Origin of the sequence: Helicobacter sp. 16-1353, assembly GCF_003288815.1 — a bacterium.
In the GTDB taxonomy this organism is placed as follows: domain Bacteria; phylum Campylobacterota; class Campylobacteria; order Campylobacterales; family Helicobacteraceae; genus NHYM01.
In genome coordinates this window covers 1-115,343 of record NZ_NHYM01000005.1, presented here as the reverse complement: position 1 = coordinate 115,343, position 115,343 = coordinate 1, and the positions used below count along the sequence as shown (strand labels likewise).

At 32.6% G+C, this 115,343-nt stretch carries 111 protein-coding genes, 2 tRNA genes and 3 pseudogenes (1 of these 116 running past the window's edge); 78 read left to right on the top strand and 38 right to left on the bottom strand.

The window, feature by feature from the left end; all coding sequences use genetic code 11:
• The 3 genes from CCY99_RS04530 to CCY99_RS04520 form a co-directional block, all read right to left on the bottom strand.
• Positions 1–699, bottom strand: partial view of a glycosyltransferase gene (locus tag CCY99_RS04530; RefSeq protein WP_181646840.1) — the 5' portion only. It extends 438 nt beyond the left edge of the window; the window shows 699 of its 1,137 coding nt (coding positions 1–699); its start codon is at positions 697–699; its stop codon lies off the left edge, out of view.
• Positions 700–736: 37 nt separating this feature from the next.
• On the bottom strand, positions 737–2,035 hold the full coding sequence (locus CCY99_RS04525) for a glycosyltransferase family 61 protein (RefSeq protein ID WP_112060227.1): 1,299 nt from the start codon (positions 2,033–2,035) through the stop codon (positions 737–739).
• Positions 2,036–2,180: 145 nt separating this feature from the next.
• Positions 2,181–2,504, bottom strand: a complete 324-nt coding sequence (locus CCY99_RS04520) for a hypothetical protein (RefSeq protein WP_112060226.1) — start codon at positions 2,502–2,504, stop codon at positions 2,181–2,183.
• 97 nt (positions 2,505–2,601) lie between these two features.
• Between CCY99_RS04520 and CCY99_RS04515 the strand changes: the two genes are divergently transcribed.
• From CCY99_RS04515 to CCY99_RS04415, 21 genes and pseudogenes are all read left to right on the top strand, one after another.
• Complete coding sequence (locus CCY99_RS04515) at positions 2,602–2,988, top strand: RidA family protein (protein ID WP_112060225.1); 387 nt, start codon at positions 2,602–2,604, stop codon at positions 2,986–2,988.
• Between the two features lie 88 nt (positions 2,989–3,076).
• Positions 3,077–3,388, top strand: coding sequence for a 50S ribosomal protein L21 (gene rplU, locus CCY99_RS04510; protein ID WP_112060224.1), 312 nt, complete (start codon positions 3,077–3,079; stop codon positions 3,386–3,388).
• A gap of 20 nt (positions 3,389–3,408) precedes the next feature.
• Positions 3,409–3,666, top strand: coding sequence for a 50S ribosomal protein L27 (rpmA, locus tag CCY99_RS04505; RefSeq protein ID WP_112060223.1), 258 nt, complete (start codon positions 3,409–3,411; stop codon positions 3,664–3,666).
• A 66-nt stretch (positions 3,667–3,732) separates the two neighbouring features.
• Positions 3,733–4,782 (top strand): GTPase ObgE, encoded by a 1,050-nt coding sequence (gene obgE, locus CCY99_RS04500; RefSeq protein WP_112060222.1) that lies wholly within the window; start codon positions 3,733–3,735, stop codon positions 4,780–4,782.
• Positions 4,783–4,785: 3 nt separating this feature from the next.
• Entirely contained in the window at positions 4,786–7,560 is a 2,775-nt protein-coding gene (locus tag CCY99_RS04495) for a RecB-like helicase (protein WP_112060221.1), read from the top strand.
• 78 nt (positions 7,561–7,638) lie between these two features.
• A complete protein-coding gene (gene nhaA, locus CCY99_RS04490) occupies positions 7,639–8,976 on the top strand; it encodes a Na+/H+ antiporter NhaA (protein WP_112060220.1) in 1,338 nt (445 codons plus the stop codon).
• A gap of 47 nt (positions 8,977–9,023) precedes the next feature.
• Positions 9,024–9,302 carry a preprotein translocase subunit YajC gene (yajC, locus tag CCY99_RS04485; protein ID WP_112060219.1) on the top strand — a complete coding sequence of 93 codons (279 nt, stop codon included), beginning with the start codon at positions 9,024–9,026 and terminating at the stop codon, positions 9,300–9,302.
• 12 nt (positions 9,303–9,314) lie between these two features.
• Complete coding sequence (secD, locus tag CCY99_RS04480; protein ID WP_112060218.1) at positions 9,315–10,901, top strand: protein translocase subunit SecD; 1,587 nt, start codon at positions 9,315–9,317, stop codon at positions 10,899–10,901.
• Entirely contained in the window at positions 10,901–11,875 is a 975-nt protein-coding gene (secF, locus tag CCY99_RS04475; protein WP_112060217.1) for a protein translocase subunit SecF, read from the top strand. Before secD ends, secF begins: the two co-directional genes overlap by 1 nt.
• 11 nt (positions 11,876–11,886) lie before the next feature.
• Entirely contained in the window at positions 11,887–12,228 is a 342-nt protein-coding gene (locus tag CCY99_RS04470; protein WP_112060216.1) for a DUF6394 family protein, read from the top strand.
• A gap of 170 nt (positions 12,229–12,398) precedes the next feature.
• Positions 12,399–14,921 (top strand): annotated as a pseudogene (locus tag CCY99_RS09880) (class I tRNA ligase family protein); the annotation flags it as partial.
• A 42-nt stretch (positions 14,922–14,963) separates the two neighbouring features.
• Positions 14,964–15,647: an LPS assembly lipoprotein LptE gene (gene lptE / locus CCY99_RS04460; protein ID WP_258443416.1), complete on the top strand. Its 684-nt coding sequence runs from the start codon at positions 14,964–14,966 to the stop codon at positions 15,645–15,647.
• 3 nt (positions 15,648–15,650) lie between these two features.
• A complete protein-coding gene (locus CCY99_RS04455) occupies positions 15,651–16,457 on the top strand; it encodes a diguanylate cyclase (RefSeq protein ID WP_112060213.1) in 807 nt (268 codons plus the stop codon).
• Positions 16,457–17,626, top strand: coding sequence for a bifunctional folylpolyglutamate synthase/dihydrofolate synthase (locus CCY99_RS04450; protein WP_112060212.1), 1,170 nt, complete (start codon positions 16,457–16,459; stop codon positions 17,624–17,626). Before CCY99_RS04455 ends, CCY99_RS04450 begins: the two co-directional genes overlap by 1 nt.
• Positions 17,613–18,539 carry a peptidoglycan DD-metalloendopeptidase family protein gene (locus tag CCY99_RS04445; protein ID WP_112060211.1) on the top strand — a complete coding sequence of 309 codons (927 nt, stop codon included), beginning with the start codon at positions 17,613–17,615 and terminating at the stop codon, positions 18,537–18,539. The genes CCY99_RS04450 and CCY99_RS04445 overlap by 14 nt, the downstream gene beginning before the upstream one ends.
• Positions 18,523–19,473, top strand: coding sequence for a M23 family metallopeptidase (locus CCY99_RS04440; protein WP_112060210.1), 951 nt, complete (start codon positions 18,523–18,525; stop codon positions 19,471–19,473). Before CCY99_RS04445 ends, CCY99_RS04440 begins: the two co-directional genes overlap by 17 nt.
• On the top strand, positions 19,371–19,751 hold the full coding sequence (locus CCY99_RS04435; protein ID WP_112060209.1) for a polymer-forming cytoskeletal protein: 381 nt from the start codon (positions 19,371–19,373) through the stop codon (positions 19,749–19,751). The genes CCY99_RS04440 and CCY99_RS04435 overlap by 103 nt, the downstream gene beginning before the upstream one ends.
• Positions 19,752–19,830: 79 nt before the next feature.
• Entirely contained in the window at positions 19,831–22,836 is a 3,006-nt protein-coding gene (gene mfd / locus CCY99_RS04430; RefSeq protein WP_112060208.1) for a transcription-repair coupling factor, read from the top strand.
• Positions 22,833–23,852 (top strand): TIGR00282 family metallophosphoesterase, encoded by a 1,020-nt coding sequence (locus tag CCY99_RS04425; RefSeq protein ID WP_112060207.1) that lies wholly within the window; start codon positions 22,833–22,835, stop codon positions 23,850–23,852. The genes mfd and CCY99_RS04425 overlap by 4 nt, the downstream gene beginning before the upstream one ends.
• A gap of 55 nt (positions 23,853–23,907) precedes the next feature.
• Positions 23,908–24,738: a DUF268 domain-containing protein gene (locus CCY99_RS04420; RefSeq protein WP_258443409.1), complete on the top strand. Its 831-nt coding sequence runs from the start codon at positions 23,908–23,910 to the stop codon at positions 24,736–24,738.
• A gap of 319 nt (positions 24,739–25,057) precedes the next feature.
• Positions 25,058–25,270: a YqaE/Pmp3 family membrane protein gene (locus CCY99_RS04415; protein ID WP_112060206.1), complete on the top strand. Its 213-nt coding sequence runs from the start codon at positions 25,058–25,060 to the stop codon at positions 25,268–25,270.
• A gap of 1,152 nt (positions 25,271–26,422) precedes the next feature.
• Here CCY99_RS04415 and CCY99_RS04410 read toward each other — a convergent pair.
• The gene (locus CCY99_RS04410) at positions 26,423–26,758 is read right to left on the bottom strand and encodes a helix-turn-helix domain-containing protein (protein WP_112060205.1); all 336 of its coding nucleotides are present in this window, start codon (positions 26,756–26,758) and stop codon (positions 26,423–26,425) included.
• 176 nt (positions 26,759–26,934) lie between these two features.
• On the opposite strand from CCY99_RS04410, the gene CCY99_RS04405 reads away from it, so the two are divergent.
• Positions 26,935–27,438 (top strand): DinB family protein, encoded by a 504-nt coding sequence (locus tag CCY99_RS04405; protein ID WP_112060204.1) that lies wholly within the window; start codon positions 26,935–26,937, stop codon positions 27,436–27,438.
• 44 nt (positions 27,439–27,482) lie between these two features.
• Here CCY99_RS04405 and CCY99_RS04400 read toward each other — a convergent pair whose 3' ends face one another.
• Positions 27,483–29,369, bottom strand: a complete 1,887-nt coding sequence (locus CCY99_RS04400) for a hypothetical protein (protein WP_112060203.1) — start codon at positions 29,367–29,369, stop codon at positions 27,483–27,485.
• A gap of 123 nt (positions 29,370–29,492) precedes the next feature.
• On the opposite strand from CCY99_RS04400, the gene pstS reads away from it, so the two are divergent.
• Positions 29,493–30,467, top strand: a complete 975-nt coding sequence (gene pstS, locus CCY99_RS04395) for a phosphate ABC transporter substrate-binding protein PstS (RefSeq protein WP_112060202.1) — start codon at positions 29,493–29,495, stop codon at positions 30,465–30,467.
• Positions 30,468–30,514: 47 nt separating this feature from the next.
• Here the strand turns inward: pstS and CCY99_RS04390 are convergent, their stop codons facing one another.
• Together CCY99_RS04390 and CCY99_RS04385 are read right to left on the bottom strand one after the other, a co-directional pair.
• Positions 30,515–31,363, bottom strand: coding sequence for a transporter substrate-binding domain-containing protein (locus tag CCY99_RS04390; RefSeq protein ID WP_112060201.1), 849 nt, complete (start codon positions 31,361–31,363; stop codon positions 30,515–30,517).
• A 111-nt stretch (positions 31,364–31,474) separates the two neighbouring features.
• Entirely contained in the window at positions 31,475–31,855 is a 381-nt protein-coding gene (locus CCY99_RS04385; protein ID WP_112060200.1) for a DUF1090 family protein, read from the bottom strand.
• A 66-nt stretch (positions 31,856–31,921) separates the two neighbouring features.
• On the opposite strand from CCY99_RS04385, the gene CCY99_RS04380 reads away from it, so the two are divergent.
• From CCY99_RS04380 to CCY99_RS04365, 4 genes are read left to right on the top strand one after another with little or no spacing between them, the layout of a single operon-like run.
• Positions 31,922–32,887: an asparaginase domain-containing protein gene (locus tag CCY99_RS04380; RefSeq protein ID WP_112060199.1), complete on the top strand. Its 966-nt coding sequence runs from the start codon at positions 31,922–31,924 to the stop codon at positions 32,885–32,887.
• A gap of 60 nt (positions 32,888–32,947) precedes the next feature.
• Positions 32,948–33,979 carry a uroporphyrinogen decarboxylase gene (gene hemE, locus CCY99_RS04375; protein WP_112060198.1) on the top strand — a complete coding sequence of 344 codons (1,032 nt, stop codon included), beginning with the start codon at positions 32,948–32,950 and terminating at the stop codon, positions 33,977–33,979.
• 18 nt (positions 33,980–33,997) lie between these two features.
• A complete protein-coding gene (locus CCY99_RS04370; RefSeq protein WP_112060197.1) occupies positions 33,998–34,558 on the top strand; it encodes a TRAP transporter small permease subunit in 561 nt (186 codons plus the stop codon).
• Position 34,559: 1 nt separating this feature from the next.
• Entirely contained in the window at positions 34,560–35,888 is a 1,329-nt protein-coding gene (locus CCY99_RS04365; protein WP_112060196.1) for a TRAP transporter large permease subunit, read from the top strand.
• A gap of 1 nt (position 35,889) precedes the next feature.
• Here CCY99_RS04365 and CCY99_RS04360 read toward each other — a convergent pair whose 3' ends face one another.
• The 6 genes from CCY99_RS04360 to CCY99_RS04330 all read right to left on the bottom strand — a co-directional run bounded on the left by CCY99_RS04360 (position 35,890) and on the right by CCY99_RS04330 (position 41,379).
• Complete coding sequence (locus CCY99_RS04360) at positions 35,890–36,597, bottom strand: Sir2 family NAD-dependent protein deacetylase (protein WP_112060195.1); 708 nt, start codon at positions 36,595–36,597, stop codon at positions 35,890–35,892.
• Positions 36,598–37,371: 774 nt separating this feature from the next.
• A complete protein-coding gene (trpB, locus tag CCY99_RS04350) occupies positions 37,372–38,598 on the bottom strand; it encodes a tryptophan synthase subunit beta (RefSeq protein ID WP_112060193.1) in 1,227 nt (408 codons plus the stop codon).
• 121 nt (positions 38,599–38,719) lie between these two features.
• On the bottom strand, positions 38,720–39,298 hold the full coding sequence (locus tag CCY99_RS04345) for a YqiA/YcfP family alpha/beta fold hydrolase (RefSeq protein ID WP_112060192.1): 579 nt from the start codon (positions 39,296–39,298) through the stop codon (positions 38,720–38,722).
• A complete protein-coding gene (locus tag CCY99_RS04340) occupies positions 39,298–39,846 on the bottom strand; it encodes a Fe-S-containing hydro-lyase (RefSeq protein ID WP_112060191.1) in 549 nt (182 codons plus the stop codon). Before CCY99_RS04340 ends, CCY99_RS04345 begins: the two co-directional genes overlap by 1 nt.
• 9 nt (positions 39,847–39,855) lie before the next feature.
• Complete coding sequence (locus tag CCY99_RS04335; RefSeq protein WP_112060190.1) at positions 39,856–40,701, bottom strand: fumarate hydratase; 846 nt, start codon at positions 40,699–40,701, stop codon at positions 39,856–39,858.
• Between the two features lie 69 nt (positions 40,702–40,770).
• On the bottom strand, positions 40,771–41,379 hold the full coding sequence (locus CCY99_RS04330) for a ribonuclease HII (protein ID WP_112060189.1): 609 nt from the start codon (positions 41,377–41,379) through the stop codon (positions 40,771–40,773).
• Positions 41,380–41,483: 104 nt separating this feature from the next.
• On the opposite strand from CCY99_RS04330, the gene CCY99_RS04325 reads away from it, so the two are divergent.
• The 6 genes from CCY99_RS04325 (at position 41,484) to CCY99_RS04300 (ending at position 47,256) form a co-directional block, all read left to right on the top strand.
• Positions 41,484–41,924 carry a copper resistance protein CopD gene (locus CCY99_RS04325; RefSeq protein WP_112060188.1) on the top strand — a complete coding sequence of 147 codons (441 nt, stop codon included), beginning with the start codon at positions 41,484–41,486 and terminating at the stop codon, positions 41,922–41,924.
• A gap of 21 nt (positions 41,925–41,945) precedes the next feature.
• Positions 41,946–43,085 (top strand): tRNA pseudouridine(13) synthase TruD, encoded by a 1,140-nt coding sequence (gene truD, locus CCY99_RS04320; RefSeq protein ID WP_112060187.1) that lies wholly within the window; start codon positions 41,946–41,948, stop codon positions 43,083–43,085.
• Complete coding sequence (gene htpX, locus CCY99_RS04315) at positions 43,075–44,004, top strand: zinc metalloprotease HtpX (RefSeq protein WP_112060186.1); 930 nt, start codon at positions 43,075–43,077, stop codon at positions 44,002–44,004. Before truD ends, htpX begins: the two co-directional genes overlap by 11 nt.
• Before the next feature lies 1 nt (position 44,005).
• Positions 44,006–44,545 (top strand): GTP cyclohydrolase I FolE, encoded by a 540-nt coding sequence (gene folE / locus CCY99_RS04310; protein WP_112060185.1) that lies wholly within the window; start codon positions 44,006–44,008, stop codon positions 44,543–44,545.
• Positions 44,546–44,617: 72 nt separating this feature from the next.
• Positions 44,618–45,880, top strand: a complete 1,263-nt coding sequence (locus CCY99_RS04305; protein WP_112060184.1) for an aromatic amino acid transport family protein — start codon at positions 44,618–44,620, stop codon at positions 45,878–45,880.
• Positions 45,881–45,888: 8 nt separating this feature from the next.
• A complete protein-coding gene (locus tag CCY99_RS04300) occupies positions 45,889–47,256 on the top strand; it encodes an L-serine ammonia-lyase (RefSeq protein WP_112060183.1) in 1,368 nt (455 codons plus the stop codon).
• A gap of 263 nt (positions 47,257–47,519) precedes the next feature.
• On the opposite strand, the gene CCY99_RS04295 is transcribed toward CCY99_RS04300, so the two are convergent.
• The 3 genes from CCY99_RS04295 to murJ form a co-directional block, all read right to left on the bottom strand.
• The gene (locus CCY99_RS04295) at positions 47,520–48,056 is read right to left on the bottom strand and encodes a type II secretion system protein (RefSeq protein ID WP_112060182.1); all 537 of its coding nucleotides are present in this window, start codon (positions 48,054–48,056) and stop codon (positions 47,520–47,522) included.
• Between the two features lie 128 nt (positions 48,057–48,184).
• On the bottom strand, positions 48,185–49,591 hold the full coding sequence (gene cysS, locus CCY99_RS04290; RefSeq protein ID WP_181646839.1) for a cysteine--tRNA ligase: 1,407 nt from the start codon (positions 49,589–49,591) through the stop codon (positions 48,185–48,187).
• Positions 49,578–51,029, bottom strand: a complete 1,452-nt coding sequence (gene murJ / locus CCY99_RS04285; protein WP_112060180.1) for a murein biosynthesis integral membrane protein MurJ — start codon at positions 51,027–51,029, stop codon at positions 49,578–49,580. The genes cysS and murJ overlap by 14 nt, the downstream gene beginning before the upstream one ends.
• Positions 51,030–51,108: 79 nt before the next feature.
• Here murJ and CCY99_RS04280 point away from each other — a divergent pair, with 79 nt between their 5' ends.
• Positions 51,109–52,917: a hypothetical protein gene (locus CCY99_RS04280; protein WP_112060179.1), complete on the top strand. Its 1,809-nt coding sequence runs from the start codon at positions 51,109–51,111 to the stop codon at positions 52,915–52,917.
• A gap of 15 nt (positions 52,918–52,932) precedes the next feature.
• Positions 52,933–53,484, top strand: coding sequence for a Holliday junction branch migration protein RuvA (gene ruvA, locus CCY99_RS04275; protein ID WP_112060178.1), 552 nt, complete (start codon positions 52,933–52,935; stop codon positions 53,482–53,484).
• Between the two features lie 9 nt (positions 53,485–53,493).
• On the opposite strand, the gene flgL is transcribed toward ruvA, so the two are convergent.
• The gene (flgL, locus tag CCY99_RS04270) at positions 53,494–56,043 is read right to left on the bottom strand and encodes a flagellar hook-associated protein FlgL (protein WP_112060177.1); all 2,550 of its coding nucleotides are present in this window, start codon (positions 56,041–56,043) and stop codon (positions 53,494–53,496) included.
• A gap of 161 nt (positions 56,044–56,204) precedes the next feature.
• Here flgL and CCY99_RS04265 point away from each other — a divergent pair.
• Positions 56,205–56,291 (top strand) — tRNA-Leu (locus CCY99_RS04265).
• A gap of 8 nt (positions 56,292–56,299) precedes the next feature.
• Here the strand turns inward: CCY99_RS04265 and CCY99_RS04260 are convergent.
• Complete coding sequence (locus CCY99_RS04260) at positions 56,300–57,334, bottom strand: GDP-L-fucose synthase (RefSeq protein WP_112060176.1); 1,035 nt, start codon at positions 57,332–57,334, stop codon at positions 56,300–56,302.
• A gap of 163 nt (positions 57,335–57,497) precedes the next feature.
• Between CCY99_RS04260 and CCY99_RS04255 the strand changes: the two genes are divergently transcribed.
• From CCY99_RS04255 to CCY99_RS04205, 11 genes are all read left to right on the top strand, one after another.
• A complete protein-coding gene (locus tag CCY99_RS04255; protein ID WP_112060175.1) occupies positions 57,498–57,941 on the top strand; it encodes a DUF1104 domain-containing protein in 444 nt (147 codons plus the stop codon).
• A 31-nt stretch (positions 57,942–57,972) separates the two neighbouring features.
• Positions 57,973–58,293 (top strand): hypothetical protein, encoded by a 321-nt coding sequence (locus CCY99_RS04250; RefSeq protein WP_112060174.1) that lies wholly within the window; start codon positions 57,973–57,975, stop codon positions 58,291–58,293.
• A gap of 50 nt (positions 58,294–58,343) precedes the next feature.
• On the top strand, positions 58,344–59,039 hold the full coding sequence (locus CCY99_RS04245) for a response regulator transcription factor (protein ID WP_112060173.1): 696 nt from the start codon (positions 58,344–58,346) through the stop codon (positions 59,037–59,039).
• Positions 59,029–60,213 carry a HAMP domain-containing sensor histidine kinase gene (locus CCY99_RS04240; protein ID WP_112060172.1) on the top strand — a complete coding sequence of 395 codons (1,185 nt, stop codon included), beginning with the start codon at positions 59,029–59,031 and terminating at the stop codon, positions 60,211–60,213. Before CCY99_RS04245 ends, CCY99_RS04240 begins: the two co-directional genes overlap by 11 nt.
• 98 nt (positions 60,214–60,311) lie before the next feature.
• Entirely contained in the window at positions 60,312–61,319 is a 1,008-nt protein-coding gene (locus CCY99_RS04235; protein WP_112060171.1) for a glycosyltransferase family A protein, read from the top strand.
• A gap of 26 nt (positions 61,320–61,345) precedes the next feature.
• Positions 61,346–62,665 carry a hypothetical protein gene (locus CCY99_RS04230; protein ID WP_112060170.1) on the top strand — a complete coding sequence of 440 codons (1,320 nt, stop codon included), beginning with the start codon at positions 61,346–61,348 and terminating at the stop codon, positions 62,663–62,665.
• Positions 62,662–63,786, top strand: a complete 1,125-nt coding sequence (locus CCY99_RS04225; protein WP_112060169.1) for a glycosyltransferase — start codon at positions 62,662–62,664, stop codon at positions 63,784–63,786. Before CCY99_RS04230 ends, CCY99_RS04225 begins: the two co-directional genes overlap by 4 nt.
• Positions 63,786–64,823, top strand: a complete 1,038-nt coding sequence (locus CCY99_RS04220; protein WP_112060168.1) for a D-alanine--D-alanine ligase — start codon at positions 63,786–63,788, stop codon at positions 64,821–64,823. Before CCY99_RS04225 ends, CCY99_RS04220 begins: the two co-directional genes overlap by 1 nt.
• Complete coding sequence (locus CCY99_RS04215; protein ID WP_112060167.1) at positions 64,823–65,542, top strand: alpha/beta hydrolase; 720 nt, start codon at positions 64,823–64,825, stop codon at positions 65,540–65,542. Before CCY99_RS04220 ends, CCY99_RS04215 begins: the two co-directional genes overlap by 1 nt.
• The gene (gene murF / locus CCY99_RS04210) at positions 65,520–66,977 is read left to right on the top strand and encodes a UDP-N-acetylmuramoyl-tripeptide--D-alanyl-D-alanine ligase (protein WP_258443387.1); all 1,458 of its coding nucleotides are present in this window, start codon (positions 65,520–65,522) and stop codon (positions 66,975–66,977) included. The genes CCY99_RS04215 and murF overlap by 23 nt, the downstream gene beginning before the upstream one ends.
• Positions 66,978–66,986: 9 nt before the next feature.
• Positions 66,987–67,484, top strand: a complete 498-nt coding sequence (locus CCY99_RS04205; RefSeq protein ID WP_112060166.1) for an HIT domain-containing protein — start codon at positions 66,987–66,989, stop codon at positions 67,482–67,484.
• A gap of 36 nt (positions 67,485–67,520) precedes the next feature.
• On the opposite strand, the gene serA is transcribed toward CCY99_RS04205, so the two are convergent.
• The 10 genes from serA to flgB all read right to left on the bottom strand — a co-directional run bounded on the left by serA (position 67,521) and on the right by flgB (position 76,632).
• Positions 67,521–69,110, bottom strand: a complete 1,590-nt coding sequence (gene serA, locus CCY99_RS04200) for a phosphoglycerate dehydrogenase (protein WP_112060165.1) — start codon at positions 69,108–69,110, stop codon at positions 67,521–67,523.
• Positions 69,111–69,130: 20 nt separating this feature from the next.
• Entirely contained in the window at positions 69,131–69,601 is a 471-nt protein-coding gene (locus CCY99_RS04195; protein WP_112060164.1) for a hypothetical protein, read from the bottom strand.
• Positions 69,598–71,283: a 30S ribosomal protein S1 gene (locus CCY99_RS04190; RefSeq protein WP_112060163.1), complete on the bottom strand. Its 1,686-nt coding sequence runs from the start codon at positions 71,281–71,283 to the stop codon at positions 69,598–69,600. Before CCY99_RS04190 ends, CCY99_RS04195 begins: the two co-directional genes overlap by 4 nt.
• A gap of 188 nt (positions 71,284–71,471) precedes the next feature.
• Complete coding sequence (gene rplT, locus CCY99_RS04185; RefSeq protein ID WP_112060162.1) at positions 71,472–71,822, bottom strand: 50S ribosomal protein L20; 351 nt, start codon at positions 71,820–71,822, stop codon at positions 71,472–71,474.
• An 81-nt stretch (positions 71,823–71,903) separates the two neighbouring features.
• The gene (gene rpmI / locus CCY99_RS04180; RefSeq protein WP_112060161.1) at positions 71,904–72,098 is read right to left on the bottom strand and encodes a 50S ribosomal protein L35; all 195 of its coding nucleotides are present in this window, start codon (positions 72,096–72,098) and stop codon (positions 71,904–71,906) included.
• 158 nt (positions 72,099–72,256) lie between these two features.
• Complete coding sequence (locus CCY99_RS04175; protein ID WP_112060160.1) at positions 72,257–73,390, bottom strand: CCA tRNA nucleotidyltransferase; 1,134 nt, start codon at positions 73,388–73,390, stop codon at positions 72,257–72,259.
• A 94-nt stretch (positions 73,391–73,484) separates the two neighbouring features.
• On the bottom strand, positions 73,485–75,353 hold the full coding sequence (locus tag CCY99_RS04170; RefSeq protein WP_112060159.1) for a penicillin-binding protein 2: 1,869 nt from the start codon (positions 75,351–75,353) through the stop codon (positions 73,485–73,487).
• A 21-nt stretch (positions 75,354–75,374) separates the two neighbouring features.
• Positions 75,375–75,620 carry a flagellar hook-basal body complex protein FliE gene (gene fliE / locus CCY99_RS04165; RefSeq protein ID WP_258443451.1) on the bottom strand — a complete coding sequence of 82 codons (246 nt, stop codon included), beginning with the start codon at positions 75,618–75,620 and terminating at the stop codon, positions 75,375–75,377.
• Positions 75,621–75,691: 71 nt separating this feature from the next.
• Positions 75,692–76,186 carry a flagellar basal body rod protein FlgC gene (gene flgC / locus CCY99_RS04160; protein WP_112060158.1) on the bottom strand — a complete coding sequence of 165 codons (495 nt, stop codon included), beginning with the start codon at positions 76,184–76,186 and terminating at the stop codon, positions 75,692–75,694.
• Positions 76,187–76,200: 14 nt separating this feature from the next.
• Positions 76,201–76,632, bottom strand: a complete 432-nt coding sequence (flgB, locus tag CCY99_RS04155) for a flagellar basal body rod protein FlgB (protein ID WP_112060157.1) — start codon at positions 76,630–76,632, stop codon at positions 76,201–76,203.
• 155 nt (positions 76,633–76,787) lie between these two features.
• Here flgB and CCY99_RS04150 point away from each other — a divergent pair, with 155 nt between their 5' ends.
• The 3 genes from CCY99_RS04150 (at position 76,788) to CCY99_RS04140 (ending at position 78,409) form a co-directional block, all read left to right on the top strand.
• Positions 76,788–77,120 (top strand): histidine triad nucleotide-binding protein, encoded by a 333-nt coding sequence (locus CCY99_RS04150; protein ID WP_112060156.1) that lies wholly within the window; start codon positions 76,788–76,790, stop codon positions 77,118–77,120.
• A 14-nt stretch (positions 77,121–77,134) separates the two neighbouring features.
• Complete coding sequence (locus tag CCY99_RS04145) at positions 77,135–77,734, top strand: UPF0323 family lipoprotein (RefSeq protein WP_112060155.1); 600 nt, start codon at positions 77,135–77,137, stop codon at positions 77,732–77,734.
• A gap of 387 nt (positions 77,735–78,121) precedes the next feature.
• On the top strand, positions 78,122–78,409 hold the full coding sequence (locus CCY99_RS04140; protein WP_112060154.1) for a hypothetical protein: 288 nt from the start codon (positions 78,122–78,124) through the stop codon (positions 78,407–78,409).
• Between the two features lie 540 nt (positions 78,410–78,949).
• On the opposite strand, the gene prfA is transcribed toward CCY99_RS04140, so the two are convergent.
• Together prfA and rpsT are read right to left on the bottom strand one after the other, a co-directional pair.
• The gene (gene prfA / locus CCY99_RS04135) at positions 78,950–80,011 is read right to left on the bottom strand and encodes a peptide chain release factor 1 (protein ID WP_112060153.1); all 1,062 of its coding nucleotides are present in this window, start codon (positions 80,009–80,011) and stop codon (positions 78,950–78,952) included.
• Positions 80,012–80,110: 99 nt separating this feature from the next.
• A complete protein-coding gene (gene rpsT / locus CCY99_RS04130; protein ID WP_112060152.1) occupies positions 80,111–80,380 on the bottom strand; it encodes a 30S ribosomal protein S20 in 270 nt (89 codons plus the stop codon).
• Between the two features lie 127 nt (positions 80,381–80,507).
• Here rpsT and glmM point away from each other — a divergent pair, with 127 nt between their 5' ends.
• From glmM to CCY99_RS09540, 6 genes are all read left to right on the top strand, one after another.
• Positions 80,508–81,830, top strand: coding sequence for a phosphoglucosamine mutase (glmM, locus tag CCY99_RS04125; protein WP_112060151.1), 1,323 nt, complete (start codon positions 80,508–80,510; stop codon positions 81,828–81,830).
• 12 nt (positions 81,831–81,842) lie between these two features.
• Positions 81,843–82,439: a signal peptidase II gene (gene lspA, locus CCY99_RS04120; RefSeq protein WP_181646838.1), complete on the top strand. Its 597-nt coding sequence runs from the start codon at positions 81,843–81,845 to the stop codon at positions 82,437–82,439.
• Between the two features lie 251 nt (positions 82,440–82,690).
• Positions 82,691–82,766 (top strand) — tRNA-Val (locus CCY99_RS04115).
• Positions 82,767–82,990: 224 nt separating this feature from the next.
• Positions 82,991–84,811 carry a threonine--tRNA ligase gene (gene thrS / locus CCY99_RS04110; RefSeq protein WP_112060149.1) on the top strand — a complete coding sequence of 607 codons (1,821 nt, stop codon included), beginning with the start codon at positions 82,991–82,993 and terminating at the stop codon, positions 84,809–84,811.
• A complete protein-coding gene (gene infC / locus CCY99_RS04105) occupies positions 84,808–85,317 on the top strand; it encodes a translation initiation factor IF-3 (protein WP_112060148.1) in 510 nt (169 codons plus the stop codon). The genes thrS and infC overlap by 4 nt, the downstream gene beginning before the upstream one ends.
• A gap of 268 nt (positions 85,318–85,585) precedes the next feature.
• Positions 85,586–85,747 (top strand): hypothetical protein, encoded by a 162-nt coding sequence (locus CCY99_RS09540; RefSeq protein WP_181646837.1) that lies wholly within the window; start codon positions 85,586–85,588, stop codon positions 85,745–85,747.
• 107 nt (positions 85,748–85,854) lie between these two features.
• On the opposite strand, the gene CCY99_RS04100 is transcribed toward CCY99_RS09540, so the two are convergent.
• On the bottom strand, positions 85,855–86,736 hold the full coding sequence (locus CCY99_RS04100; RefSeq protein WP_112060147.1) for a radical SAM protein: 882 nt from the start codon (positions 86,734–86,736) through the stop codon (positions 85,855–85,857).
• Between the two features lie 204 nt (positions 86,737–86,940).
• Here CCY99_RS04100 and CCY99_RS04095 point away from each other — a divergent pair, with 204 nt between their 5' ends.
• Positions 86,941–88,149, top strand: a complete 1,209-nt coding sequence (locus tag CCY99_RS04095; protein WP_112060146.1) for a DUF3298 and DUF4163 domain-containing protein — start codon at positions 86,941–86,943, stop codon at positions 88,147–88,149.
• 138 nt (positions 88,150–88,287) lie between these two features.
• Here CCY99_RS04095 and CCY99_RS09535 read toward each other — a convergent pair whose 3' ends face one another.
• The gene (locus CCY99_RS09535; RefSeq protein ID WP_181646836.1) at positions 88,288–88,431 is read right to left on the bottom strand and encodes a hypothetical protein; all 144 of its coding nucleotides are present in this window, start codon (positions 88,429–88,431) and stop codon (positions 88,288–88,290) included.
• A gap of 211 nt (positions 88,432–88,642) precedes the next feature.
• Between CCY99_RS09535 and CCY99_RS04090 the strand changes: the two genes are divergently transcribed.
• Both CCY99_RS04090 and CCY99_RS04085 read left to right on the top strand, forming a co-directional pair.
• Positions 88,643–89,404, top strand: coding sequence for a Fic family protein (locus CCY99_RS04090; RefSeq protein ID WP_112060145.1), 762 nt, complete (start codon positions 88,643–88,645; stop codon positions 89,402–89,404).
• Between the two features lie 27 nt (positions 89,405–89,431).
• Positions 89,432–90,655: a transcriptional regulator gene (locus CCY99_RS04085; RefSeq protein WP_112060144.1), complete on the top strand. Its 1,224-nt coding sequence runs from the start codon at positions 89,432–89,434 to the stop codon at positions 90,653–90,655.
• A 493-nt stretch (positions 90,656–91,148) separates the two neighbouring features.
• Here CCY99_RS04085 and proB read toward each other — a convergent pair whose 3' ends face one another.
• From proB to rfbG, 5 genes and pseudogenes are all read right to left on the bottom strand, one after another.
• Positions 91,149–92,027, bottom strand: a complete 879-nt coding sequence (gene proB, locus CCY99_RS04080) for a glutamate 5-kinase (protein ID WP_258443367.1) — start codon at positions 92,025–92,027, stop codon at positions 91,149–91,151.
• A 194-nt stretch (positions 92,028–92,221) separates the two neighbouring features.
• A complete protein-coding gene (locus tag CCY99_RS04075) occupies positions 92,222–93,553 on the bottom strand; it encodes a UDP binding domain-containing protein (protein WP_112060142.1) in 1,332 nt (443 codons plus the stop codon).
• Positions 93,550–94,674: an NAD-dependent epimerase/dehydratase family protein gene (locus CCY99_RS04070; protein ID WP_112060141.1), complete on the bottom strand. Its 1,125-nt coding sequence runs from the start codon at positions 94,672–94,674 to the stop codon at positions 93,550–93,552. Before CCY99_RS04070 ends, CCY99_RS04075 begins: the two co-directional genes overlap by 4 nt.
• On the bottom strand, positions 94,664–95,977 hold the full coding sequence (locus tag CCY99_RS04060) for a radical SAM protein (RefSeq protein WP_220092236.1): 1,314 nt from the start codon (positions 95,975–95,977) through the stop codon (positions 94,664–94,666). Before CCY99_RS04060 ends, CCY99_RS04070 begins: the two co-directional genes overlap by 11 nt.
• A gap of 325 nt (positions 95,978–96,302) precedes the next feature.
• Positions 96,303–97,355: pseudogene (gene rfbG / locus CCY99_RS04055) on the bottom strand (CDP-glucose 4,6-dehydratase); the annotation flags it as partial.
• Between the two features lie 181 nt (positions 97,356–97,536).
• Here rfbG and CCY99_RS04050 point away from each other — a divergent pair.
• Together CCY99_RS04050 and CCY99_RS09530 are read left to right on the top strand one after the other, a co-directional pair.
• The gene (locus CCY99_RS04050; protein ID WP_112060138.1) at positions 97,537–98,118 is read left to right on the top strand and encodes a DUF417 family protein; all 582 of its coding nucleotides are present in this window, start codon (positions 97,537–97,539) and stop codon (positions 98,116–98,118) included.
• A 317-nt stretch (positions 98,119–98,435) separates the two neighbouring features.
• Complete coding sequence (locus tag CCY99_RS09530) at positions 98,436–98,594, top strand: hypothetical protein (protein ID WP_181646834.1); 159 nt, start codon at positions 98,436–98,438, stop codon at positions 98,592–98,594.
• A 201-nt stretch (positions 98,595–98,795) separates the two neighbouring features.
• Here CCY99_RS09530 and CCY99_RS04045 read toward each other — a convergent pair whose 3' ends face one another.
• On the bottom strand, positions 98,796–99,716 hold the full coding sequence (locus CCY99_RS04045; protein ID WP_258443447.1) for an NAD-dependent epimerase/dehydratase family protein: 921 nt from the start codon (positions 99,714–99,716) through the stop codon (positions 98,796–98,798).
• 331 nt (positions 99,717–100,047) lie between these two features.
• Between CCY99_RS04045 and rpmE the strand changes: the two genes are divergently transcribed.
• From rpmE to CCY99_RS03960, 17 genes and pseudogenes are all read left to right on the top strand, one after another.
• Positions 100,048–100,251 (top strand): 50S ribosomal protein L31, encoded by a 204-nt coding sequence (gene rpmE / locus CCY99_RS04040; protein WP_112060137.1) that lies wholly within the window; start codon positions 100,048–100,050, stop codon positions 100,249–100,251.
• A gap of 1 nt (position 100,252) precedes the next feature.
• Positions 100,253–101,074, top strand: coding sequence for a 16S rRNA (cytidine(1402)-2'-O)-methyltransferase (gene rsmI, locus CCY99_RS04035; protein WP_112060136.1), 822 nt, complete (start codon positions 100,253–100,255; stop codon positions 101,072–101,074).
• Entirely contained in the window at positions 101,071–101,751 is a 681-nt protein-coding gene (locus CCY99_RS04030) for an RNA methyltransferase (protein WP_112060135.1), read from the top strand. The genes rsmI and CCY99_RS04030 overlap by 4 nt, the downstream gene beginning before the upstream one ends.
• Positions 101,738–102,682, top strand: coding sequence for a hypothetical protein (locus tag CCY99_RS04025; RefSeq protein ID WP_112060134.1), 945 nt, complete (start codon positions 101,738–101,740; stop codon positions 102,680–102,682). Before CCY99_RS04030 ends, CCY99_RS04025 begins: the two co-directional genes overlap by 14 nt.
• Positions 102,676–103,533 carry a hypothetical protein gene (locus CCY99_RS04020; RefSeq protein WP_112060133.1) on the top strand — a complete coding sequence of 286 codons (858 nt, stop codon included), beginning with the start codon at positions 102,676–102,678 and terminating at the stop codon, positions 103,531–103,533. The genes CCY99_RS04025 and CCY99_RS04020 overlap by 7 nt, the downstream gene beginning before the upstream one ends.
• A gap of 11 nt (positions 103,534–103,544) precedes the next feature.
• Positions 103,545–104,750 (top strand): LL-diaminopimelate aminotransferase, encoded by a 1,206-nt coding sequence (locus CCY99_RS04015; RefSeq protein ID WP_112060132.1) that lies wholly within the window; start codon positions 103,545–103,547, stop codon positions 104,748–104,750.
• 12 nt (positions 104,751–104,762) lie between these two features.
• Positions 104,763–106,037: a homoserine dehydrogenase gene (locus CCY99_RS04010; RefSeq protein ID WP_112060131.1), complete on the top strand. Its 1,275-nt coding sequence runs from the start codon at positions 104,763–104,765 to the stop codon at positions 106,035–106,037.
• A gap of 45 nt (positions 106,038–106,082) precedes the next feature.
• The gene (locus CCY99_RS09995) at positions 106,083–107,285 is read left to right on the top strand and encodes a DnaJ domain-containing protein (protein ID WP_276567373.1); all 1,203 of its coding nucleotides are present in this window, start codon (positions 106,083–106,085) and stop codon (positions 107,283–107,285) included.
• Positions 107,286–107,293: 8 nt separating this feature from the next.
• Positions 107,294–107,620 (top strand): YraN family protein, encoded by a 327-nt coding sequence (locus CCY99_RS04000; protein ID WP_112060129.1) that lies wholly within the window; start codon positions 107,294–107,296, stop codon positions 107,618–107,620.
• A 79-nt stretch (positions 107,621–107,699) separates the two neighbouring features.
• Positions 107,700–108,017 (top strand): thioredoxin, encoded by a 318-nt coding sequence (trxA, locus tag CCY99_RS03995; protein ID WP_112060128.1) that lies wholly within the window; start codon positions 107,700–107,702, stop codon positions 108,015–108,017.
• 168 nt (positions 108,018–108,185) lie between these two features.
• Positions 108,186–108,464 (top strand): hypothetical protein, encoded by a 279-nt coding sequence (locus CCY99_RS09325; protein ID WP_146744935.1) that lies wholly within the window; start codon positions 108,186–108,188, stop codon positions 108,462–108,464.
• Positions 108,465–108,490: 26 nt separating this feature from the next.
• The gene (trxB, locus tag CCY99_RS03985) at positions 108,491–109,432 is read left to right on the top strand and encodes a thioredoxin-disulfide reductase (protein WP_112060126.1); all 942 of its coding nucleotides are present in this window, start codon (positions 108,491–108,493) and stop codon (positions 109,430–109,432) included.
• A 63-nt stretch (positions 109,433–109,495) separates the two neighbouring features.
• Positions 109,496–110,266: a 4-hydroxy-tetrahydrodipicolinate reductase gene (gene dapB / locus CCY99_RS03980; protein WP_112060125.1), complete on the top strand. Its 771-nt coding sequence runs from the start codon at positions 109,496–109,498 to the stop codon at positions 110,264–110,266.
• A 12-nt stretch (positions 110,267–110,278) separates the two neighbouring features.
• Complete coding sequence (purF, locus tag CCY99_RS03975; protein ID WP_112060124.1) at positions 110,279–111,658, top strand: amidophosphoribosyltransferase; 1,380 nt, start codon at positions 110,279–110,281, stop codon at positions 111,656–111,658.
• A gap of 9 nt (positions 111,659–111,667) precedes the next feature.
• On the top strand, positions 111,668–112,627 hold the full coding sequence (locus CCY99_RS03970) for a TIGR01212 family radical SAM protein (RefSeq protein WP_112060123.1): 960 nt from the start codon (positions 111,668–111,670) through the stop codon (positions 112,625–112,627).
• A complete protein-coding gene (gene thiE / locus CCY99_RS03965; protein ID WP_258443356.1) occupies positions 112,624–113,232 on the top strand; it encodes a thiamine phosphate synthase in 609 nt (202 codons plus the stop codon). Before CCY99_RS03970 ends, thiE begins: the two co-directional genes overlap by 4 nt.
• 594 nt (positions 113,233–113,826) lie before the next feature.
• Positions 113,827–115,343 (top strand): annotated as a pseudogene (locus tag CCY99_RS03960) (hypothetical protein); the annotation flags it as partial.

Genomic DNA, 115,343 nt, shown 5'->3' with positions numbered 1-115,343 from the left:
ATAAAAATATGTCTCTCCATCTACAAATGGGCTTATTCTATGCTGATAGATATATTTTGCAATCTTAGTATTAAAGCAAAAGCCCGATACATAGCTTCGTAGCATTTTATATAGTGGGTGAGATTTGGTTTGATTTGGGGAGAGATGGACGTTTTTATTCTTAGGTGGAGCTACATAATATCTATCTATTTCATCTATATATGCCACACCAGAGATTATCTCTGTGATTGCATTTGGTGTAGATTGTGTTGGTTTGGATTCTTGGGATTCTGGGGTGTTGGATTGTGGTATTTGTGAATCTTTTGTTTTAGATTCTAATGATTTAGATTCTAATGATTTAGATTCTTGTTGCTGCCCCCCCCTATACGCTATATTTTGGCTTTTAATAATATCTAAAATATCATTTAGGGCAGCGTGATTTATCCTATCTTCATCACTTACAATCAATGTAAATTCGCCATTTGCATTCATTATGCATTGCTTAAAATTACCGCAAAAACCTAGATTTTTACCATTGCGATAGTAGGAAAATCGCTTATCGTCGATATTTGCTAGAATCTCTTTTGTGAGATAATCCTCGCTATTATCGCATACTATGACTTCTATGTCTTGCGATTTATTGCTTAGCGTATCGCTTATAGATTCGATTATGCGATGTGGTCTTTTGTATGTAGGAAAGGCTATAGTTAAAAGTGGCATTTTGACCCCCATAAATAAATTTAAAAGCCAAATTATATCATTTATGCATCTCATCTATTTCGTAATCTTTTAATTTTTTTATTAAGTATTCTTTATTTAGATATAGATTATTTTCCGCCCATTGATTTTCATCGCTATTATCGTATATATCACATATTATTGGTAGGTATTCTATATTTTTAAACATTGCAGAAATTATCAATAAATGCTCCGTCATACTATGACTTCGTAAGCCGATTAGCTTTGCGTTTGTGGCATTCATAAATAAGCCATTTATTAGGCTTGTCCCCTCAATGCTAATGATTACTTTTGCACGCATTATGTGGTTTATCTTTTCTTTTAGATTGTAATCCTCCATATATATTTTTTCAAAACCATATTTATGGTGCAATATCTCAAAAATCTCATCTTCATTTACCAAATATCGCCTCGGGGATTTTTTGCGACTTATGTAGATTCGCTCACCTTTTGCTTTAAAATTACTATCATATAGATTATCTTGAAGCTTTTTTATAGCAGGTAGTATATATTTATCATTACATTGTGGATTTGAGCAGAAATATACATTATCAATATGGTAATTTTGATAATCAAGATATAGGATTCTATCCTTTGGTATATTTTCTATATCTAAAATTTGGCTTATAAACCATTGGTGATATTTGCTAAATCCGCGATGTTTTGGTGGTGCTATGATGTAAAAATCCATATTATTTTTTCTTGCCATTTCAAGCAAAATCAACAATCGCCCATAACCCTCAAAAACGAAATGATACATATTTGAAAACCAAGCACAGAAAAATATTATCTTTGGCTTTGTTTTGTCTTTAAAGATTTTTCTATTGTTAAAACTACGAATTGAGATATATCTAAAATAAATCTTTTTTATTAGATTCTTAATATCGCTTTTGCTTTTTATATTGCATATGGATAGATTGGAAATATAGTCAAACTCATCTTGTTGGTATGTGGAATCTGTAGCGGAATTTAGGCTTTGTGAGATAACTTTATCATTGATGAAAATACCGCCATAGGAGCATACTTTTATATTTTGTGGATTCTCGTGCGGATTCTGTGGATTCTCGTGTGGGTTTGGGTTGCTTAAATAATGGTAGATTTTTACTTCATTTATTGGAATATGAAAGATTCTAGCATTTGGATTGGATAATTCGCTCTTTAGGTTATCGAGCTGCCCCCCCCTATTTTCGTTTGTTGCATTTAACCCAAACTTTGTTATTTTATATATACTATGGGGTTTATTGCTATCTAATATGCTTTTATATTCTAAGGAATCCTTTGCTATTTTGCTATCTATTTTTAATTCTAATATATTCATTTTATGCCTTTTGGTGATTTATAGATGTTATTTTATCAAAAGTAAATCTTAATGGTGGGTTTATTAGAAGTTCAATATAATCTTAGTTTTTAGAATCTTAATATTTTTGCATTATATTTTATTTACCACAAAACACTATAAAGCACTACCTATCTATATCAATTTTTTCTATTTTTTGCTCATATGGAATCTTTTTTTTATTCCACTCGCTTATATTACTTTTTTTATGAATCCTATTATTAAATATATTAGATTCTATGTTTTTTAAATCTAATTGATTTTTGATTTGCTCTTGCTCTTGGATAGTTAGATATTTCTTGATAATCTTACCATTTGGAAGCATTTCAAGGACATAATTAATAGTATTTGTTTTAGCATCAATTACTAAAGCTTGATTATTTTTTAGAATCTTACTTGTATCTATTATTTTGTCTTGCGTGTAAAGACTTTGTGTAAATAAAAAGAGCATACATATAAAAGTTTTTGTTTTTATTATATTGACCTTTTTCTAATTTCAAATTTAATTGTTATAATTCTAGCCTAATTTTTAAAAATAAGGATTATATATGAAAATAATATCAACTCCAAAAGCACCACAAGCAATCGGTCCATATTCGCAAGGGATTATCTTTGGAAATCTTATTTTTACCTCAGGGCAGATTCCACTTCAATCAAATGGGGAATTTGTAAAAGGTGATATAAAAGCACAAACAAAGCAGGTTTTAGAGAATCTAAGAGCTGTGTTAAATGACGCAAATAGTGATTTGGATTATGTTATAAAAACTACTGTTTTTTTAGCCGATATGAGCGATTTTACTGCTATGAATGAGGTATATGAAAGCTATTTTAAAGCAAATAAACCAGCTAGAAGCACTGTATCTGTGAAAGAGCTACCAAAAAAAGCATTGGTTGAGATAGAATGCATTGCATTAAAGAAAGATTCTGCTGTTTAATTAGTCAAATTATCATAAACTTAAGTTTAAAATTACAATTTAGATTATATAATTATAACTTTTATATTAAATTTGTAAGGAATTGTTAATGCAAGCTATAATTAAGAATGGAGGCAAACAATACAAGATACAAGCAGGTGATATTATCTTGCTTGATAAAATAAATCTTGAGCCAAAATCAAGCATTGAATTCAATGAGATTCTAGCATTGATAGAAAATGATAGTATTGATGTTGGGACACCATTTGTTGAAAATGCCAAAGTAAAAGCAGAAGTTATAAATCACGGCAGAGCTAGAAAGGTTATCACTTTTAAGAAAAGACGAAGAAAAGATAGTAAAACGAAACGAGGATTTAGACGCGATTTTACTAGAGTTAGAATCCTAGAGATTATAAAATAATTTAATATAAGGACGAAATAATGGCACATAAAAAAGGTCAGGGTAGCACTCAAAATAATAGAGATTCCGCAGGAAGACGATTAGGTGTTAAGAAATTTGGCTCTCAGTTTGTTCGAGCAGGAAATATCATCGTTCGACAAAGAGGCACGAAAATCCACGCTGGAAACAATGTGGGAATCGGCAAAGACCACACGATTTTCGCACTTATTGATGGTGTTGTAAGATTCGAGCGAAAAGATAAATTTCGAAAAAAAGTTTCTGTTATCCAAAAGGCATAGAATCCCAAATCTATGCCAAAACTTCCAAATAACTTTCTACCACTCACAATTACTAGATGAAAAATAATGTTTATAGATAGCGTTGATATTTATATTAGCTCTGGAAAGGGCGGTGCAGGTGCTGTTAGCTTTAGACGCGAAAAGTTTGTAATACAAGGCGGACCTGATGGCGGTGATGGCGGTGATGGCGGTGATGTATTTTTTGAAGTTGATACAAATAATGACACCTTATCAAAGTTTCGTGGCAAAAAGCATTATAATGCTAAAAATGGAAAACAAGGTGAAAGTAAGAATAAAAGCGGGAAAAAAGGCGAAGATATTCTAATCAAAATACCGCTTGGAACGCAAATAATTGATTTTGATACAAATGAATTGCTTTATGATTTTACAAAAAGCGAAAAAATATTATTTCTAAAAGGTGGCAAAGGTGGGGCTGGAAATGCTAGGTTTAAAAACTCTATTAATCAAAAACCCACATACGCACAAAAAGGATTAGAGGGAAAATCCTTACATATACGATTAGAGTTAAAAATAATCGCTGATGTTGGGCTAGTGGGATTTCCAAATGCTGGTAAATCTACGCTTTTATCAGTTATGTCAAATGCTAAACCACAAATCGCTTCTTATGAATTTACCACATTAATCCCGAATCTTGGCGTTGTTGATATTGATGATATACATTCATTTGTTATGGCAGATATTCCGGGGATAATTAATGGTGCAAGTCTTGGAAAAGGCTTGGGATTGGAGTTTTTACGACATATCGAGCGAACAAAAGTTTTTTTATTTATGCTAGATTCTACTAAACCGCTTTTAAGGCAATTTTTAGATTTGACAAATGAAGTAAAAACCTTTAATACAAATTTGGCAAATCGTTCTTTTGGCATAGCTATTACAAAAATAGATAGTATTTCTAGTGATAATTTTAAAGAAAATCTTTTGGATTTATTTTCGCATTTTCATATAAAAGAGCAAGATATATATGTGAGAGAAAAACATTTTATAGATTCCAAGCAAGGGGATTTTAAAGAGCCACTTTTTATTATTCCTATATCATCATTAAATAAAACCAATATTGATAAATTGCGATTTTTATTATTTGAGAATCTAGGATAATAAATGCAAAATGACAATCAATGGCTTTCGATTCGTGCATCAGCAGGAAGTGGAAAGACATTCTCACTAACTTCACGCTATATTTATCTTTTATTATTAGGTGCAAATGCTAATGAGATTTTGACAATCACATTTACTAGAAAAGCACAACAAGAAATGCAAGAGAGAATCTTGCGGACATTACGAGAATTAGCTAGTGATGTTTGCGATTTTAATAATAATCCATATGCCATAGAGTTATCCAAACTAGGGCTAGAATATTCCTATGTGAAAGATAATATTAAGAAAATTTATTATAGATTTAGACGCTCTAATAATCATATTATGACATTTGATGCTTTTTTTAATCTAATCTTAAAGAAATTTAGTTTTTACGCTGGATTGCTTAATAATTACGAGCTTGGAAATGATTTTGGCTATGATAAAGATATACTTCAAAACACATTGGAGAAAATAGAATCTAAACAATTTGATTCATTGGCGTTGTTTTGCTTTCTAAATGAGCTAAAGGCAAATCAAATCTTAGAAATGTTAAAAAATATTAAGATTGATATTGCGACGGATTCTAGTATAGATTCTACTATTTTGGATTGGAGAGATGTTGTAGTTAGTAATTACAATGAATTGCAATCCTATGTCCTAACTCTAATTGATGGTGAAAGTGGATGTAAGAATATAATGGGACGACTAGCGATAAATCTTAATAAGGATTCCACCACAAAAGATATATTGGCATTATTTCATAGTGATAATACATTGATTTTTACGCAAACAATGATTAATAAATTAGAAAAATTGGATTATGATGAATCTTTTTTTAATGCAAAGATAAATCGCATAAAAGAAGCTTTCAAATGGTATTTTGATAATGTGCAAAATCAAGTTTTATCTGTGATTGTAAATCTATATCGAATCTTTCATAATGAAAAACTAAGCATTTTACGCATTAAAAATGTGCTTAACTTTAATGATTTGAATCTTTTTTGCTATGAGTTATTAAATAAACATATTGATAAGGATTTTTTTTATTTTAGATTAGATTCTAGGATTAATCACATTTTAGTTGATGAATTTCAAGATACAAATATAAGGCAATACCAAATACTAAAACCACTTATTGATGAGATTAAAAGTGGCGTGGGTAGGATTGAAAATAGAAGTTTATTTTTCGTGGGTGATGAAAAACAGGCGATTTATCGATTTCGTGGGAGTGATAGCAGACTTTTTGAAGCGATTAATAAAGAGCTTAATATGAATGTTAAATCTCTACCAAAAAATTATAGAAGTGCTAAAAATATCGTAGAGATTGTAAATCAAACATTTAGTGATAGATTTAAACATTATGAAACCCAGATTCCAGATAAAAAAATCAATGGCTATGTAAAGATTCTCACAAAGGAAAAAAGCGAGATTTTAGATTGCATTAAAGAGAGAGTGAATTTTTTATTAAAACATAATAGAAAAGATATTGTGATTCTCACTAGAAACAATGCAACCGCCACAGAAATTAGGGATTTTTTATTAAATGATATGCCACATCTTAAAATCGCACTTCAACTTACAAATGCCAAGAATGATGAATTTTTAGTGCTTTTAAATGTATTAAAATATATTCAAACACATAATAATCTATATATTAAAAATGCTTTAGTATTAAATGGAGGATCTTATTTTACATCTATGCCATTAGATTCTATTTTGCTTGGCAAATTACCTAGTGAGATTGTTTTAAACATTATGAAGATTTTTCATCTTTATGGAAAAGTTGCGATTCTTGTGCTTGAGAAATCACTTGATTATAATGAATTAGATGAGTTTATAGATGAGCTAGAAAATACAACAATAGAGATTGAAGAAGATAGGGAATATGACATTAGAATAAGCAATATACATAAAGCTAAGGGTTTAGAATTTGATGATGTAATATTGAGTGAATTTAATAAAGAAAATAATCGCTCTAGCAGTTTGTATTATGATTATGATGGGCTTAATTTTAAGCAAATCGTTTATCTTAAAAATGCCAAATTTCGCCAGATTGTGGATTTGGAATTTAAGAAAATCTATGATAAACAAAAAGATGAAAAACTATTAGATTCTATTAATCTTTTATATGTCGCCTTTACTAGGGCAAAAGAAAGCCTATATATCATAAAGCCAACTAAGAGTGATTTATTTGATAAATTATCTTTACAAGATATAGAAATGGGCGAAGATATAGATTCTAATATATGTGATTATGTAGAATCTAAAAGTATTTCAAAGCCAATCCAAATAGAGCAAGAATCTTTTGGAAAACAAGATGATTTTATACAAGATACAAAAAAACAATATAATTCTATTTCTAGAATCAAAGGCATAGCTTTACATTTGGCTATGGAATATTCTTTGCGATATAGGGATTCCATAACTATGACAGAAATAAAAAATATTCTATTAAATAGATATGGTTTGATTTTGGATAAAAAGCATATAGAAGATATATTAAGTAGCGTTGAGCGAATCTTAAATAATTCGGTGATTAAAGAAACTCTTTCCTTAAATCCACATATAAAATGTGAAGTTTCGTATCTAAATGATAATAAGATTCTGCGAAGAATCGATTGTATTTTAGAAACAAAAGATAGTGTTTTTATACTTGATTATAAAAGTAGCGATTTAGATTTAGAAACAAAACAACATCAAGTAAGGGAATACCTGCATTTTGCTACAAAATATTTTGTTGATAAAAAAATTGCAGCATATCTTTGTTTTGCTGATGGAAGAATATCACAAGTATAAATATGGATTATAGAATGAATAAAATTTCATTGTTTATGCTAGAATTTGCTATTTAAAAAATCTTACTCAAGGTTATAAATGTTTATTAAAAGTTTTCATAAAATTACAAGTATTTTTTCATCTTTTTTTCACAATGAAGCTGCTGGTGGGATTCTGCTTTTCATATGCGCACTTCTTGCTATGATTATCGCAAATTCCCCGATTTCGCATTATTATTTTGAATTTTGGGAAATGGATTTTGGTATTACCATTGGTGAGAAATTTATCGGTATGAGTTTGCATCATTGGCTAAATGATGTATTTATGTCTATATTTTTTCTTATTGTTGGTTTGGAGATTAAGCGGGAATTTTTATTTGGCGAATTAGTAGGATTTAAAAAAGCTGCATTTCCTGTTTTAGCTGCATTAGGTGGAATGATAGCACCCGGAATAATATATTTTGCTTTAAATATGGGAACTCCATCACAAAATGGATTTGGGATTCCTATGGCGACAGATATTGCCTTTGCATTAGGTGTTATGATGCTACTTGGAAAACGCGTTCCTGTGGCATTAAAAGTATTTTTAGTAACACTCGCTGTGGCTGATGATTTGGGAGCTATCATCGTAATTGGTTTATTCTATACTAGTAATTTTAGTATTATTTGGTTTATTGCCTCGCTTATTGTGCTTGGAATCTTAATTCTTTTAAATAAAAAAGATATTAGGGCGATAGCCCCTTATTTAATACTAGGAGTAATATTGTGGATAACTGTGCATAATACCGGAATCCACGCTACAATAGCCGCTGTCGCATTAGCTTTTACTATCCCTGTTAAGCCAAAATTAGATAGTGAAGAATTTGCTTCTAAGGTTTCCAGTTCATTTGTGCCTTTATTTCTAGCAAAAGATAAAGAAAGAAATAATCTTTTATTAAATAGCTCACAATTAGATATTTTGAATTTCATCATTAAGGGTTCTAAAAATGTCCAAAATCCATTGCTTAGATTAGAGCATACCTTAGCTCCGTGGAGTAGCTTTTTTATTATGCCTTTATTTGGTTTTGCAAATGCTGGAGTTGCCATTGGAGATAATATCAATTTTGCAATCGACCATATTATGCTTGGTATTATTTTAGGGCTTGTTATAGGAAAGCCTATTGGAATCCTAAGCTTTACATTTCTATGCCATAAGCTAAATATCGCACAAAAGCCAGATTCTGTATCTTGGATTAATATTCTTGGAGCTGGAATGCTAGGCGGGATTGGATTTACTATGTCTATTTTTGTGTCAAATCTTGCATTTAGCGACCATTTAAGCACGGATTTAGCAAAATTATCCATACTTATTGCATCGTCTTTAGCTGGAATCTTGGGCTCTTTATTTTTAATTATTGAATATAAGATTGAAAATAAACATAAAGATTCTAAAAAATAAGCACAAAATGATAAAATATAGCTTTACATTATATTTAGGAGTTAGTTATGAATGATATTCTTGCCTCATTGTTACCATTGATTGTTTTATTTGCGATTTTTTATTTTATTATGATTCGTCCGCAGATTAAACAGCAAAAAGCCCATAAGGAAATGCTTAAAAATCTCAAAAAAGGAGATAGAATTGTGATTAATGGTGGGCTTATATGTGAAGTTGTAAAAGTTGAGGATAATTTTTTTACTATTAAAATAAATGATGATACACAGGCGAGATTAGCCAAAGAATTTGTTGCCTATAAATACGAAGAACCAATACAAAAAGATTGATAACCAAATAAGATGAAAAAATTTTTTAATATTAAAACATTAGTATTTATTTTCTTATTTTTATTTGGCTTAATATTCTCCATTCCATCAGTTTTTGGCACGAGTGGTCCTAAGGTAACTTTGGGACTTGATTTGCAAGGTGGATTGAATATACTTCTTGGTGTTGATACAAATGAGGCGATTAAGAGCAAATATTCTCTTATAGCCACTCAAATTAATCACGAAACCCAAACAAAAAAAATATTGATAGATTCCTTAAAACCAAGTGATGATAGCCTTAGTTTTGAGTTAATAGATATATCCGAAAGAAAAGCGATGGACGAGATTCTATCTAAGATTCAGGGTTTGAATATAGATTATACAGATGGAAAATATCATATAAGTTTTACGCCAGATGAGGTTAGATTGATTAAAACATCTTCAGTAGACCAAGCGATAGATACTATTAGAAGTCGACTTGATATATTTGGATTATCCGAGCCAAGCGTTACAAAACAAGGTGAGGATAATGTTTTAGTCCAGCTACCGGGTATTAAAACCGCAGAAGAGGAGCAAAATGCATTAGATTTGATTATTCGTCCTGCACAATTAAAAATGATGGCAGTTGATGAAGATAGAAATATGCGAGTGCTAACTATGAGCGATGAGGAAGCAAGAAGCTTTGGTGATGTGATTTTGCCATTTGTAGATAACCCAGAATCTAAGATTCTATTAAAAGAAATACCAATTTTAGATGGAAGTATGCTAACTGACGCAAGGGTGGCATTCGAACATCAAACTAATCAACCAGTTATTTCTTTTAGTTTAAATAGTGTTGGGGCAAAAATATTTGGTGATTTTTCTGGTAGTAATGTGGGTAAAAGAATGGCAGTAGTTCTTGATAATAAAGTCTATTCTGCCCCAGTTATTAGAGAGAGAATAGGCGGTGGAAGCGGACAAATTAGCGGTGCTTTTACAGCAGAAGAGGCAAAGAATATTGCCATTGCACTTCGTAGTGGGGCATTATCCGCACCATTGGAATTACTAGAGAAACGAAGCATTGGACCAAGCTTAGGAGCTGATAGCATTAAATCATCGTTAATTGCGTTATTTGGTGCGTTTCTCGCGATTATTATTTTTATGATTATGTATTATGGATTTGCTGGAGTTATTGCTGTTATTGCATTATTTGTTAATATTCTTGCCATTATCGCTGTTATGAGTTTATTTGGAGCGACATTAACGCTTCCCGGAATGGCTGGAATCGTCCTAACTGTGGGAATGGCAATCGATGCAAATATTATTATCAATGAGCGGATTAGAGAAGCATTGCGGAATGGCGATAATATTGTTAAATCCATCTCATTTGGGTATATCAATGCCACAAGAGCAATTTTTGATGCAAATAATACAACATTAATCATCGCTATCTTACTTTATGTATATGGAACAGGTCCAATTAAGGGCTTTGCGATTACTATGGGGATTGGTATTATAGCTTCTATCATCACTGCGATTATTGGAACTCACGGGATTTATTTATGGCTTGGCGATAAGATTAATAATTCTACAAGATTAAATTTTTGGTTTGGAATTAGGAATAGAAGAGGAGAAAGTTAGTGGATTTTTTTAGACATAATAAAATTTATGATTTTGTTAAATATAGCAAATATGGGCTAATTGTCTCTGGAATCTTGATTGTTGGAATAATTATTCTATTTTTTACAAAAGGTATAAATCTTGGCATTGATTTTGCTGGTGGAAGTATAGTTCAAATACAATATATTAATAAAGAAGCACCCATTAGCGAGATTAGGGAGATATTAAATAATAGTGAATATTTTAAGAATGCAAATATTACGGAGTTTGGCTCTAAGAATGAGATAATTATTAAATTTCCATTTGTTCAAAGTGATGTAAAGGTTAATATTAGCGAGGAGATAAAATCAATACTTCAGCAAACCGGCGATTTTGAGGTTCGTAGAGTGGATATGGTAGGACCAAAAGCTGGAAGTGAATTAGCACAAAAAGGAATCATTTCTATCGTTTTAGCATTAGTAGCTATGATGATATATGTGTCATTTAGGTATGAGTGGAGATTTGCTCTAGCGAGTATAGTTGCCTTGTTACACGATGTGGTTATTTCAGGGGCTGCTATTATGGTATTTGATATTGATTTAAGTCTTGATGTTATAGCGGCACTTTTAACGCTCATTGGTTATTCTATTAATGATACAATAATTATTTTTGATAGGATTAGAGAGCAAATGCTACTAAAAAAATTTAATGATGTTGAATTTATCATCAATGATGCTGTCTCAAAAACATTATCAAGGACACTTTTAACATCTTTAACGATATTTTTTGTAATACTCATTCTTTTTATTTTTGGTAGTGAGATATTAAAAGGATTTACACTTCCTATGCTTGTTGGTGCTATTGTGGGGACTTATAGTTCAATGTTTGTAGCACCTAAATTAGCAGTTTTATTTGGATTTAATATCCAAGAATATTATGAAAAAGAAGCCAAAAAACAAAAGAAAAAACAAGAAAAAGAGAAAATGCGTCAAATGTATGAAAAAGGCAGAATCTAAAGGAGATTTATATGGATTGGGGGAGAATTTTATTTATATTTTTTACATTAATGAGCCTTACTTCAACTATGGGTTTTTTATTTGACCCAAATATTGTTTTATTGTTTTTAGCAGCTGCTATTAATTTTATTTCTACAACTTTACGAATAGGCACGAAAAAACTACTTTCATCGGAATTATTAGCAAGTTCCATTGTTGCGGATTTTCATCTAATACCTGCGTTTTTGTGGTTTCAAATATTGGGTGATTTAGATGTCGCCTATGCTCTTGCTATCGGTGCATTGGCAGCAAATGTATTTTCTATTATTATTATATTTATTGAGAGTGCAAAAATGCGAGATACTGATTATTAATAAGGTTTAATATGGTCTATAATCCAAAGGAAATTGAGAAAAAGTGGCAGAAAATTTGGAGCGGGGAAAGTGCGGAATCTAGTGCGGTTTTGAGTGCAGATTCTGCTAAATCCGGCGAATCTGGGAATCTAGATTCCAGCTTCGAGCCGAAAAATGATTTTAGTCTCCCAAAAAAATATATCCTAAGTATGCTTCCCTACCCAAGCGGGAATCTGCATATGGGACATGTGCGAAACTACTCCATTGGCGATGCGATAGCGCGGTATTATCGTAAAAATGGCTTTAATGTCTTGCACCCCATCGGCTGGGATTCCTTTGGTATGCCTGCTGAAAATGCCGCAATTAAGCATAACTTGCACCCCAAAACTTGGACTTACGAAAATATCGCAAATATGCAAAAATCCCTAAAAAGCCTTGGATTCTCATTCTCCAAAAATAGAGAGTTTGCCACGAGCGACCCCATTTATACGAAGTGGGAGCAGGAGTTTTTTAACCAAATGTGGGAAAACGACCTAGTTTACCGCAAAAAAGCCTATCTAAATTGGTGTCCAAATGATAAGACGGTTTTGGCAAATGAGCAAGTGGTGGACGGCAAATGTTGGCGTTGCGACGCGGAAGTGGTGCAGAAAGAAATGCATCAATATTATTTGCGGATTACCAAATACGCCGATGAGTTGCTTAGCTGTTTGGAGGACTTGGAGGGGAATTGGTCGAAGCAAGTAATTACTATGCAAAAAAATTGGATTGGCAAGTCGCTTGGGCTGGAGTTTAGCTTTAAGTTAGAGCGACCGATTGGCGAGATTAATGAGATAAGTGTGTTTACTACGAGGGCAGATACGATTTATGGCGTAACTTATTGTGCGATTGCCCCAGAACACGAGCTTGTAAAGCATTTGCTTAAAGAAAATCTGCTTTCAAAAGACAAAGCGGATTTAGTAACTTCTATGCAAAATATGATTTTTAAAGATAGGGTTAGCAAGGAGAAAATTGGCGTTAGCACGGGAATCTACGCGCTTCACCCGCTTACTAAAAAACGGCTTGAGATTTTTGTGGCAAATTTCGTGCTAATGGATTATGGAAGTGGGGCGGTGATGTGCGTGCCGGCTCACGATGAGCGAGATTTCGAGTTTGCCAAAAAGTATAATTTGGAGATAAAGCAAGTCGTTTGCAAAAAGGGCGATTTTAAGGGCGTAGATTCGGCGGATTCGGCTTTAGATTCGCCGGATTTAGCGAATCTAGATTCCGCCGTGGATTCCGCTAAAAATGCCACAGATTCCACAAATCTTAAAAACGCGGATTCTGCTAAAAATTCTGCCTTAGATTCTGCCAAAACCGCCATAGATTCCACAGATTCCACGAATCTAGATTTGCTAGATTCCGCCTTTATCGATGACGGAATCCTTATTGCTAGTGGTGAGTTTAGCGGATTTTCTAGTGAAGAGGGACGAAGTGCGATTATCAAATATTTTGAGAAAAATAAGATTGGCAAAAGCGTTATAAATTTTAAGCTTAGAGATTGGGGAATTTCAAGGCAGAGATACTGGGGGACGCCGATACCGCTAATCCACTGCGAGAAATGCGGCATTGTGAAAGAGACGAATTTGCCAGTTTTATTACCAGATGATATTTCCCTTGATGGCGAGGGAAGCCCACTAGAGAAGCACCCCACTTGGAAATTCACCAAATGCCCTAAGTGCGGAGGTGAGGCGTTAAGAGAGTGCGATACTATGGATACATTTGTGGAATCTAGCTGGTATTTTTTACGCTACACGACCCCGCGGGAATTGTGGGAAAAGAGTGCATTTGATACAAAATCGCTGGAATATTGGCTAAATGTCGATGAGTATATCGGCGGGATTGAACATGCTGTTTTACACTTGCTGTATGCGAGATTCTTCACTAAAGTTTTGCGTGATTTAGGGCATATTAACATTGATGAGCCATTTGCTAGATTGCTTACGCAAGGAATGGTGCTAAAAGACGGCTTTAAGATGAGTAAATCAAAAGGCAATGTGGTCTCTCCAAGCGATATTATCGAAGCCTATGGGGCGGATAGTGCGAGGTTATTCATACTTTTTGCCGCTCCACCAAAAAAGGAGCTAGAGTGGAATGACGACGCGCTAGAGGGGGCATATCGCTTTATAAATAGGATTTTTCTAAACGCCGACAAAGCGAAAATCGAGAATCTTAGCTTTGAAAATCTTGCATTTGAGAATCTAAATAAGGACGAAAAATACGCTAGGAAAAAGGTCTATGAGGCACTATCTAAATATGAAGCGACATTTTCAAATCGCGATTATCCGCTAAATACGCTTATTGCTTCTTGTATGGAGGCGTTTAATGCGCTGAACGCCCAAGAAAACGCTCAAGTTTGGTTTGAGGGATATTATATTTTATTGAATATTTTGGAGCCGATAATCCCGCATACAAGCTATGAGCTAAGCCAAAAGCTATTTAATTTGGAGAATTTGCGAAAAATTGAAATTGATAATGAGGCGTTAAAAAGCGAGAGTATAAATATCGCAATTACTATAAATGGCAAGAAGCGAGGCGAAATCGAAGTGGCGGTTAATACCCCAAATGACGAGCTTTTAGCCCTTGCGAAAAGTGAAGTTTCCAAATGGCTAGAGGAAAAAACGATAATTAAAGAAATAATCGTGCCAAATAAGCTAGTAAATCTCGTGGTAAAATAGATGTTTTTAGATTATTTTAAGTTATTTTTTTGGCGATTCTTTTTGGCGATTCTTTTTAGATTTTTTTCGTGGGTTTGTGGGATTTATAAGCAATTTGCGATTTTTTTTAGATTTTCAAATCATAGATTCTTAGGTTTTGGATTCTCTAGGTTTTTAAATCGCAAATCTTTAAATCTTAGATTCTTAAGATTTTCAAATCGTCCAGATTTTAGTAGAATCCGCAATGTATTTTTTGCTACTTTTTTTCTTATATTTCCCCTTATATTTTTAGCCGGCTGTGGCTACTATCCTATATCTTATTATAGTAAGCAGTCTTTAGGTGAAAATATCTATGTAGAGAGCATAGCAACGCTTTCCGACCCAGAAAACTCAGTAATAGCAAAAGACGCTCTACATCAAGCTATTGTTACTAGATTTCAATCAAATCTAACTAGTAGGGAAAATGCAGATTCTATAATACATATGGAGATTAGTAATATTTATATGTATTCTATCGTTGATAGTCAAAGCGGATTTCCTAGCTTTTATCGTATGCAGGTTAGTATTAAATTTAATTATACGGATAAAAATGGTGATAATAAAAGTTTTACAAATATTGGAATCTATGATTTTTCTGTGGAAGGACTATCGACTGTAACTGATGAAAAACGATTTGCAGCGATAAATCAAGCCTCACTCCAAGCTATTGATAAATTCATCGCTCAAGTTGCTTATAATTGGAGATAGCTTTTGGACGATAAAATAAAACAGATTGTTAAAAATACATTTATATATATAAAAACTAATCATCTAGAGCTTACCCCAGAATCTTACACAAAAGTATTTTGCACCCAAGCGAGATTATTAAATATTGATATTGATGAATGTAATTGGTTTCATCTGTGGATAAATAAATTTGATGCTTCTATAAAAAAAGAGATAAATAATTATCCCATAAAAACCAAAGATGATTTTATAAATGTTTTATCAAATATCTGTAATAATAATACCAAATCCACTAATACTATAAAAACACTAGATAAAGCTTTAAAAATCTTACATAATAATAATATTATAGATATTGATATACATTCTCCCCTTGCACTTATTGATACAAAATTATCAAAGATATTAGAAAATTTAGATAAAAATAAGCTAGATAGCAACAAAATATCTACCAAGTTTAAACCAACATCACTTTTAAGTAAAATGGAATTGCAATTAGCCCTAGAAAAGCGACATAAAGATGATTTTGTTTTAGTTTGTGATATTTGTTGTTTTGATGAAATAAGATTAAGATTTGGTAGCGATGCATTAAATAAACTTTTCGATGCTTTTTATAATATCCTACTCGATAATGCATTAGATGGCGAGATTATTGGAATCTATAATGAGACTTCTATTATTATCGCCCCAATGGAATATAATCTAGCAAAAGCCAAAATCTATGCCGATAAAATTAAAGCGATAATAGATAAAAGTGCATTTATATATAAGAATCAAGATATTAATATAAAAATTGACATTAACATCGTTCAAATCAAAGAATTAAAATAGTGAATGAATTAGATATATATATGCATTCTCTAGGGCGTGAATATAGAGCATTTAACCCAAATAGGGCAAAGGAGATTTATAAGAAATTACTTCCAAATCTACCAAAGATTCCAAAAACTATACAGATAATAGGCACTAATGGCAAAGGCTCTAGTGGGCGATTTTTAAGCCTAGCTTTAATGCAAAATAACTATAAAATACTACATTTCACAAGTCCGCATATTTTTAGCTTTAATGAAAGATTCTATAAAAATGGTCGAACAATAAGTGATTTAGAAATACTAGAAGCCCATAAATTTTTACAATATTTTGATTTTATAAAAGAAGCAAGCTATTTTGAATATGCCACATTTTTGGCATTAGTTTTGTCAAATGATGTTGATTTTCTTATTTTAGAAGCTGGAGTTGGTGGAGAATTTGACTCTACAAGTGCAATTAAGAGAGATTTATGCCTTTTTAGCTTGATTGATTTTGACCACGAAGAGATGTTGGGAGATACCATTGAAAAGATTGCTACAACAAAATTAAATGCGATGGTAAATCCATCAATAATTGGGATTCAAAAACATCGTAGCATAAAAGATATTGCAAAAAAAATAGCATATAAAAAAAATATTAGTGATTTATTTTTTGTAGATTCTATTAATAATGATATTTTATTGTATTTACAAAAATACCATTTGGCTTCATTTCTAGGTGAGAATCTTGCTTTAAGCTTGAAAGCATTAGAAGTTTTATGTATAAACTATGATTTAACATCTCTACCAAATCTTGATTTAATAGGAAGGTTTCAAAAAATAAAAGAAAATATAATAATTGATGTAGGACATAATCAATCCGCAGCCAAAGCATTAAAGGATAATTTAAAAGACAAAAAAATTATATTAGTGTATAATAGCTACTTTCAAAAAAACATAGTAGAGATTCTAGACATATTAAGAGATAATATCCTAAAAGTGGAGATTATAGATATAAAAGATAATGATAGAATCATTAATAAAAATGATTTGATTGCGATTTTAAAGAGATTAGATATAAAATATAGTGATTTTAAGGGAATAGATAATAATGAAAAATATCTTGTATTCGGCTCATTTAGCGTTATTGAGAAGTTTCTATTAAGTCTTAAAGATAATATAAATATGGAAATATGTAGTGAAAAATACTAATATTAGAGATAGGTTTATAATATCTATTATTGATGATAATGGAATTAAGCAATTTAATATACATAGATTGGTTAAAAAGATTATCTTATATATTCTATTATTTATCGTTATATCTGCTATTGTTGTATTCTTTGCTATAAAGATTCTAGCTAGTGAATTAAAAGAAATGCAATCCAAAAAAGATATAACATTAGAAAAATATAGCTATATTTATAACGAGAATGAGAATCTTAAACAACAAGTAGAAATTAGCCAAAATAAACTTAATGAAATCAATCAAACAATGCTTGATTTAGAAGATATAATAAATATAAAAAGTAATAATTTTGATGTTGGCAATATTACTCCATTTGATATAAGAAGTTTGGATAATTCCCAGAAAACAACAATACTCCAACTATTGCCAAACTCTAAGCCATTTGATGGCGAATATAGCTCTTTATCATCTTTAAAATCCGGCATTAATTTTAATATAGCAAAAGATACTCCTATTTATGCTACAGCAGATGGAATAGTTGATTTGACTAGAGATAAAGACACAAAAGGCATTGGTAAATTTGTAAAAATAGTGCATTCCTTTGGTTTTACTTCTATTTATGGACATCTATCAAAGGTGAATGTTAAAAGAGGCGATATTGTAAGAAAAGGTCAGCTTATTGGATATAGTGGTAAAGATTCCAATATCGATAGCTTGTATTATGATATTAGATTCTTAGGCAGTGAAGTCAATGTGGAAGATTTTATAGAATGGGATATTGATAATTTTGATAATATTATGAAAAAAGATAGTATTGTGAATTGGAATAGTTTATTATGGACTTTTGATGATATGATGCAAATCAATAATCATAAGATTTTTATTCAGCACGATAATACCTTAAGTATGAGAGTGGGCGATGAAAACATACGATAGATTAATACTTATGATATCTAGCCCCTATGGGCATAAATATTATAATGTTAGCTTATTTGTTAAGCATATTATTCTATACATTATCACTTTTATTGTTGCTATTGTGTTTTTTGTATTAGTAGTTTTGCATATTTTTGCATCAGAAATAAATGATATTGAAAATAAATATAAATATATTCAGGATAATTATCAAGTATTATTAGATAAATATCTTAGTTTATCCCAGCAAATATCTCTTAAAAAAGAGGAAGTTTTACTAGTAACTGATAAGGTGGAAGATTTAGAGGGCATAATTGGTATTAGTGATAAAAACTCTAATTATGGTTTGCAAAGTAGAGTTGAAATTGCTAGTATTACAGGTTTGCAAAAGTTATTCATTATGAAATTTGTTCCAAATGGCTATCCACTTGATGAATACAAAAGAGTTTCATCTGGATATGGATATAGAATCCACCCGCTAAATCACACTAGAGAATTTCACACAGGAATTGATTTAGCAAGTGCTATGGATACGCCTGTTTATGCCACAGCAGATGGTGTTGTTGATTTTGCAAAAAGTGGTTGGAATGGCGGATATGGGACATTAGTTAAGATAGACCATTCCTTTGGTTTTAAGACTTATTATGCACATCTCAATTCTTTTGTAGTAAATCGAGGCGATTTTGTAAAAAAAGGTCAATTAATCGCATATGTGGGGAATACAGGTGTTAGCACAGGGGCACATTTGCATTATGAAGTGAGATTCTTAGGTAGTCATATGAATCCTAAGAATTTTATGGAATGGAATATGGGTAATTTTGGACAAATTTTTAATAAGGAGAAAAATGTAGCATGGCAATCTTTACTAACGACAATAAACAATTTGATGCAGCAAATACCAATGGAGCAACGATTATCGCTGCTGGAACAAAATTCAAAGGAGAGCTTGAGATAGAATGTCATATTCATATTGATGGAGATTTTGAAGGAAATATTAACTCTAAAAATACCGTTTTGGTTGGTAAAAGTGGCGTTGTAAGCGGAGAGATTAACGCACAAAAGGTTATTGTTGGTGGCACTTTTACAGGCACTGTAGATTCCGAATGTGTAGAAATATTACCCAATGGTAAGATTGATGGCACTATTATTTGTAATGAGTTATATATAGAGAAAAAAGGTATTTTTGTTGGTGAAAGTAAGATTAAATCAAAAGAAGATGTAGAATCTAATTAAGATTTATAGATTATTGGCTTTAAACATTGCAAATCTTTAGTTGAAAATAAGCAAATTTAGGTTTTAGAGGTTTATTGTTTTGTCGAATGCAAACTTTTATAGGATATTGGAATCTAATGTTGATTTCAAAATCTTTATTTTTAAGGATTATAATGAGGCATTAGGTGCATTAGAAGTATGCAAGTATAAAAAATTAAAAGATAGTAATTTTCCAAATTTCCATATTCTAAGTGAATTTAGGGCAAAAAGAGGCGATGATTTACGAAGTTATTCTTTTGAATTTGGCGAATTATGCCTTAGTTTATCAAGGTTTTATAATGACAAGGATTCTATTCTCCTTGCTCCACTTCATTCTATTTTATATCCACTTCCACTAAATGATAAATTAGAATCTCTGCATTTAAAGGTAAATCACAAATATAATTTTTTGGATTTACAAATAAAATTATTTAATTATGGATTTGAAAAACTTGATTTAATCCACGCCCCAAAGGAAGTTGCAATACATGGCGATATAATAGATATTTTTCCACTTAATTATGATAATCCTATTAGAATCTCATTTTTTGATGATGAGATTGAGAGTATTAGATTTTTTGATTCTGTATCTCAAATGTGTTTTGGTGAGGAGCTAAGTGAGGTTTGCATTTTTCCAGCTTTATTTAGTTTAGATTCTGCTACATATAATAATCTTGATAATATAAGCAAAAATAGCCAATATGATGTTTTTATAAAAGATATTATAAGTTTAGGTTTTTGGTTTCTTGATGAACCGCTTATTATTAAAAACTATAAAAGTATATTAAGTCCAAATGCAAAGCTTGAGCTTGATGAATTAAGCCAATTAGAGATATTAAATGATATTGATTTTAAGAGTTTTAAACATTTAGATTGTTTTGAGTTAAAAGATACATATAGCGATATAAGTGTAGAAACAATGGCTATTCCAAAGCTTTTAGCATTACATAGCAACAAAAAACCTACACTTTTTAGTATGAATGAATTATTACTAAACACCTTAGAGATTCCAGATAATGTAGAGATTATCAAAGAAAATATCTGTTTTAATATCATAACTCCTAAGGAAATATTTCTCTCGCTTAATAAAAAGATAAAAGCTAAAAAGAAAGCACAAAAAACAATACGACTAAATGAGCTAAATAAGGGCGATTATGTAGTTCATAATGATTATGGTATTGGGATTTTTAATGGCATTGTGCAGAGGAATATTTTAGGCAATACAAGTGATTTTATTGAGATTTTATATCTAAATAATGATAAACTTCTACTTCCAACACATAATCTCCACTTAGTTAGTAAATATATCGCAAACACCGCTTCAATACCTATTGTTGATAGACTTGGTAAGGGTAATTTTAGTCGAATCAAAGAAAAAGTGCGACCAAAATTATTAGAGATTGCAAAAGAAATTGTAGAGATAGCTGCCACAAGAGAGCTTATCAAAGGAAAATTAATAGACACAACAAAAGTGGAGATTCTGCTTTTTAAAGAAAGTAGCAATTTTGAGCTCACAGACGACCAAGAAAGAAGCATAAAAGAGATTTTTAGCGATTTATCGAGTGGTAAAGTTATGGATAGATTGCTTATTGGAGATGTTGGTTTTGGTAAAACTGAAGTTGCTATGAATGCGATGTTTGCTGTTGTCAAAAGTGCTTATCAATGTGCTTTAATCGTTCCTACCACGCTTTTATCTAATCAACATTTTAATACATTAAAAGATAGGTTTTTAGCATTTGGTATAAAAATCGCAAAACTTGATAGATTTAGTAAGAATAAAAACACCATTCTAAAAGGATTAGAAAGTGGCGAAATAGATGTTGTTGTAGGAACGCATAGTTTATTAAATACCCATTTTAAAAATCTAGGTTTAGTCGTCCTTGATGAGGAGCATAAATTTGGCGTGAAGCAAAAAGAATTACTAAAGAATCTAACAAAAGATGTGCATATTCTCTCGATGTCTGCTACGCCAATTCCTAGAACACTAAATATGGCACTCTCACAAATCAAAACCAAAAGTGAGTTAAATACCCCACCACAATCTAGAATCCCGCCAAAAACATTTGTAAAAAGCTATAGTGATTTATTGCTAAAAGATGCAGTTTTACGAGAACTTAGACGAAGTGGACAGATTTTTTATATACATAATAATATCGCAAGTATTGATAATAAAAAAGATGAAATACTAAAGATTCTGCCAAATCTAAAAATTGCGATTTTGCATTCCAAAACCCCACAAAAGCAAACCGAAGATATTATGATAAAGTTTGCAAATGGTGAATATGATATGCTTCTATCTACTTCTATTATAGAATCTGGAATCCATCTTCCAAATGCAAATACTATTATAGTTAGTGGTGCGGATTGTTTTGGTGTGGCAGATTTGCATCAATTAAGAGGGAGAATTGGCAGAGGCAATAAAGAGGGCTATTGTTACTTTTTTGTAAATGATAAGGAAAATATTACGCCAGAGGCAAAAAAGCGACTTATATCATTAGAATCTAATTCATTTCTAGGTAGTGGCGGAATCTTATCCTATGCAGATTTGGAGATTCGCGGTGGCGGAAATATCTTAGGTGAGGCACAAAGCGGACATATAAAAAATATTGGATATAGCCTATATCTACAAATGCTAGAAGAGTGTATAAATTCTTTAAGCGGTAAGAATATCCAAAATAAGCATAATGTTGATATTAAATTAAATATTAGTGCGTTTTTAAATCCAAGTATTATTCCTTCGGATACAATAAGATTAGATTTATATAGAAGACTTGCAAATGTCCAATCTAAAGATGAGATTTATGATATAGAAAGAGAGATAAATGATAGGTTTGGGAAAATAGATAGCTTTAGTTTGCGATTTTTACAATTGATTTTAATAAAATTTTTGGCAAATACACTAAATATAAAATCTATAATGAATTATAATCAGCATATAAATGTGATATTTGATAATGGGGATAAGACTAGCTTTGATTCTAGCGAGATTGATGATAGTAGCGTCCTTGAGGCAACTTTAGCATATTTAAGACAACTTGATAAAGATAAAAATAAGGGCAAAATTTGAGTGTATTAAAAATTGGCTTAATTGGCGATATCGTAGGCAGAGCAGGGCGAAATATGGTAGTTGATAATCTAAGTGAAATCCGCAAAAAATATAAGCTAGATTTTGTAATCGCAAATGCGGAGAACGCAAGTGGGGGCTTTGGGCTAAATATTAAGAATGCAAATGAGCTGCTTAGTGCTGGAATCGACCTAATCACAGGCGGAAATCACTCATTTGATAAAATGGAAATTACGGCGGTTATGGGCAGAGATTTGGAATCTAGTGTGGATTCTGTGTGTAAAAACGGCTTAGATTCTAGCGTGGAATTCGTCGAATCTAAAGTCAAATCTAGCACAGATTCCGCTAAAATTGCAGAATCTAGCCCAAAATCCCAAGATTCTAGCCCAGATTCCCCCACATTCCAAATGTTTAATTTAAGCCAGAATCTAACCAAAAGTAGCTTTATAATGCCAATCTTGCGTCCGCTAAATTTCCCGCCAAAGACCCCCGGGAGTGGCATTTGCTGTATTAATTTGGGGGGAGAAAAAATCGCAGTTATTAACATAATGGGGCATTATGGCATTAATATGAACTTGGATAATGCCTTTTACAAGCTCCAAAACGCCGTGAGTGCGGTAAAAAAGCTGGGCTTTGATAATATCATCATCGATTTTCACGGCGAGGCGAGTAGCGAGAAAAGGGCGGCTTTTTGTATGCTTAGGGGCGAAATCTCGGCGTTTTTTGGCACTCATACGCATATCGGCAGCGATGATTTGCATATCCAAAATGGTAGCTTTTATGTGAGCGATTTGGGGCTGTGCGGGGCGTTTGACGGCGTGATTGGTATGGATTATAAAGCCCCGCTTCAAAAGGCGATGAGTGGCTTTGGGAAGTCCCGCTACGAGGTCGCAAATAGTAACAACAATATACTACAAATGGTAATTTTAACGCTCGAAAACGCCAAATGTGTTGAGGCTTTTAAGCTAAGAATCCTAAATAATAAAGAACTTGATATTATAAATGCAATTAGGCTCTAAGCCCCCAAAAATCACAAGAATCTAAAATGGAATCTAAAAAAATAAGGAGCAGAAAATGAGGCGAATAAAATTATTAAAAAACGCCCTAAAGGTGAGGGCAAGGGCGATTTTGAAGCCAAGTAAAAAGATGAGTTTGGGCGAGTTTGAAAATGATTGGGAAAAGTATGTGAGGCTAAATAATGATGAGCAATTTAGCGTAAATAAGGGGCATGATTATATCTGCCTAGGCGATAAATACGCAAATAACGGCGAGTTGGATAGTAGCTACTTCGTGCAGGACATTTGGGGTGCTAGGAAGGTGGCGAAAAATGCGCCAAAAGTGCATTATGATGTGGGTAGCTCGGTGGCTGGATTTATCGCGCACTGCCTAAGCTTGGGGCAGAAAATCGTGTTAATTGACATTCGCAAAATGGATAACAAAATGGATACGAAATTCCTAAATAAAAACGGCGATTTTACCTATATCCAAGCTGATGCGACGAACTTGGCAAATATCGCTTCAAACTCGCTTGAGTCACTTTCAGCCTTGTGTAGCGTGGAGCATTTTGGCTTGGGGCGATATGGCGATGAAGTCGCTCCTAATGCGTGGGCGGAGGCTCTAAGGGCGTTCCAGCGGGTGCTAAAGCCCGGCGGGAAGCTGTATATAAGTGTGCCGGTGGGGCAGATTGACAAGGTCTGCTTTAACGCTCACAGGGTTTATAAGCCACAGACGATAATCGATACGCTTGATAAAATGCGACTTTTGGAGTTTGGCTATATCGATGGATTCGAGGTGAGATATGCGTTGGAAAATGTGGAATCTGGCGTGGATTCCGGTATGGATTCTGGCGTGGAATCTGTGAAATCTCGTAATATGGGGGGGGGATCTAGATTCTGCAGAATCTAGCTCTAAAAATCCGGATTCTGTCGCATTAGATTCCGCAAATTCTTTAGATTCCATAGATTCCGCCGAATCTAATAACTCCGCCACGAATCTAAATGCGAATCCAAATAAAATTCCAAAGCCAATTTTAGATGCCAAAATCCTAGCCCAAATCCCAGAGTATAAAAACTGGGGCGTTACTGGCTTATTTGAGTTTGTGAAAATCTAAAAGTTTGTAAAAATCTAAATCACTTTTGCGATAGAAGTTTAAGTTTTTAATTTTAGTTTAAGGGGGGGGGTTCGTATAATATTCGCTTTTAAAGTCAATTTTTAAGGAGGGATTATGCGATATATCCTAGCGTTATTTTTTCCATTTCTAGTGTTTTTTACCATAGGCAAGCCGTTTCAGGGTATTATTTGCTTGATACTGCAAATCACATTGATAGGTTGGCTACCAGCGACAATTTGGGCGTTTTTTAGCGTTAGCTCACACAACAACCAAAAGGCGATGGATAAGAAATTTGATGAGCTAAAAAACCACTTAGACAACAAATAATTTAAAGATTCTAAATTATTCGTTTCACAGCGGAATCTAGGGAGAAATTTAGCAGAATCTGCCTAGATTCCATTAGTTTCTAATCTGCGATTTAATTTAAAATCTAAGATTCTTAGAATCTAGATTCCGCACAATCTGCCTAATTTCTCAAATCCGCTTTGAGTTTGTAAAAATCTAAATCGCTTTTGCGATAAATTTTAAATTCTAAAAAGCCAAAATGGATTTTTTAGATTCTTGCACGAATCTTTTAAAGATGGCGGAATTAGATTAAAAAAATTTTACGATTTTAGATTCTTTGGTTTTGGATTCTCGTGAATCCCACTCTCCACGCGTTTTTTAAAATCGCATTTTTATAAAAAGATTCTGTGATGGCTTTGCCCTCTTTTTAAATCTAATCCCACTCACCGCCCTATTTTGTCGTGTGAAACTACTCCTTACATATATTTTTTAAAATTACTATGCGATTTAAAAGATTAAATTAATTTCTAACATTTTTATAGGAAACTTCGCTATGCTCGTTTTGTGAGAAAAAAGAATAATTTTAAAGCGTGAATGAGGAAATAAATTTGCTTAGAAATAATTTTTTATATTGATTTTATCTATGATAGGGAAACTTTGTTTTACGAGAAGCTATGCTTTCCCGCCCATTTGCCCTTACGATGGGGAGACTAGTGTATTCTTAACACTCTTATTCACCGCCCTTTTTATGTGAGGCTAACACTTTCCATACATTTTTAGGTTAAAATAGATTTATGCTTTAAAGAGTAGTTTATTTTATATGAATCTCCTAAAAAATAGTGTGATAGAGTAGGGTGGAATTTTTTAGATTCTCGTAGGAAACTAAAAAAAGAGGCGAAAATGAATTTTAGATTTTTATCTCTAAATGAGGGCGAAAAATAGATAATAGGCGGTAGGTAGGAAAGCGTAGCTTCTCGTAAAACAAGCGAAGCGAAGTTTCTTGCTAAGTGTGGCTTCATATAAAATGAAGTTTTCTTTTATAGAAATAGAATCAAAAGCGAAACCTTAAAAATAAGAATTTTTACAAACTTCAAGATTTTATAAGGCTTTAAAATATGGTAGATTCTAAAATTTTTAGAATCTTATAAGATTTTTAACTTTAAAAATTTAGAAATGATTTCATCGAAAAGTATATTAAACATTGATATTTTTATAGTAATTCCCCCATACCTCAAGGCTTTTTAAAACATCTCTCAAACTCTCTCCAAGTGGCGTTAGTGCATACTCTACTTTTGGTGGGACTTGTGCATATACTTTACGCTTTATTAATTTTACTCTTTCTAATTCCCTTAGGTTTTGCGTTAAGACTTTTTGTGAAATATTTTGATTTTTTGTCGCTCCTATAGACTTTTTCAGCTCCCCAAATCGTTTTTTGCTTTCTAATAAATCCCTTATGATGATAAATTTCCATTTATTGCCTATTAGATTTAATGTAGTTTCAATAGGGCATAAAGAGTGATAATTATTCATATTTATCCTTTAAATTTTAAAAAATTATATCAAAATAATTCCTATTTTACACAATAGTATCAAAAATATCACTATAGAATAAAAAAGTATCTACTTGATTTTAGAAACTTTATCATATAGAATCACATTAATCATTTAGCTAAAAGCATAGATGAAATACAAAAAAAGGATTGACAATGAAAGAAATATTACTATTACAGGCAAAATACAATAAATTTGCAAATGAAAATATGTTTTCTACTCTTAAACAAGTAGAAAGAGGATTGCTTGAGAAGAATTGTGGATTGTATTATGGCTCTATTATGCATACAGCGGGGCATCTTGTTGCTGGTGAGATTGGTATTTTTATAAAAGAATTTAGTATGTATTGTGATAAAAAGCCATCTAATCAACTTTTAGAATCTCTAACAAAGCTAGAAGAAATACAAAAAAATGTAGATTCCATAGCATCATTATGTCAAAAGGCAGATAGTGAGATTATAGATATTATCCAAAATACAAATGATTTTAATAAGGTAGAAATTCTCTCATTTCCGGGAATCTCATTTTCAAAAAGTAGGGGATTTTTAATGTTAGCAATACTAAATCACTCCACACATCACAGAGGGCAGATTGCTGCGGCACTAGATAGCTTTAATATTGAAAATGATTTTAATGGAATGCTTGGAATGCCAGAATAAATGAGATAATATAGGGTTATCGCCCTATATTACGAGATAGAATCTCACTTGACCTTATAGATATAATTATTTATTGGCAGTTTGAAAGGATTGCTATTTCCGCTTAATGCATCCTTTGCTAAGGGAGAGTTTCCAAGATTTATCATTAGATATTTTATAATCATTTTTAGGCTGATATAGGGCAGTCCAACGACATTAGTTTTATAAATAAGCTCATATTTTTCTTGCATATTTTGTAAATAAGCGGAATCTATATATTTATTTGAATTTTGATTTAGTATGATTATATCGCCCTTTTTTGGGGTGGATACGCTCGTAGAATTATGGATAGTAAATGGCGAATTTTTGTCATTTTGCCAATGAAGTGGGCTTTGTAAAAGACTAGTGGCGTTTGGCTCTTTTGATAAAACATCAAAGTTAGAGACATTATAGATTTCTTCTAAATATTTTATGAAATAAAACCAAAAGTGGTCGTTATATCCGCTTCCTCTGCCTATGCCATCAAAATAGATTCTTGTTTTATCGCTATTTTGGCTAATGTATTTAGCCATAAAATCCAAGCTTTGGTGGAATGCTACGCCTTGAGATTTTAGCGACATAAAAGTCCAAATGGATTGTGGTAAGACATTAGTAATATATAAAATCATACAAAACCCAAAGATTAGTTTAGCTATTTTATATCTTAGATATTTACCTAAATAATACACCACACTCCCAGCTACGATAAAATATATAGGCACTAAGTAATAGCTAGTAAAAAGTTGCAATTTTATATACACAGCAAAATATAAGATTCCGCCCACTAGTAAGCTATCCCAAAAAATGGCTATAGAATCTAGGCTTTTTGATTTTATAGTAGAGTAGATTCTGCAAAGTGTAATAAATGGCAGTAAGATAACTATAAAAGCGTCATTTAAGATAAAGTTAAATAAGCCTTTTATTAAAAATATGGCGTAATTATAAAAGCTTAGATTTGCCTTGTTAAATGCGACTTCTTCATAGCTAGATTCTACATTTGGCATAACATAAAGAGTGTAAATCACCACAAAAATTAATGCACTAACAAGCAATAAGATGCAATAAATAAAATAGATTCTATTGATTTTTTTACTAGCATACATATAGATTATATTTAAAAATCCAAAAGCCCCAATAGCTAGAAAACTAGGCTCTTTTAGATAAATCGCCATATTTGCCGCTAAAATCCCAAGTATGAAAAAAATCGCTCTATTTTCACTTTTATAAATCTTATAACTCATAAATACAAAAAGCACCAAAGCAAAGCAAAGCGGACTTTCCGGATAGCAAATGCCTACCATAATCGTTACAAAGCCCATATTTAAAAAGCAGATAAAACAAATGATAAATCTAATAAAAGGACTATTTGGAAGTGCATTTTTTAAAAAATTCCAAAACAAAAGAGCGATAAAAAGCGTAATTATTGCGTGATAGCCAAAGAATAAATAAGGCGAATGTGAGATTTGCATTAGCATATTTAGGTCGCTAAAAGCTAGTGGGTAGAATCTGCCTATGCCTAGATTGATACCATTTGTAATTGGGATATTATGATATATATCTAGCCACCAAAGTGCGTCATCTAGGTTAAAAGCATATCTAGAATAAATAACAATGCATAAGCAATAGCTTAAAATAAAAGCATAAAATGCATAATTCCAAAAGCTATTTTTTCGTGTTTTTCGCGGGTTTGGAGTGGAATCTAAGTGATTTGTGGAATCTCGCGTTTGGCTTGGTGTAGAATCTGTATTAGATTCTAGGCTGGAATCTGCGTTGGAATTTCGTTTTTGGCTTGAAGTAGAATCTAAATATTGGGCAGAATCTATAGAATCTGTATTAGATTCTAGGCTGGAATCTGCGTTGAAATCTAATTTGGAATCTAGCTTCCCCCCCCCCATACTAGCAAAATTCATCATTTAACGATTCTCCTTATAGTATTTGATGAAATCTTAGCTTTTTAAGTCTTATAAATATATTTTGTAATTTTCTTGTAATTGATATTATTTATAATCCTAATTATCAAATATAAAAGGATTACAATGAAGATATTAATATCATTAATTTTTATGATTGCAATATTAGGGGCAAATCAAATAAATGGTGCTGGAGCATCTTTCCCAGCAAATGTTTATATGAGTTGGGTTAAAGAGTATCAAAAGGCAACTTCCATAAAGGTTAATTATCAATCCATTGGAAGTGGGGGCGGAGTAAAACAAATAAAAGCAAACACTATTGATTTTGGTGCTACTGATGAGGCATTAGATAAAAAAGAATTACAAGATTCTAATCTAATACAATTTCCTACACTTAGTGGTGCAATAGTAGTGGCTTATAATCTAGATGGAATCAATGATGGGGAATTAAAGCTAAGCAATGAAGCTATAGCTGGAATCTTTCTTGGAAAAATCACAAAATGGAATGACAAAATCATAGCAAAAGATAATCCAAATCTATCTCTACCAGACCTTGAAATATCTATTATACATAGGAGTGATGGAAGCGGAACTACATATAATTTTACATCATATTTATCCCAAATATCAAAAGAATGGAATGATAATATTGGATATGGAAAAGCAATATCTTGGCCAAAAGGTGTTGGTGGAAAAGGCAATGAGGGTGTTTCACATTTAATTAAAAGCATAAAAGGTGCTATTGGATATACGGAGTTATCATATAAAAATAATCTAAAGCTAAGTGCTGCAAAACTCCAAACTAAAAGTGGCAATTGGGTAGAGGCAAATATGCAAACAATAGCAGAAGCAAATAAAAATGCAAAATGGGATAAAGATACATTTTCAGCAAATCTACTCTTAGGAGATGGTGCAAATAGCTATCCAATAGTTAGTGCTACTTATATATTAATCCCAAAAGATTCTAAGATTAAATTAGATATTGTAAAGTTTTTTGAATACTGCTTTGATAATGGTGATAAAAGTGCATTGAGAATGGAGATTGCCCCATTACCAAAGGAAGTAAAAGAGCAGATTAAAATATTTCTACAAACACAATAATTACATTTTGAGATTAAAAATAGATTCTATATAGAATCTATTTTTATTTATAAACTCGTATTTTCTATCACAACGGAATCTGCAGTGATATTCGTCCCATAAACTTCGCTTAAAGTCGCATCATAAGCTTTGTGAATGAAATTTTCTTTTCCAAGTTTTACCAAAATCTCATTTAGCTTATTTAATAATTCCGTATTACCTTTTTTGACTGCAGGAGCGATTACATCATCGTTTCCTAAATGAGTTATGCCAACTTCATATGGTGGATTTGCATTCGCCCACGCAAAAAGCAATAGATTATCGTGTGCCAAAGCCTCGCCTCGATTATCTTTTAATGCTAAAAATGCCTCTGTATTCTGGTCGAATTTCAATATATTCATATCTGGGTAATGTTCGCTAAAATAAAAATCTGCCGTTGTTCCTTTATTTACAATTAAAGTTTTATCTTTTAATTCATCTACATTTTTTATATCTCCATTTTTTGAAACCACACCAAGTGCGACTTTCATATATGGGAGGGCGAAATCTACCACTTCTTCTCTCTCTTTTGTTTTAGTAAAATTTGCAAAAATTATATCAACCTTATTTGATTTCAAAAACTCAACTCTATTTTGTGCCTCCACAAGGACAAATTCTAGTTTGTTTTCATCACCTAAAAGCTCCTTTGCAACCTGTTTTGCGATATAAATATCAAAGCCTTGATTTACCCCATTGCTATCTACATAGCCAAATGGTGGTTTATCGCCGAAAACGCCGATTATAACCTTATCTCGCTCTATTATTTTGCTTAGCGAATCATCAGTTTTTTGTGTAGATTCTGCTTGTGTATTTTCTCCGCACGCTACGAAAAAAACGCCTATAAAAATCATTGTTAATATGCTAAAAAATTTTTTCATTCTATTTCCTAATATTATTTTTAAACTAAGAATTGTTTCAAAAAGAATCTAAAAGATAGCTAAATATCTAAGAAGAAAAGCAATACCAAACGATATTGCTTTTTATTGAGATTATGGGACTAAATTCTCCAAATCTTTTTTTGCTTCCTCTAGCTCACCTTGTAAAACCTTTAGTTTTGCTTCCTCTGCTTTTACTTTTAGTGTTTTACCCTTTGCCTTAGCGGCTTCTATATCGCTTTGTGTTTCTTTAATCTTATTTTCATATTTTGATATTTTGGATTTTAATTCATTAGAAATACTGCCATCTTCGCATTTTGCTTTTACTGCTGCTAATGAATTTTTAAGTCCATCTATTTTGCTACTTTGCCCAAATTGCTCTGCAATCTTGATTTGCTTTTCTATATCATCAATCTTATTTTGACAAGTATCACTTATGCTATTTGCACTAAGTAACCCAAATGCTAAAATTGACATAGTTAGAATCTTATACATAAAAACTCCTTTAAAATGTGAATTAAGTATTATAATCTAAAATCCATAAAAATATAGGAAATATCAATGAGAATATTAATAATAAGTCTTGGCGGAACAATTGGTATGAAAAGGGATAATAAGCTAAATGCTGGGATTCCAGCAAGTGATGCTAATGATTTTATCGCTACATTAAAATCGCATAGTAATATGGATTTGGATATTACAACAAAAAGTTTTTGTAATCTACCTAGCGGTAGTTTGGATTTTGAGATTCTAAGTGAGGTTATTGTATATGCTAAAAAGAGCGTTGATAGTGGGATTAATGCGATTATTATAACACAAGGAACTGATACAATCGAAGAAAGTAGTTTTTTCTTTAATCTTTTTTGGGATAGGGAAGAGACTATAATATTTTGTGGTGCTATGAGAATGGAGGGCGAATTTGCCTATGATGGAATTTGGAATCTTAGCTCAAGTATCGCAGTTGCAAGTAATCTACAATCCAAAAATAGAGGTGTTTTAGTGGTTGTTGGAGATAGAATCTTTTCTGCAAATTGGATTAAAAAAATCCATTCCACTTTTATCGATGCATTTGATGCGATACATTTAGAGGGGATTCTTATAGAAAATAAACCAAGATTTTTTGCCCTACCTTTAAAGCGTATGACCTTTCCACTCCCAAAACAGCATAAAAAAATTATGTTTTTAGAGCAGAATCTAGGCGAAAATAATGAGATATTAGATTTTGTTGATTTATTTGATGGGATTATTATAAATGGCTTTGGTTCAGGGCATATTAGTGCTAAAAGTATGGATAAGATTAAAAGCTTAAATATTCCTATAATAGTTGCCTCTAGAACGGCTTTTGGCTTTAGCACAAAATGGACTTATGGATATAAAGGCAGTGAGATTGATTTGCAAAATAATGGTGCAATTATGAGCGGAATCCTAGATGCAAGACGAGCTAGGATTCTACTATGGTGTATTTTAGGCAATGATTTTGATTTATCAAAATTTAATGAATTTGAGGAGAGCATTGCAATAAGTTAGTTTAAATTTGGTAGAATCTGTGTTTTTTAACATTTGTATATAAATTTATAAAGGCTTACAATGATTTTTATTGATGCTTGCAAGAGAAAAGATACCCCATATACGCCTATATGGCTTATGAGACAAGCAGGTCGATATTTGAGTGAATATAGAGAAGTTAGGGCAAAAGCTGGGAATTTCTTAGATTTATGCAAGAATCCAGCTCTATCTTGTGAGGTTACACTCCAGCCCATTGATATACTTGATTGCGATGCAGCGATACTTTTTAGTGATATTTTAGTTATTCCGCTTGAGATGGGTTTGGGATTAAATTTTTTAAAAAATGAAGGACCAAAGTTTGAAACTTGCATAAGAAATAATAATGATTTGGGTATTTTGCAAACTAATGCATATAAAAAATTAGATTATGTTTATGATACGATTTCCCTAACTAGAGCAAAATTAAGTAAAGATAAAGCTTTGATAGGATTTTGCGGAGCACCTTGGACTTTGGCTACTTATATGATTGAAGGGCAGGGGAGTAAAACCTATACCCATTCTAAGAAAATGCTTTATACAAACCCAAATCTACTTCGCAATATATTAGAGAAACTTACAAATGAATTAAAACTATATCTAGAATCTCAAATAAAAGCTGGAGTAGATGCTATTATGATTTTTGATTCTTGGGCGGGAGCATTGGAAGAAAAAGCCTATATTGAGTTTGGATTTAACTATATTAATGAGATTGCAGATTATATTAAAAAAACATATTCCAATATTCCTATTATTGTTTTTCCAAAAGGAGTTGGCGGATTTTTAGATAGATTTGCTAATTTGAATAGCAATTTTGATGTTTTCGGTATTGATTGGGGGACTTCAATGAAAAATGCTAAACATATATTAGGAGATAAATTTGTCCTACAAGGCAATTTAGAACCTTGCAGAATCTACGATATGGAGGCAATGGAAAGTGGCATAGATGACATAATAAATATTATGGGAAATACAAGCGGACATATATTTAATCTAGGGCATGGAATGTTGCCAGATTTGCCTGTTAGTAATGCGATAAGATTAGTTCAATTAGTAAGAGAAAAAACAAAAAGATAATATTTGGAGTGGAGATAAATGCAAAAAGTTTTCTTAAAAATTTCAAAAATACTAGATTCTATAACAAAATTTTTTTCTTATTTTTGTATCGCTATGCTTTGCATATTAACATTAATTGTATTTCTTAAAGCTGTTTTGTTGCAGTTTGGCATTGCTAGTGCCATCTTTGATGATTTGAGTATGTATTTTTTTAGTGCATTTTTCTTACCTGCTATCTCATATGCCCTTTTATTGGATAAACATGTAAGATTAGATGTTGTATATGTCAAATATTCTAAGAGGCAAAAGCTTTATTTTTGGATTTTTGTTAATCTATTTTTTATTATTCCATTTAGTGCTGTGATTTCTTATTTTGGATTCCATTTTGCATTACAAGGATTTCATATAATGGAATCCTCTCCAAATGGCAGAATCCCATATTATTTTATATTTAAAGGTTTAATTGCATTTGGATTTTTACTTGTGATATTGCAAAGTATAAGTGAGATTCTAAAGTCAATAATGGCATTAAAAGGTGAGAAAGTAGATTTTATCGATGAAGATATAACAAAAGAAGATTTATCGATGATTGGAGTGTAATGTGGAATTGTCATTTTTAATTATCCTATCAATATCACTTTTATTGCTTGGTGTGCCTGTGGCATTTGCATTTGGAGCTAGTGGATTACTCGTCGGGACATATTTAATGGTTTTTAATGGCGATGAATTTGCGTATTTACTTACATTTCTACCGAATAGAATCGATGGCATAATGAGTAATCAAACATTAATTTCCGTTCCACTTTTTATTTTTATGGGAATGATTCTAGAAAAAAGTGGAATTGCCGAGAGACTTATAGAATCCATCGCGAAGCTATTTGGTAGTATATCTGGCGGAATGGCTATCGGTGTTATAGGTGTTGGCGTTTTATTAGCTGCTAGCACAGGGATAGTTGGTGCAACTGTTGTTATGATGAGTGCTATTGCTATTCCTGTTATGATTAAAGCTGGATATAATAAAAAACTTACAGCTGGAGTTGTTGCTGCAAGTGGAACTTTGGGGCAGATTATCCCTCCTTCTATTATTTTGATAATATTAAGCGATGTTTTAAGAATAAGCGTTAGGGATTTATTCACTGCTGCGATTTTGCCTAGTATACTCTTAGTTGGTATGTATATTATATTTATTATCGTAATTGCGATTTTTATGCCACATTTAGCCCCGCCATTAAGAGATGAGAATAAAAATAAAAAAGATATTATTATAGAAGTATTTAAGATGTCCATTCCACCGATAATCTTAATACTACTTGTTTTAGGAAGTATTTTAAATGGTTTTGCAGAGCCTACCGAAGCTGCGGCAGTTGGCGTTTTAGGGGCTGTTATTTTATCTATTTGTTATAAAAGTTTTAGTATTAAATTATTAAAAGAAGCAAGTATCGCAAGTGTGATTTTCTGCGGTATGGTTTTTGCGATATTGATTGGAGCGACTTGCTTTACACTCGTGTTTAATGAGCTTGGTGGCGATAAAGTCGTCCTTGACTTTTTCTCATCTTATTTGGATAGCCCATTATCTTTTATTATTTTTTCTATGCTTATTATTTTCATACTTGGATTTTTCATTGATTTTTTTGAGATATGTTATATTGTTTTGCCGATTTTATCCGGTATCGCAATGCATTATCAAGTAGATATGCTTTGGTTTGGGATATTGATAGCAGTAAATTTACAAACTAGTTTTTTAACGCCACCATTTGGATTCTCCATATTTTTCTTAAAGTCAGCAATTGGCGATTTAATAAGCATTGTCGATATTTATAAAGGCGTTATTCCCTTTATTGCATTGCAACTTTTAGTTTTAATTTTATTGTTTTTATTTCCGGATTTAATTATCTCAAGCGATGATTTTGAGAGAATATTTGGCTTTTAGATTATCCTTTAAGCCTTTTTATCTCCTCATAAATCAAAGGCAGTGCGACTGAAGCGTTTCTGTAATACACGCTATCAAAGATATTTTCATCGATGCTTGGGCACTTCTCCAAATTATTTAGTATTTTATACCCCTTATTTAGAAGATAGCAGATATTGACGACCTCGCCGCTCGTGCCAATAACTAGGACTATATCATCATCGCAAATATTATTAAATATTGTATAAAGCTCGGCATATTTTGGGGCATTTTCGTAGAAAAATACTACATTTGGCTTTAGCCGCTCCGCCCCACATTTAGGACAAGGGCTAAAATCATATGCCTTGTAGCCAATCTCAATAATACATTCACACCTAATGCACCTAAGCGAAGTCAGCTCCCCATGCAAATGCACGACATTTTTACACCCCGCTTTTTCAAAAAGATTGTCGATATTTTGCGTGATATTAATAATACCAAATTCGTCCTCCAGCCTTTTAATAAGCTTATGGGCGGGATTTGGGAGCTTAGATTCTAGCTCTTTGCGTCTTTTGTTATAAAAACTATGCACGAGTTCGTAGTTACTCTCCCAATTGCGGTAGTTGCAGATAGTATTTGGGTCGTGCTTCGCCCACAAGCCATCGCTATCCCTAAAAGTGGCGATTCCACTCTCCGCACTTATCCCAGCCCCACTAAATACGATGATTTTACCATTTTTAAAATCCGGCATTTGAAGTCCTTTTACATTAAAAATATGCTTTAGATTCTACAAGATTCTTTATCATTTTTAAGCTATAAATCTATTTTTTTGTCGCTTATTTAATGTGAATCTTGTGCTTTAAAGAATTTTCATAAAAATTGCGTAGCAATTTTCGTAAACTAAAATTTGTGCGAAGCACCAAATAGGGGCGGTGGGTGGGATTGAGAATAAAAACGAGGGCGAAGCCCTCCACCGAATAAAATCCCGTATAATTTTAGATTCTAGGCAAAGCCTTTATAAAATGAAAATATTTCAAGGCGAATTCATTTTCTCGTTCACGCTTTAGATTTCGCCAACTTGAGTGTTTTAGCGGATTAGAATCTCCGCAAATTCCGCCTTTTCTCCCAGTTCAGCTCAAGGGGGACAAGGGGGGCTTAAATGATGATTTGCCAAAGGCAAAACGCAGTTTCTAGTAAAGGCAAAGTTCGCTCCCTATCCCCCGAAGCCCCCAAAATGAGCGAAGCGAAATTTCCTGCCAACCCTCGACGACGCTTCTTTCGGTATCCGTGCTACGCACGGAGATTAAGAAATTTACTTTTTAAGAGCTATGCTCTTAAAAAAATATGGGAGGCGTCAGCCTCACAGAAATAAAAAAAGGCGGTGAGCGGGAATAGAGATTTTAAGAGCGTTAGCTCTTAAAATATCCTTGCAAGAAGCATTAAAAACAAAATAATTTGCCAAATCTTTTTTTGCAAGAAAACTTACGATAAGTCTAAATTAAAGATTTTGAAATCTTTTGGAGCCTTACTTCACGCTATCCCCATAGCCGTAGTTTTCCACCACGAAGTCTATATCCTTATCGCCCCTACCGCTTAGATTTACAAGCAGTTTTTTACCCGGGAAATCCTTGGCAATTTTTAGTGCATACGCCACGGCGTGGGAAGATTCGATAGCTGGGATAATCCCCTCAAATCGACTTAGTTCAAAAAATGCCTTTATCGCCTCATCGTCGTTTATCGCCATAACTTTTGTCCGCCCAATGGAACTTAAATAGGCGTGTTCTGGTCCCACGCTTGGGTAGTCCAAGCCGCTTGCCACGCTATGCACACTTGCTGGCTCTCCGTCGCCATCTTTTAGCATAATGGAGTTAAAGCCGTGCATCACGCCCTCGCTCCCATATGAGAGACTTGCGGCGTGTTCACCTAGCTTCACGCTATCCAACTTTGATTTGCCAAGTGGCTCAACGCCGATTAGCTCGATAAAATCCTCTTCGATAAACGCGCTAAATATCCCCATTGCGTTACTTCCGCCACCCACACAAGCGATGATTTTATCTGGTAGTTCGCCTGTCATATCCAAAAACTGCTCTTTTGCCTCCAGCCCCACGATATGCTGGAAATCCCGCACAATGCGAGGGAATGGGTGAGGTCCCACCACGCTTCCTATGGCATAAATGGAATTTATCGGGTCTTTTAAATACGCCTCAAATGCCGAATCTACAGCTTCTTTAAGCGTTTTTGCCCCAAAAGTTACAGGCACGACATTCGCCCCTAGAATCTTCATTCTAACGACATTTGGATATTCCTTTTTTATATCCACTTCTCCCATGTGAATCTCACACTCCATACCAAAATACGCCGCCGCAGTGGCTAACGCCACGCCGTGCTGTCCTGCTCCAGTCTCGGCTATTAGCTTCTTTTTACCCATAAATTTTGCTAGTAATGCCTCGCCCATGCAGTGATTTAGCTTGTGGGCTCCAGTGTGGTTTAAATCCTCTCGTTTTAGGTAGATTCCCGCTCCGCCGTATTTATTGGTTAGATTCTTAGCAAAATAAATCGGTGTTGGTCGCCCTTGAAAATGAGTGCGAATCCTCCTAAGCTCGGCTATAAACTCCGCATTTTGTGCGATTAGCTCATAAGCCTTATTAATCTCTTGCATTTGCTTTGCAATCGCTTCCGGCACGAATGCCCCGCCAAACTTTCCAAAAAATCCCTCTTCATTTGGGAACTCTTTTAAATATGGTTTTTTCATAATTTCAATCCTTTTATATTTTTTATTTATTTTTTAATGTAGTGTGTATAATATGCGGTGCTTAAAGCACCACCATAAGAATCTAGGATTTAATAAAATCATAAATATATTATTCATTATGCTACTTTTCAATATTATTAATTTCATCTAGGATTCTATTACGAAATTGCTTAAAATCTTGTATTTTATGTTTGCCATAAAACATCACAATATCAGCTATATTTTTGAAATATTCCATACTATTTTGATTATCTATAAGCTCATCATTATCAGCGAGAAAAACCACTAATTTACTTTGTGGTATTTTGACAAAAGACTTATAAGAATCTAGATTCTCTTTACTAAAAATAAATGTGGTATTTGTAGTTTTATTATCATTTTTACCTATATATTTTTCTAATTGCATATGTGGATTTATAACGGGATTAAAAAGAAAGCAAATTTTGGCAGATTCTATAAATGCACTATAAGCAAGTGCATAAAATGCACCTAGAGAATTACCAAATAATATAAAATCTTCTTTATTATAGTCTAGGGATTCTAGTATTTGAGTTTTTAGGGAATCTAGATTCTCACTACAATTTCTATCTACAAAGTATTCTAAATCAATGATTTTTAGCTCACTAAATGCTTGAGATAGTAGATTATAGGTATCGCATCCTTTGGAAGAATGCATACCATGTAAATAAAAATATTTCATTATTTTTTATATTTTTTTTGCCCTATTTCGTAGAAATTCACGCCCTTAGAATCTATCGCCACAATCGCAGGGAAATCCACCACCTCAAGTCTAGCTATCGCCTCAGGTCCTAGCTCCGGATATGCCAAAACCTCGTATTTCTTTATGCTTTTGGCAATCAGTGCTCCAGCTCCGCCAATTGCGACCATATAAACCGCCTTATGCTTGATAATCGCCTCAATGACCTCTTTATTTCGATATCCCTTGCCAATCATTCCGCTAATGCCAAAATCTAGCATCATCGGCGTATATTTATCCATTCGCCCACTTGTGGTTGGACCTGCCGCACCGATGACCTCTCCGGGCTTCGCTGGGCTTGGACCTAAGTAATAAATGGTTTGATTTACCAAATCCACAGGGATTTTCTCTCCCCTCCCAAAAGCCTCAAAAAGCTTTTTATGCGCGGCGTCCCTTGCAGCGATAATTTGCCCACTAATTAGCACATTATCCCCAGCTTTCAAATCCTTAATATCCTCTTTGCTAAATGGAGCGTTTAATTTTATTTCCATATTATCCCCCTAAAGTTCGATGTGTGCGTGGCGAGCAGCGTGGCAGTTGATATTTATCGCCACTGGAAGCCCCGCAATATGCGTTGGATACCACTCGACATTTATCGCAAATGCCGTTGTATTGCCCCCTAGTCCTTGCGGACCTACGCCGGAGTTATTGGCGATTTCTAGGAGTTCGTCCTCTAGCTTGGCGTATCTTGGGTCGCTATTGTGGCTGCCGACTTCTCTAACTGCGGCGATTTTTGCCAAAATTGCGGCTTTTTCCATCGTGCCGCCAATTCCAACACCCACGACCAGCGGAGGACAGGCATTTGGACCAGCTAGGTCGATTGCCTCTTTAAAGACCTTTTTTACGCCATCAATTCCATCTGCGGGAACTAGCATTTTTAAAATGCTCTTATTCTCGCTCCCAAAGCCCTTTGCCGCCATTGTAATACCTAGCTTATCGCCTTTTACGATTCTGGTGTGGATTACAGCTGGGGTGTTATTCGTGGTGTTTTTTCGCTCGAAAAGTGGCTCTTCTACGACGGATTTTCGTAAGTATCCGCCCACATAGCCTTCTTTTATGCCTTCATTTATGGCGTCCTCTAAATATCCGCCTACGATTCTCACATCTTGCCCCACTTCTAGGAAAACCACCGCCATTCCCGTATCTTGGCAGATTGGGATAAAGCTTTTCTCCGCGATTTTGCCATTTTCGATTAGCTTATCTAATATGCTTTTGCCTAGGGGCGAAGATTCCTTATTTTTGGCGTTTTCGAATGCCTTTTTTATATCCGGTGTTTGCACGCAACAAGCCTCTACGCAGAGCTTTGCGACACTTTTGACAATATCTTCATATCGTATTTCTCTCACTTTTCTCTCCTTTGCTTTAAATAAAACTATAAGATTCTAGCACTTTTTAGGATAAATAAAACATTAAGATTATGATATTGATTTAATTTTAAATGTTTTTCTGTGTATTGGTAATAATCCATATTGTTTTATGGCTTCTATATGCTCTTTTGTGCCATAACCCTTATGTTTATCTAACTTGTAGTGTGGATATTTAATGTGTAATTCATCACTTTCCTTGTCTTTTAGGGATTTTGCTATGATACTTGCTAGTGAGATTTGCGGAATGTGGCTATCGCCCTTTACAATGCAATCTATACCTTTAACCCCGAAGTTTGTATTGCCATCAAATATATATTTTTTTGTATTTAGTGATTGTTTTATCGTTGATAACGCACTTTGCATACATTTAGAGATTCCAATATTGTCTATTTCATTGGCATTAAAACTAGCTACAAAATAAGGAATCTCAAGACTTAAAACCTTATTAAAAATCTCATCTCTAGCTTTTCTAGTTAGCTTTTTGCTATCGGTAATATTTGATATATTTTCTATATCTACTATACTACAAAGCACACCACAAACAAATAAACTTCCGGCAATAGAGCCTCTTCCAGCCTCATCAATCCCACAAATGATAGTTTTTCTATCAATGAGACATTCCATATCAAATAATGTGTTTTTATCTATTTTATTCAATAATTACTTCCAATCTTTTTAAGTATATTGTAGTATTTTTAAGTCAAATTTAAACTTACCTTAGATAAATATCAATAACTTAAAATATAAGGAATTTATATTATATGGCGACTTTATACCCAATCATATTAATCATACATTTATTTTGTGCAATTATATTTGTAGGATATTTATTTTTTGATGTTATCATTTATCCAAATGTTAAAAAAATGCTTGGAGCAGAAATTGAAAGTAAGGTATCTAGTGCAATTGCAAAACGTGCTAGGAAAATTATGCCTACTTGTGTTCTTTTACTATTAATTACAGGGTTATTGATGTTGTTTAGATATGTAGGTTTTGATGTTGGATTTTTTCATTCTAACCTACAAAAACTACTAATGATAAAGGTTTTTCTTGCGTGTTTAATTTTTATTTTTGTCGCTATTTCCCTTAGTTGTGCGTTTATATTTAAGTGTAGGAATCCGCTAAGCAATATCATTCACCCATTGGCACTTAGTTTGGCGATTTTTATTATTATTTTTGCAAAACTTATGTTTTATATATAATTTAATAATAAGCGATATATAGTGGATTTATTATCACATTTAAGTCATTCTCCAATTGATTTTTATTTTTCTAAGAATCCGCGTAATTTTATTGTAGAGGAGATTCCGCTTTATCCATTTAGTGGGAGTGGTGAGCATCTAATCATAAAGATTAGAAAGAAAAATCTAAGCACAATGGAAATGCTAAATATCTTGAGTAAGAATCTAAATATTAAACGATTTGAGATAGGATATGCAGGATTAAAAGATAAGAATGCTTTAACCACACAATATATTTCAATAAATAAAAAACTAGCAAAAAATATAGAATCATTGCAAATAGAAAATATAAAGATTCTCGATATTACTTATCACGAAAATAAGATTAAATTAGGTCATTTAAAAGGCAATAAGTTTTTTATTCGTTTGAAAAAGCTAAATAAAATCGATGCAGAAAAATTAAAAAATGCTTGTAGGATTGTTTTAGATTCTGGAATCCCAAATTATTTTGGTGCTCAAAGATTTGGCAAAAATGGTGATAATTACAAAGAAGGTAAAGCAATCTTAGAAAAAACATTAAGGATTAGAGATAGGAAAATTTCACAATTTCTAATTAGCTCATATCAAAGTTATTTATTTAATAAATGGCTTAATTATCGTGTAAAGTTTAGCAAGATAATAAATGATTTTAGCGTAAATGAAGCGATGAAAATATTGCAATTAGATTCCGCATTAATTAAAAATCTAAAAACCCAAAAGCATTTTTTCAAGCTTTTAATAGGTGATGTTATGCAACATTATCCAAATGGAAAACTATTCTTTAATGAAGATTCTTCAGTAATAAAAGCAGAATCTATAGAAGATTCTATAAATGAGGATTCTGCAATTAGATTCTACAATCACAAGATTGCCCCAACTGGCTTACTTTATGGCTCTAAAAGTGTTTTATCAAAAGATTTAGCTTTTAAGATTGAGTGTAATTTTATTGATAAATTATTAGATGGAGAGTTAGGGCAAAGGCGATTTGCGTGGATTTTCTTGGAAAATTTAGAATTTATCTATAAAGAAGATATTGCAAATGGTGAGCTTAATTTTGCTTTGCCAAAAGGTAGCTATGCTACAATTCTCCTTGAATTACTTGCAAATAGACCTATAAAAGAGGAGTTTATAGATGAATTTTGATAGAGTTATTGCCAAAAACAAGGCTAGGACAAATGCTGTTTTGGCGACTTATCTTGCTATTTTTATCATTATTGGTTTGCTTGTAGATGTTGTTAGGATTAATGCAGGAAGTTTATCTAGTGGATTGATTGATTTAATAACCTTTAGGGAATTTCCATTGGTTACTGTTATTATGCTTGTGATTGCTGTTTTTGCTATTTTTATAATGATTTCAAATTTTAAAAAAATTATGCTTAGTGGAAGTGAGTATAAAAAAATCGACCCAAACAAGGTTTTAGGGCGTAAAGAGCAAGATGTTTATAATATTTTAGAAGAATTAGTAAGAGATTCCCAAACTCCTTTTATGCCAGAACTCTATATTATGGAAGCATCATATATGAATGCTTTTGCAAGTGGCTGGAATGCCCAAAACTCCCTAATCGCCGTAACCACAGCCTTAATTCAAAATCTAGAGCGAGATGAGCTAAAGGCAGTTATGGCACACGAGCTTAGCCACATTCGGCACGGCGATATTAGGCTGACATTAGTCGTTGGTGTTTTAGGAAATATAATGCTACTTGTGGCAAATTACTCTATTTTCTTATTTGCTGGAAGTCATAGAAATAGCGGAGCAAATGTCGCTAGGATTATTCTATTAGTTTTGCAATTTATTTTGCCAATTGTTACGATTTTACTACAAATGTATCTAAGCCGAAGCAGGGAATATATGGCAGATAGTGGGGCGGCATATATTATGAAAGATAATAAGCCTATGATTAGGGCATTGCAAAAAATAAGTGGTAGTTATGAAAACACAGATTATAGCCAAGTCGATATAAATCCAACTCGCAGAGCGGCGTATATTTTCGACCCAAAGGAGGCATTTAGCACACACCCAAGCATTAAAAATCGTATTAAATCATTATTAGGAAATCATTAAAATGGAGAATTTTTTTATAGATTTTTTTAAGATTATTGGGGAAGATTCACAAAGAGAAGGATTGAAAAATACCCCAAATCGTGTGATAAAGTCGTGGGAGCAACTTTATAGCGGGTATCTCAAAAATCCTAAAGATATTTTACAAACTACCTTTAGCGAGGGTAGTTGTGATGAAATGGTGGTTTTAAAAAATATAGAGTTTTATTCGATGTGTGAGCATCATATCTTGCCATTTTTTGGAACTATTTCACTTGGCTATATACCGGATAAAAAACTTATTGGAATCTCAAAATTAGTCCAAGTAGTCGAGATATTTTCAAGGAGATTGCAGATTCAGGAGAATCTCACTACACAAATTGCTGATACTCTTATGGAAGAGCTAAAGCCACAAGGTGTTATGGTAGTAACAGAAGCTACTCATTTATGTATGATTATGCAAGGGATTGAAAAGAAAAATGCAACACTCATAACAAGTGCTGTTCGTGGAACTTTTAAGAAAGATGCTAGAAGTAGAGCGGAGTTTATGGAACATATAAAATAAATTTCATTATTTAGTATATTTTCAAGTAAGATTCTAGCTACAATTAATCAAATCAACTTTTAAGGATTATTTATGAAAAATTGGACTTCATTTGATACACGATGGACACTTTCGCTTTTTGGCACTGCTGTGGGGGCTGGAATCTTATTTTTGCCGATTCGTGCGGGGACGGGCGGATTCTTCCCTGTTGTGGTTATGACTATTTTGATTTTTCCTATGGTTTGGCTTAGTCATAGGGCTTTATCGCGTTTTGTTCTTGCATCAAGCAATAGCCAAAGTGATATTACACAAGCTGCCGAAGAGCATTGGGGTAGGGGAGTGAGTGTTGTAATTACATTGCTTTATTTCTTTGCGATTTATCCTATTTGCCTTGCTTATGGTGTTGGGATTACAAATACTTTTGGTAGTTTTTTTATAAATCAGCTAAATCTAACCTCACTTTTTGACCCCGCTACAAAAGCCCTTTATCCAAGTGTTAGGGCGATTTTGGCGATTATTTTGGTTAGTGCGATGATGATTGTAATGCTTTTTAAAGAAGAGATTATTACTAAGGTTTGTAATATCTTGGTTTATCCGCTTTGCGTAGTTTTATTTATATTTTCGCTTTATCTTATTCCACATTGGAAAATCGAAGCAATAAATTTTGTGCCGAATTTCAAGGATTTTTTAGTTGTTATATGGCTGACTTTGCCTGTGCTTGTCTTTTCTTTTAATCATTCTCCTGCCATTTCAACTTTTTCTAAAAGCTTAAGACGAGAATATGGTGATAATGCCCCTAAAAAGTCAAATCAAATCCTTTTTAACACCGCTTTAATGCTTTTAGTTTTTGTTATGTTTTTTGTATTTTCTTGTATTTTGGCTTTAGATTCTAGTGATTTTGCTGCTGCAAGGGAGGCAAATATCCCCATTCTCTCATATTTTGCAAATAAGTTTGATAATCCACTAATCGCTTATGGTGCTCCGTTGGTTGCATTTTTGGCGATTGTAACTTCATTTTTTGGGCATTATTTTGGAGCAGCGGAGGGCTTAAATGGGATTATTAGAAAGGCTCTAAAATCCTATGGAGTGGAGAATCCTAATATAAAAGCCATCAATCGCTTTACTACTATTTTTATGTTTGTAACGATAATCTTAGTTGCATATATCAATCCTAGCATTTTGGGATTTATCGAGGATTTAGGCGGTCCAATAATTGCAGCGATATTGTTTATTATGCCACTTATTGGGCTTTATACCGTTTCTAATATGAAAAAGTGGCGAAATCTATGGCTTGATATTTTCCTACTTGTTACTGGAATCCTTACTATCATAAGCGTAATTTATAAATTTTTCTAAGATTTATTATGAGTAATTTAAGTATTTTTAAAATTGGCATTGGTCCGTCATCGTCGCATACGCTAGGAGTTGTAATCGCTGGGAATCTATTTTGTGCTAAAGCTAGGGATAAGATTAAGCTAGATTCGCTAAATCGTATTAAGGTTACTTTTTATGGCTCTTTATCCCTAACGGGCAAGGGGCATTTGAGTGATAAGGCGATTATTTGGGGATTGAGCGGGTGTAAGGCTAGGGAGTTAGATTCTACTACACAAGAGAGTATTTTAAAAAAGGCTTTGGAATCTAAAAAGCTTGATTTTGGCGGATTTAAAGAGATTGATTTTAATTATAAAAGCGATTTGGTTTTTTCTAAGGAGTTTGCACCATTACATCAAAATGCCCTAAAGATTGAGGCTTTTAGTATAGATAATAGAATCTTGCTAGAAGAGATTTATTACTCTATTGGCGGGGGATTCGTAATGAATGAAGTAGAGCTAAAAAAATATCGCGAAAATCCAAACTCACAAGAAAAATCCAAGAATCTAGCCTTAGATTTTAATTCCGCTAAAGAGTGTCTTGCCCTATGCGAAGCAAACAAATGGAATCTAGCGGAGCTATCTTATGAATATGAGTTGCAATTCCACACAAAAGAGGAGATTCGAAGCTATTGTTTTGAGATTTGGGAGGCGATGCAAGAATCTTATTATAATGGAATCCACCCAAAGTCGCTGTATCTGCCCGGCTCTCTTAATCTTAAAAGACGCGCTGTGGGCTTAAGTGAAAGGTTGGTTATGAGTAGCGACCCAATGGCGATTATTGATTTTATTTCATTATATGCTATTGCGATTGCCGAAGAGAATGCAAGTGGCGGGAGAGTTGTAAGTGCTCCTACGAATGGGGCTTGTGCGGTTGTGCCGGCGGTTATGCTGTATTTGAAAAATCATAGCGTTGGCTTTAATGATGGTAGAATTATGGATTTTCTACTAACTGCAATGCTTATTGGCTCTTTGTATAAGAAGAATGCGAGTATTAGCGGAGCGGAAGCAGGTTGTCAAGCAGAAATCGGCAGCGCGAGTTCAATGGCAGCAGCTGCGATGGCAACTTCTATGGGAGCTAGTGCAAAAGTGGCTTGTAATGCCGCTGAAATAGCAATGGAACATCATTTGGGGCTTACTTGCGACCCTGTGGGAGGATTGGTTCAAATTCCTTGTATTGAGCGAAATGCTTTTGGGGCGATTAAGGCTATTAGTGCCTCTAGAATGGCGATGAGTAGGAAATCTACCCCAATAGTAAATCTTGATGATATTATTAAAACGATGTATGAAACAGGGAAAGATATGAATGCAAAATATAAGGAAACAGCACTAGGTGGCTTAGCAAAAACGATAGTTTGCTAGATTATTTTTATATCAATTTTTAATTGGATAGAAAAGATTCTAGCTAAGCTAGAATCTAAAATATTAGAGTAATTCTATTAGAATAATATCTATTATTGTAGCGAGTGGGATTATTATATTAGAATCACTAGGATTTAAGATTCTAAGATTCTAGCTATTGTTATCTAGAATCTTTAGTTTTAAAGAAAAGCTTGAATCTTTTAAGATATTTAAGAATTATTTGAAGTTTATATTAAGGGATTAATCCCTTAATATAATAAGATTTAGAATTTAACTGCACCTGTTGTAGCAAGTGGGATAATTCTATTTGAATTACTTGGATAGGAATTCCTTAAATTCGTGCATAGCGTCGCATGAGTTCCTGAGCCCGGGTCTTGCAATCTAGCTGGGTCAAATATTAGATTACCTGTAGTTGTATCGATTTGAATTACAGGGTCAGTTCCGCAAGTATTAGCAGTTCCCACGCCTCGATTTCCACCAACTACCTTTGGAAAAACACCATTAGTAACAGTAACCAAATCCCATCTACTCGGGTCTAATCCGCCAGTATCGATAATCCATTGAGCCCAAGAAACAGTTCCATCTTGCGGAGTTGCTGCTGTTGTGTCGATATTTTCAGCGAAAACCCTAGCTGGAATTGCTTTTAGCGTGGAGGCGATGTCGCTTCTAAACATTGCCACTTGTGCATCAGTTCTAGTAGTTACGAATCTAGGAACGGCAACTGCTGCTAAAACACCTAGTATGACGATAACGAAAACTAATTCAATCATCGAGAAGCCATTTCTTTTTATATTCTCCATACTTAATCCTTAATATTGAATTCTTTATAGATTCTTTTTAGATTAAATCTTAAAGTAAACGAATTATAAACTTTTTTTTTTTTAATTTTCACTTAAAGGTAATATAATAGGATATTTTAACTAAAGATTTATTCGCTATATTCCCAGACAACACCATCTTTTGTATCCATTAAAGAAATATTTTTTGCTTTCAATTCATCGCGGATTCTATCACTTAAGGCATAATCCTTATTCTCTCTTGCGATTTTCCGCTCTTTAATTTTCTTTTCAATATAGGCTTTTGTATCGCTATCAACTCCTAAGTGAAAATATTCTATTGGGTCTTTTTCGCCTATACCAAGTAATTGATTTATGAAAATAATATTTGATATTGCCTTTTGTTTAGTGGCTAAATCTTTTGGATTCTTATCTAATAAATCATTGTAATTTGATATCATAGAATCTAAAATACTCAAAGCAATAGATATATTCATATCATCATTTAATGCCCCTAAAAATTCATCTCTAAAGGCTGTATCTAGTATGTTTTCATTATATTCTACATTGAGCCGTTTTTTAAGACGATAGAGCCTATCTAATCGCTTTTTATTTTGTATGATGTCATTATGTGAGAAATTTATAGGAGCACGATAATGCATACTCAATAGATAATATCGCAAAATCTCGCCATCATAGATTTTCAATGCATCTTTTATAAAATAACTATTTCCCAAACTTTTACTCATTTTTTCACCATTTACATTTACAAAACCATTATGAATCCAATATTTTGCTAGTTCTTTATTATTCGCACATCTACTTTGTGAGGCTTCATTTTCATGATGAGGAAATAGCAAATCAGCCCCACCAGCGTGAATATCAATAGAATAATCTTTATCTTTATATGCTAAATGCTCTTCAATCATTGAGCTACATTCTATATGCCAACCGGGTCTGCCTCGCCCAAATTCTGAGTCATATGCCACATCATCAGCTTTATTGAAAATCTTCCAAAGTGCAAAATCCCTAATATCCTCTTTAAATTCATTTTCACCAATTCTACTTATTTGGGATTCTAGGTTTATCCTATTTGATAATGTCCCATACTTAGAATCTTCCTTTACTTTCATATAAATATCGCCATTCTTTGCAATATATGCCTTTTTGTTTTTAAGCAATGTTTTAATCATCTTAAAAATAGCTTCTAGATTCTGCGTTGCTTTAGGCTCTAATGTCGGTCGCCTTATGCCTAGAGATTCCATATCATTTAGATAGCTTTGTGTGTAAGTCGCAGTTATTTCATCTACACTTTTATCCGCTTCTTTGCTTTTTTTGACAATCTTATCATCAATATCTGTGAAATTTTTTACAAAAATAACTTCATATCCATTTGCTTCTAAGATTCGCTGTAATAAATCAAACGCAATAGCACTTCTAGCGTGTCCTAGATGTGCGTTATCATACACTGTTGGTCCGCATACATAAATCCTAACGACATTTGGCACAATGGATACAAATTCTACTTTTTGTTTTTTTGAACTATCAAAGATGAGCATAAAAATCCCCTAAATTAAAAAAATGTTTCAAAAAATATAAAATAATAAATTCTAATAAAAGTAATATTATAAACAAAATAAATAATTTTTTGTTATTTATTATATTAATAAATCTCATAAAACCAAAGGCTCTAATTGTTAATATAAATAATATAAACCCACCTAAAGATGAAGCGATAGCTAATCCAACAGCACCAAAAGGTTTCATTAAGATTAATGAAAATATTACGCCACAAAATAATGAAATCGCTGATATTTTAGCTGCTTGTGTTTGTCTTTTGAATGAATAAAGCCAAAGTGAGAAAATCCTAGCTAAGCCAAATGGTAAAAGCCCGATTAAATATGCCATAAAGACATTTGCAACGATTATTGTGTCGCTTCGTATAAATTTTCCTCGCTCAAATAATAGCCAAATTATTTCATTTTTTAGCACAATTCCACCAATAACACAAAAACCAAGACTAAATAATAATAGCCAGAATCCTTTTTTTAATAATGCAATTGCTTTTTCTTCATTATTGTTTTTTATCATTTTTGCAATCATTGGGAATAAAGCTGTGCTAGTGGCAATAGCAAAAAGTGCTAAAGGTAATTGAAAAATCCTATTTGCATAATACAAATACGAAACTGAACCAGATACTAAAAAAGATGCTAATAATGTATCAATAAATGATGCAATTTGTGCGGTAGAACTCCCCAATAATGCTGGGAAAAATTGCCTAAAAAATCCGCCTAAACTATGTTTTAATGTATTTAATACAAATTGATTTTTATCACTTAAGATTCTATATAAATCTTTAAATCCAACTATAAAAAGCTTAAAATATCGCAATTTATATAATGAATAGCAATGAAGTAAAATCTGCAAAATCCCGCCTATCAAAACCCCATAGCTTAAAAAATAAACAATAGTGTAGGAATCCTTATCTCTAGCTATAAAGAGTGCAAGAATCATTGATATATTTAATAATGTTGTATTATACGCACTCACCCAAAAATTATTTTTATATTGCAATAAAGAGCTAAAAAAATTCACACAGAAAATAAGACATAAATACCAGAAATTTATCGCCACAATTGGCTTTGCAAGAGCTATAATCGAATCATCAAATCCATATGCTAATAATTTTGTAAAAAATCCGCTAAAAATCCAAACACAAATACTAAATATAATTAAGAAAGAAAAAAATATTAAAAATACAGTAACGGTAAAAAGCCCCTTTCTATTTGCTCCTATGAAAGATGGTAAAAAGCTTTGCGTAAAAGCCCCTTCGGAAAAAATCCTACGAAAAAGATTTGGTAGTTTAAAAGCAATAAAAAATATATCGCTATAAATTCCTGCTCCAAGCGTTGATGCCATCGATAAATCGCGGATAAATCCAAAGATTCTCGAACAAAGTATTCCGCTACTATTTGTAAAAAAAGCCTTCTTAAACAAATCTTTAAGCCCTTATTTTTTAAAATTATATTTGGGATTTTATAATAAATTGCAAATAAAAAATAAAAAAGGTTAAATTTTGCAAACAAAAATAATAAATGATGTAGATGATATATCAAAAATACTTAATTATCTAAGCGTAAAATCACATATTCCAATCGATGATTTAGAGGTTAGAATCAAATCATATAATACATATATGAAGAAAAAAGGGGCAGAATTTTTTGAATTATTAAAAGATGATGATATGGATTTAATCGATGATGATAATCTTTTTGAAAGTGATAGTGTTGATTTTAGGCAGTCATACAATATCCAAATATTTAAAAAACAAAAAAAGGATAATTTTGGCATTAGGATAAATAATAATTTTGAAAGCCTTGATTTAATCTTACACAAAGGATTCTCGCTCCCAAAAGATATTAATGAGATTGAAAACTTTATAGATTCTATTAATGCATTAAAAGCCACAAAAGGCATTTTATTACGCAAACTTAAAGATGAAAAGGAAATTATTTCCAAAAATCTACAATATATAAAAGATACATTAGAAGATGATTTGGTTATAAATCTCTATACAAGCAAGATTTTTAGAGATTCTAGGGATTCTAAAATACAATTTTTTATTAAAGATATTGATTTGTCGAAAAAAAATATTATTTGTGCGAAAGAAAATACCTTGATTTGTGCATTTTACCCTGCAAAAGATGGGGTTGAAGGTAGAAATATGCAAGGGATATATACAAAAAGTGAAGCCAAAGTAAATAATCCACTTGCAATTACGGCTGATTTTAATGAGATAGTAGAGAATGATTGCAAGAAATATATTAATCTAAAAAGCGGTTTTGTTATTTTTTATGAAAATTCGCTTTCATTTAACGAGGAATTAAGTTTCCAAAATCTTAAAATAAAAGATAATTATCATTTTATAGGTGATTTAGATAGTAATACAAGTTTATTAATAGGAACAGATGATGAATTTGAAGATGCACTAAAAGATGGCGTTTCTATTATGGCATCAAAGATTACTATAAGTGGCAATATTGGAGCAAATACAAGAGTTAAAGCAAATGATTTAGTTGTGATGGGACAAACGCATAAGGATTCTACAATTATTGCTAATAAGGCTAGTATAAATGTCCATAAAGGAAAATTAGATTCCAACTCCGCCACAATACAAAGTTTGGAAAGTGGGGATATAGACTGCAATGATTTAGAAATAATAAAAGCAAATGGCGGAACTTTGGCAGCTAATAATATAAATATCAATGAAGTTTATTCTAATTCTATTATTAAATTTTCTAATAAATGTGTTGTAGATATTATGAAAGGTGGAGGTAATAAGATAATCTTTACTCCACTTGGCAATAAAAAAAATAGAGAAAAAATACTTAATTTAGAAAAAAACTTAAAGAATAATGTGCTAAATCAAAAAGCATTGAATCTAAAATTAGAATCATTGATATATAAATATAATAAATATAAAAATACTGCAATAGATTTAAAAAATATCATTCAAAAGCATATAGCACGAAATGAAGAAATACCTGATTATGTGGTGAAAAATTATAATTCATTTTTAGATATTGTAGAATCTATAAAAGCCTTGAAAACGCAGAATCTAGATATGGAACAAGAAAAAATACAAATAAAACAGGATTTAAAAACCACACAAGAAGAGGTGTTTAATGCGGAATTTATTTGCAAAGATGGTTGGTTGAAATATAATGATGTTTTATTTGAACTTATTTTTCCAAAAGCAAATTCCTCAAAAACGATTATAAAAGGTGCAGGGAGATATTATTTTGAGCCACAAGAAAGAAAAATAATCCATCAAAGGATATTTAAAAATGATAGTGATGAAACAATCGATAAATATGGATTCTAGGATAAGGAGTAGATATTGATAGCTGGACTTATTGGGAAGATTTATAAAAAGAATGTTACAAATATTCTTTTTAATGTAAATGGCGTAATTTATGAGGTAAATATGTCGTTAAATAGCATATCCAATGTAAAAGAAAATGATACATTGTTAATCACACAGATTATTCGTGAAGATAGCATTGTGTTATATGGATTTTTGGATAAAAATGAAAAAGATTTATTTGATACTTTGATTAAGATAAATGGCATTGGACCAAAAGTCGCCATTGCTATATGTAGCTCGTTTAAAGCACAAGATTTTATAAATATTGTCTATAGTAATGATTTTATGAGTTTGAAAAAAGTTCCCGGCATTGGTGAAAAAATGGCTAAAAGGATAATGGTAGAGATTAGCGGAAAATTAGAATCTATTATCCCATATTCACTCCCACAGCATAAAAAAGAGGCTATGGAAGCATTAGAATCCTTAGGATTTAAAAATATGGAAGTAATAAGATTTGTAGAGGATTCAAAAGCAGATAATGTTGCAGATATTATTAAAGAGGTATTAAAAAATATTAAAAAATAGCATAGGATTCTATAGAAAATCCACAAGCGACATTTGATTAATCTTAGAAGTTGATGCAAGAACAGCATTATAATTATTCGTAAGCTGCGAAAATTTATTATATGTATCGGCAATATCCGTGCCGATTGTGTCGCTTTTTATGGATTCTACTTGAACTTTTAAGACCTCATTTCTTCTTATACTATTTTCAAAAACCCTACCATAAGAGCCATTTAGAGCAATATTTTTTTCTATATGGTCGCTTAAGTGGTCAAAAAGTGTTATTGAATTTTGGATTCCAATATTTCGTAAATCAAGATTATAATTATCCCCTACAGCATCAGGACGATAAATCCCCTTTCTAACAGCATCAATCATAGAATCCATTTGTTTAAAAAAATTAATCTTAGGTTTATCAATAGTAAGTGCGTTATTTGCATTAAATGTAAGCGATGGATTCCCGCTACTAATGCCACTTTGTGAGAAATCATCACTATTTGTGTTATATATCATAAAACTCATATTTGTAATGGAGCGAACTTTATCTTTTATCTCTATTTGTCCCTCATCATTTATCATTGCACTTATATTGCCATTTGCCATTTCTAAAAGCTTTTCATATGCTTTTTTCCCTGCCTCGCTAACACCATCGCTTGTATTGCCTTGTGCATTTAGGAATTCCTGTGTTTGCGGATTAGAATAATTAAGCGTTATAGCTATTGCATCTAGAATCTGTCTATAAGTAACATCATCAGCTTTTGTAATGCTAATATTAGGTGGTCTATCGTGTGGATTATATAGTGGGATTCTGTAGTTTCCATCGCCTGATATTCTATTTGGTAGGATTAAAAATGCTCCAGATTCGCTTAAATCAATCTTTGCTTCTACATCGATTCCATTATGGTCTTTTAACTTCATTATATATGTTTCACCAACTAGGCTTTTATTTGCTACTTCGCTTAGTTTTGTGCTATCATCGGCATATTCACCACTTATCGCATTTATTTGTGATACATTGGATATTAGTGATGAGCCATTATTTAAAAATGCTGTTTTATCGTAATTACTTTGAAAACTATCTCTTATGGCTTTTCTTTCAATATCATCATTATCTAATGTTCGCATTGTGATTGCAAATCCACTTGCTCCATTAAATGGAGGTTCTTTTTCGTCATTTTCAAGACTACCTACATTATCATCAATAATATTTATTTTTCCATTTGATATTTCTGCCCTTATATTTCCACCGAAATGTCCCTCTATTGCTTTTAATAAGTCTTCAACGCTATTATTTTCAATATCAATAGTAAATGGCTCTATAGCAATATCAACTACATTTCCATTTGTGTTATTTGGTGATTTTCCGCTTATTTCTATTTTTGTGGCTTCAATACCAAAAATATCACTTAATTTTGTATCTTTTTGTGCATATTTATTTGAACTAGTGATAAACTCTACAGGTAATGTAGTGTATCTAGCATCATAATTATTTTTAATACCCACTATTTTTGATAATGAAAAATCTCCTAAATACGGGCTTTTTTGAAAATTAACAACCTTTGCACCAATTTGATTTAGTGTATTTACATCATCGACATCTGCATCTGCTGCAATTAGATGAAAGTCTATATTTGAGCCACCCGGTTTTATTTCGCTAATTTCGATTTGTCCCCAAGAATTAAGTCTCACATCTACTACTTGATTTTGCGAAGTATTTCCATAGGCTTCGCCTATTTTTTGTAATAAATCACTAACTCTAGTAGCATTTTGATTATTAGAAAATGCTACATCAAGGGCAAATTTACTTTTAAATGAAGTGCCATCTGGTCTTTTTCCACGAAGATAGAAAAACATCTTAGAATCATTTGTTGTATCATTATCATTATCGCCAACTAAATCCCGCAAAGTATCTTCGCTTGTTATGAAAACCTCACTTGGAACTTCTGTTTTATTATTTTTATCCATAATACTTGGATAGAGTTTGGATAGATTTAATTTTTTAATATTTGTAGTTATGATTTTATGTTTATCTAAATCTCTACTTAAGAAAAGTTCCTCTCCATTGATATTATATGCATTTTTCATATCTGGAGCGATTAATGCCTCAAGCTTTGCATTATTTCCATTGTAGCTACCATCATCATTAAATGGCTTTATATTCACTCTACTTCCTGCAAATATATACTCCCCGCCAATAGAAGTATTTGCGATGGATAATATATGGTCTCTAATGCCCTGCATATCATTTGCTATTGCCTCTCTTGAAGTTGGAGAATGTATATCATTCCCAGCGTGGATTAATTTGGTTTTAAAATTATCGAGAGCTTTTGACATTTCACTTAGAGATTTATCTGTATTTAGGGTATGTGTATTTGCGTCATTTGCAATATCTATGGATTGATTTAGTCCGTGGACATCATATTCTAATTTTAGATTTTGATTAAAAACACTACTATCCTCATAGCCATATTTTATTTTTAATCCAGATGCAATCTTTGTATTTGCATCATTTAGCTTATTTTGTAATGTGTTTTGATAATAATCCATTTGATTATATTTTGTGCCAAATGTTACGCGCATAACTTATCCCCAGATTCTAATAAATCTTAATTTTGTATAGTAAAGCAATTTAGATTCCAAATCGGCTAATTTTGGCGTTAAATTATATATCTAAAATATTTTTTAAAGATATTGCTATAATGTTATTTTAAAATACATTATGCTAAAATCCAAACTTTTATGCCGGGGTGGTGAAATTGGTAGACGCGCTAGACTCAAAATCTAGTAGAGGCAACTCTGTGTCGGTTCAAGTCCGACTCTCGGCACCATAACTTAATTATCTATTTTTATAGTTTTTATATACTTCTTTTATGCCATCTTCTAATGTAATTGATGGGCTATATCCTAGTTTTTTTAATTTTGAAATATCAAGTAGTTTTTGTGGTGTTCCATCTGGTTTATTGGTATTAAATACAATCTTTCCACTAAATCCAACTATGTTTTTTATTAAAAACGCTAAATCTCTTATAGTTATATCGCTTCCATAGCCAATATTTATATGCGTATTGCGAATCTCATTATTTTTTGATGTAGCTAAATCCTTGAAATCTACATTTTCCATTATAAAAATACAAGCTTTCGCCATATCTAGCGAATGTAAAAATTCCCTTCTAACATTTCCACTTCCCCAAACCTCAACACTATTTTTTGTGATATTAAATCTATCTAGAATCTCTTTATAATTTTCTCCTAAATCTGCTTTTATAGCTTGTATGTCATTATTTTCTAAGCATTTTGCTAGATACATTTTTCTAATCAATGCAGGTAAAACATGCGAATCTTGTAAATCAAAATTATCATTATTCCCATATAGATTTGTTGGCATTACAGATATAAAATTGCAACCATATTGGATAGCATAAGATTCGCACATCTTAAGTCCTGCTATTTTCGCAATAGCATAAGGCTCATTTGTATATTCTAATTCACCGCTAAGGAGGCAGTCTTCACTCATTGGTTGTTTTGCATATTTAGGATATATGCAGCTTGAGCCAAGAAAAAGTAGTTTTTTAATATGATATTTATATGCATTAAATATTACATTATTTTGAATGGCAATATTTTCATATATAAAATCAGCGCGATATATATTATTTGCCATAATCCCGCCTACTTTCGCTGCTGCTAAAATAACAATATCAATATTATTATTCTCAAAAAAAGCACTAACCTTATCAAAATCCCTTAAATCAAGCTCATCTTTAGTTTTTGTTATGATATTTTTATAACCTTTATATTTAAGTGTTTGTAGGATTGCACTACCTACTAATCCCCTATGTCCAGCTACAAAAATCCTAGAATCTAGATTCATTACAATATCCTATTTATAAATATTAATTTGGCATTATAAACTTTTATTATTTAAAAATAATATTTGTATGCTTAATTTCACAAACATTACACACTATTAATCTAATATTCTACTAACAAATTTCTTATAGAGATTTGGAAAATAATATTCGAAGGAGTAGATTATGAATAAGTTTTTAAGATTTGGATTAATTGGGAGTCTCGTTTTAGGTGGTTTTATTTTTGGTGCTGATTTTAGCAAAAAAAGTAATGATGAGATTATTAATCTAGCAGGAAGTGTAGAGCCAAAAGATATTATTGATTATGATAAAGAGATTAAAAAACGAGTAGAAGAAATGACGATGAAAGATGCACGTGAATTTATGACTAAAATAAAAGAGCAAGAAAAAAAGATATTTGACAATATGAAAGTTAAGGATTTTAAAGCTAGACAAAAAGCCATTATGGATGCAAGAAGAGAAAATTGCAAAGCACAAGGAGAATCTTGCAAGTATCATATGAAAGATATGAAAGGAGGCAATCCCTCTAAAGGTAGCAAAAGAGATTTTAAGGGAGATAATAGAGAAAAAAGATTCGATGAACCTTTTATGGATGATAGAGAGAAATAATAGAAATCTATAATAATTTATGGAGATTGTTATGGTTGTAGTATTTAAAAGTCATTTATTGAATTGTGAAATAGATTCCAATATGTCTCATTTTCATTTACAGCAACTAGGCGATAGAATATTTGTGAAACTTATTAATGAATTAAACAAACAATTCAAGCTAAATAGCCCAGACTTTGATGATATGCTAAAGTATCTAGATGGCAAAGACTATGAGCGAGTTGTTAGATACAGAGATGCCTACAATTTTTTATTTAAACGAAGCAATTATAGTAATATGAATATAAATGCATTTTTAACAGTTTTAGAAAAAGCGAATTCCTATGGTGTGCAAGTTTGCATTAATGCTTAAAAATTGTAGAATCCTTAAATGAATTTTATAATGTTACTTTTGGAGTGAATATGGCAGCAAAGATTTTGTTACTAGAAGATGATTTTATGCTTTCTGAGATTCTATGTGAATTTTTAGAAGAACAAGATTTTGATGTAACGCATTGCGAAGATGCCACTAGTGCACTTAATTTGGCTTATGAAAAGAAATTTGATATTTGGATTCTAGATGTTAAGGTTCCAGAGGGTGATGACTTTCTGGAATCTAATTATTTGCCCGGTTTTGAATTACTCAAATCATTAAGAGAAGCAAATAAAACTACGCCTTGCATCTTTATAACTTCACTCTCAAGTATTAAGGATTTGCAAGATGGTTATATTGTGGGCTGTGATGATTTTATAAAAAAACCTTTCGAGCTTTTGGAATTAAAACTTAGAATCCAAACCCTCCTAAAAAGAGTTTTCTCCAATCGTATAGATGAATTTGAGGATTTTGGTAATGGAGTTAGATTCTATTTTGTCTCAAAAATGGTTTATTGCAATGATAAAGTCATATCACTTACACAAAAAGAGAGATTATTGTTAAATCTTTTATTACAAAATGCCAACTCCTATGTTTCTCAAAGCACTATTTTTGAGGAATTATGGGATATAGACCAAGAGCCTAGCGAGTTAAGTTTGCGTGCCTATATAAAAAATATTCGTAAGATTATAGGTAAGAATAAGATTGTAAATAGCCACAATAAAGGCTATTGCTATGTTCGATAACTCAAAAACAACAATAATTAAGATTCTATTGCTTTATCTAGGAACTAGTGCCATTTTTTTATGCATTGGATTCTACAACTCAATAACAAAAGAAACAGAAAATATTATTTTTGCACAAATGGCTGATTTACGAGATATTTCATTTGAGATTCATAATTATTTAAGAAAAAATAATAATGATGTAGATTCCGCGATACCAGAAATCTTGCAGCATATAAATACACCTTTTGCAATCTATGATAAAAATTACGATGTAATATTTTCTAATCTCTCACAGATTCCAGATATGGAGGGTTTAAGGAGAGGTTTTTATAATGCAAATGGAAAAATTATTGCAAATCCAAGCATTATCCCACATAGGGATAAAAAAGGTATGAAAAGAAAACCTCCGCCATTTCCTTATAAAATTTTTTTAGAAGATAGCAGTTTAGATTCCAAAATCTTATTTACAAAGTTGAAATTTAGCGGGTATTTTATACTTATTTTTGCTTTAATGGGGATTGTGGCTACTATACTAGTTCGTATGTTTTTAAAACCTATAAATGAATATATACAAACATTAGATACTTTTATAAAAGATACAACACACGAGATTAATACACCACTTAGCGTTATTTTAATGAGTATTGAGACATTGAAAAAAGATAATATAGAAGAGCAGAAAAAATTAGAGCGGATAAAACTAGCTTCCCTACAACTTAGCCAGATTTATAATGATTTAGTTGCATATAATTTTCCACATAGCATACAAAGTCCGGTAATAAAGCTTTCTTTGGATAGTATATTAAAAGAGAGATTGGATTTTTTTACACCATTTTTTATACAAAAAAAGCTAAATATATACACTAATATTAAGAATGCATATTTTGATGGCAGTAGGGAAAAATTCGTTCTTTTATTTGATAATCTCTTGAGTAATGCAATTAAATATAATTCCAAAGGCGGAAGTATAAATATAAGCTTAGAGCAAGGAAAGTTTGTATTACAAGATAGTGGAAAGGGCATAAACACTAAAGATTTAGATAAGATTTATGAGCGATATTCTAGGTTTAATAAAGATTCTGGTGGATTTGGCATAGGTCTATTTATAGTTAAAAAAATCTGCGATGAATATAATATTAATATAAATGTCAATACAAGCGATAAAGGCACTATATTTACATTGATATGGTAGGGTTGTTTTTAGATTCTTTAAGTTTTTGATATTTATATTTTATTGACAAAACTAAGTCATAATTTTATATTAGAATCTTTATAAAGGGTTTCAAAACAATGGCTAATCCAAAAATCTCTATTATTATCCCTATTTTTAACACGCAAGATTATCTCGCTCGTGCTATAGAATCTTGCTTAAATCAAACATATTTGAATCCAACTTTAAATCCAAATCCCTCCGGAGCGAATCAAAACGATATAGAAATAATACTAATCGATGATAAAAGCACGGATTCTAGCCTCCAAATCGCAAAAAGCTTTTTAGGCGATGAGCGAATAAAACTAATCCAAAATAAAACCAATCTAGGCACATTTCTAGCTAGAGCAGAGGGGATAAAAGTCGCAAGTGGCGAATATATATTATTTTTGGATAGTGATGATTATTTGCGTTCAAATGCACTTGAGTTATTGATGAATGATGATAGATTAAGGGGAGCGGATATTATCCATTTTGGGATTGAAAATGAGCCTTTTAAGCCACATTCCACAAAGCCAAAGATTCATACAAGAGAGATTGTGGGAGATGAAATCGCAAATGAGATTATTATAAAATCTTTTAAAACCTCGTGGCTAAATCTAGCCGGGAGAATCTATAAAACAGAACTAGTGAAAAATGCCCTAAAAAAGCTTGATTTTATAGATTCCCATCTTATTTCCTCCGAAGATACGATGCTATTTTTTATAATCTGCCTTTTGGCTAAGCGGAGCGTTGGGATTAGCGAAAATCTCTATATTTATTGTGAAAATATGACTTCCACAACAAGAAGCAAAGATATTGAAAAATTGGAGAAGCAAATTAGCGATAGGTTGCATTTGATAGATTTATTGGAGCAACTCTCAAATGATAAGGAGCTTAGCTCTCATAAGTATTTTTCCAAAGCTAGAGCAAATATTACCAATATGCTAAATTACTTTATTTGCTATTCTAAAAAATTTTTAAACAAGGATTTTAATGATACAATTTCACCATATTTAAAATACTCGTTTCTTTCGATGAAATATATCGCAAGATGGCAAACTATGGCTAAGATATTGATTTATCTATGCTCATCTAAAAAATTATGAAAAAACCTAATAAAAAGTGAAAAATTGTGAAGCTGAAAATTAAATTATTTTTAAAATTTTTATTTAATAAGATTGTTTCAAATAAGAATCTTAAAAATAATATATTGCGATTTTTTGGGCGAGATTATGAGCTAAGTAGCGAGGAATTAGAGCGACTTTTGAGTGAAACGGAGAATTTACAAAAGGATTTACGAATAGAGCAGGGTGATTTTATTGTATCGCTTACCACATTTCCAGCACGAATTGGAATATTAAAATACACACTAGATTCCATTAAAAAGCAAAGTTTGCAACCCAAAAAAATCATTCTATCGCTTAGCCTAGCGGAGTTTCCAAATAAGAATGTGCCAGATGAAATCTTGGCGTTTGAAAAATATGGGTTGGAGATTTTTTGGCATAGCGAGAATCTAAAGCAATATAATAAAATTATTCCAGTAATGCAAAAATACCCAAATGAGGTTATTGTAACCATTGATGATGATATTTATTATCCGCCAGATTTGCTAAAAGGTTTATTTGAGGCACATTTGAGCGATAAAAATGTCATTTGGACGCAAAGGGCTAGGCAAATCGCATTTGATAAAAACGCACTTGTTAAAATCTCTAAAATCGCTTTGGGAGATTCGCTAGATTCTAAGGATTCACTAGATTCTAAAGATTCCGCCAATTTGCCAGATTCTAATAAATTGCAAGATCCCGCAGATTCCGTGCGTTCGACGAATTCCACACATTTACAAGATTCCACAAATCAAGCAGATTCCACCCCTTTTCCCATTCTCTCATTTTCCACTTGGAAGCTAATCAAAAAAAATAATGCCAAATTCCAAAATCGCCCAGCTTTTGGGCTATTTTTAGAGGGTGTTGGGGGCGTTTTATATCCTCCACATTGCCTTTATAAAGACGCATTAGAAAGGGCGAAGTTTATGAGCCTATCGCCAAAAGCTGATGATATTTGGCTGTGGGCTATGGCGGTTTTAAATCGCACGAAAATCTCTGTGGTAGAAAATAATCTAATGGCAAATGGAAATGCAATGACAAGCCCCCCAGAGCTTACCTCGCTATGGCTTAATAATCTAATAAGTGGGAATGACACGCAGTTAAGGGCGGTGGTTAAGGCTTATCCGCAAATTTTAACGATTCTAGCGGAGGAAGTTTTAAAGGGGGATTTAGGGAGAGGCTCGGTTTATTTACAAGATTTATCAAAAGATTTGCCGGAAGATTCTAAGGATTCCGCAGATTTGGTAGAAAAAATACCAGCCGATTCGACGAATTTATCAAAAAAATCACAAAAAGATTCGGCAGATTCGCTTCATATTTTGCAAAAAATAAAGGAGGAGAGCATTTGAGAGTTTTGCAATTTGGTAAATTTTTTCCTCCTGATTTAGGTGGGATTGAGACGGTAATAGAGGATTTGACACTGGGCTTAAATAAGCGTGGGATTTCTTGTGATGTGCTATGCTCGAATTCCAAGCTAAAATATGAGGAATCTACTCTCCCTTGTGGGGCGAAAATTATGCGTTGTGCGTCATTTGGGAAGTTTGCCTCTACCTCGATTGCCCCACAGATGATTTTTAAATTACGCAAAATCATCGATAATTACGACATTATTCATATGCATTTGCCCGACCCTATGGCAAATCTCGCTTTGCTTTTGGCGAATTATAAAAATAAAATTATCATTTTGCATTGGCACTCGGATATTATCAAGCAAAAAAGGCTCTTAAAGCTATATTTACCCCTGCAACAAAAGCTTCTAAAAATCGCAACTGCCATTATCGCCACTTCTAATAAATATATCGAAGAATCTGCCTTTCTCCCCAAATTTAGAGATAAATGCGTGGGAATCCCAATTGGCGTAAATAAGGAATCTTTAGTGGCTGATGATGTCGATAAAGATATAATTAGATTCCCAAAAAATAAGAAAGTCATATTTTCGCTAGGGCGATTTGCCACAAATAAGGGCTTTGAATATCTAATAGAGAGTGCGAAATATTTAAGCGATGAATATGTAATTTTTATCGGTGGAAGTGGGAATGAGGCTTTAAAAAAGCAATTTGAAGAGCAAGTTAGAGCAGAGGGGCTAGAAAATAAGGTCTATCTAATGGGGCGAATCAAGCGAAATAATCTGCAATATTACTATAAAAACTGCCATATTTTCGCACTTCCCTCAATCCAAGAATCTTATGGAATCGTGCTAGTTGAGGCAATGAGCTTTGGTAAGCCCATAATCTGCACGAAGCTCTATCCATCGGGAAATGATTGGATAAATATGCATAATAAAACAGGATTAGTAATAGAATCCAAGAATCCACAGGCAATAGCAAAAGCAATAGAGGAAATAGAGAAAAATTATAACTACTTCGCAAATAACGCCTATAATCGCTATTTGGAGGAATTTAAACAAGAAACAATGATAGACAATATAATTAGTTTGTATAAAAAATTATTAAAAAATGGGAGAATCTAATGGGATTTATTATTCTTTTTGGGGGGAATTCATACGAGCATGAGATAAGCATCGTTAGTTCTATTACGCTTAAAAAAGAGCTAAAAAATATATCGGCATTTGTATTTTTGGATTCTAGTGGGAGCTTTTATCTAATCTCAAAAGAAAATATGAAATCAAAATATTTTGCTTTATTAGAGTATAAAAAAGCCCCGAAATTAGAGCTAACAAATGGCGGATTCTTGCAAAAAAGCCTAATGTCAAAAAAGATTCTAAAGGGTGTTGTAATAAATCTAATTCACGGGAAAAGTGGCGAAGATGGGCAGATTGCTGGAATCTTAGATTTTTATAATATTAGATTTATAGGTCCTAGATTGGAAGCTAGTGTTCTTAGCTTTAATAAAGAGCTAACCAAAATCTATGCAAAAAATCGCAATGTAAAGGTTTTGGATTATAAAATCTTGCGTAAAGGCGATGATTATAGCAATATGGATTTAACACTTCCGCTAATTTTAAAACCCGCACGACTTGGAAGCTCCATTGGAATCTCGCTTATAAAAGATATAGATGATATTGATTATGCATTAGATTGTGCATTTGAATTTGATGATACTGTAGTTGTAGAATCGTTTATTCCAGATATAAAGGAATATAATCTCGCTGGTTGCATTATCAATGATGAATTTGTGTTTTCTACTATTGAGGAAATTAAGAAAAATGAATATCTTGATTTTGATAAAAAATATTTGGATTTTGCCACTACTAAAAAGCTACAAGAAGCACAGATAAGCAATACATTGCGTGATAATATAAAAAATTCTTTTAAAAAGATTTACTTAAATTGTTTTGAGGGCTCTTTAATAAGATGCGATTTTTTTGCTATTAATGATGAGGTTTTTTTAAATGAGATTAATCCCATTCCGGGCTCTATGGCGTGCTATTTATTTGAAAATTTTGGGGGGATTCTAAATTCATTATCTATAAATCTACCAAGTAATGATGTATTAAATATACAATATAAATATATCTCCAAGATTCAGGCTATCAAAGGGAAATAATGGCATTAAAACATATTTCTTTAAATAATATGGAGTTTGATATTAGCTATATTATGCAAAATAATAAAAAGGATTCATTCGCAGTGTTTTTACACGGCTGGGGGGCGAATAAAGAGCTAATGCAAGATTGTTTTAAGGAATCTTTTAAAAATTACAATCATCTCTATATCGATTTGCCCGGATTTGGGAATAGCTCGAATTCATATATTTTAGATTCTAATGATTATCGTAATATAATAGAATCTTTTTTAATTGAGATAGATATTAAACCAACAATAATAATCGGGCATAGTTTCGGTGGAAAAATCGCCACTTTACTAAATCCTAAAATATTAGTTTTACTTAGCAGTGCGGGGATTCCTAAGGTTAGGAGTCTAAAAACGAAAATAAAAATTAGATTAGCCAAAATATGTAATTTCTTTGGTGTGAGTAGCAGAATCTTTCGCACAAAAGATGCACTAAATCTACCGCAAAATATGTATGAAATATTGAAAATTGTGATTAAAGAGGATTTTAGTGATATTTTTGGCAATTTTCATAATAAGGCTTTTATATTTTGGGGTGAAAATGACTATATAACGCCATTGTATATGGCAAATAAGATTCATAGTGTAATGAAGCATTCTAAACTCTATGTTTTAGAGGGCGACCATTACTTTTTTTTACATAATGCAAATAAAATAGATAGGATTGTGAATGGAAATGATGGAGTTAAGTAATAATATACTAGCACAGATTGTAAATATTATCTTTATGTTTTCAATTGGATATTATTTAGCACAGAATCTTCAATGGTATAACTACAATGTATTTCGTATTATAAGCAAACATAAGAAAATTAAATGGCATTTTATATATTTTATTATCCCTATTATTTTATTTTGTATCTTGGGAAATTATTTTTATATTTATCTTGTGATTCATATAATCTTACTTTTATTATGGCATTGCAAACTTGATAAAAAGCTCATTTGGACTAGTAGAATAAAGCGGTTTTTTGCTACATATATAATATTTTTACTTATAAGTTTTATCATTCTTATATATTTTGATATAACCAAATATATATTATTTATAGCACTATTATTAACCCTTATTACATCTTATATAAGTGAACTTATCATAATGAAGCAATACGAAAAACTAGCAATAGACAAACTTACTTCATTTTCTAATCTATCCATTATCGCAATTACGGCAAGCTATGGGAAAACAAGTATTAAAAATTTTCTTTATGCACTTTTATCTAAGAAATACAAAACTTACGCAACGCCACGAAGTGTAAATACTATAAATGGCATAATTAGCGATATTAATAATAATTTGGAAAGTGATTGTGAGATTTATATCGTAGAAGCAGGTGCAAGACAAAAAGGTGATATAGCGAAAATATCACATCTATTAAATCAGCATTATGCTATTATCGGCGAGATTGGTGAGGCACATTTGGCATATTTTAAAACATTAGAAAATATTAAAAATACCAAGTATGAATTATTGCAAAGCTCACGATTAAAAGAGGTATTTTTATATAAAAACAATGAGATTCCAAGTGGTGTATCAGCACCTATAACGACATTCCCTCCTGAGGTTATCGATATAGATAGTAATCTATCTGGAACAACATTTACCCTTAAACTAAATGATAAATTTTACACATTTCATACCAAAATATTAGGCACATTTAATATATCAAATCTATCAGTGGCGATTTTGATTGCTCTTAGATTTGGTATGAAGCCAAAGGAAATACAAGAGTTGGTTTCAAAGATTCAACCCATAGAGCATAGATTAGAAAAGATTGAAGCAAATGGCAAGATAATCTTAGATGATAGCTTTAATGGGAATCTAAATGGCATAAGAGAAGCCATTCGCCTTGCATCATTGCATAAAGGTGGAAAAAAGATTATCGTTACTCCGGGGCTTGTTGAAACTAGCATAGCAAATAATACTACTCTTGCGATTTTAATAGATAGTGTATTTGATATAGCTATTATTACAGGTGATTTGAATAGTAAGATTCTATCGCAAAATATATCCCAAGCACAAAAGATTGTTATCAAAGATAAGGCTAATCTAAATAATATCTTAAGCAGTATTTGCAAACAAGGAGATTTGATTTTATTCGCAAATGACGCTCCTAGCTATATATAAGGAATTGTAATGGATGTTTTATACGCACCTTGGCGAGAGAAATATTTTTCTAAAAGTGAAAGTAATTGTATATTTTGCGATATTGCTAAGAATCCTAATTTAGATACTCAAAATATGGTAGTGTATAGGAATGAGGATTTATTTATCGTTATGAATAAATATCCCTATACACCCGGACATATATTAATTGTGCCTATGTCGCATATAGATTCCCCAGAAAAACTGCCTAAGAATATTTGGCTAAATATGTTTAGCATTGCTCAAGATTCTATGAATATCTTGTATGATTATGGTGCTAGTGGTATCAATATGGGAATGAATATTAAATCCGCAGGGGGAGCTGGGATTCCCGAGCATTTACATCTTCATTTATTACCACGATGGAGTAGGGATACGAATTTCCTAACATCTATTGCAAATACCCGTTCTTATGGCGTTGATTTCAATGAGGTATATAATAAAATATATAATTTAGCAAAAAAATATCTAAAAGAAAGCAAAAAGTAGGGAATCTTATAAGATTCCCTAAAGGTAATTTGCTTTTTATATTATCGCATAGGTTACATTTATACAGGCTTTTATCTTTTTGAGCTCTTCTAATATATCCTCTCCAACATCGCTATCCACTATAATAGTTGCTAGAGCCTCTCCTTTATTATTGCGACCTAATCTAAAATCAGCAATATTTATATTATGTTTTTCCATAATCGTCCCTATATTCCCAATAACGCCCGGAACATCGGTATTTTTAAATAATATCATTTTGCCACTTGGTTCAATATCCACGCAGAATCCATTAATATCTATAATCCTCAATTTATCATCATCAAACACACAGCCACTAATGGATATATTACCTTCGGTTGTTATTACTTCTATAGTGATTAAATTTTTATAAACACTTGATAGGCTATCTTTTGTTTCCATATTTATATTAATGCCTCTATCTTTTGCTACAAATAAGGAATTAACATAGTTTATTTTATCGCCAAGTGAGTGCTTTAACATTCCTAGTGTTGCGAATGTGCCTAGTGATTCTATATATGGTGTTAATTTACCGCTACAAGTGATATTTAATGTCCTAATAACACCTTTTGTTATCTGTGATATAAAAAATGCAAGTTTTTGTGATAATTCTAAATATGGTTTTACAAAATATGGAATCTCATTTTCTTTTATTGGTAGATTTAGTGCATTTGGATAGCTACTTCCTCTAGCTGATTCTATAGCAGTAGTGGCAGCTTGAATGGATATTTTTTCCTGAGATTCCAATGTATTTGCACCGATATGTGGTGTAACATATATATTTGTTAAATCAAGCAAAGGATTATTTATAGCTGGTTCTTTTTCAAAAACATCAACCCCAATCCACCGAATCTTACCACTTTTAGCAGCCTCTAGTATATCGGCTTCATTATATAAACCACCCCTAGCACAGTTTATAAGTATCACCCCATCTTTCATTTTCGCTATTTCATTTTTGCTAATCATATTTTTTGTTTCACTATTTTTTGGAGTGTGGATTGTGATAATATCGCATTTTAAAATATCATCTAAATGTTTGGCACATTTCACGCCAGCATCAATCATTGTAGATTCTTTTAGATATGGGTCATATGCTATTACATTCATTTCAAAGGCTTTTGCACGAGCTGCCACTCTTGAGCCTATATTGCCAAATCCTATCACTCCTAGTGTTTTATCTTTTAATTCTGTTCCATACCAATCTTCTCGCTTCCAGATTCTATTATCTTTTAATTGCCTATCAGCACCCGGAAAATTTCTTACAGCATTTATTATATGTGCCATTGTTAGCTCAGTTGCTGCAATAGTATTTGCAGTAGGCACATTCATAACAATAATACCTTTTTTGCTACAAGTATCTATATCAACATTATCAACGCCAACTCCAGCACGAACGATTGCCTTTAGATTTGTAACAGATTGCAAAAATTTCTCACCAACTTCTGTTGAGCTTCTTGTTATCGCTACATCAGCATCTTTAAGCTTGGTTAAAAGCTTATCTTTAGGTAGATTGGAGTAATCTAATAATTCAATATCATTTTGTTTTTTTAAAAAATCCAATCCCGCAGTATGTATATGGTCGCAAACAATAATCTTGTATTTTGTCATCTTATATCCTTATTTTAATCTTATTTAATATGATAAGAAATATTGTATTTTTTTAGTTCGTTTATGAGCGTCTCTTTTAAGCCTTCTTTATTAAGAGCAACATCTAATGTTACAAAATCTGCCACTTTTGTATATGCAAATTTTATATCATTATTTTTTAATATCTCATTTAAACAAAAAAATTTATATGAATCTAGATTCTCTATGGTCAATATATTTGTTTTCTTTGCATTTGAAAAATCAAGAATGATAGCAAGCTCCGAAATAGGATAGCTAAAATCTGCTATATTTTTTGAAGCAAGGGAGCTAATCCAAGTAGATTTATTATCATCTTTAGGTTTATTTTTGATATGTATAAAATCACTACCTATAAAGCTTGTTTTAATATCCTCCATAGATAATTTGCCAATATACATATTGACAGCAATAAATAATGTTGCCAACATAATAATAAAAATGAAAAATAATAATATATTTATCACTGAATTCATTTCAATCTATCTTTTAAGATGTCTCCTAGTGTCATTTTTTCATTATTATTGTAATTTTTTATCTCATCTTGCTCTTTTTTTCTTGCTAATTTTTTTACCGATAATCGTATTTTGTTGTTTTCTATATCGATATTTGCAATACTTGCTTCTACATTATCACCAATTTTTAATTCATCTTTTTTAAGTGGCATTAAATCTTCATTTTTTATTAAAGCATCAATATCTTTATCTAATTCAATAAAGATTCCAAAATCCTTAATCTCAACGATTTTTCCAGATACAATATCGCCTAATTTATGTGTTTTACTAAAGATACTTACTGGGGATTCTAGAATGGCTTTTCTACTTAATGATATTTTTTCATTATCTTTGTCAATCTTTAGAATCTTAACTTCAACTTTATCTCCAACTTTTAATATATTTTTGCATTTCTCTTGCTTATTCCACGATAAATCTTCATTATGTAATAATCCATCAATATTGTTGAATCTAACAAAAGCACCAAAATCAGTAATAGTGGCTACTTCCCCGCTTAATACTTGACCTTCTTTGTATTTTTTAATAAATTGAGTAAATGGTTTGTCAGAAAGTTTTTTCAATGAAACCCTAAGCCGTTTTTTAGAAGGGTCAAGCTCTATTATCTCAACATCAATTTCTTGTCCAATTTGTAAGTAGTCATTAGGTTTTTTAATGTTTTTTTCCCAAGAAATTTCTGTAATATGCAAGAATCCCTCTATATCATTTCCTGCATCAACAAAAGCCCCATATTCACGAATGCTACTAACTACAGCTTTTATTGTATATCCTATTTTTAATTGATTTTCTATATCATTCCAAGGGTCGTCCTTTAATGCTTTAATCGATAAAGATAATTTTTGTTTTTCTTCATTATATTCTAGGATTTTTACCATCACCACATCGCCGATTTTATACAAACTTGCTGGATTTACAAAATTCTTATGAGAAATCTCAGATGAATGCACTAAACCCTCTACATCACCGATATTAACAAAGATTCCAAAAGGAGTGATATTTACAACTTCACCTTTAATTGGGGTATTTGATGCTAGAACCTCTTCTACTCTTTCTTTCTTTCTTTGATTTGTTACATCAAAATATTTTTTTCTTGAGACTATTATTCCATTGTCATCGACTTTTATGATACATACCTTTATTGGTTTTGATGATATTTTTGTATTTAGCTTAATAGCAGAATATTGTTTTGGCATAAAACATTCCACATCTTCTTCTTTCCACTTTACAATATAACCACCTTTGTTTTTATTAATAATTTCAACATCAATAATCATATCTTTATAATTATCTTTAATCTTTGCTACAACTTCCCTTATTTTAGCTTGTTTTAATGCCTGTTTGTAAGAAACCCTCTTGCGACCTTTAACATCACTCATAACTAAGTCAATCTCATCGCCTTCTTTAAAGATAACTTCACCTGCTTCATTCTTTATTTCATCAATTCTCATATTAGATTCTATTTTCTGCCCTATATCAATCATCACAGAATTATCATTTATTTTGATTATTTTGCCTTTTATTAGCGTGGAAGAATGATTATTTTCATTGCTATTTTTATCATTCTGCTCATAAAAAGATGCAAATTTTTCATAACTTTCCTTATCTTGAGTGCTTAGCTCAAAATCTTCTATTGTCTTTATTGCCATTATTTCCAACCTACTATTTAATTTTAAATATACAAAAAATCATTTGATTAATGTAATTTGTGTGATATTGTATAAAATATAAGTTAATAATTAGCTTACATAAAGCAGTATTTACTTTATTTAGAAGTGATATTTATAGTTGTGGAATATAGAATAATAGGCATCTCTAGAGTAGAGATGCTATAAGATTATAATTTTGTTTTGATAGTTTGGACTATTTTTGAAAATGAATTTGGATTAGTTATTGCCATATCAGCTAATACTTTTCTATCAAGTTCAATATTTGCCAATTTTAATCCATAGATGAATTTAGAATAACTTATATCATTTATCCTACAAGCGGCATTTATACGAATAATCCATAATCGTCTAAAATCTCGCTTTTTGCGTTTCCTATCGCGGAATGCATAACACATACTTCGCTCTAATTGTTCTTTTGCTTTTCTAAAATGCTTTCGTCGTCCGCTGTAGAATCCTCTAGCTAGTTTTAATATCTTTTTATGTCGTCGTCGTCGAACAACACCTGTTTTTACTCTCATTTTTTATCCTTTACCTTTATTTATTTTTTAGGTGGTAGCTTTTGCTTTTTGCTTCACTTGCCCAATATGGGGGATTTAGGCTTACGCCATACACAATAACTTTTTGACCTGTTTTACATTTGTCTCATCGACATAATGTGGTGCATTTAGATTCGCTTTTCTTTGCGGGGATTTTTTCGTTAAAATATGGCTTTTAAACGCCGCTCCTCGCTTGATTAGATTCTTTTTAACCTTGAATCTTTTTGCAGCACCTCGATTTGTTTTCATCTTAGGCATCAAAACTCCTTTTTTTAATTAAAAACGACAATAATATCACAATATCCCATAATTTTAGCTTATAAAATAAACTTATTTGAAACTATATTTCTTATCCATTTTTTAAAATATCCAAATATTTGCTTAGATTCTAATCACAAACCAAAAATTATTTATGATTATTTGGGTGAATGCTCTATTAAATCTATAAGAATCTTTGCTTCTTTTAAAAGTGAGATTCTCTGGTTTTTAATGTGATTTTCTAATACTTGCATTGCTAAATTCTGCTTAATTTGCCCGATATTTTTAGCTGAGATTCCTAGATTTATCAAATCATAGCCATTAATTTTTAGATTTATTTTTTTTGACATAGAATCTTTTTTGAATGCTTTTTTTAATTTTCTTGTATTTTTATTTAGTTTTGACTTGGCTTTTAGGGCATATTCTAGATTTTCTAATCCAAATTCAAATGATAGTTTTGATAGTAGAATCTCCCGTTTTTTAAATGTTTTTGGTGTTATTAATCGTGTAAAAATTTCTTGCATTAGGTATATTTTCTCTTTTAATCTTATATTTAAAAAATCTATATTTTTAAAGAATAAAAATGAAAAGTAGATTCTGCTATTACAATGAAGTAAATTAATATTTTTTGGTAATACTTCTACAATCTCACAAATATCGCATTCTCGCATAATCTTTAAGGCTTTTTTGGGATTTTTACCCTCTAAAATCTTAATTATTTCATTCCTAATTCTCTCCATACTAATATATTCTAATAAATGTTTATGTGTCTTAATTGCGGTTAATACATCATCACAAAGATTCAAATCAAATCTAGAACAAAATGCAAAAGCCCTTAAAATCCTAAGGGAATCCTCTACAAATCTATCATTAGGATTCCCAACACAATGCAAGATTCCATTTGAAATATCCAAGATTCCATTAAATTCATCAATAATTTTATTATCCAAAATATCATAAGCAAGGGCATTTATAGTAAAATCTCGCCTTTTTAAATCCTCTAAAATACTATTTTGAAAGAAAATGTTGTTTGGGTGGCGATTATCGATATAATTATCCTCACTTCGAAAAGTGGTAATTTCAAATTTTATTTCATCGATTATAACGCCAATTGTGCCGTATTGCTCGCCATTTCTAAAAATCTTATAATCACTCAATATTTCAATCATCGTATTTGGTGTAGCTGCAGAAGCCAAATCAAAATCATTTGGGATAATATCTAGGGCAAAATCCCGCACACAGCCACCTACTAAAAATAATCTATAGCCATTTTTAAAAAATATTTGAGCCAACTTTTGTGTTTGTGGTGGGAGATTTTTAATATTTCTATATATATTTTTAGTGGGATTTTTGGATATTTTTTTGATATTTCTACCTTGTTTTAGCTTATTTTATAGATATTATTTTATTTAGATTTTGATTTTCCGGTTTTAAATATCCCTCTTGTATTAGAATCTCAATAACTTCTTTTGCGATAGGAGTGGCAGTTTGCGAAGCATAGTAGCTACTTTTTGCACTAGATTCAAATACCACAACACCAATAGTATAATTTGATTTTTCATCTTTCGCGAAACCAAAAAATGAACCTATATATTTGTCGCTATATCTGCCTTTATCTGCGATTCTTGCTGTTCCTGTTTTCCCACCAACAATAATGCCATCAACTTTTGTTTTCTTTGCAGTTCCGTCCTCAACAGTTTTTATAAGTGTGTTTTGCATCGTATCGGCAGTATATACGCTAAGTATTTCTATCTTAGAATCAGGCTTATTAATATTGATTTTTTTATTATGTTGAGATAATGTATAATCCCTTAAATACGGGGTAACCAAATATCCACCATTAGCAAAAACCGCATAAGCACGAAGCATTTGTAGAAAAGTAACACGCATTCCATATCCATAAGATACGCTACCTTTATAAACATACGATTTTAATGTAGATTGAGATGGGATTAATCCATCTTTTTCATATGGTAAATCAACATTTGTAGGAAATGAGAATCCAAAGGCTTTAAGCCCATTATAATAAGTCCTATCATCGAGTCTTTGTGCCATTTGCACCATTCCTACATTGCTTGATAAAACTATGATATTTTCGGCACTCGCATATTGCTGTTTTATACTATCTCTAATAGTGTATTTTCCAAGCTTATAAACGCCATTATAGACATTAAAAATCTCATGTGGAGTAACTAATCGTTTTTCTAATAAAAGTGCATAAATAACGGGTTTCATTATACTTCCGGGCTCAAATGAGGTTTCCACAAAGCTAGGATTAAGTTTTGAGTAATCATTCGCACTAATATTTTTAGGGTCGAATCGCTGATTTGAAGCAAGGGCTAGAATCTTACCTGTATTAGAATCCATAATCCCAACAGCAATTTCTCTAGATTCTAGGTCTTTTGCTGCTTCATCTAATATGCTTTCTATTTTCTTTTGGAGTTTTAAAGATATGGTAAGAACGATATTTTGTCCGTCAATTTTTTGCTTTAATGTGGCGTCTTTGGATAAAATAATATTAAATCCTATATCTCTATTTCCCCTATATAATCCATCTTGTTTAGATTCTAAGGTAGAATCATAGAATTTTTCTACCCCTTTTATCCCCTTAGGTTTTGTAAATCCATCTGTTTCTAGTTTATTTGTATATCCTAAAATAGGCTCTATTAAGTCTTTATATAAATAATCCCTGCTCTCTCCACTAATCTCAATACTTAAACCAAACTTTGGCATAACCCTGCCATTTTCCTCATAGGAGCGAAAAATGCCATATTTGATTAATTTTTGATTAAGTTGTTTTAGATTCAATGCTGTTTTGGGGCTTACTTTATAAGATAAAATAATATTTCCATTACCATTCAATTTATCTGCTACATAGTTTTCATCCATACCGCTATAAATAGAAAAAAGTCGTATAAACAAATCCATTTTATCTGGGTCTATACTCTTTTTCATAACACTAACTTTATATAATTTCTTGCTACTTGCTAGATTAAAGCCATCATTACTATAAATAGTTCCCCTTTGTGATATTTCTTTTTTAGAAGATACTATGGTTGGGAGTTTTCTTGGTGTGGAGATTTTAAAATATGTTATAACTACAAATAAAATTAAGCATAATGATAGAAAGAAAAATATAAGGATAATGCCATTTGAGCGGTCTTTTATCGCATTTTGTGATTTATCAGTAGAATCCTCATTGGAGTTATTATCTTCAATATTATCATTAACATTCAAATCTCTATAATCTTGCATTAATAATTATACTTATGGTTTTTAAATTTGTGTTCTTAAGATTTCCTTATAGGCATTAATAGCCTTATTCCGGACTTCAAGCATTACTTTCATACTAGTTTCTGCTTTGCCTATTGCAATTGCAGCTTGATGTAAATCTTTCACTTGTCCTGTGGCAACATCACTTAAAGCTTGCTCTGAAGTTTTTTGCTGTGTATTTACCTCATCAATAACCTCTTTCATTGTATCCATAAAATTTTTTGTTGGAACTTTTTGAGTATTTCCTATATTAGGGGTTATATTGCCAATGTTTAAATTATCTAATTTTATATCTGCCAAGATGGAATCTCCTTAAAAATTTATGCTTGAAACATTATTATAGCATTATTTGCCATATTTTTTGCACTTTGAAAGGCAGCGACATTTGCTTGATAAGCTCTTGTAGCTTCTATCAAATCAGCCATTTCTATCACTGGATTTACATTTGGATACGCCACATATCCATTTGCATCGGCATCTGGGTGTCCGGGCTCATATTTCATAATAGGTGCTCTATCATCACGCACTATTTTATCCACATAAACGCTCATAATATTTGGCTTTGGTTCCTTGCCATAAACGCCCTCATTTAGTGGGTCTTCATATTCCAATAAATTATTATTTTCACCTAATTTTTTATTTAATTCTTTGTTAAAATCAAATGCCTTAAAAATAACTTCTTTTCGTCTATATGCTCCGCCTTCGTCTGTTCTTGTTGTATTCGCATTTGCAATATTTGAAGAAATGACATTTATTCTAAATCTTTGTGCTGATAATCCATAGCCACTTATATCAAAGCTACTTAAAAAAGCCATTATAAACTCCTCATTCAAATATTTTTAGAAGATTCCAAAGCATATGAAAAAATACTCTTATGTTTTTTATTTGCATTAATTAATGCATTATACATAACGGTATTTTTGCTAAGCTCACTTGTCTCAACATCTAAATCGACACTATTTCCATCATTTCTAGCTAAATGCCCATCTCTATAAAAAATACTAGCTTTATTATCACTCAAATCAAATGGCATCATATGACCTTTGTTTGTCCTAGCTAGTTCTAATTCATTTGAAGAAATATTTTTAAAAACCCTATTTGCTTCTTTTGCCAAATAAGATTCAAAATCTATATCTTGGGGGCGATAAAAGGGCGTATCGACATTTGCGATATTACTAGCGATTAAATCCTGTCTCAAAGAGCGGTAATCTAACGCCTTATTTACGATACCATAAGCTTTGCTTATTTCAAAAATAGCCATTCTGGAATCCTTCCTAAAAATTATAAAATTTATAGTTGGTATTAAGCAATATTTATTCCATTATGAATAAATCTATATTTACTCTACAAAACTTTATAAAATTTTAATTAATAATGTAGAATAATACTAAATTAAAAATTTTTGGAGTGCGATAAATGACAATATTTGAAAAAATTGTAAGTGGTGAGATTCCATCAAAAAAAGTTTTGGAAAATGATGATTTTTTAGCCTTTTATGATATTAATCCAAAAGCCCCAATCCATATACTTGCTATACCGAAAGTTTGTATTAAGGATTTTCATAGTGCGGATTCTGCAATGTTAGGAAAACTAAGCGAGTTTATACAAGAAGTCGCAACAAAAGTTGGACTTGATAAAACAGGCTATAGGGTAATCTCAAATATTGGATTTGATGGTGGACAGGAAGTGCCACATTTACATTTTCACATACTTGGCGGTGCAAAGCTAAGATTCGATAATCTAGCATAAGGGAGAAATAACATATGAAGCATATAAGAAAAATTGGTGAATATGGGATTATAGGTAGTATCGGCATTGGTGCATTATTAGCATTAACAGGTTGTAATACGCAAGATAATAATAATCAAGCAAATGTTGCTAATAGCGTCAAAAAAGGTGCATTTGTAGTTATCGAAGAGCAACAAGATGGTAGCTATAAAATACTCGAAGAATATCCAAGTGAAACCACAAGAGTATTATTAAAAGCAAAAGATGGCACAGAGCGAATGCTCTCACAAGAAGAGATTGATAAAATGCTACAAGAGGAAGAAAAGAAAATAGATAATGGAACTTCCGAGCTCACAAATCCCACAGGAACAGGACTATCTCTCGGTCAAGCCATACTTGCATCTGCGGCTGGAGCTATCGTCGGTAGCTGGATAGGAAGTAAATTATTCAATAATCAAAATTATCAATCCCAACAAAGAACAAATTACAAAAGCCCACAAGCATACGAAAGAAGTAAAAATTCATTTAGTGCCGCAAGAAATACAGCGAGCACAGGTAGAGCCACATCAAGCACTGGAAGAAGCGGATTTTTTGGTGGGGGAAGTGGCGGCACTCAAAATGCAGTTGGTGGGTAAATAGAATTTAAGTTTAAAATCTCTATCAAGTAAAATAATCAAAATTATCAATCTTATAATAACCCTAATATGGCGATGGCAATTATCGACAAAGCTCAATTAAAAAGCATTTTGTGGATATAAGCTGTTGAATAGCTTTTGAGCGTGTAGCTTGGCTTAAAAATATCTTTGGCTTTGGTGTAAAATTGGATTAATCTAGCTTGGATTTGGCTGGAATCTATTTTGGAATCTTGGTGAAAAATAGCTTAGAATCTGGCGAAACATAATTTACAAGGATATATAAAATTAGGCAAAGATAATGAACAATATGAATATATCTTAAATTTTCCCACAAAATATCATTGGAAACTTCCAAGCAAAAAATATTTAGCAAAAGTTGATATTCCTGTGGAAATATGGCAATTCAACCCAATAGCCAAAGATGATTTATATGACAACTTCAAGAATAAATTTCTAAAATTAGAAGATGAATTTATCAAAAAAGAAACCAAGATTAGAATAACGGAGATTCGAAAAATAAAAGAAGCATTATTAAGCAGAGATGATATTTGCAGAATGAGTGCTCTTAAAGAAGTTAATGGTATAGGCGAAAAAACCCTTGAAAAAGTGTTTAATTTCATTAAAGATTATGAGAAAAATAGCAAAAAAGCAAATGATAGTTTATATTTATTTTAATAGGAAACGTTGAATCTAAGTGCAAATTTTGCTAAAAGCTAGATTCTTACAAAAATCTAGCTTAAAATAATTTTATGCGAGAATCTTGCCAAGATTCTATATTTCTTTTCCTAAGTTTTGCGTCTATGAAAACTTAGGTCGTAATTACGATAAATCTATCCTTTAGGAAGATTTGGCTAATTTTCCTTTTTTAAATACTACCATTTAAGCTGGTGTTTTGCTTTTTTTCGAGTTTTTTATCCAACTCCACATAGAATTTTAAATTGAATGGCAACGGAAAATTTCTGTATTGAGCCAACAATCGCTATAAAACCCACTTTAAAAATGCATTATAAACCATATTTGCTACTTTGTTAAAGAATGTAAAATTACTAAAAGCGATTATATGTGGAATGGTATAAAATATTGGCTAATATGGGGTATTAGGGGAAAATAGGAAATAATCTAATATAGAATCTTAGAATCTAAAAAATGCCAAATATAGAATCTTATTTAAAATCCTAAAATGCATAGAAAGCAATAAATCGCACCAAATTCGCCCTAAATTTCCCCCACGCTTTGGCTCTGCATAAACGCCAACAGCGGGTTAATCACCAAGTCCAAGTTGCCAGAAAGCATAATCTCTTCCAAGCTATAAAGCGTAATTCCAGCTCTATGGTCGGTTAGGCGATTTTGCGGGTAGTTATAAGTGCGGATTCGCTCGCTTCTATCGCCACTGCCGACTTGCTCTTTGCGATTTTTCCCTGCTTCTTGCATTTTCGCTTCTAGCTCTAGCTCGTAAATTCTAGCCTTTAGGATTTTCATTGCCTTATCTTTATTTTTATGCTGGGATTTCTCATCTTGCATTGAGACGCTAATGCCAGTTGGGATATGCGTAATTCGCACAGCTGAATCTGTGGTATTCACACTCTGTCCGCCATGTCCACCAGAGCGGAAAACGTCGACTTTCAAATCGCTTGGATTGATATTTATATCCACATCTTCGACCTCTGGCATAATGGCAACGGTTACTGCCGAAGTGTGGATTCTCCCCTGCGACTCGGTGTCTGGCACTCTTTGCACTCTATGTGTGCCGCCCTCGTATTTTAGGTGAGAATATACGGCATTGCCCTTAATTAGGGCGATTACCTCTTTGTATCCGCCGACATTATTCTCGCTTGAGCTCATAATTTCGACTTTCCAGCCCTTAGATTCCGCATATCTCACATACGCTTTGAATAAATCCCCCACGAAGATTCCAGCCTCATCGCCCCCAGTCCCAGCACGAATCTCCAAGTAGACATTGCGATTGCTATTTGGGTCTTTTGGAATAAGGAGAATCTTAATTTCCTCTTCTAGCTCGGCTTTTTTAGCTTCTAAAATCTTAATTTCTTCTTTCGCCAAGTCGCCTAAATCCTTATCATCAAGCAAACTTTTATTGCCCTCGATAGATTCTAGCGTGGAGAGATATTCTTTAGCTTTTTGGACTAGGTCGTTTAGGTCGCTCTGCTCTTTGGTGAGTTTGCTAAGGAGTTTGATGTCTGATACGACCTCCGGCTTGAGTAGCTCAGCGGTGATTGCGTCGTATCGCTCGATTAGTGGGAGAAGTTTATCTATAATCATTTAGATTCCAGCTTGTTGGCGTTAAATTGGGCGTTTAAAGTGGCTTTAAATTTGGCGTTAAATAGCACTTTAAAGCACTTTTTCAAGCCACAAAATCGCTTAAGCTTTTGCGATTTTCTTAACGCTCTCGTTTAGCCGTGAAACCTTCCTAGCAGCGGTATTTTTGGATAAAATCCCCTTGCTTACGAATTTATGAAGATTCTTGTTTGCCACTTTAAGTGCGTTATTTGCGGCTTCTATGTCGTTATTTGAGACTGCCTCACGCACATCTTTAATGATATTTTTCATCTTGGTTTTGTAGAATCTGTTTCGCTTAGTTTTCTTTAGCGTCTGCCTAATTCGCTTTTCTGCTGATTTGTGATTTGCCATTTATTCCTCTTAAAAGATAAAATTAAAAGCTAGTATTTTGCCACTTTTTTATTTAAAGCAAAATTAAAATTTAATTACTTTTTGGCTAGAATTGCATAATTTTTACTTTATTTTTTAAGGCGATTGAATGAAAATATTTGGCACAGATGGGATTCGTGGCGAAGCTGGGAAGGATATAACGCCATTTACTGCCCTTAGAGCGGGACTAGCGGCTGGAATCTATTTTAAGAAAAATACAAATAAGATTCTAATTGGCAAGGACACGAGGCGGAGCGGATATATGATTGAAAATGCGATGGTGTCGGCTCTAACCTCGCTTGGATATAATGTAATCCAAATCGGTCCTATGCCGACTCCGGCGATTGCCTTTTTGACCGAAGATATGCGGTGTGATGCGGGGATTATGATATCTGCGTCGCATAATCCATTTTATGATAATGGCATAAAGTTTTTTGACCATTCTGGCTACAAGCTTGATGAGAGCAAGGAAGAGCAAATCGAGCAGATTTTTAATGATATAGATTTTATGAAAAGCCACTTTAAAACTCGCACACAAATCGGCTACTCAAAGCGAATCGACGATGTTGTCGGGCGATACATCGTGCATATTAAAAACTCATTTCCAAAGAATCTAAACCTAAAAAATATCCGCATAGTCGTAGATACCGCGAATGGAGCTGGATACAAGGTCGCTCCAATCATATTTAACGAGCTTGGAGCTGATGTAATCACCATAAACGACGAGCCAAATGGCTACAATATCAATGAATCTTGCGGTGCGATGCATCCGGAAAATTTGAGTAAAAAAGTCGTGGAGTTTCGTGCTGATGTGGGATTCGCCCTTGATGGTGATGCTGATAGGCTAGTCGTGGTCGATGATAAGGGCGAAGTGGTGAATGGAGATAAGATTCTAGGGGCGTTGGCGTTGTTTTTGAAAAATGAGAAAAATCTCCTAAATAACGGCATTGTAAGCACGATAATGAGTAATTTGGCGTTGGAGGAATTCCTAAAAAAGCAAAAAATCGATTTAATTCGCTCGAATGTGGGCGATAAATTCGTCCTAGAGGCGATGATAAAAAATAATTATAATTTCGGTGGCGAACAGAGCGGACATATCATATTTAGCGATTATTCCAAGACGGGCGATGGCATTGTGAGTGCCTTGCAAGTCTTGGCGTTAATGGTGAAGCATAATAAAAAAAGTAGCGAGATTCTCAACCCATTTGAGCTATATCCGCAAGTGCAGAAAAATATCAATGTGGCGGTTAAAAAGCCACTTTCTACTTTGGAAAATGGCTATTTGAAGCTGATTTCGCCTGAAATCCGCCATGTTATCCGCTACTCTGGCACCGAAAATAAGCTAAGAATCTTGCTAGAGGGCAAGAATCCAGCGAAGCTAGAATCTACTTTGAGCGATTTGGTGGCATTTTTTAAAAAAGAGATTTGCTAGGGAATGGGGAAATTGCGTAAGATTTGGGGGCTTTCTGCGGATTCCGTGAATCTTGGGCGAAATTTAGATTCTAATTTAGGGCGAGATTCTACGAATCTAAAGCAGAATCTAGATTCCAAAGATTCCAAGCAGAATCCAAACTCCAGCCGAATCCAAATCGCCTTTTTTATCGCCGGAATCGCCATTTTTCTAATAGACCAAATCATAAAAATCATTATTCTGCATTACGCCACTTTCGCAAATCCCATTTGGCAATCGCAAATAATCGACATCGTGCTAGTTTTCAACAAAGGCGTTGCATTCTCGCTTGGGAGCTTTTTTGGGGCGTGGCTAAAGTGGATTTTGCTCGCCTTGCTTTGCGTGATGATTGTTCTCATTTTAAAAAGCGAGGATTTTTTTAGCGATTATTATTTGCCGCTTGGTATGATTATTGGTGCTGGGTTTGGGAATTTGGTCGATAGATTCACGCACGAGGGCGTTGTAGATTATATTTTTTGGCATTTTGGCTTTAATTTCGCGGTGTTTAACTTTGCAGATTCTGTCATAAATATCTGCATTTTTTATATGATTTGCCATTATATTTTTTGCCAAATTAAGGCAAAAAAGTAAAAAATTAAGCTTTATTTGCTATAATTACCGCTTTATTTTTGGCTTGTCTTTTTGCGATAAATTAGGGAGTTCGCTTCTTGCCTTTTCAATAGGCGTCTAGCCTTATTTCAAAGGCTCGAAGCTTCACAACCCCAATTTCTAATCAAAAATACTTCGCCTTAGATTTTTAACTAATCTTAAAACGAAATGTTAAAAAATGGTGTTTTATTAGAATCGTCTGTTTTTTATCGCAAAAAGCCAAGCCGTATTATGGTCGCGTAGCTCAGTTGGTAGAGCACTACCTTGACATGGTAGTGGTCGTTGGTTCGAGTCCAATCGTGGCCACCATTTTTACATTTTTAAATATTGATTTTAATTTTACAGCCGATATTTGAAAATTAAGTTTTTACAAGCAAATTTAGCCGGGGACATGGTAGAAGTCGTTGTTTTCAGCGTCCAATCGTGGCACCATTAAAAAAAAATAAAAACGCATTTGCAAAATTTAAAATTTGCGAGAATCTTTGAGGATTTTTGAAAATTTTAAAACCCAAATTTTAAAGGCATAACGAACTTTGAGCGAATTAATAGGATTTAAAAAAGATAATAAAATCTTTGATTTACAAACAGCAGAGGAATTGAAATTTAACACTGATGAATATCAAAAAATATATTTTGACGATTCAAGCGACGCATTAAGCATTATCCGCCACTCTTGTGCACATTTAATGGCTCAAGCAATAAAGCAGCTTTACACGAATGCGAAGTTTTTCGTGGGTCCTGTTGTAGATGAGGGATTTTATTACGATTTTAAGGTCGATGAGAAAATCGGCATAGAGGATTTAGCAAAAATCGAAGCCAAGATGAGGGAGATTGCTAAAAAGCCTTGCGAAATCAAAAAAGAATATATGGATAGAAGCGAGGCGCTTAGGCGGTTTAGCGGTGATGAGCTAAAAATGGCAGTGATGAAAAATATCGACGGCGATACTTTCAGCACCTACGCCCAAGATGATTTTGAGGACTTATGTCGTGGTCCCCATATCCCAAATGTAAATCTTTTGGTGCATTTTAAGCTTACAAAACTTGCCGGAGCCTATCTTGGAGGCGATGAGAGTGCAGAAATGCTAACTAGAATCTACGGCATTGCATTTGCTTCAAAAGAGGCGCTAAAGGCTTATAACTTTATGGTGGAAGAAGCCCTAAAGCGCGACCACCGAAAGCTAGGCAATGAGCTAGGGATATTTACCTTTGATGAGGATATTGGAGCGGGGCTTCCTATTTGGCTACCAAAGGGAGCGAGAATCCGCCGAAATATCGAAAATATCCTAACGCGTGCCTTAATCAACCAAGAATACGAGCCAGTGCGGGGTCCAGAGATATTGAAAAGCGATTTATGGAAAATCAGCGGACATTATCAAAACTATAAAGAAAATATGTATTTCACCACGATTGATAATATCGAGTATGGCATAAAGCCGATGAACTGCCTAGGGCATATCAAGGTCTATCAAAGCGATGTTAGGAGCTATCGCGATTTGCCGCTTAGATTCTACGAGTATGGCGTGGTGCATCGCCACGAAAAAAGTGGCGTTTTACACGGACTTTTGCGTGTGCGGGAATTCACCCAAGATGACGCACATATATTCTGTCGCCCAAATCAAATAAAAAGTGAAATTGAATCTATTGTGAAATTTGCAAGTAGGATAATGGAGATTTTTGGCTTTAAGTATGAAATGGAGATTTCTACCAAACCAGAGAAATATATCGGCAGCGACGAGGTTTGGGTGGAATCTACAAATGCACTAAAAGAGATTCTAAAAGCAAATAATATTGATTATAGCATTGATGAGGGCGGAGGGGCGTTTTATGGACCAAAGATTGACATTAAGATAACGGACGCAATAGGCAGAAAATGGCAGTGTGGCACGGTGCAGATTGATATGAACTTGCCAAATCGCTTCAATCTCGCATACATCGATGAGGACAATTCGCCAAAACAGCCAGTTATGATTCATAGGGCGATTTTGGGGAGTTTCGAGCGATTTATCGCCATACTCACAGAGCATTACGGCGGGGAATTTCCGCTATTTATCGCACCAACTCAAGCCATAATTGTCCCAATTAATAGCGAATGTGAAAAATATGCTAGAATCTTGCAATTGAAACTAAGGGAAATCGGTGCTTACGCCGAGACAAACACCAAGAATGAGAGCCTAAATAAACGCATTTGCACCGCAGAAAAGCAAAAAGTGCCTTATATCTTGGTAATCGGCGATAAGGAAGTAGAAGCAAAAGCGGTGGCAGTCCGCGATAGGCGAGAAAAAACGCAATATAATCTAAGCGAGGAGGAATTTTTGAATAAGATTGATAAAGAAATGAAAGAGGGGCATTTTTGAGTAAAGAAACATTACTGAATAATGAAATAAGATTCGATGAAATCCGCTGTGTGGGGAGTGATGGAAGCCAATTAGGCATTATAAATACAAAAGAAGCTTTGAAGTTGGCAGATGAAGAGGGCTTAGACTTGGTGCTAATCTCGCCAGATGCGAAGCCTCCGGTGTGTAAGATTATGGATTATGGTAAATTCTGCTACCAAAAAGAGAAAAAAATCAAAGAAGCAAGAAAAAAGCAAAAGCAAATTGAGATAAAAGAAATCAAGCTTTCCACGCAAATCGCACAAAATGACATTAATTACAAGGTCAAACACGCTAAGGAATTTTTGCAAGACGGCAAGCATGTCAAATTCCGCGTTTTTCTAAAAGGGCGTGAGATGGCTGACCCAAAGCAGGGCTTTAATGTGCTGTATAAAATTATGGAGATGATACAAGAAGAGGCAAATATCGAGGACAAGCCGGTCCTAGAGGGCAGATATGTAAATATCTTGGTTACGCCCAAAAAGTAGCGTTTTAAAGTAGTTTTTGGCGATTTAAAGGCGGATTCTGGGCTGGTTATGGGATTCTGTGCTTGGGAATCTAATCTAGATTCTATAAATTTAGAATTCCACCCACGAGATTCGGCTGGGCGAGATTCCACTAATTTAGGATTCTATGCTTAAGATTCTATTAACCAAATTCTATCAATTAGATTTCGCTTTTTTAAAAATGCAAGTTGCCTTTAGTGGCTTTATAAAAGGTGCTTTTGAATAATAAATTTTAATAAAGGTAAATTCAATGAAATTTATAATGTCGATTCTACGAGTATTAGGACTTATATTTTTAGCAATTCTAATATTCGAGATAGTTCGCCCTCGCTGGGTAGAAGACTCCGCATTACATTTACCAAACCATTATAGAATCCAATCTGCATTCGTAGAGCAGTTCGTAGACGCGTAATAATGGCTTTAACTAAATGTGCTTAAGCGATATTTAGATTTTGTCGTAAGATTCGCAATCTAAATTTTATAAACAACTATTAGCCTTTAAATAAAAATTTATAGATTTTAGCTCCATTCGCTTATATCCTTTTTACTTCTCTCCCATTTATTATCCCAAGTCAATCTATTCAAATCGCAATATCTGCAAAATGGAATAGGCTTAGCTAGAAATCTCAAAATCTCATCCATATTTTTTGCTTCATAAATATCGATATAATCCCTCTTATCTACTATTAGATTTGTTTTAAAATATGTATTAAAATTTTTAATACTCCTAGGATAAGGGCAGGTATATAGTTTGCCATTATCAAGCCCAATACAGCCATTTGCCCACGCACATTTAGCAAACATTATTACGGGATTCTGTGTGCCGAGTAAATCAAGTGGTTGGTAAAAAAGCCTTTTCTCTACCTCGCCACCATTATTATATTTATATTTGACGCCAAATTGCTTTGCTTTATTTTCAATGGTTTGAAAATCAATTTTAATTGGATATTTTGTTGGCGTTATGGCAATATCATAATCCTTACAAGTCTGCCAAAAGCTATCTTTTTGCTTTGGTAATAAAATGGCATTTGTTACTAAATCAATGCTTGTATTTGGGAAATTCTCCCTTGCGATTTTTAAAAGTTGCTCTAACTCAGGGTGTAAAAGTGGCTCACCGCCTAGGATTCTTAGCTTACATAGCAATCTATTACTAAGCAAACTTAATCGTTCCATATCATTTTTAAAAATCTCCACGCTATAAAAGCTTTTTTTGGCAATGGGTGAAAATGGCGCACAATGCTTACAATTTAGATTGCAATGCTCAGTTATATAGACTTCTAGATATTGCAACATTGGCTGGGGTATAAACTTTAGCGTGGCATTGAAATTTTGATTGATTTTGGAATCTAGTGCTTTTAGCTTGTATCCAGCGGGAGTGAGATTAAATAATCGCTTTAGCATATTTTTTAATTTTGCTTTGATTTTGTATAATAAATAAGATTTACTTGGATTTATAGAAACTAATGTTTGGGAATCTAGCTTTGTAGAATCTTGGTTTTTACTATCTACCCCCCCCCATATTTTTCATTTTCATTGATTTTCCTTTTATATTTTTAGATTTGTTATTATATACTATTAAAATCAGTTTTAAATTAAGGAAATAAAATGAAAAATAAAATATGGATTCTCGCTACATTAATATTAATGACAATCGGCTTTGTAGCTTGTAGTAACAATAAAAATACCGATGATAATACCCAATCTTTGGAATCTAAAGATTTGCTAGATTCTAAAGGAGTGCGAGATTTAGTAGTATTAGTAGATGGCGAGGAGAGATTCTATCTTTTAGAAGGTAAGATTGGTGAAGATAAACAAATGGCTTATTTACACATCAAAGAAGCAATACCAATGTATAATAAAACAGGAGATAGTCAAGTGCCATTGATTGCGGAGATTCGCCTACCAGATGTTTGGAATGAGAAAATTAATGCAAAGGAGTATATTTCCGTTACATTAGATTCTAAAACAATACATTTTGCAAAAGATGCAAATGGAGATTTAATTGTAAGTGGTGCTTGGAATGCGGTTTTTCAATATGAGCCTGAGATTAGCACTTGGGAGCAAAATAGTATTTACAAAAATCAACCTTTTTATTTTAAAGAATATTCTAAGGGTTTAAATGAAGTGGCTTTTGCAAAAGCTGGATTTACAACTACAAAAGATATAAAACAATCTGGCGATGATGTAAGTATATTATATGAGGAAGTGTTGGAGTCGCCATTTATCGCACAAGATATTGCCTCCAAGGATAAGTTAAATGCTGCATTTGCGTATAGTGCTACTAATATCAATGATTTAAAAGAAAAATTAAATAGCCAAGCTGTAAAAAACTTTGAAAAATATCAAAAAGATGAAGGTTTTAAATACAACACGCAATCTATACAAAATTCTAGTGTAGATTATATCGATGATAAGATTCTTGTTTTTTCTAATATCGTATATAATTATCGTGGCGGAGCTCACGGTGCCACTAGTAACACAATGGAGGCTTACTCTTTGGCAAATGGGGATAAAATATCTAATAAAATTAGTGATTTACTTGATATAAACGAGCAAAATAAAGAGCAGTTTTTATCAACACTTAATCCATATCTACAATCCCAAAAAGATAATATTTTTTCAGATGCACTTCCGCTAAAAGTGTTACCTAATGTATTTTTTGTTTCCTCTAAGGGGATTATTTTTATTTGGAATACTTATGAGATTGCCCCATATGCTGCAGGTGATATTCGTATCTTAGTGCCTTATAATGATTTGAGTAGCTATCTAAAAGCAGATTCGGCTTTTGCGTATTTATTTAAACCCGCACAATAACGCTATAAACTAGAATCTAAATTAGATTCTAGAGGTGTGGAAATAAAATTAAGTGGAATCTTAGATTCTAAATTTTATATCGCTTTTGAAATAAGATTTATCTAAATAAGTGGGGAGATTCTACAAAAAGCAAGAATCTTAAAATAAACTAGGGACATCATCTTTAACGGATTCTTTTATGGCTTTAGATTTTGCGAATCTAGATTCCCCCGCTTTTATCGCTAGTTTGGACTTTTTTATCGCTATATTTTTGTGAATCTCCAAAAGCCTATTTTTTGCCAAAATACTCAAAGCACATTAAATCTCTGCAATTCTACCCCTCCCCAACTTTAGTTTTTGCTGAAATTTTAAATATTTTTAGAGATTTTTAGATTAAAATAAAATATAAAATAATTAAGATGAGAAGCAAGGAAATTACAAGTTTAAAAAGCATAAATTCCCAAGCTTTAGTAATTAAGTATTATAATTGCAAGTAAATATCAAGGGGAAAATAATGCCAAATATAATCAATAATGAAAGCTATATGCTTGATTTATGTGTTCGTATGGCACATCATAGCACAGCCATTGAGGGGAATACACTATCTCAAAACGATAGTGCTTCAATTATCCTAGATGGCTATATCCCACGAGCTGTAAGAGAGCAGGAATTTTATGAAATTAGAAATTATAAATTCGTGCTGCCATTTTTTATCGACAATCTTAGAAAACAAACTAAGCTAGATAACGAGCTTATCAAGGATTTTCATAAAATTATTATGCAAGATTTAATTTATAATAATGGCAGTTTTAAAACTATAGAAAATATCATTATAGGAGCAGATTTTGAGCCTACAAAGCCCTATTTGGTGGCTACAGAGATGAAAAATATAATTGATAATCTATATTATAGATTTAGTAATTATAAAAATGACGATGATAAACTTAGAGCGATTTTGGATTTCCATATCAAATTTGAGAGAATCCACCCATTTAGCGATGGCAATGGTAGAAGTGGGCGACTTTTAATGGTTTATTCTTGCTTAGAGCAGAATCTCGCTCCAATAGTAATTCCGCAAGATAAAAAAGTGGCTTACATTTCTTATTTGCGAAATGCTGATATTGATAATTTTCTAATCTTTGCCAAAGAGCTACAAAAAGAAGAACAGCTTAAGCAAGATAAATTTATAAATAATGCTTTAGATTCTACTAAATCCAAGAATCTAAATAAATCTAAGCAAAAGCCTAAATTAAATAACTTCGAAATTGGAATGTAAAATAAACACAAAAGGGGATAATCTCAAATGCAATATGTGCTAAAAAATAAAGACAAAGAAGTTTTAAAGTTTGAAGTTAAAACCACAATCAAGCATTTTAATAAAGAGAAATATCCATATAGTGGGGAAAGCCATAATGCAGAAATAACAAATATTAATATTGTTGATGAAAATATTTTACCATTAAATATTGATAAAAATGATATAAAAAAATCATTGGAATCTTGGATTACAAATAGAAAAGTTCCCAAAAATAGGGCATATGTAGAAAAAATAATCGAAACCTACACAAATGATAACACGCAAGATTCTCTAATGGATTATATCGATGTATCTTTAGCTTTATCGCTAAATGATTCTTATTGGGTTATTCCAGCAAATAGCGATTATTCGTGGAAAGATTATAATCTATACCAAAACGAATTTGATAAGGCTTTAAGCCTAGTGGCTTTTAGTGGAATCTCACATAAAGTAAAAAATATAGTAACTTCCCCCGAATATTCCACAAATGGAATGTTAAAAAAATGTTGGTATAGAGATAACGGAGCAATCTATCTTTACAAAGGTTCTAGCGAAAAATATGCAAATGGTGGCAGAGAATCTTATAGTGAATTTTATATGACTCAAATTGCTCAAATAATGGGATTTAGTTGCATAGATTATGATTTAAAATTATTTCACAATGAAATTATCTCAATTTGTCCCATTTTTACTAATGAAAATGAGGGCTATATGCCAATATATCAATTTCTAAATAAAACAGAAATGCTTTCCAAAGATTTAGAGCTAATAAATAGCATTGCTAGAATTTATGGCAAAGATAAATTAGATAATTTAATGCTATTTGACGCCCTTATTTACAATACAGATAGGCATTTGGGGAATTTTGGAATGATAGTTGACAATAATACAAATAAGATTCTTCGCCCAGCACCAATATTTGATAATGGTTTTTCAATGATAAATTATCTTACGGAAAATGAACTAAAATCAATTGATACTGCCCTTAAAGAGAAAATATCAAGCTTTGGGTTTTTATTTGATAAGCAATTAGAAATTGCATTACAGCCACGCCACCTAGAATCTCTAAATAAACTTAAAACTTTTGAATTTAAAAAGCATAAAGATTATAATCTCCCAGATAGTTTTTTAGAGCCAATCAATAAGCATATCAATAAAAGAGCCGAATTTGCGATAAATCTATGTTTGCAAAAAGAAAAAGAAATAAATAAATCCAAGAATCTAAATTAATCTAAGCAAAAGCCTAAATCAAATAACTTTGAGCGTGGAATGTAAATCTTTAAGATTCTTTTGTAAATTTTGGTAAATTTTGGGCGAATCTACTTACAAGATTCCCCAAATCTTACAAAATCTCATTAAAAACACAGCTTTTAACCCTAAATCCCTTTAAGTTTCATTCCACTTTTACCCCATTTTTTAAAATTTTCATTACAACCTTAAGCATACAAAAAAAAGAATTTGGTAATAAAAAGAATCGTGAAAGTTACTTTAAATGCTTCCATTGAAAGCCTAAAGAATAAAGATTTTAAAAGAATCTAATAAAATTTAAGAGTTTTTAGAATTAGAGTGCTTAAACATTAACTTCGTTGTTACAAAACTTAAATTATCCTTAAAATTTATTAGAATCCTAGCCTATAAACTCGCAAGAAATGGATTTCATAATCTTAGATTCTACTATTTATTAGATTTTCAAGTGTATTCTTTTGTATGCTAAAATAATTTCTTAAATCTCAATTCCCTTATCTTTGCTAAAAAGCGTCCCTTGCTTATGCTTAGATTCCATTAGAAAGCCACGCGTAGGCTCTAAATCAAATCCGCTACACAAAAACATACTTCGATTTTGCGCTAATAAAAAATCTGCCGCCAAAAGCTTTGTTACAATCCCACCAGTGGCAAATTTACTCCCGCCTTTTTGCTCCCCTTGAAGCGTTTTTTGGCTAATAGAACTTACATATTTTATTAGCTTTGCGTCCTTATTTTGCAGTGGGTCGCAGTCAAAAAAGCCATAAACATCACTTAAAATCACTAGCATTTTTGCATTAAAGTAATGTGCCACATAGGCGGCTAGTTGGTCGTTATCCCCTAGTGTAAGTCCGCTTATTAGCTCACCTTGTGCGATTGCGTCATTTTCATTGATGATTGGGAGAATCTCATTTGACAATAAAATATCAATGACCTCCCTTGCATACGCCGTTCTCTGCCGTGAATCAAATGTGCTTCGAGTAGGCAAAAGCTGGGCTGGGATAATGCCCTTTGGCTCTAGAATCTTGCGATATGTATCCATTAAAAGTGGCTGACCTATGCTGGAAAGGGCTTGTTTGTTAGCAATTAGGCTTTTATCTAGGCGGAGCTTCGTATAGCCACTTGCAACTGAGCCAGATGAGACTAGAATAATGTGGAATTTCTCCCTTAGAGTGGCGATTAACTCGCATAATTTTTCCAATCGCTCCATTACTAAAATATCGCCATTTGAGATGATAGAAGTCCCCACTTTAAGGACTAATCGCTCTTTTTTATGTGCTTTTTTGCACTTGGTTTGTGTTAGATTCTGCTCTTTTTTTGCTAAATCTTGCGATTTTTGCGATAGATTCTTCGATTTCACAATTTTCCCCATATTTTAAAATATTTTTCAAGCTTAAAATAAAAATAAAATTGTAACCAATAAAAGATAAATTTAAGATTCCATTAGAATTAATTATTTGCTTCAAACCAATAGCTTTAGAAATCTAAAATTAGCCCAAAATATGGGCTATGAAATATTGGTAAATCCCCGTAATATTAGCAGAATCCTCCAATTTACATATATCTTAGATTATAGATTTTTGTATGTGGGATTTTATGGAATACTTGCTTGAATTCTTCCCAAGCTGTGGCGATTATAAAAACATCGCAAGATTGCAAAATCGCATCCAAACTATTTTTATACTCTATCGCAAAATCATAGCTTTTTTGAAAAGATTTCATTGCCATTGGGTCGTAAGCTACGATATTTTTATATCCAAGCTGTAGCAATCTATCTATCAAAAGCCCCGCTTTGGAATCCCGCACATCATCGCTATTTGGCTTAAAGCTAAGCCCCAAGATTCCAATCCTAGAATCTATACTCTCCTTTTTAATGCTATTAATATGAAAATCGATAATATCATTATTAATTTCTAATATATCTTTTAATAATCCGCTCTCAAATCCCCTATCTTTTGCCTTTTTATACAATGCTAAAGTATCTTTTGGCAGACAATATCCACCAAAGCCCATTCCGGGGTAAATATAGCTTATGATATTTGCTGGATTCCCAGAAAATCGCTTATCTAAATGCAATACATTAAAAGCCTTTTTTATATCGATATTGCCGATAGTTTGGGCTATTATACTCATTTCATTTGCATAGCTTATCATCATTGATAGCATTGTGTTGCTTAGATATTTGATAAATTCTGCTGTGTTTGGATTGACAAATATAATGGGTGCATTAAATGGCGTATAAATCTCTTTTAGCTCTGGGATTTCGTAATCTTTGGAATCTATAGAATCTATAGAATCTATAGAATTGTCCCCAAACCCCATAGAATCTCTAGAATCCCCAAATCCTCCAATCACCACTCTATCCGGATTTATAAAATCATCTAGCGAATATCCCTCCCGCAAAAATTCTGGATTATTTGCTAGGACAAAATCCCTATTATTTTTCAATCCAAGATTTTCTAAAAATGGCAAAAATACTTCCGCTAAACTTCCGGGCGGAATGGTGGATTTGAGGACTAAAATAGGGCAGGGGGCACATTTATCGATATTATCCACCGTGGATTTTAGGGCTTTTAAGAGATAATTTAGATTCGCACTTCCATCTTTATCCATCGGTGTCCCAATGCAATAAAATATAATTTTTGCGTTTTCTAGGGCGATTAGCTCATTATCTGTTATGGTTAGATTTTTATTTAGCGTGGAGTTTAGTGCTGCTTCCAGCCCCGCCTCAAAGAATGGAATCTTATTATTATTTATCATTTGTGCTTTTTGCTTATCTAGCTCATATCCGCAAATTTGATTATTTTTTAGCTTCAACGCAAAGCCAACAGCAGTTGTTAGCCCAACAAATCCAAGTCCAAAAATAGTGATTTTTGTATTTTTCATTTTATCACCCCATTTTTGCCACTTGATTTAGCGGAATCTTTTTGCGATAATAAAAAGCTTAAAAATCGTCTAACACCGATATGGACATCGATTTTTGGATTATAATCTAGTAATTTTCTTGCCTTAGAGATATTAGGGCATCTTCTATTTGGATTATGCGTTAGATAATCTTTATCACTTGAAGTGGCAAGTTTAATCTCACCTGTGTAGCCACATAGCTCACGCCCTAGATTTTGATAGATTTTCGCTAGTTCATAAACGCTAATCTCCGGTGCGTCAATGCCTATATTAAAATAATCAAATTTCCCAAAAGTCAGCACTTTTAAATATCCGCTAATCGCATCGCTAATGTAGCAAAATGTCCGCTTTGGCGTCCCATCGCTAAAAATCTCAATATCTCTATTTTCTAAAATTGCTTTGGCAAAATCCGCTGGAACTCGCTTATCATCGATATTCATTCCAATTCCATAGTTATTGAAAGGACGAGCAATTGAAAGCGGGAGATTGTATTTTAATGCAAATAGATAGCACATAGTTTCCCCAAATCGCTTTGCCTCATCATAACAAGCACGAGGACCAATGCAAGATACATTGCCCTTGTATTCCTCGTCTGTTGGGATAAAATCGCTATGTGGGTCGCCATAAATCTCAGAGCTAGAGAAAAATAAGAATCCTTTAATTGCCCTATCTTTGTAAAACTCAAGTAGATTCCGCAAACCCCAGATATTCGCATCTATCGTTTCTATGGGATATTTACGATAAAAAATCGGCGAAGCGATAGACGCCATATGGATTATTATATTTGCATTTTTGGCGGAGTTTATGGAATCTATAGAATCTTTTATAATATCAAATTTGTGGATTTCGATTAGATTATTATTAGAATCTTGCAAGGATTCCACCCACTCTGGGATTCTAAGCATAAAATTATCTAAGCCGATTATTTTCTTAATGCCTAATTCCTTGGCAAAATGCGTAAAAAAGATAGTAAAGTAGAATCCTAAAAATCCCGCACAGCCCGTGATTAGAATCGTAGAATCCCTAAATTTCTCTCTCTGCTCCTGTGTTAAACTCTCAAAAATCTCTCTCAAATCCGCTTTTATGATTGTGTTAGTTAGCATATCGCACCTCCACGCTTGGAGATGGATGCGTTTGTAAATATGTTTGTAAATATGGCTTTAAACGCCGATTTAGCGGAAATATAAAAAATGAGATAAAAGAAAATATAGTTTTTAGTAGATTTTGTGTGGGGATTTTGAGAATCTCTAGAATCCTTAAGATTCTTAGGATTCCAAATATTAGTCTTTTTTCTTTTTCTCCCAATCTGGTGCAAATGCACTGCCAATTTGAATAAAGCTTGACTTTTTGTTCCAATTTGCGTGTGAGCTTTGGTAGCAGAGTTTGCACTGAATTGGCATATTCCCCCCCCCCATTTTCAGCATTTACATTTTTTCTAAAATCTTGCATCTCTTTGGAGTTCCACGCTAGTTCAAAGCTATCAAAATCACTTAGATTCCCAAGCTTTAAACTCGTGCTTTGACACGGGCGAATGCTATCATCACTCCCTATGAAAAAGTCCCGCCACCCCACAAAACAAGGCTTGTGATATTTATCACCTGCTATATCTTCGCCTTGGATATATGGAAGTTTTAGCTTTATATTTAGCTTATCTGCTAATAAAGCCACCTCATCAAATACGCTTTTAACCAAATCTTGCTTATTATATAAACTCTCTTTTAGCATCTCCGTGCTAAATGCACTTAAAAATACGACTTTTACTTCTTGCATTTTTAGCTCTTTGGCTAGTTTTATCATCTTTGGCAATTCTCTAATATTAGATTCCATCGCTACAAACACGAAATTCATATATGGATATGAGAGATTTAGAGATTCCTTTTTGGCGATAATTGCCTTGATATTTTCTATAATTTTCTCAAACTTCGCTCCAACTCTTATCCTATCATTTGTCTTAGCATCCGCTCCATCAAGACTAACTGCGATAATATCCACCTTATAATCAAAAATATCATCTATGAATTTATCTAATCTCGTGCCATTTGTAACGAAGTATTTGCGGACATTTTTTTTATTTAGTTTTTGTAGGAATTGCTTAAATTTGGGATTGATAGTAGGCTCACCCCAGCCAAAAAGCGTAACTTCCTCGCAATAATCTAGCACAGAATCTAATTTATCCAAAACATCTAATTTCAAATATGTTTGGTTAAACTCCGCTTCGTCCCTGCCGCAAAAAATACATTTTATATTACATGCACTTGTCATTTCCAAAACGATTCTTCGTGGGTAGGATTCTAGTTTGGTTAGATTTGCTTCCATTTCTTTGATATTTAAAGCTGAGTTTTGCTTTTGTTTCTCACTTAATTTACTTTGAAATAAATCTGTCGTTTTTGCTCGTAAGATATTCATTTATTTTCCTTTGTGTTGATTTTGATTAAGCTACGCATTTTGGGCGATTTAAAGATATATTTTTTGGAATCTTTGAAGGGGTTTTGGTGATTGGCGTGGAAATTTTTATATGATTTGTATATTTATAGAATTCTAAGAATCGAGAATCTATAAATTTGGCATTAATATTTGAATAAAAAATATGAGCTTTTAAAATAGTAAGATTGGATTTAAAATTATGAAAATTAGAGTAGATTTTAAGATTTAGAGCAGAATAGAATCCAAAGTAGATTCTAGGATTCTCTCCTAATTTGCTATCCCCCCCCATAGACGATTTTTGTGTATGTTGTAGATAATTTTCTAGCTGATTTTGGCTTATGATAGCGTTATTTTCTATGAAATTCCTATACCAAATAATAGTATTTTCTATAGATTCTCTAGTATCTAAAATCGGCTTCCAAGAAAGCAGATGATGAGCTTTTGCGGTATCTAGCATTAGGAGATTTGCTTCGTGTGGATTTGATTTATCACATTGTATTGTATAGCTTATTTTATCCCAACTATTTTTTGCGATATTAAGCATAGAGCTAACCTTAAGATTCCCATCGATATTTGGACCGAAATTAAAACTTGTGGCAAACTCACTTTCTCCTAAAAGCAGTTTTTCGCCTAGCATTAGATAGCCCCTAAGTGGCTCTAGCACACTTTGCCAAGGGCGAGTTGCATTTGGATTCCTAATCTCTGTAGTTTTATTATTTAATATGCCTTTGATTAAATCTGGAATCAATCTATCTATACTAAAATCTCCCCCACCAATGACATTTCCCGCTCTTGCTGTGGCGATTAAGACATTATGCGTTTTGCCAAAATCATATGTATTAAAAAAACTTTTTCGCATAGAATCTGTGATAATCTCCGCACAAGCTTTTGAGGCACTATATGGGTCGTATCCGCCTAATGGGTCGTTTTCCCTATAGCCATAAATCCATTCCTTATTTTCATAAACTTTATCTGTGGTAATTACTACGATTGCTTTTAGGTTTTTGATATTTCTTGCAGATTCTAGGATATTTAATGTGCCGATTGCATTACTAGAGAATGTCCCTAGTGGGTCTTTATAGCTCTCTCTAACAAGTGGTTGGGCGGCTAGATGAAAGATAATATCTGGATTAAAATCTATAAGTTTGGATTGTAATGTTTCCCTATCTCGTATATCAGCAAATATCCCATCAAAGGCACTTTTTCCGCCTAGTAAATCAAAATGATTTGGATTTGTGATGGGAGCAAGTGAATATCCAAAAACTTCTGCACCAAGATTCTTTAGCCATAGATTTAGCCACGAGCCTTTAAAGCCTGTGTGTCCTGTGAGAAAAACCTTTTTATTTTTGTAGATATTCATTATGCCTCATATTTTAGAAAATAGAAACTTCAAGATTCGGCATTATAGAATGCTATAGCTAAAAAGACTTTTAAATATATTGTTATTTAAGGTTATTGGTATTTTCAAAGGTGATAATAGTTACTGCAAAATATTATTAAAAAATATAGAATTCTTGCATAAAATTTCAATTAAATAGGAGATTGCAGTGAAAGAATTATTAAAAAAAGTTACTATCCTAAACCAAATTGGTATTATATTGGCACATATTGCTATATTTATTATTTTTATTTGGATTGGTGGGCTGAAGTTTTTTAACTATGAGGCAGAAGGAATTATGCCATTTGTTGCTAATAATCCCATAATGAAGCAATTTATACCAAATCCACAAGCTTATAAAGACAATAAAATACCAGAAGGAACTATAAATGAAATTAAAGCAAAATGGCATCAAGAAAATCATACTTATGTCGTATCTAACATACTTGGAATCCTAATAATATCATTTGGTATTTTAGTATTTCTTGGGTTGTTTTATCCTATTTTAGGGGTAATTGGCGGGATATTAGTATTTCTAATGACATTAACAACCCTATCATTTTTGATAACAACACCCGAGACATTCGTGCCGAATCTAGGTGGAGAAAATTATGGATTTCCATATTTATCTGGGGCAGGGCGATTGGTAATAAAAGACCTTGCGATAATGGCTTGTGCTTTGATAGTGTCTGGAAATTGTGCTAGAGAAATGCTAAATAGAGATTTAGAATCTAATAAATCTTAGATTTTGCTTAATTTGTAAATTTTAGATTAGCAATATTTTAGGTTTATTTTAGCAACCCATTAAGATTTTAAAAATTTCTAAAGCAAATTTTAGATTAGCTTTTTATTCTGCACATTAGCTTAGCACCTTAAGAAGCGTTATCTTGGGTTAGCAGGAAAATGAACCTTTGGCTTAGTTTCTCAAGAATCTTTATTTCGCTTATTTTACACATATATTCGCTTGGTAAAGAATCTTCGTTTTTGGGGAGATTTTCGCTTTATATGAAACTTTGTTTTTGCCATTAAACTGCGTTTATAAGAATCTTCGTTTTACCACAAGTGGTAAATTCATCATTCAAGCTACCTAAAAATGAAGCCATAAATGCAAATATAGAGCCAAATATCCTAGATTCTATCATTAGCGATTTGGAGTATAAAATCTATAAAACGATTAAAAATATCGTTTTTAGGAAAGATATTAAATCTCAAAAAGAGTAAGTGGAAAGGGTTGGGATTTTGAGAGTTTGTGAGATTCTTTTTTGGGGTTGGGGGATTCGTGGCGGTTATAGCATTTTTGAATTCTCTAGATTCGTGATGTTTGCGTGAGTTTGGGGATTTTTTAGATTCGTGTGGCTTGTGTGCGTTTTTAAGATTCGGGGGGATTCGTGATATTTGCTAAGTTTATAGAATCTTTAGAATCTATCTTATCTCCCTTACCCACTCTATCATTTTCTTAATACCATCTATTTTATTAATTTTTATGGAAAATGGCATATGCTTTTTTAGTTTTGTTAGATTTGCGATAAATACTTTTTGGTCGCTAATTCGTGAGGGATTTGTAGAATATAGTATTTCTATGCCTGTGAGCTCTTCTAAGATTTCAAAAAGTTCAATTATAGAGAGTGAGTTTTCTACGCCACCGCCGATATTATATGCATTGCCTTGCATTTTATCTATGTATTTTGGGACTTGTAAGTATAATCTCGCCATATCGCTAGAATATAGAATATCTCGCACTTGTTTGCCATTCCCAGATATATTGATTTTTCGTTTATTTAGCACTTCATTTATAAAATATCCTATCCATCCTTGTTCGCTAGTCGCAAATTGTCTTCCACCATACATTGATGAGTGGCGAAATACCACACTTCGCACACCAAAGATTCTATAAAAATCAAGCATATAGGTATCGCCACAGCCCTTTGAGCAACCATATGGAGAGTGAAAATCCAGTGGGACATTCTCATCAAATCCATCTATAAAATCATCGCAAATATATCTAGTGGCATTTTCCTTGTAAGAATACTGCTCTAAATCCCCATACACTTTATTTGTTGATGAATATACTACAATCGCATCACTTTTATGTTTTCTTACAGAATCTAGCAAGTTAAAAGTTCCTAAAGCATTTACCTCAAAATCTAATTGCGGGTTAAGTAGCGAAGTAGTCATTGCCACTTGACCTGATAAATGATAGATAATATCTGGTTTATGCGTTAAAATGATATTTTCTATATCATTTTTATTTCTAATATCGCCATAACAAAACTCAAAATCTCCCTTACTTTTTAGAAATGCTAGGTTTTCGCTACTCCCTTTTCGATATAAATTATCAAAAATAACTAGCTTACTGCCCCCCCCATTTGGAGTATTTCCAAACCTATATTTGTGCCTAGGAATCCACAGCCACCAGTTATCAAATAAGTCATTTTATTCCTTTTAAATCTTTAGAAATTATCTTGCGGAATATTGTAGATTTAATAGCCTTAAGATAATCTTTTTACTTGAGAGCTAGAATCTTAAATAATTTTTTTATAATCTTAATATACTAGTTTGATAAAATAGCCAAAATTATTATAAAAATTGTTAAAGCCTACTTAATAATTTAATCTTATATTAAAAGATTTTTGCATATAATATGAGCTTTTAAATTAATTTTAAGGTGTTATTTATGAGAAAAGGTATCCACCCAGAATATGTTCCTTGCAAGGTTACTTGCGTAACCAGCGGTAAAACAATCGAGGTTTTAAGCACAAAGAGTGAGCTTAAAGTAGACATTTCGTCATTTTGCCACCCATTCTACACAGGCTCTGACAAAATCACCGATAGTGCGGGCAGAGTGGAGAAATTTAAGCAAAAATACAATATGAAATAATGTGCTTTACCTACTTGCCACACCCATAGGAAACATCGCTGACATCAGCATTCGAGGCTTGGAGGCTCTAGAATCTTGCACTGAAATCTTATGCGAGGACACTAGGACTTCCAAAAAGCTAATTTCTCTCCTAAACTCTCGCAATTTGCTTAAAAACAATCATTTTAATTTTACTTCTTTGCATTCTCACAATGAAGATTCTAGGCTAGATTTTCTTGGCGTTGATTTTTTCAAAAATGATGTGATTTTTATGAGTGATGCGGGAATGCCCTGCATTAGCGACCCGGGGGCGAAGCTCGTGCAGTTCGCACAAAAGCATAAGATTCCCTACACCATAATCCCGGGGGCAAGTAGCGTCCTATCCGTGGTCGCATTGAGTGGCTTTGAGGGGAGTGAGTTCCACTTTCACGCATTTTTGCCACATAAATTAAGCGAAAAAAAGCAAATCTTAAGCCAAATGCTAGAAAATACTCACATAAATATTTTTTTCGAATCTACACATAGAATCTTGGAGAGTTTAGAGGTGCTAGAATCTATCGCTCCGGAATGCGCGATATTCGTGGCAAAAGAGATTACAAAAATGCATGAGAAATTTTATTTTGGGAAAGTTTGCGAGGTTAGAGCCGAAATTTTAAACGCCAATATTAACGGCGAATGGGCGATAGCTCTAAAAAATCAAAATGCCAAAAAATCGCAAGTTTTATCCCTAAGCGAGGTAGAATCTCTATCTATTCCGCCAAAAATTAAAGCAAAAATCATCGCAAAAATCACAAATAAAAGCATTGAAGAATGCTACAACACCCTAATAAAGGGGGAAAAATGATAATCTATGGGAAGCAAGTTTGTTTATATGTGTTACAAAATCACAAAGATTTAATCGAAGAAATCTATCTAGGCAAAGAGCTTGAAAAGCCACTTTTTAGGGAGTTTGCAAGGCTTGAAAAGCCCATAATTAAGCCAGATTCTAAAAAGCTCCAAGCCCTAGCAAAAGGTGGCAATCACCAAGGCTATATCCTAAAAATCAAGGACATTGAGCAAAGCGACTTCAAAAATTTCAAAGGTTATAGTAAAATTGTGGTTTTAGTTGGCTTGAGTGATGTGGGAAATATCGGCGGGATTTTCCGCTCTGGCGTGGCTTTTGGGATTGATGGGATAATTTTGAGTAATCCATTCAACGAAAGTGGCGTCGCAAGGGCGAGTAGTGGGGCATTTTTCGATATGCCATATTGCATTTATAGGGATACTATGAGTTTAATAAATGAATTAAAGCATAGTGATTTTACCTTATTTGGCTCTAGTCCCAAAGGTAAGGAAATATTAAATAGTTTTGGCAATAAATGGGCTTTATTTTTAGGAAGTGAAGGAGATGGTTTGCCAAATAAAGTGGTTAGGAAATTAGATAATATTTTATCTATTAAAACAAATGGTTTTGATTCTTTGAATGTATCTGTAGCAGCAGGAATTTTAATGTATAGGATGGTTAATAATGGATTGCATTGAACAACTTAAAAAAATAGGTCTTAAAGAGATAAATGCTAAAACTAAGATTGCAAACAAACGATTAGAGGATATATTGGAATGTAGATTTAACGAGCTTGATAAAACTCGTGCAAGGGGCTTTATCAATATTCTACAAAGAGAATATAAAATAGATATGAGTGAGTGGTGGGAAAAATACAATGAATATCAATTAGAAGAGGAAGTAAATAAATTAGAAGAAGAAAAAAATAGTGAGTATAAAGATAAAAATAAAGTAAATGTTTCATTTATTGATACAACCATAAAGGATAAAAAATATATTAGACTTTTTATTACCTTTGTTGTTTTACTTGTATTGTTTATATTCTATTTTATTTATAATAATGTCATTAGTGATAAAGAAGATATATCTTTGCAATATACCCAAGAATTAGAGCAATCAAACAATAATATAGATGAAATAGTGCCAAATATAGAAAATGATAATCTAGATTCTACACAAAGCGAAGTAATGGATTCTAATGCGACCATATCTAATCTAGATTCTAATTCCAATGCAACTATTCCATCTAATGAGATTATCCCGCTAGAGAATGCGGATTCTAATGCAAAAGAAAATGATGCTAAACCTTATCAACCCATAAATGCAGATTCCAATATTAATATAAATGAAGTAGTTATAACACCTAAATCGCCTCTTTGGATTGGGATTATAGATTTACAAACATATAAAAAGAAACAATTATCCATTTCTAATAAATGGGTTATGAAACTTGATGATTCTGTAATTATGCGAACAGGGCATGGATATTTTGATATACAAGCACCAAATGATTTTGACAAGCAATATATCGGTGGTAATAATAAATATTTTCTATGGACTAAGGAAAATGGATTTAAAGAGATAAATAAAAGTGATTTTTTGAGTTTTAATAGGGGTCAAGAGTGGTAAAAATATTTATTATTGCATTGTGTATTTCATTATCTTTTGGTGTAGATAATGCAAACTCTACCCAAACTGCCATACAAACTAATCAAATTGGATTACTACAATCTAGGATTCTAAATATCATCGGTGAAAACTCTTTTAATCGCAATAGAATCTTTATAAATAAACTTTTTGCCAATGAGGAATCTTTCTATCAAAATGGTGCATTAGATATGTATAAAGTTGTTTTTACTCTACAAACTAATGGACTGCTTAAGCTGAAATTCTCTCAACCACAAGAATTTAATGTAGTATTTGTATCGCAAACTAGCCCTATATTCTTACTTCGCTCTATTAATAAAAGTTTGTCTTATATGGGGTATTCTTATTGGACTACAAATGAAGCAATCTACCAAGATGATATATCAAAAATAAAAATTTCTCTTGTAACAGAGCATATTATAGACCCTATATCATTATTAAATGAGCTATCAAAAAATGGTTTTATATGTATGAATATCATTAGAAATTCTAATAGTGAATGGGAATATAATCTAGCATTGCCTAATTCTAAGATTCCAGATTCCACATTTATATCTAAGGGCAATAGTATAAATATCACTGAGATAATCGGCGAGTATTGGCTTGAAGTTGGCTCATATAATGGAAGATTAGAAATATATACATTAAATAGTAGAAGTTTTAATCCTAGAATTATTTTTTTTGATAAGAATCTTAATATACTAAAAGTGCAGACTTTAAGTCGCCGAAATAATGTAAATATAAGTATTATTGAGAATACAAAATTTATACAAATTAAGGATTCCGTGTCTTCGTCTAATCTAAAAAGTGGTATAAATATACGATTTAGATAAAAGGAAATATTATGTTTAATGAAATTGAATTTGAAAAGATAAAAAGATTGCCAAAATATGTCTTTGCAAGCATTAATGAAATAAAGCTGCAAATGCGTCAAAATGGCGAAGATGTGATAGATTTTAGTATGGGGAATCCAGATGGAGCCACACCGCAACACATTATCGACAAGCTTTGTGAATCCGCCCAAAAGCCCAAAAATCACGGATATTCCGTTAGCAAGGGAATCTACAAGCTCCGCCTTGCGGTGGCAAATTGGTATAAGCGAAAATATAATGTGGATTTTAACCCAGACACGGAGGTTTGCATTAGCATGGGGTCAAAAGAGGGCTATGTGCATCTAGTCCAAGCTATCACAAACCCCGGTGATAACGCCATCGTCTGCTCTCCCGCCTACCCTATCCATTATTACGCTTTTATACTAAATGGTGCAAATGTGGTGAATATCCCCATAAAGTGGGATAATGAGATGAATTTGGATTATGAATCCTACTTTAGCGATTTGAAAAAAAGCATTCAAAACACCTATCCAAAGCCAAAATTTGTCGTGGTGAATTTCCCGCATAATCCAACCACCGTTGTAGTGCAGAAAGACTTCTACGAGCGACTCGTAAATATCGCAAAAAAAGAGCGATTTTATATTATTAGTGATATTGCCTATGCTGAGCTTTGCTTTGATGATTTTAAAACGCCTTCGATTTTTGAGGTTGAGGGGGCGAAAGATGTGGCGGTAGAGACCTACACGCTATCTAAGACTTACAATATGGCTGGGTGGCGAGTGGGTTGCGTGGTGGGGAATCCAAAGATGATTGGGGCATTGCAAAAGATAAAAAGCTGGATAGATTATGGTATGCACACGCCTACGCAGATTGCCGCTACAATCGCACTCGATGGTCCCCAAGACTGCATTGATGAGATTAAGGCGAAATACGAGCATAGAGCAAAAGTGCTAATTGAGAGCTTCAAAAATGCTGGCTGGGAGCTAAGTAAGCCAAAGGCGAGTATGTTTATCTGGGGGAAAATCCCAGAGAAATACCAAGAAATGGGGAGCTTAGAATTCTGTAAGCGGATTTTACAAGAGGCAAAGGTGGCGTTTAGCCCCGGAATTGGCTTTGGCGATAATGGTGAGGGCTATGTTAGGATTGCACTCATTGAGAATGACAAGCGGATTCGCCAAGCGGCAAAAAATATCAAGCAGTTTTTTAGAAACTCATAAATAGGGACAAGCGTGAATAAGACAATAAATGTTGGGATTATCGGCGTAGGCGTGGTTGGAAGTGCTGTGGTGCTTTTATTAGAACAGAATAGAGAGGTCATTAGTGCTAGGGCTGGGGCAAATATCGTAATTAAAAAAGGCGTAGTTAGAGATAGGAGCAAAACTGACGAGCGAGTAAAAATCCCCCTAACTAACGATATAAACGACATTTTAGACGATGATGAAATTGATATTGTTTTAGAGCTAATGGGTGGAATCGACCTTGCCTACGAGGTCGCACAAAAAGCACTTAAGAATAAAAAAGCTTTTGTTACGGCAAATAAGGCAATGTTAGCTTATCATAGATATGATTTACAGCAAATTGCAAATAATACTCCAATTGGCTTTGAGGCAAGCGTCGCAGGGGGGATTCCAATCATTAAGGCATTGCGAGATGGCTTGAGTGCAAACCATATAATCGGCATTCGTGGAATCCTAAATGGCACTTGTAATTATATTTTGACAAAAATGGCAAATGAGGGCTTAAACTTTGATGAGTGTTTAAAAGAAGCCCAAAAGCTAGGCTATGCGGAATCTAATCCAACTCTTGATATTAGCGGAATGGATTCTGCACATAAGCTAATTATCCTTGCATCAATTGCATATGGGGTCAATGCCTTACCAGAAGATATTTTAATTGAAGGCATTAGCAAGATTAATCAAGACGATATATTTTTTGCAAATGAGTTTGGCTATATAATAAAACTTCTTGCTATTGCTAAAAAAAATGGCGATGAAGTCGAACTTCGTGTTCATCCTGTTATGGTGTCTAAAAACGAAATGATAGGCAAAGTATCTGGCGTTATGAATGGAATAAGTGTTATTGGTGATAAGGTCGGTGAAACAATGTATTATGGTGCTGGAGCTGGGGGGAATCCAACTGCTAGTGCTGTTGTTTCAGATTTGATAGAAATAGCTAGAAATTCATCTTCTCCAATGCTTGGTTTTAGAAAACCGCTAGAGAGTGGATTAAAATTAAAACCTATAGCAAGTATTGAGAGTAGGTATTATTTGCGTATAAAAGTTATTGATAAAGCAGGGACTTTAGCGCAAATTACTTCTATTTTAGGTGATAATGGCATTTCTATTAAGATGTTACTACAAAGGGAATCAAATGATACGGGGTTTGCTACATTATTGCTTTCTACTCATAAAAGTAATGAGCTAAGTATCCAAAAAGCAATAGAAAACTTATGCACTTTAAATATCATATATGATAAGCCATATATGATTAGAATTGAAGAATAATTTTTACGCTATTAAATAATAATTTTAGTTAGGATAATTTTTTTGATGGAAAAAATTGGGTATGTGTTTAATAATATATTTCTAATATTCATTTATATGGTATTTGGGGCTATTATTGGGGCTATTGCTGGAAAAATTATTATTTATTTTGTGGATATAGATGTTTTTAAATTAGTTTTTTCTGTAGTCATTGGTATGAGCATTGGAATGATTGTAGCATCTATGATTAGATTTAATTATTCGTCTTTATTGGGTGCTATAATTGGAGCTTTTATTGGTTTTGTTTTTCATAATTTATTTAATGATATTAATTTATATTTAATATATTTTTTTAATATCGATGCTTATATTAATCCTGAAAAAAATTCTTCTTATGGAATTGTATATGGTTTGAGTGCAGGGGCAGTATCAGGAATATTTATATTTATATTAAAACCTATAGAATTAATGATAGAAAAAATTAAGAGAAATAAAAAAGAAAATAATTATGAAGTTACCCAGAAACTCGATACTAACCCACAAATAACTCGCACTAAATTATTAGACACTAAAAAAGAAAATACAATAAAACAAAAAGAAGAATCTAAAGATTCATTAGACCCATATTTGTCAGCTTTAAATACTTCATTTGGAATGGCTTTAGCACTAAGTTCAAAGGTTGCTACAAAATATCATAAAACCTTAGATAATAACTATATCGAATCACTATTAAATATTTTTGGTTCAAATACAATGAATATTGATAAGATTTATCAAGATATAATAGAGAATGAGAAGAATAAGTTTCAAAATGTAAATTTATTATGTGTGAATCTAAAAAAGCTAAGTAACACGCACAAAGATAAAGAAGCATTTATTAGATTATTATTGGAAATGGCTTTAAGCGATGGAGATTACGAAGATGATATTATCTTTCAAATAGCTTTAAATATTAATATGGATACGGAATCTTATTTCGCACTTAAAAGAGAGTTTAGACAAGATTCTAATATACAAGATAGTTTGGATAGTGATAATAAAGATTCTAGTGATATTGATTTAATTATATTATATGATGTTTTAGAAGTCCTACCAAATGATGATAATCAAACCATAAAGAAAAGCTATAGACGATTAGCGGCAAAATATCACCCCGATAAATATATTAGCAAGGAATTACCAGAAGATATGGTGAAATTCGCAGAGCAGAGATTTAAGGATATTAATTACGCATATGATATTCTTAAAAAATTACGAAATATTATTTAGATAAAGATATGAGTCGCAAAAAAGGCAATATAGCTGAACAAAAAGCAAGGGATTATTTAATTGATAGTGGATTTTCTATTATCACTTCAAATTACTATACAAAATATGGGGAGATTGATATTATTGCACTAAAAAATGGGGTATATCATTTCATCGAAGTAAAAAGTGGGGATAATTTTGAACCATTACTAAATGTAACTTCTAAGAAACTTGATAAAATCATAAAATCTATATCACTATATCTTAGTAATAATAACCTTGATGTTGCATATTGCATTGATGTCATCACTATTAAAAAAGACAAAATAGAATTTTTTGGTAATGTTAGTATGTGAAGTGATTCGATTTTATTATAAATTTTTATTATAAATTTATGCTAGAATTTCGAAATATTAAATTTTAGGAGAATAATAAATGGGTAAATACATAGAATTAAGCAATGATAATTTTGATAGTATTACGAAGAATGGAGTATCTCTAGTAGATTTTTGGGCACCTTGGTGCGGACCTTGTAGAATGCTAAATCCAATCATCGAAAAGCTTGTAGATGAGTTTGAAGGTAAAGCAAATATATGTAAAGTAAATACTGATGAGGAAAATGACCTAGCCACAAAGTTTGGAATAAGAAGTGTTCCTACTATTTTATTTATGAAAAATGGCGAAGTTATGGCACAAATGGTAGGTGCTACTTCAGAGCAGGTTTTAAGAGATAAAATTAACTCATTGTTATAATTTTATTTGAGATTTTCGTCTTTATTACCTTTTTTTGCCACTCTGCTTTTAGCAGCTTGGTTTTTTTATTTTCAATGGTCTAGTACAAAGTTTAGGACCATTGATTTTCAAAAAATAGCTTTTTATGGAAAAGACTATATATTTTCGCCAATTGATGAAGAATATATAATGGTTTTATACAATTCAAAATCAAGTGATATTATTAGTCTAACAAGAAAGATTCCAAATGAAACTAATTTAAAAATCATAGCTATTGATTTTTATCAAAATAGAGATAATGATGCTATTGATAATATAATTCCATTAAGTGCTGGAATGGACACACTTTTACAGCTTTCAAACAAATTTAAAATAACTAAATTGCCTGTATATTTTAAAATAAAAAGGGAAAGTGTAAATGAATTTATTCAAGATAGTAAAATTATCAATATAAAATTACATAATTAAATAATTTTAAAAATAGGTAGGAAAAAATGATTAATTTAGCAATTATTGGCGGTGGTCCAGCAGGACTTACTGCGGGATTATATGCTACTCGTGGTGGTATTAAAGATGTAGTGCTATTTGAGCGAGGTGCACCGGGCGGACAGATTACAAGTAGTAGCGAGATAGAAAATTATCCGGGTGTCAAAGATGTTGTAAGTGGTCTTGAGTTTATGCAACCTTGGCAAGAACAATGCTTTAGATTTGGATTAGAGCATAATATGAATGAGGTTAGCAAGGTATCTAAGAATGGCGATTTTTTCGATATTTTCTTAAGTGATGGGTCAAAAGTAGAAGCAAGAGCGGTGATTATTTGCACAGGCGGAAGCCCAAAAAAATCTAATATAAAAGGCGAGAGCGAGTTTTGGGGGCAGGGCGTTAGCACTTGTGCTACTTGCGATGGATTTTTCTATAAAAATAAGGAAGTAGCTGTTTTAGGTGGCGGAGATACTGCTTTAGAAGAGGCGATTTATCTAACTAGAATGTGTAAAAAAGTATATTTAATCCACAGAAGAAATGAATTTCGTGCTGTGCCAATTACAGTTAAGCATATAAAAGAAAATCCAAAGATTGAGATTCTAACCCCAATGATTATTGATGAGATAAAAGGGGATTCTAGTGGCGTTACAGGTATAATTGTAAGTGATGTCAACACAAAAGAAAAAAGGGAATTGAATGTTCCGGGATTATTCATTTTTGTAGGTTATGATGTAAATACACAAGTTTTGCGTCAAGATGATGGAAAAATGCTTTGTGATACGAATGATTTAGGGCAGGTAAAAGTTGATTTGAATATGAAAACTTCCGTCAAAGGTCTTTTTGCGGCTGGTGATGTTAGGGAATCTGCTATGAAACAAGTAGTAATTGCAGCTGGTGATGGTGCAGTTGCAGCACTAAGTGCTATGGAATATTTACAATCTCAATTTAATTAAAATGCAGTATTTGCAGAATTAATGCAGATTCTGCAATTTAAGTTTAAATAAAGGTTTGATTCAATGATAAATGTTGGAATCTTTGGGGCGACGGGTAGAATCGGTAAATTTTTAATAGAATCTTTAGGCGAAGATTTAGAGGCAAATTTATCTTGTATATATGTTAGAAATGAGCTTCAATATTCTGTTCCAGAAAGTGTTCTTGTAACGAATGATATTAAGGTTTTTTTGGAATCTAGTGATTTAATCATCGATTTTTCTTCACCCGAAGCTACGCAAATATTGCTTGATACAGCGATTGATAAATGCCATAGACCTATTGTAATAGGCACAACTGGACTTAATAAAATGCAAAATGATTTAATGATAGCAGCGTCCTTAAAAATGCCGATTTTATATGCCACAAATATGTCTAGAGGGATTGTTGTTTTAAATAAATTATCACAAATCGTATCAAATGCACTAAAAGAAAGTGATATTGAAATAGTAGAAATTCATCATAGAAATAAGAAAGATTCTCCATCTGGAACAGCTTTGAGTTTAGCTAAGACTTGTGCTTTAGCTAGAAACTTGGATATAGATAAGGTAAGGGTTAGTGGCAGAGATGGCATTATTGGCAAAAGAAGTAAAGATGAAATCGCTGTTATGTCGCTTCGTGGTGGTGATGTGGTAGGTAGGCATACTGTTGGATTCTATCTTGATGGTGAATATATTGAGCTTACGCATAATGCCACAAGTAGAATGACTTTTGCAAAAGGTGCGATAAATGTCGGTAAGTGGCTTGTGAAACAGGAAAATGGCTTATATAGCATAGAAGATGCATTGACAATTTAAAAGGTGTAGAATATGGATTCTTGGAATGAAAAATGTGCCATTGTAGGAGTTTTTAACTCCAATCGTTCTGCGGCACTTTGCTATTATTCATTATTTGCAATGCAACATAGAGGACAGGAATCAAGCGGAATCTCCACTTCTAATGGTTATGATATAACCACATTAAAAGGCGAAGGATTAGTTACTAGTGTATTCAAATATGGATTAGAAAAGCTAGTTGGTGATGCAAGTATAGGGCATAATAGATATTCAACAGCTGGAGAAGATTCTAAATGTGATGTTCAGCCTATTTTTGCACGATATTCTTTAGGGCAGATTGCTTTAGCACATAATGGAAATTTAGTAAATGCAGAAGAGGTTCGTGATAGATTAATCTCACAAGGAGCGATATTTCAAAGCCATTTAGATACCGAGAATCTTATACATTTAATCGCACAGAGTAAAGCCACAAAACTTAGAGATAGAATAATAGAATCTTTATCTTGCATTAAAGGTGCTTATTCTTTTGTATTTTTAAGTCGTGGGAAACTATTTGCCATAAGAGACCCATATGGATTTCGTCCGCTTTCTTTGGGTGAGATTAATAATGAAGATGGGAGTAAGGCATATATCGTGGCTAGTGAAACTTGTGCGTTTGATTTGATAAATGCTAGATATATTCGAGATATAAATCCCGGAGAAATGTTAATTTTTAGCCATGAAAATGGTGTTTGTTCTTATGAGAGTATTCAGGTTTTTAAAGCAGAGCCAAAGAAATGTATTTTTGAGTTTATATATTTCGCACGACCTGATAGCTTTGTATTTAATAAATGTGTTTATGAGATTCGCAAAAATATGGGCATAGAGCTTGCAAAAGAGTATAAAATAAAAGCAGATTTAGTCATTCCTGTGCCTGATAGTGGAGTGATTTCTGCTATTGGCTATTCACAAGAAAGTGGAATCCCATTTGAGTTTGGTATAGTTAGAAATCACTACATTGGACGCACATTTATAGAGCCGACACAATCAAGTCGTGAGCTAAAAGTTAGATTAAAATTAAATCCCATAAAAGAGCTAATAAAAGATAAAGATATAATAGTTATTGATGATAGTATCGTTAGAGGCACTACAAGTAAGCAAATCATTAGAATATTACGAAAAGCTGGAGCAAAAAAGATACATCTAATAATAGCTTCCCCGCAAACTATTTCTCCTTGCTATTACGGCGTTGATACACCTGATATATCACATCTAATATCTGCTACAAAAAGCATTGAAGAGGTTAGGGATTTTATAAATGCAGATTCGTTGCATTTCCTTTCATTAGATGGTTTATATAGAAGTATTGGTGATGAAGCAAAAGATGGAGAGGGTTATTGCAAGGCTTGTTTTGATAAGCAGTATATAATCTAAAGGTTATTTGTGAAGCAAATACTAACCATAGGAAGATATTTTAAATCAAAATATAAGCAAAGAGTGCGGAAAATCCCTATTTCACTAGATGGTTTTACTTGTCCAAATATCGATGGAGTAGTCGCAAAAGGCGGTTGCACTTATTGTAAAAATGAGACTTTTTCGCCATCACTAGCTTTGTTAGAGCAGAGTGATATTACTATGAATCTTACATTGGAAAAAAATCCCATCTTAGATAAGCAGATTGAAACACTAAAATCGCAATTTTACAATCAATCTTCTTTCCATAAAGATAAATTTGCCACAAATAAATATATGATTTATTTTCAATCTTATAGCAATACCTATGCCCCATACGACACATTGAAAACACTATATGATGAGGCATTAAAGCTACCAAATGTAGTTGGACTATCTATTGGAACTAGAACAGATTGTGTGGAAGATAGTATTTTGGAACTTTTAAGTAAATATGTCAAAAACAATAAAGATATTTGGTTGGAATATGGGATTCAATCCGTTTTTAACTCCACATTAAGACTTATAAATAGAGGGCATGGCATTGAAGGTGCAAGGGAATTAGTAGAAAAAACTAGAAAATTAGGCATAAAGGTTTGCATTCATCTTATTTATGGTTTGCCTAAAGAGGATTCTAATATGATGTTAGAATCCTTAAAAGAGGTTTTGAGCTGGGGAATTGACGGGATAAAAATCCATCCACTTTATATCGTAGAGGGCACGGCTATGCAGAAAATGTATGAAGCGGGTAAATATAGCCCAATTTCACTAGAGGATTATACAAACCTAGTAGTAGAATCCCTAAAGCTAATCCCGCATAATGTAGTCGTGCAGAGAATCTCAGCTGGTGCACACGATGATAGCCTAATCGCCCCAAAATGGTGTTTTGATAAAAATATACAGATGTGCTATATACGCGATAAATTACTACAAAATGGTATTGTATATTGAAAATATACGCTATTAGTGATAGTTTTTTAACACCATATAATAAACTTCCAAAAATGCTACTTGAAGCCATAGAATCTGGCTGCAGTATATTTCAATTTAGAGATAAAAATGCTAGTGATATAGCTATTAGCGGACTTTGTGGCGAACTAAATGATATTTGTAAAAAAAATAATATTTTATTTGTGCTAAATGATAGGGTTGAACTTGCCTTAAAGCTTGGGGTAAGCGGACTTCATTTAGGGCTTGATGATGAAAAAATCCCTTTTAGCGAGATTAGAAAATCTTTTAGTGGAATGATTGGAATATCTTGCTATGGCGATATTAATAGAGCTTTACATTATCAATCTTTGGGGGCTGATTATGTTGCATTTGGTAGTATATTCAAAAGCCCAACAAAGCAAGATTCTAATGTTATTGGTGTGGAGATTCTAAATAGAGCTAAGAGTCAATTACACATTCCTATTTGTGCTATTGGTGGTATAAATATAAAAAATATTATCAAAGTAAAAAATGCTGATATGGTTGCGATGATTAGCTCTATTTGGATTGGCGATATAAAAACAAATATTAGAAATCTTAACGATAGATTGAAAAGCTGTAAGTAGAATCCAAATTTTGATAAATTTTCATTAAAACGCTTTACAAAGTAACAATAGATTGCTCTAAAAGCAGATTGGATTTTCTATTTAATTACTAACCCAAAAAATCATTAAAGTTTATGATTTATATCAATAGATTGCTAATATCCTTAGATAAAATAATTTAGATTGTGTTACAATTTTACAAATTTAATTTTAGGAGGATAGAATGTTTACAAATATAATTAAGTATAAAATAGGGGGGGGGGGAATCCCAATAATACAAATCAAAATCTAAAGAATTCCCCAAATCACACACGAAAAACACAAAACTTCGCAAGATTTTTACCACTTTTCGCCACTCTCGCACTTTCCACCGCACTTCACGCCGATATTATCATTGATACCGAGCATACCAGTCAATACGGAATTCGAGATGGCACATACACAAATGTAATCATAAATGCAAATATCATTGAGCATGCAGAGGGCAGTGCTATCTATAATGATGCGAGTTCAACAATCACCAATTTCATCAATAACGCCACACTCGGCACCACAGCAAAATGGTATCCCACTATAGACAATTATGGCACAATCACCAATCTAATAAATAACGGCATGATACAACACACCGGCGAGGGCGAGAGTATCAAAAATGACAACACAATCAACACTATAGTAAATAACGGCACGATATACAACGCAACAAGTAATGCTATCGCAAATGAAGGCACACTCAACACTATAATAAACAAAGGCACAATAAAAGGAAGCAGTGCCATAACCAATCGAAGCACTCAAGCAATCGCGCTAATAGACAACCAAGGCACACTAGAGAGTAGCGGAAGCGGAGGTGCTGGCATAGTCGTCCAATATATAAGCGTCCAAATCAACACCATAAACAACTCCGGCACGATAAAAGGAGACTATGGTATTCGCATTACTGATTCCGGCACTATAGGGACGATAACTAACAATGGCATAATACAAGCAACTACTACAGGCATATCTAATACGCAAGGCTCGATAAATACAATCATCAATAATGGCACAATAGAAGCAACAGGGGCTGCCATAGTAGCTAATGGTGACAGTGCCACAATCTCTAATATAATCAATAACGGCACAATGCGAGCAATAACTAGTGCTGGCACAATCTCTAGCCTAAACAACTATGGCAAGATTTTTGTTACCAGTGCTACTGGTGCCAGCTACAACTATCACCTTCGAGCGGTAGGAACAGGAGTGATAAATATCGCAAACTACGCAATGGAGATAAACCAAGACGCAGCTACTTTTAATGCTTTCAACACATATGACGCTAATAGCAAGGATATCTCGCACTTGGTTATTAGTGGAAGTGGCGTGAAACTCTTAGGGGCAGATTCTAGATTCCTTTTAGCTTTGGGAGATTCCTTTGAGCTTGGGAAAGACTATGATTTAGATAAACTCGTAACTGATACAAGTGGCAATAAATATACTCTAACTTATGCAAGTGATAATTCAAGTGTAAGCGATTTATTCTCGCATTTGGTTATTAATGGTTTGGATAATTCGCTATTAGATTTGAATAAGAATGGAAATTATTTTAATGTGGGCGTGAATAATGTAGCTAGTAAAGCCACAAATGCCGTTGGAAATGCAGTCAATAAATCAAATATATCAAGTGTAAATATCCTAACTTCAAACATAAAAGCAAATGTGTTTAAAAGTGGATTTGGGGGATTTAGGAATCTTGCGAGTTTAGAATCTAATAAATTGCAGAATCTAGAAGCTTTAAGAATAGCAAGATTAAGAGAATCTTTAAGTAAGAATCTAAATAAGAATATAGAATCTCAAAGCTCTCATATTTCTATAAGTTCTAATGATTCTAGAATCTCCCAAGATTCCAAACTCTCTAGCGATTCAGTTCAAGGGGGACAAGGGGGCTTGAATGGCGAAGTCGCTCCCCTTATCCCCCTTCCAACCCCTAAACCCCCGACAACGCCTTTTTTGGGTGCTAACGCACAGGACTTAAATAACGGCTTCGCCCAAGACTTTAAATCAAATGATAGATTCTATTACAACAACACAAATGATACACAAGATTCCATAGTTGATTTGAATCTATCAAATACACAAGATTCACATAAATA

Coding starts and splice junctions, on each gene's coding strand:
- CCY99_RS04360 (WP_112060195.1), bottom strand. CDS start 36,597: ATGCCGGATTTTAAAAATGGTAAAATCATCGTATTTAGTGGGGCTGGG.
- CCY99_RS04060 (WP_220092236.1), bottom strand. CDS start 95,977: ATGAATATCTTACGAGCAAAAACGACAGATTTATTTCAAAGTAAATTA.
- folE (WP_112060185.1), top strand. CDS start 44,006: ATGGAGAATTTTTTTATAGATTTTTTTAAGATTATTGGGGAAGATTCA.
- cysS (WP_181646839.1), bottom strand. CDS start 49,591: ATGCTCATCTTTGATAGTTCAAAAAAACAAAAAGTAGAATTTGTATCC.
- flgC (WP_112060158.1), bottom strand. CDS start 76,186: ATGGCTTTTTTAAGTAGCTTTGATATAAGTGGCTATGGATTATCAGCA.
- CCY99_RS04000 (WP_112060129.1), top strand. CDS start 107,294: ATGAGTCGCAAAAAAGGCAATATAGCTGAACAAAAAGCAAGGGATTAT.
- trxB (WP_112060126.1), top strand. CDS start 108,491: ATGATTAATTTAGCAATTATTGGCGGTGGTCCAGCAGGACTTACTGCG.
- CCY99_RS04030 (WP_112060135.1), top strand. CDS start 101,071: ATGATAATCTATGGGAAGCAAGTTTGTTTATATGTGTTACAAAATCAC.
- CCY99_RS04100 (WP_112060147.1), bottom strand. CDS start 86,736: ATGCTAAAGCGATTATTTAATCTCACTCCCGCTGGATACAAGCTAAAA.
- CCY99_RS04405 (WP_112060204.1), top strand. CDS start 26,935: ATGAAAGAAATATTACTATTACAGGCAAAATACAATAAATTTGCAAAT.
- CCY99_RS04070 (WP_112060141.1), bottom strand. CDS start 94,674: ATGCTAACTAACACAATCATAAAAGCGGATTTGAGAGAGATTTTTGAG.
- CCY99_RS04145 (WP_112060155.1), top strand. CDS start 77,135: ATGAAGCATATAAGAAAAATTGGTGAATATGGGATTATAGGTAGTATC.
- CCY99_RS04025 (WP_112060134.1), top strand. CDS start 101,738: ATGGATTGCATTGAACAACTTAAAAAAATAGGTCTTAAAGAGATAAAT.
- serA (WP_112060165.1), bottom strand. CDS start 69,110: ATGACAAAATACAAGATTATTGTTTGCGACCATATACATACTGCGGGA.
- purF (WP_112060124.1), top strand. CDS start 110,279: ATGGATTCTTGGAATGAAAAATGTGCCATTGTAGGAGTTTTTAACTCC.
- CCY99_RS09540 (WP_181646837.1), top strand. CDS start 85,586: ATGAAATTTATAATGTCGATTCTACGAGTATTAGGACTTATATTTTTA.
- CCY99_RS04515 (WP_112060225.1), top strand. CDS start 2,602: ATGAAAATAATATCAACTCCAAAAGCACCACAAGCAATCGGTCCATAT.
- CCY99_RS04435 (WP_112060209.1), top strand. CDS start 19,371: ATGGCAATCTTTACTAACGACAATAAACAATTTGATGCAGCAAATACC.
- dapB (WP_112060125.1), top strand. CDS start 109,496: ATGATAAATGTTGGAATCTTTGGGGCGACGGGTAGAATCGGTAAATTT.
- CCY99_RS04090 (WP_112060145.1), top strand. CDS start 88,643: ATGCCAAATATAATCAATAATGAAAGCTATATGCTTGATTTATGTGTT.
- CCY99_RS04305 (WP_112060184.1), top strand. CDS start 44,618: ATGAAAAATTGGACTTCATTTGATACACGATGGACACTTTCGCTTTTT.
- CCY99_RS04220 (WP_112060168.1), top strand. CDS start 63,786: ATGGGATTTATTATTCTTTTTGGGGGGAATTCATACGAGCATGAGATA.
- CCY99_RS04470 (WP_112060216.1), top strand. CDS start 11,887: ATGGATTGGGGGAGAATTTTATTTATATTTTTTACATTAATGAGCCTT.
- CCY99_RS04235 (WP_112060171.1), top strand. CDS start 60,312: ATGGCTAATCCAAAAATCTCTATTATTATCCCTATTTTTAACACGCAA.
- trxA (WP_112060128.1), top strand. CDS start 107,700: ATGGGTAAATACATAGAATTAAGCAATGATAATTTTGATAGTATTACG.
- CCY99_RS04190 (WP_112060163.1), bottom strand. CDS start 71,283: ATGGCAATAAAGACAATAGAAGATTTTGAGCTAAGCACTCAAGATAAG.
- rpsT (WP_112060152.1), bottom strand. CDS start 80,380: ATGGCAAATCACAAATCAGCAGAAAAGCGAATTAGGCAGACGCTAAAG.
- rpmE (WP_112060137.1), top strand. CDS start 100,048: ATGAGAAAAGGTATCCACCCAGAATATGTTCCTTGCAAGGTTACTTGC.
- CCY99_RS04085 (WP_112060144.1), top strand. CDS start 89,432: ATGCAATATGTGCTAAAAAATAAAGACAAAGAAGTTTTAAAGTTTGAA.
- CCY99_RS04495 (WP_112060221.1), top strand. CDS start 4,786: ATGCAAAATGACAATCAATGGCTTTCGATTCGTGCATCAGCAGGAAGT.
- CCY99_RS04215 (WP_112060167.1), top strand. CDS start 64,823: ATGGCATTAAAACATATTTCTTTAAATAATATGGAGTTTGATATTAGC.
- CCY99_RS04370 (WP_112060197.1), top strand. CDS start 33,998: ATGCAAAAAGTTTTCTTAAAAATTTCAAAAATACTAGATTCTATAACA.
- CCY99_RS04440 (WP_112060210.1), top strand. CDS start 18,523: ATGAAAACATACGATAGATTAATACTTATGATATCTAGCCCCTATGGG.
- flgL (WP_112060177.1), bottom strand. CDS start 56,043: ATGCGCGTAACATTTGGCACAAAATATAATCAAATGGATTATTATCAA.
- CCY99_RS04520 (WP_112060226.1), bottom strand. CDS start 2,504: ATGCTCTTTTTATTTACACAAAGTCTTTACACGCAAGACAAAATAATA.
- CCY99_RS04250 (WP_112060174.1), top strand. CDS start 57,973: ATGGTTGTAGTATTTAAAAGTCATTTATTGAATTGTGAAATAGATTCC.
- obgE (WP_112060222.1), top strand. CDS start 3,733: ATGTTTATAGATAGCGTTGATATTTATATTAGCTCTGGAAAGGGCGGT.
- CCY99_RS04015 (WP_112060132.1), top strand. CDS start 103,545: ATGTTTAATGAAATTGAATTTGAAAAGATAAAAAGATTGCCAAAATAT.
- CCY99_RS04295 (WP_112060182.1), bottom strand. CDS start 48,056: ATGGAGAATATAAAAAGAAATGGCTTCTCGATGATTGAATTAGTTTTC.
- CCY99_RS04245 (WP_112060173.1), top strand. CDS start 58,344: ATGGCAGCAAAGATTTTGTTACTAGAAGATGATTTTATGCTTTCTGAG.
- CCY99_RS04400 (WP_112060203.1), bottom strand. CDS start 29,369: ATGATGAATTTTGCTAGTATGGGGGGGGGGAAGCTAGATTCCAAATTA.
- CCY99_RS04170 (WP_112060159.1), bottom strand. CDS start 75,353: ATGCAAGATTATAGAGATTTGAATGTTAATGATAATATTGAAGATAAT.
- yajC (WP_112060219.1), top strand. CDS start 9,024: ATGAATGATATTCTTGCCTCATTGTTACCATTGATTGTTTTATTTGCG.
- CCY99_RS04410 (WP_112060205.1), bottom strand. CDS start 26,758: ATGAATAATTATCACTCTTTATGCCCTATTGAAACTACATTAAATCTA.
- CCY99_RS09325 (WP_146744935.1), top strand. CDS start 108,186: ATGGTTTTATACAATTCAAAATCAAGTGATATTATTAGTCTAACAAGA.
- CCY99_RS04240 (WP_112060172.1), top strand. CDS start 59,029: ATGTTCGATAACTCAAAAACAACAATAATTAAGATTCTATTGCTTTAT.
- pstS (WP_112060202.1), top strand. CDS start 29,493: ATGAAGATATTAATATCATTAATTTTTATGATTGCAATATTAGGGGCA.
- CCY99_RS04390 (WP_112060201.1), bottom strand. CDS start 31,363: ATGAAAAAATTTTTTAGCATATTAACAATGATTTTTATAGGCGTTTTT.
- rpmA (WP_112060223.1), top strand. CDS start 3,409: ATGGCACATAAAAAAGGTCAGGGTAGCACTCAAAATAATAGAGATTCC.
- rplU (WP_112060224.1), top strand. CDS start 3,077: ATGCAAGCTATAATTAAGAATGGAGGCAAACAATACAAGATACAAGCA.
- nhaA (WP_112060220.1), top strand. CDS start 7,639: ATGTTTATTAAAAGTTTTCATAAAATTACAAGTATTTTTTCATCTTTT.
- CCY99_RS04260 (WP_112060176.1), bottom strand. CDS start 57,334: ATGAATCTAGATTCTAGGATTTTTGTAGCTGGACATAGGGGATTAGTA.
- trpB (WP_112060193.1), bottom strand. CDS start 38,598: ATGAAAAAACCATATTTAAAAGAGTTCCCAAATGAAGAGGGATTTTTT.
- CCY99_RS04205 (WP_112060166.1), top strand. CDS start 66,987: ATGGATGTTTTATACGCACCTTGGCGAGAGAAATATTTTTCTAAAAGT.
- CCY99_RS04525 (WP_112060227.1), bottom strand. CDS start 2,035: ATGAATATATTAGAATTAAAAATAGATAGCAAAATAGCAAAGGATTCC.
- CCY99_RS04150 (WP_112060156.1), top strand. CDS start 76,788: ATGACAATATTTGAAAAAATTGTAAGTGGTGAGATTCCATCAAAAAAA.
- rpmI (WP_112060161.1), bottom strand. CDS start 72,098: ATGCCTAAGATGAAAACAAATCGAGGTGCTGCAAAAAGATTCAAGGTT.
- CCY99_RS04095 (WP_112060146.1), top strand. CDS start 86,941: ATGAAAAATAAAATATGGATTCTCGCTACATTAATATTAATGACAATC.
- rplT (WP_112060162.1), bottom strand. CDS start 71,822: ATGAGAGTAAAAACAGGTGTTGTTCGACGACGACGACATAAAAAGATA.
- CCY99_RS04385 (WP_112060200.1), bottom strand. CDS start 31,855: ATGTATAAGATTCTAACTATGTCAATTTTAGCATTTGGGTTACTTAGT.
- glmM (WP_112060151.1), top strand. CDS start 80,508: ATGAAAATATTTGGCACAGATGGGATTCGTGGCGAAGCTGGGAAGGAT.
- CCY99_RS04345 (WP_112060192.1), bottom strand. CDS start 39,298: ATGAAATATTTTTATTTACATGGTATGCATTCTTCCAAAGGATGCGAT.
- CCY99_RS04075 (WP_112060142.1), bottom strand. CDS start 93,553: ATGAAAAATACAAAAATCACTATTTTTGGACTTGGATTTGTTGGGCTA.
- prfA (WP_112060153.1), bottom strand. CDS start 80,011: ATGATTATAGATAAACTTCTCCCACTAATCGAGCGATACGACGCAATC.
- CCY99_RS04380 (WP_112060199.1), top strand. CDS start 31,922: ATGAGAATATTAATAATAAGTCTTGGCGGAACAATTGGTATGAAAAGG.
- CCY99_RS04420 (WP_258443409.1), top strand. CDS start 23,908: ATGAGGCGAATAAAATTATTAAAAAACGCCCTAAAGGTGAGGGCAAGG.
- htpX (WP_112060186.1), top strand. CDS start 43,075: ATGAATTTTGATAGAGTTATTGCCAAAAACAAGGCTAGGACAAATGCT.
- CCY99_RS04255 (WP_112060175.1), top strand. CDS start 57,498: ATGAATAAGTTTTTAAGATTTGGATTAATTGGGAGTCTCGTTTTAGGT.
- hemE (WP_112060198.1), top strand. CDS start 32,948: ATGATTTTTATTGATGCTTGCAAGAGAAAAGATACCCCATATACGCCT.
- CCY99_RS04325 (WP_112060188.1), top strand. CDS start 41,484: ATGGCGACTTTATACCCAATCATATTAATCATACATTTATTTTGTGCA.
- CCY99_RS04300 (WP_112060183.1), top strand. CDS start 45,889: ATGAGTAATTTAAGTATTTTTAAAATTGGCATTGGTCCGTCATCGTCG.
- murF (WP_258443387.1), top strand. CDS start 65,520: ATGGAAATGATGGAGTTAAGTAATAATATACTAGCACAGATTGTAAAT.
- secD (WP_112060218.1), top strand. CDS start 9,315: ATGAAAAAATTTTTTAATATTAAAACATTAGTATTTATTTTCTTATTT.
- CCY99_RS09995 (WP_276567373.1), top strand. CDS start 106,083: ATGGAAAAAATTGGGTATGTGTTTAATAATATATTTCTAATATTCATT.
- CCY99_RS04340 (WP_112060191.1), bottom strand. CDS start 39,846: ATGGAAATAAAATTAAACGCTCCATTTAGCAAAGAGGATATTAAGGAT.
- CCY99_RS04415 (WP_112060206.1), top strand. CDS start 25,058: ATGCGATATATCCTAGCGTTATTTTTTCCATTTCTAGTGTTTTTTACC.
- CCY99_RS04195 (WP_112060164.1), bottom strand. CDS start 69,601: ATGAATTCAGTGATAAATATATTATTATTTTTCATTTTTATTATTATG.
- flgB (WP_112060157.1), bottom strand. CDS start 76,632: ATGGCTATTTTTGAAATAAGCAAAGCTTATGGTATCGTAAATAAGGCG.